This is a genomic window from Plantibacter sp. CFBP 8798 (assembly GCF_014841195.1).
Lineage (GTDB): Bacteria > Actinomycetota > Actinomycetes > Actinomycetales > Microbacteriaceae > Plantibacter > Plantibacter auratus.
Genome location: NZ_JACYTS010000001.1, coordinates 226395 through 338550 on the forward strand (window position 1 = coordinate 226395; position 112156 = coordinate 338550).

The following is a 112156-nucleotide window of genomic DNA, read 5'->3' on the forward strand; positions in this document are numbered from 1 at the left end:
CTCTCGACGCATCACATGGACGAGGCCACCCAGGTCTGCGACCGGATCGCCGTCCTCGTGGACGGCTCGATCGCCGCCTCGGGTGAGCCGGAGACCCTGGTCCGGGAACACGCCGCGACGGCCACGGTGACCTTCGAGGTCCCCGGCCGGACCACCGCGGACGAGTTGCGTTCGCACGACATCCCCGGCGAGATCACTGTTACGGCGAAGGGCGCCGTCAGCCTGGTCGGGATCGTGACCGACGACCCCGACGCCGTGCTGCGCCGACTCACCTTCTCCACCGGTCTCAGACCCCGCGGGTTCCGAGTGGCGCACGGGTCGCTCGAGGATCTCTTCATCGATCTCGCGAATCGGCCGACGTCCGCAGCCGACGGCGACCTGGCCCACAGCCCATGAGCACGACGCCCGCGTTCCCAGCGCAGGTCCGGAGCTTCGCCGCGGCCCACGCGCGCGACCTCGTCCGGGACCCGCGCTCGATCATCGCACTCGTGGCGAGTTTCCTCGCCTTGATCGGACTGCTCTGGGGGGTGGACGCCCTCGTGGCGACGGCGTCCGACACGCCTGCTGGTGTGCTGCAGCGCGCCCTCCCGCTCGTTTCGAGCACGGGGACGATGGCGATCGCCTTCATGCTCACCACGGTGCCGCTGGTCCGGCATCGCAGCATCGGCCTGCTGCGGGCGCTGTCGACCTCGCCGGCCCGTCGCGACGCCTATCTGCTCGGACACCTGCCGATCCGCGTGGGGTTGGTCGTCGTCGAGGCCGCGGTGATCATCGCCCTGGCCGCCTGGACGGTGCCCACCCGTCCACTCTCCGACCTCGTCGCGATCGCCGGCACGATCCTGCTCGGTGGCGCGATGCTGCTCGGCTTCGGCTACCTCCTCGCGGCGCGGTTGTCGAACCCGGACATCGCCATGCAACTCGCGTACCTGCTGCCGATGCTCGCTCTCGCCACGTCCGGGGCCCTCTTCCCGCTCGCGATCCTTCCGGAGTGGGCCGCCGGTCTCTTCCGGGTCCTGCCCACGACCTGGATCGTCGGCGCGCTCGAGGCGACCATCTCCCGAGGCCCTCAGCCCGTGCCGCTCGCAGTGGTCTGGAGCCTGATGGCGGCGTGCGCGCTCGTGTCGGGTCTCGCGGCCGCTCGGCTCCACCGATGGGACGTCGGCTGATCGGCGGAGCTGCCGTCCGCCGCGTCAGTCCCGACGCGGGGCTGCGGTCGAATCGCGCACGATGAGCTGCGAGTCGAGACTCGCGACCGAACGGGGCGACCCGCCGGCCATGGCCTGGAGCAGCACCTCGACCGCCAACGACCCGCACCGGTTGATCGCGAGCCGCACGGTGGTGAGACCGGGCTGGCGGATGGACGCCATCTCGATGTCGTCGGTGCCGATGATGCTGAGGTCGTCGGGGCAGCGCCTGCCCATCGACGTGATCCCGGCGTCGACGCCGAGGGCGACCAGGTCGTTGTAGGCGATGACCGCCGTCGCGCCGCTCGCCACGATCGTGGCCGCTGCGGCGAGGCCGCCCTGGATCGAGGCCGCCTGGTGGCCCAGACGGGTGAACTCGATGTCGAGCTGCTCGCATGCCGCCGCGACCGCGTCGCCACGGCGGAGGTCCGCCCAGGAGTGCTTCGGACCGGCCGCATAGGCGATGTGTCGGTGACCCAGTGCGGCGAGGTGTTCGACCGCCTGCCGTGGCCCGCTCTCGGTGTCCATCACGACGTAGGGGAGGCCGTCGATGATGCGGTTGACCACCACGACCGGGGTGTCGCCCACGAGCGCGCGGATCTCGTCGTCGGGGAGGCGTGGCGAGCAGAGGAGCATCCCGTTGAGCTTCCGCGCCAGTTCGAGCTGCTCGTGCTCGCGATGCAGGTCCTCATCGGTGTCGAACAACACCGGGCGGTGGCGTCCCTGCCAGGCCTGGGCGTGGACGCCCTTCAGGAGGGTCGCGTAGACCGGGCTGGCGATGTCGGGGACGATGACGCCGAACGTCTTCTCCGCCGTCGAACCGTTCGGGTTCGAGTACCCGAGGTCCGCCGCCGCCGTGAGGACCCGCTCGAGCGTCGCGTTCGCAAGGCGATCCGGCTCGCCGAACGCCCGCGACGCGGTGGCGATGGAGACGCCCGCGTGACGGGCGACATCGGTGAGGGTGGCGGTCACGGTTGATCCTTCGCGGGGTCGGGTGTACTCATGATGCGGCATCGTGCTGCCATGAAACTACTTGACAAACTTTGTACAAACCATTCAGAATCGCTTTCATGATGATCGACGTGGATCTCCTCCAGCCGACGACGCGGTGCCCCGAGGCTCGGCGATGACGGCCCTGCCGCCGCGACTGGGCGCCGGCTCGGGCCCGCGTCCGGAGCACCCGGCACCGTCCGCCGCCGGCATCCTGCACCTCGGTCTCGGCAACTTCCACCGAGCGCACCAGGCCGTCTACACGGCGGCTGCGCTCAGCGCGGGCGGCGATGAATGGGGCATCGTCGGTGTCGCATCCCGGTCCCGAGCGGTCGTCGACGCCATGCGGGCGCAGGATCTCCGCTACACGGTCGCCGAGATCTCACCCATCGGGGCCTCGTTCTCCGTGCCCGCCGTGCACACCGACGCGTTCGTCGCGGCGGAGGATCCGGAGCGCGTGGTCGGCACCCTCGCGGACGACCGCATCCGGGTCGTCACGCTGACCGTGACGGAGCACGGCTACAGCGCCTCGCCGTCGACCGGCCTCCTCGACCTGAACGACCCGCTGATCGCAGCCGACCTCCGCGGAGGCGCACCGCAGACGACCATCGGCCAGCTCGCTCGCGGTCTGCAGCGGCGGGCTTCGGGTAGTGGAACGCCGATCACGATCCTGAGCTGCGACAACCTGAGCGAGAACGGCGCTCGCACGGAGGCGCTCGTCCGGGCCTTCCTCTCCGAACTGCGCGGCACCGAGGGCGCGGAAGCGCTCGCCTACCTCGACAGCGCGGTCGCCTTCCCGTCCAGCATGGTCGACCGCATCGTCCCGGCGACGACCCCGCAACTGCGCGAGCTCGTCGCAGCTCGTCTCGGCGTCCGGGACGACGCACCGGTCTCCGCCGAACCGTTCACGATGTGGGCGATCGAGGACCGCTTCGCCGCCGCCCGCCCCGCCTGGGAGGCCGGAGGCGCCGTGTTCACCGACGAGGTGGGGGCGTACGAGCAGATGAAGGTGCGGCTCCTCAACGGGACGCACTCGCTCATCGCCTACCTCGGTGCGCTCCGCGGGGTGGCCACGATCTCGGAGTCGATCGCCGACACCGCCGTCGAATCCGCCGCACTGGCGATCCTCCGCGACGAGTACGAACCGTCCGTGCGGTTCCCCTCCGGCGTCGACGTCCGCACGTATGAGGGGCAGCTCTTCGAACGCTGGGCGAACCACGCCCTCGGGCACCGCACGGCGCAGGTGGGCACCGACGGATCGGTGAAGCTCCGGCAGCGCATCCCGGAACCCGCCCTCCGTCTGCTCGAGGCCGGATCCCTCCCGCACCTCATCGCCCTCACGGTTGCGGCCTACCTGTCCTGCATCGCCCCGATGCCGGGGTTCGACCCCGGTCCGCACGCGCGCGCCATGGTCGATCCGGCCCGCGAGGAGCTCGCCCGGCTGGCGGACACGTCGACGGACGGCCGGCATCTCGCGCAGCGGGTGATCGCCGAGCTGCACCTCTTCGGGCAGGACCTCGCCGAGCAGCCGACCTTCATCTCGCGGGTCGGCGAACTGATCGACACCATCCGCCGACACGGCGTCGACGCCGCCATCCGCGACAGCATCGCCGCCTCGCAGGCACCCATGACCACGACAGGAGCCAACCGATGAAGACGCTCGCGATCCACGGCGCGGAGGACATCCGCTGGGAGGATGCCCCCACCCCGGAACCACGCGACGGCGAGGTCCGCCTCCGGGTGCGGTACGTCGGTATCTGCGGCTCCGACCTGCACTACTACTTCAACGGAGCGAACGGCGAGTACGTCATCCGCGAACCGCTCACCCCCGGCCACGAGCTCTCGGCCGTCGTCGACGTGGACCCCTCCGGGCGGCTCGCCCCCGGCACCCGGGTCACCGTGCACCCGGCGCGATACGGCCCGAGCCTGCCGGGGCTCGAGGATCGCCCACACCTGCGACCCGGCGGCGACTACCTCGGGAGCGCCGCGGCGGACCCGCACCGACAGGGTGGGGCCTCGGAGTACCTGATCGTCGAACACTCGATGGTGCGCGTCCTGCCCGACGGGCTCCCGCTCGAGCGGGCGGCGCTCGCCGAACCCCTCGCGGTCGCCATGCACGCGGTCGGGCTGGCCGGCGACGTGCGCGGTGCGCGGATCCTCGTCATCGGTGCAGGGCCCATCGGTCTGCTCGTGATCGCCGCAGCCGCCCGGGCCGGTGCAGCGAGGATCGCGGCGAGCGACATGCGCGAACAGGCACTGGAACGCGCCGCGACCGTCGGAGCCGGTGAGCTCCTCCTCGTGGGTCGCGACGCCGTCGCCGACGAGTCCTACGACGTCGTCTTCGAATGCTCCGGCGCACCGGTCGCCCTGACTCAGGCGGTTCGTGCCGCGAAACGAGGCGGGTCGATCGTGCAGGTCGGCATGCTCCCCGACGCCGACAGCCCGATCAACCTCGCCCCCATGCTCGCCAAGGAGCTCACCATCCGCGGCGCGTTCCGCTTCTCCACCGAGATCGACGACGCGATCGCGTTCCTCGCCGAGGGCGATCTCCTCGACGCCGTCGTGACCCAGGTCATCCCAGCCGAAGAGGCGGTCGACGCCTTCGCCGTCGCGCGGGACTCGTCCCGCTCGGCGAAGGTGCTCCTCGCCTTCTGAGCCACCCACCGCACACACCCACTTCCGCTGCATCCCGTAGGTCCGAAGGAGTACCTCATGTCAGAACCCAAGTCGTCCGTCGCCACCGGCGACCCCACCGCGAACCGATCCGTCCGCGACCTCGTCCGGGCCGCCATCTCCGGGTGGCTCGGCACCGCGCTCGAGTTCATGGACTACCAGCTCTACTCGCTGGCCGCCGCGCTCGTGTTCGCCGACCTCTTCTTCTCCAACGAGGACCCGGCTATGGCCGTCGTCGCCGCGATGGCGACCTACGGGGTCGGCTACGTCGCCCGTCCGGTCGGCGCGTTCTTCTTCGCCCGGCTCGGCGACAAGACCGGCCGGACCAAGGTCCTCTTCTACACGATCCTGCTCATGGGCCTGTCGACGACGCTCATCGGCTTCCTGCCGACCTACTCGCAGGTCGGCATCCTCGCGCCGATCCTGCTGGTCCTCCTGCGGATCGCGCAGGGCTTCGGAGCCGGTGCCGAGATCTCGGGCGCCGGCGTCATGCTCGCCGAGTACGCCCCGGCCAAGCGACGCGGCATCATCGCGTCGCTCGTGGCGCTCGGGACCAACTGCGGCACCCTGCTCGCCTCCGCGCTGTGGGCCGGTCTGCTCCTGGCGTTCAGCGAGGACGAGGTCATCGCCTGGGCCTGGCGCATCCCCTTCATCGGCAGCGTCGTGATCATGCTCTTCGCGGTCTGGGTCCGCTTCAACCTCAAGGAGAGCCCGGTCTTCGAGGAGCGCGACGACGTCGTCGACGGCAAGGCGCTCACCAAGCAGGAGACGATCGCCCTCGCGACCGAGACCGGCAACCTCCGCACGCTCGAGGCCATGAACCGCAAGCCGATCAAGGCGTTCAGCATCGCGCTCCTGCTGCGGTTCGGTCAGGCCGGCAACTCGGGACTCGTCCAGACGTACCTCATCAGCTACATCACCGTCGTCCTGCTGCTGGACCGGTCGATCGGGGTCAACGCCGTCATCGTCTCCTCGCTCGTCGCCTTCATCACCGTGCCGCTCTCCGGCTGGCTCGGTGACCGGTACGGACGGAAGCGCATGTACATGGTGTGGGCGATCATCGCGCTCATCGTCATCGTCCCGACCATGCTCATGATCCACAGCAAGGACACCGTCCAGGTGTTCGTCGGCTACGTCGTCCTGCACAACCTGGCCGTGATGAGCTTCGCGTCGCTCGAGAACCTGACCCTGCCGGAACTCTTCGGCGCGCGGAACCGCTACACCTACACCGCGATGGCCCGGGAGATCGCCGCGATCGTGGCGACCGGCGCGGGTCCCGTCATCGCCGCCGCCTGGGTGTCCGCCGCCACCGGTTCGTTCATCCCGATCATCATCATGCTCGGCGTCTTCACCCTCTGCGCCCTGGTCGCGTCCATCTGGATGCCGGAGGTCGCCGGTCGGGACCTCACCGACCCGCGCGACGCCATCTGACCGGCACCCGACCTCCTCGAAAGGAACCCCCATGAGCATCGAACGCGCGGACGTCATCGTCACGAGTCCCGGCCGGAACTTCGTCACCCTGAAGATCACCACCAGCGACGGTGTCGTGGGCTGGGGCGACGCGACCCTCAACGGGCGTGAGGTCGCCGTCGCGTCGTACCTCGGCGACCACGTCGCGTCGATGCTGATCGGCCGCGATGAGGACCGCATCGAGGACACCTGGCAGTACCTGTACCGCGGACCGTACTGGCGGCGCGGACCCGTCACGATGGCGGCCATCGCCGCGGTGGACATGGCGCTCTGGGACATCAAGGCCAAGAAGGCCGGGGTGCCGCTGTACCAGCTGCTCGGCGGTGCGAGCCGATCAGGGATCCGGGCGTACGCCCACGCCTCGGGGACGGACTACCAGGCGCTCGCCAACGCGATCACCGGGTACCAGGAGCTCGGGTTCACCGCGGTGCGCGTCCAGACCGGTGTGCCGGGGCTCGGGCAGGTGTACGGGGTGTCCGCCTCAGGGCCCGGCGTCCGCTACGACTACGAGCCGGCGAAGCGCGCGGCGGACGGCTCGGCAGCCACGGCACCGACCGAGGAGTCCTGGGACACCGCCGGCTACCTCGCGCACATGCCGGGCGTCTTCGAACGGATCCGCGAGGACTTCGGGACGGGCCTCCGGATCCTGCACGACGGACACCACCGCATGTCGCCGATCGAGGCCGCCCGGTTCGCGAAGGACATCGAGCCCTACAAGCTCTTCTGGCTCGAGGACTGCACACCGGGGGAGGACCAGACCGCCCTGCGACTCGTCCGCCAGCACTCGACCACGCCGCTGGCGATCGGCGAGGTCTTCAACTCGGTGTACGACTACCAGACCCTCATCACCGAGCGCCTCATCGACTACGTCCGCTCGGCGGTGACGCACACCGGTGGCATCACGGCGATGAAGAAGCTGCTCGACTTCGCGGCCATCTACGGGATCCGCTCCGGCATCCACGGCCCCACCGACATCTCGCCCATCGGGATGGCCGCAGCGTTGCACCTCGACCTCGCGATCCACAACTTCGGGATCCAGGAGTACATGCCGCACAACGAGCAGACCCTCGAGGTGTTCCAGACCTCCTTCACCTTCGACGACGGCTTCCTGCACCCCGGCGAGCAGCCCGGCCTCGGCGTCGAGCTCGACGAGGACGCGGCCGCGGCGTTCCAGTACACGAAGGCGTACCTGCCGGTGAACCGGCTGACGGACGGCACCGTCCACGACTGGTGAGCGGCGGCGGTGGTGGCATCTGGTGCTCTGCGGCCGTGAGGTGAGATGATGCGGTGCTGCCTCGAACGCGTGCGGTCCTCCGCCACGTCCGTCCCGATGCGCGAGGCGCTGCGGGTTCCGGGACGGCAGCTCCTCCCTGCGACCCGGAATCGAAGGATGCCCGGTGCACGAGGACCCGACCGTCGGCGCGGCCGACACCGCTGAACCAGTCACCCGAGGCGGCAGCGTCGCCCCCGTCGCTCCGCCGTCGCACCGACTGCGTCCGGTCGCCCTCGGTGGTGTCATCGCCGCCACGGTCGTCGTCGCCGCGGCCTGGGTGGTCGGCGCGTCGGTGTCGCTGACGGCGGCCACGGCACCGTCGGTGATGCTGCAGCCGTACCTCGACGCACTGGAGGACGGGCACCTCGAACGGGCGGTCGCGATGGACGGGACCGCTGCTGCCGCCGCCGAACTCGGCTACAGCGTCGACCTCCTGACCGATGAGCGGTATGCGCTCGCGACCGACCGCCCGACGGCCTATCGCGTCGGTGCGACCCGGACCGAGAACGGGGTCGCCACGGTCGACGTGGCGTTCGAGCGCGGCGGCGAGCGGCAGACCACGGCGTTCACGCTGCGCGCACAGCCGTCCGGCTTCCTGTGGTTCAGCGCGTGGCGCATCGAACCGGCGAGCCTGCCGACCATCACGGTGCCCACGGTCAGGTTCGGTGCACTGGACCTCTCCGTCGGAGGCGAGCACGTCGGCACGGTGGATGAGACGACGGTCTACATCGTCGGACCGGGGAAGTACGACATCGCGGCCGACTCGACCACCGGCTTCTTCGACTTCGAGGTGCCCAGCGTGGAGGCCGAGTGGGACGGCAGGCCGACGGCGTATCTGTACCCGACACTGACGGCGCTCGGGCAGGAGGGGGCGACCGCTGCGGTCCACGCGTACGTGGACGCCTGCATCGCATCGACGTCCTATGAACCCGAGGGCTGCTCCATCGCGATCGACAATTCGGAGGGCGACGAGATGTCGGGCGTCACGTGGCTGTTGACCCGTGGTCCCGAGTTCGAGTTCTCGGAGTACTCCGCGACGGCGGGGTTCCTCGTGACCACCACCCGTCGGGGTAGTGCCGACTTCCTCGCCGCGTTCGCCTCGGCGTCGGGCGAATACGGCATCGTGACCGCGGAGGACTGCGAGGTGTGGGTGGACGGTGCCGTCGTGTTGTCGACCGACGGCACGTGGACCTTCGACCCGTACACCTGGTGAGCGTGGGCGATGTCATGCACCAGATGAGGGGTGGGGACGCGTGAAGTACGTTCCAGCGTTCGGCCTGAAGGCGCAGGTGTTCATGCTCTGTGTGGCGCCGCTCTTCCTCTTCCTGGTGACTCCGAAGGACAAACTCGCGTCCGCCGGACCGGTCCTGGCCGTGGCCTTCGTCGTGCTTGCAGCGGCGGCATGGACCACACTCGTCGTGACGGCACACCGGATCGTCGTGCTCGATGAGCACCTGGTGGTGTACACGGCCTTCCGCTCTCGCGTCGTCCGTATCGACGACGTCAGCTCGATCGGACCGAACTGGAGACCTCAGAGCTTCCGCATCGTTCTGAGGGATGGTCCGAACATCAGGGGCCACTGCCGCAACGGCTACGCCGCGTTCGCGGAGGACCTGACGACCGGACACCCGTCGATCGAGTTCCGATACTCCATGCTGAAGCCGAAGACCGATCAGTTCATGGAATCGGGCTACTCGGAGCTGACGGAGGACGAACGTCGCGAAGCCGAGGCCCTCGTCCTGGCCGCCCAGTCGGCCGCGAGCTGAGCTGCCCGCGCGACGATAGGGTGAGGACCCGTGACGGCCGCCCTTCCCCCTGAGCATCGCGAGACGACGCCCCGCGGGGTCCTCGTCTCCGTCGTCGCCTCATTCTTGTTCGCGGCGCTGTTCTTCCTGCCACCGCTACTGGAGCCGTTCGGAGCGAACGAGATCTTCGCCTGGCGCGTGATCGCGACGGTGCCGGTGCTCGCGACGCTCATCGTCGTGTTCGGGTGGTGCCGGGACGTCCGCGACATCGCGGTCCGTCTCGCGCGTCGTCCGCTCCTCGTCCTCGTGGTCGTGGTCGACGGGCTCCTGTTGTCACTGCAGCTGTGGCTCTTCGGTTGGGCACCGCAGACGGGGCACGGGCTCGAACTCGCGCTCGGCTACCTCCTGATGCCGCTGGCGATGGTCGTGGTCGGCGTCGTCCTGCATCGCGAGCGACTCGCACGGCTCCGGATCGCTGCGGTCGCCGCAGCCGCCATCGGCGTCACCGCCGCGATCGTCGTGGCCGGTGGGCTGTCCTGGGCGACCATCGCGGTCGCCGTCGGCTACCCGGTGTACTTCGCGATCCGGCGCCGAGCCGGGCTCGACTCGATCGGTGCGTTCTGCTTCGAGCTGGCGGTCCTCGTCCCCGCCGCGATCGTGCTGGCGCTGCAACCGTCCTCACTCGCCATCCTGGCGGCGCACCCACAGCTGGGTTGGGGGATCGTGCTCCTCGGGGTGATCGGTGGCGTCGCCCTCGTGCTGTACCTCGTCGCGAGTCGCCTGCTGTCGTTCGGCGTCTTCGGACTGCTCAGCTACCTGGAACCGGTGCTGCTGGTCCTCGTGGCGGTCCTCCTCCTCGGCGAATCACTGACGCTCGACGACGGGTTCGTCTACGGCCCGATCGTCGTCGCGCTCATCCTGCTGGGGCTCGAGACCTCGCGCCGGCCACCGCGCTGACCGTACTCCCACCGCACGGCGCGTCGCCGTGAACCTGTGAAGTCAAGCCTCGTGGACCGGTCCGTGCGCCGACGTAGCCTGAGGTCATGGTCACGAAGCATGCTCCAGCAGTGTCGCTCGAGCCGTCCTTTCCCTCACAGCACGATGTGTCTCCAGCGCGAGACTCGTCCGAACGGCACCACGTCGTCCCGATCGGTGCCCGGCAATGGCGGATCTCGAACGACGCCGATCCCTCCTCACCCGAGTGCTGTCTCGCGTACGTCGAGGCACAGGGCACCGGTTACGACGTGCTCATCGTCGCGCCCAGCCCGCCTGAATGGCTGCATGTGGACACCTTCGACGAGGCCAAGCGCGCCGCGATCCGACGGCCGTCACCGCAGCTCTGAGTCGCTCCTCCGGCATTCGTTCGCCCATTCTTGGGCGACGGAGTGCTGGTTCGCCCAAGAACGGGCGAACGAACGGGTTCAGACGCTCCCGCGACGCACGATCGACGTGGGAACGAACGAGCCGACCGGCGAGATGTTCTCGCCCCGGAGCTGGGCGAGGAGCACTTCCGCCGCGCGCTGACCGACGGCCGCCGCCGGCTGGTGGACGGTGGTGAGCGGCGGGTGGCAACGGAGCGCCCACGCCGAGTCGTCGAAGCCGACGACCGACACGTCCCCCGGCACACTCCGCCCTGCCGCTCGGAGGGCTTCGAGTGCTCCGGCCGCGACGGCGTCCGAAGCCGCGAACACCCCGTCGACGGCCGACTCCCGGCGCAGCAGCTCCGACATGCCGGCGAAGCCGTCCTGGTGCGAGTAGAGCGGGACCTCCACGACGAGTCGGTCGTCGAAGCGGTCGCCGAGCGCATCGCGGAACCCGGCGAGTCGGTCGGAGCCGGAGTCCCGGTCGAGGGCTGCCGCGATCATGCCGATGTGCCGTCGGCCGGCACCGATCAGCTCACCCGTGATGTCGGCCGATGCCGACCGGTTGTCGATCCCGACGAAGGGGAGCTCACGGAGGTCGGGCGGGTGGCCCACGAAGGTCGCCGGGAGGCCGAGGCGTTCGATGACGCGCGTGATCGGGTCGTTCTGGCGCGCGGACACCATGATCACCCCGTCGACGAAGCCGCCCGAGAGGTACCGGGTGATGCGGTCGGTGTCGCGCTCGGAGTCGACGACCAGACAGACGAGCTGGTGGTCGGCCTGTGACAGGGCCTCGTTCGCCCCGAGCAGGATGTTGCCGATGTTGGGGTCGTCGACGAACAAACTGTGCGGCTCGTGGACGACGAACCCGACGGCCTGGGTGCGCTGCATGACGAGGTTCCGGGCGGCCGTGTTCGGCACGTAGCCGACCTTCTCGATGGCGGCCTCGATCGCCTCGCGCGCTTCGGCCGACACGTAGCGCTCGCCGTTGACGACCCGGCTGACCGTGCCCCGGGAGACGCCGGCTTCGACGGCGACATCGTGCACCGTCGCTCGCTTGCGTCGGGTCGGCGGAGGGGTCACGGCTCCACCCTAGCGCCGGTCCGGGCGGCTTTCGGCGGGCTCCGTGTTGACAGATTCAGAAACGCACGCCTACTCTGTGTACGTTCACAGACTCTCAACGTGGAGTTGTCACTCTTCGATCTGTGCACGTTCACAGATCGCGGAAGGCACCATGAGCACGACCCCCACGTTCAGCCACGACGGCATCGCCTACGGCTGCGACTACAACCCCGAGCAGTGGGATCGGTCCGTCTGGCGGGAAGACGTCGCGCTCATGCAGGAGGCGGGCGTCGACCTCGTCGCCCTCAACATCTTCGGCTGGTCGCACCTCGAGCCACGGCCGGGGGAGTTCGACTTCGCCGGGCTCGACGAGATCCTCGACCTGCTCCACGAAGCCGGCATCCGGGTCAACCTCGGGACCGGCACCGCATCGGCCCCACCGTGGCTGACGTTCCGGCACCCGGAGATCCTCCCCGAGACCGAGGACGGGACGACGCGCTTCCCCGGCGGTCGCCAGGCCTGGTGCCCGTCGTCCGCGGTCTTCCGTCGCTACGCCCTCGAACTCGTGGAGCGCGTCGCCGTCCGCTACGGCGCACACCCCGCCGTCGAGCTCTGGCACGTGTCGAACGAACTCGGCTGCCACAACGCGCTCTGCTACGACGACGAGAGTGCCGAGGCCTTCCGGGGCTGGCTCCGCGCCCGCTACGAGACGATCGAGCGTCTGAACACCGCGTGGGGCACGTCGTTCTGGAGCCAGCAGTACAGCGACTTCGCCGAGATCCTCCCGCCGCGCCTGACCCTGTCGAGCCGGAACCCGAGCCAGGTCATCGACTTCCACCGCTTCTCCTCCGACGAGCTCCTCGGCTACTACCGGGCCGAGCTCGAGGTCCTGCGCCGCCACAGCTCGGTGCCCGTCACGACCAACTTCATGGTCACCGCGCACATCCGGAACCTCGACTACTGGCAGTGGGCGCCCGAGATGGACGTCGTCGCCAACGACCACTACCTCGACAACCGCCTCGCGGACCCCACGGCCGAACTCGCGTTCGCGAGTGACCTCACGCGCGGTCTCGCCGGGGGCGGCGCGTGGTTGCTCATGGAGCAGTCCACCGGTGCGGTCAACTGGCAGCCGCAGAACCTCGCGAAGGCACCGGGCGAGATGACCCGGAACTCCCTCACGCACGTCGCGAAGGGCGCGGAGGCGATCTGCTTCTTCCAGTGGCGTGCGTCGCTGCAGGGCTCGGAGAAGTTCCACTCGGCCCTGCTGCCGCACGCGGGCACCGACTCCGACGTGTGGCGCGAGGTCGTCGAGCTGGGCGGCACACTCGACCGACTCGACGAGATCACCGGTACGCGCGTCCAGGCCGACGTGGCGCTCCTCTTCTCCTGGGAGAACTGGTGGGCCGCCGACGGCGAGAGCCGCCCGACCCACGCGATCGACCACCTCTCGCAGGTCCAGGCGGTCCACGCGTCGCTGCGTCGTCTGGGTCACACCGTCGACGTCGTGCGTCCGGGCACCGACCTCTCCGCCTACCGGCTCGTCGTCGTCCCGAACCTGTACCTGGTGCGCGACAGCGAGGCCGCGGTCGTCTCGGACTTCGTCGCGGCCGGTGGGCACGCCGTCGTCACGTTCTTCAGCGGCATCGCCGACGAGGAGGACCGGGTCCGCCCCGGCGGCTACCCCGGCGCGTTCCGCGAGCTGCTCGGCGTCAACGTCGAGGAGTTCGCCCCCGTCCTCCCCGGCCAGGTGCTGACGCTCGCGTCGGGCCGGACCGCGACGGCATGGTCCGAGCGGACCCGCGCCCGCGGAGCCGAGGTCGTCGACTCCTTCGCCGACGGCCCGTCGGCCGGTCGCCCGGCCATCACGCGCAACCGCATCGCGGGTGGCGGCGACGCCTGGTACCTCGCGACGAACCTGGACGCCGGCGCGCTCGACGAGGTGCTCCGCGACGCAGCCGCGGGGGCCGGGGCGCTGCCACAGGGTGATCCGGACCAGCCGGGCCTCGAGGTCGTCCGCCGCGCCGATGAGGGACGGAGCTACCTCTTCCTCATCAACCACTCGACGAACGACGTCGAGCTGCCGGCCAGCGGGCGCGAGCTCGTCACCGGCGAACCCGTCGACTCCATCGCACGCGTGCCAGCCGGCGCCGTGCGCGTCATCAGAGAGGACCGCACGCGATGAGCGTCAACATCGAGACGGCCGAGGCGACGTCGCCACGGCCCGTCCGCCCGCCGAGGGCGGCCAAGCTGCCGAAGGCGGTGGTGCAGCACAAGCGGGCGATCGCCATCTTCATCGTCCCGTTCGCCGTGCTGTTCGCGCTGTTCTACCTCGTGCCGATCGGGTACGCGGTCTACCAGTCACTGCTCGTGATCGAGCGTGACGGCACCTTCGGTCAGGCCCGGGAGGTGTTCGGCGGACTGGCGCAGTACGTGCAGGTCTTCCAGAACGGCCCGTTCTGGCAGTCCGTCGGACGGGTGCTCCTGTTCGGCGTCGTCCAGGTGCCGGTGATGCTCGGGCTCGCGCTCCTCTTCGCGCTGCTGCTCGACTCACCGCTCCTGCGGGGCAAGCGGTTCTTCCGTCTCGCGTTCTTCGTCCCGTACGCGGTGCCCGGCGTGATCGCCGCCATCATGTGGGGCTTCCTCTACTCGCCGAACCTGTCGCCGTTCACCGCGGTCACGCAGAGCGTGGACTTCCTCTCGGCTGACCTCGTGCTCTGGGCCATCGCGAACGTCGTCACCTGGGTGTTCGTCGGCTACAACATGCTCATCATCTACTCCTCGTTGCTCTCCATCCCCACCGAGATCTACGAGGCGGCCCGGCTCGACGGCGCCGGTCAGGCGCGCATCGCCTGGTCGATCAAGATCCCGCTCGTGATGCCGGCGATCGTACTCACGGCGATCTTCTCGATCATCGGCACGCTGCAGCTCCTCGCCGAGCCGCAGGTGTTCCGCACCTTCAGCTCGGCCGTCAGCAGCACCTTCACCCCGAACCTCACCGTCTACACCACCTCGTCCATCCCGAACGTGAACCTCGCAGCCGCCTTCTCGGTCGTGCTCGCGTTGGCGACCTTCGTCCTCTCCTTCGGGTTCCTGAAGTTCACGCAGCGAAAGGAAGGCAAATGACCGCCATCCTGTCCAACGGCCGCGGCCCGCAGGAGAGCCGTTTGTCGCGCGCCGGCGCGCTCATCGTGATGCTCGTCTTCACGCTCTACTTCCTCATCCCCATCTGGTGGCTGTTCATCGCCTCGACGAAGTCGTCAGCGCAGTTCGGCAACTCGGCCCCGCTCTGGTTCGCGGACTTCAACCTGTTCGAGAACATCGGCCAGCTCGTCGCCTACCGCGACGGCGTCTACCTCAAGTGGATGCTGAACTCGGTCCTGTACGCCGGCCTCGGCGCACTGCTCGGCACGCTCTTCGCGGCCATGTGCGGCTACGCCCTCGCGAAGTACCGGTTCCCGGGACGCGACCTGATCTTCAACGTCGTCCTCGGCGGTGTGCTCGTCCCCGCGACCGCGCTCGCGCTCCCGCTGTTCCTCATCTTCAGCCAGGTGGGCCTCACGAACACGTTCTGGGCGGTCTTCCTGCCCTCGTTGGTGAGCCCCTTCGGTGTCTACCTGACGCGGATCTTCGCGGCGTCGAGCGTGCCCGAGGAACTCCTCGAGGCCTCGCGTCTCGACGGCGCCGGTGAGATCCGGACCTTCTTCACCATCTCCGTGCGACTCATGTTCCCGGCGCTCGTCACCGTGTTCCTCTTCCAGTTCGTCGCCATCTGGAACAACTTCTTCCTGCCGCTCATCATGCTGCGCGACGAAGCCCTGTTCCCGGTCACCCTCGGGCTCTACTCCTGGAACTCGCAGGTCAACCAGATCCCCGAACTGCGCCTCTACGTCCTCGTCGGCGCATTCCTGTCGATCATCCCGCTCGTCATCACCTTCCTCCTGCTCCAGCGGTTCTGGCGCTCCGGCCTCGGTGCCGGCGCCGTGAAGTAGTCGGACCGACGAGCAGACGCTCCTCTCCATCCCGCACCAACACCCATCCCGCACCAACACCCATCCCGCACCATTCACAGAAGAACGGATTCGCTATGAACCTCAAGAGAACAGCGGTCGCCGCAGCGGTGCTGTCGGCCGTCGTCCTGAGCGGCTGCTCCTCCACCGGGTCGGAGGGCGGCAGTGCTGCTGCCTCCTGCGCCCCGGCCGAGGGCAAGGTCGACCTCAGCTTCACCTCCTGGATCCCCGGCATCGAAGAGGTCGTCGACGTCTGGAACAAGGAGAACCCCGACATCCAGGTCAAGGTCCAGACCGGCCCGAACGGCAACAGCGGTACCTACCAGAACTTCTTCAACCAGCTGAAGGCCGGCAACGCCCCCGACCTCGGCCAGATCGAGTACGACGCCCTGCCGAACTTCCGCGTGCAGAACGGCCTCATGGACCTCGGTGCGTGCGACGACGTCATGGCCGCCAAGGACGACTTCGTCGACTGGACCTGGGGTCAGGTCTCGCTCGGTGAGTCCGACTCGGTCTACGCCGTCCCGCAGGACTCCGGCCCGATGGCCATGTTCTACCGCGCCGACCTGTTCGAGCAGAACGGGATCGCCATCCCGACGACGTGGGCCGAGTACAAGGAGGCCGCCAAGAAGGTCCGCGCCACCGGTGCGTACATCACGAACTTCTCGCAGGGCGACATCAACCAGTTCGCCGGCTTCGTCTGGCAGGCCGGCGGCAGTTGGTTCAACAACGACGGCTCCGACTGGACCGTCGACCTGACCGACCCCGCCTCCAAGAAGGTCGCCGACTACTGGCAGGACCTGATCGACGAGGACCTCGTCTCGACCGTCCCCACCTGGACGACCGAGTGGGACAACGCCTACAACTCCAGCGCCGCCTGGACCTGGAACTCCGCCGTCTGGGGCGCGAACTCCATCGCGTCGGGTGCTCCCGACACCGCCGGCAAGTGGGCCGTCGCGAAGGCTCCGCAGTGGGAGGCCGGCGACTCCGCGGCTGGCAACTGGGGCGGTTCCTCGACCGCCGTCTTCACCGGTTCCAAGCACCCCTATGAGGCGTCGAAGTTCGCGCTGTGGCTGAACACCTCCGACGAGGCGCTCACCATGCTCAACAAGAGCGCCAACATCTACCCGGCGACGAAGGAGGGCCTGAACCTGCCCGTCCTCAAGGAGGGCGTCGACTTCTACGGCGGCCAGCCGATCTACGATGTCTTCGCGGAGGCTTCCTCCGAGGTGTCTGAGGACTTCGCCTGGGGTCCGACGATGACGCAGACGTACAACGACGTGTCCGACGGCTTCAAGGCTGCGGTCTCCGGTGACGGAACCCTGCTCGACGCCCTCACCAAGGGTCAGTCCGCGACGATCGACGCCCTCAAGGCACAGTCCATCCCCGTCAAGGAGTAACAGAACAGTGATCCACCACCTTCGTGCCGCGGGCGTCAGCCTGATCGTCGACGCCCGCGGCACGAAGGTGCCCACCATCCTCCACTGGGGAGCCGATGTCGGCGAACTCGCCGCCGACTCCCTCATCGCCCTCGCCGACGGGCTGACGCCGGCGATCCCGCCCTCCTCCATTGACGCCCCGCCGCGCCTCAGCCTCCTGCCCACCGTGTTCGACGGTTGGAGCGGCCGCCCGGGTGTCGGCGTGCACCGGCCGGGCGGAACCGATGCGTCGAACCTGCTCGCGCTGCGGCTGATCGACCAGCAGGCCACCGACACCTCGCTGGCCCTGACGACGTCCGACGAACGCGCCGCGGTGACGGTCGTCTCGACGATCGAGTTGACCCCCCAGGGCGTGCTCCGCGTCCGGCACACCGTGCGGAACGACGCCGAGGTCGACCGACCGCTCACCGTCGACGCCCTCGCCGTCGTGCTCCCGGTCCCCGACCGCGCCACCGAACTCCTCGACTTCACCGGTCTCTGGACGCACGAGCGCACGCCGCAGAGCCACCGCCTCGGGCAGGGCGCTTGGACACGCGAGCACCGTCACGGACGACCCGGTCACGACGACGCGTTCCTCGCTGTCACGGGCGCACCAGGCTTCGACTTCCGCAGCGGCGAGGTGTGGGCGACGCACCTCGCGTGGAGCGGCGACAAGGTGATCTGGAGCGAGCGCTCGCCACTCGGCCCTGTGGTCACCGGCTCCGGTGAACTCCTCGCGCCCGGCGAAGTCACGCTAGCGCCGGGGGAGACCTACGAGTCGCCGTGGACGGTCGCCGTCTACTCCGACGCGGGTCTCGACGGCGTCTCCGCGCGACTGCACCCCTGGATCCGCTCGTGGAGCACGATCACGAAGCCCCGCCCGGTGGTGCTGAACACCTGGGAGGCCGTGTACTTCGACCACGACCTGCCGACACTGCTCACCCTCGTCGAGCAGGCGAAGCGCGTCGGCGTCGAGCGGTTCGTCCTGGACGACGGCTGGTTCACCGGCCGCACGGACGACCGCCGTGCGCTGGGCGACTGGTTCGTCGACCCGGAACGCTGGGCGGGCGGGTTGTCGCCACTCATCGCCGCGGTGACCGGTGCCGGCATGGACTTCGGGCTGTGGGTCGAGCCGGAGATGGTGAACCCCGACTCGGAGCTCGCGCGCACGCATCCCGATTGGGTCCTCGGGCATCCGGACGCTCCGAGCTGGCGCTTCCAACGGGTGCTCGACCTGGACAACCCGGACGCCTTCGCCTACCTCCTCGGCCGACTCGACGCGTTGCTGACCGAGTACGACATCGCGTTCCTCAAGTGGGACCACAACCGCGACCTCCTCGGCGGCTCGGCGCACCGGCAGACGACGGCGCTCTACCGATTGCTCGACGAGGTGCGTGCCCTGCATCCCGGTGTCGACATCGAGTCGTGCGCGTCAGGTGGCGCGAGGATCGACCTCGGCATCCTCGAACGGGTCGAGCGGGTGTGGACGAGCGACACGAACGACCCGCTCGAGCGGCAGTCGATCCAGCGCTATACGGGGCTCGTGATCCCACCGGAGTATCTCGGCGGTCACCTCGGTGCGGCGCGCTCGCACACCACCTGGCGCACCTCGGACCTCGCGTTCCGCCTGGCCACAGCCCTCTTCGGGAGCGCCGGCATCGAGTGGAACCTCAACGAGGCGAGCGAGCCGGAACTCGAGCTGATCGCGACATGGATCGCGCACTACAAGCGCCTCCGCCCGCTGCTGCACACGGGCGAGGTCGTCCGCATGGACAGCGCCGACCCGGCACTGCACGCGCACGGGGTGATCGCCCAGGACCGCTCGTCCGCGATCGTCGCGCAGGTGGCGCTCGCCGCACCGCTGACGGCGATCCCCTCGCCACTTCGCGTGCCCGGCCTCGATCCCGAGCGTCGCTATCGGGTCCGCCCGCTCGACCTCGGCGCGCCCGCCCGGTCGATCCAGGACGTGCCGCCGGTGTGGCTGACCGAGGGCTCGGTCGTGCTCACCGGCCGCGCGCTGGCCGAGGTCGGGATCGCGATGCCGCTCCTCGCTCCCGAGCAGGCGCAGGTCTTCACCCTCGACGCGGAGTAGCCGTCGCGTTCGTCCGCCCGTCCCCGGGCGAACGAGAACTCCCTCGCCCGAACCTGGGCGAGGGAGTGTCGTCGTGCGGGTCTGGTCAGATGTTGCAGCCGGAGGCGCGAGCCGCGTCGTACGGGTACCACGAGATCGGGCCGGGGCCCATCTGCGGCCCGCAGAGGATGTTCCAGGTCTCGGCGCCCACGACGCCGTCGACCTGCATGCCCCAGTACGTCTGGAAGGCCACGACGGCCGCCCGGGTCTGCTCGCCGAACTGACCGTCGACCTCCAGGTTGGACACACCACCGGGGATCCTCGGCCCGAAGGCGTTGAGGAGCGTCTGGATGTTGGCGACGCAACTCCCGTCGCCACCGGCGGAGTACTGGTAGTCGACGCATTGGCCGGCGGCTTGGGCCGGTGCGGCGGTCGCCACGCCGCCGACGGAGCCGGCGATGGCAAGGCCGAGGGCGGCCCCCGCGAGGGCGATCCTGGTGCGCATCGTTCGTGTGGTCATGTCATGTTCCTCTCGGTCGACTGCTCGGACATCACGAGCGTAGGTCGAGTGGCTCGAACCCTGAATGGGCAGCGCTGCCCATGCCCGGGTTCAGTCCGCGAGGAGATCGGGCGTGCTGTTCGCTCGCCCACGTCTGGGCGAACGAAGCACGGTCAGTCGATGCCGATGTCCTCGCCGACGACGGTGATCTGGGCCGGGACGGGCCAGGGGTGGTCGCCGACGGGTGCGAGACGGACGAGCTCGGTGACCCTGGGCGCGGGCGCCCCCGCGGAACCGATGAGCCAGCCGCCCACGAGGAAGGTGGTGCCGGGGACCGACCAGACGGCGATGCCGGTCACTCCGAAGTCGCCGTAAGCGCCATCGGAGAACCGCACCGTGACGAGGTCGCCGTGTGAGAGCTCGGCGAGCTGCGCGACGACGGCGCCGGGATCAGGGTCGACGGGGTCGAGCTCAGGGATCGACTCGAGCACCTGCAGCGGCTTCGTCGGCTTGCCGTTCTGATCGAGTGCCGTGCCGGCCAGGAGGAGTCCGCCGATGATCGGCGAGCGGCGGGCCCGGCCTGCGAGGTCGAACACGCCGTAGCGGGGCACGCTCAGACGCGCTTGCAGTGAAGCAGCATCCTCGGCCGACTCGATGGCAGCCGTGAGGCCTTTGATGTCGCGACGGGCAGGAGCGCTGAGGTCGTAGTTCACCCATCAACTCTCCCATGTCCACTCCGGCAGCGAACGAACGCTCTTAAGAGACAGTTTCAATCAAGTATGAACAGTCCGTTATGGAACCGTGACCACCGCGCGTTGACCTGTCACGCGGATACCGGGCATGCTGAACAACACTTGGCCGCTGATAAGAGCGCCGCTGCCCCAGGAAGCCCCGCATACAGCGGAATGCTCCTCACAAGGATGTGAGTATGACGACTTCACAGTTAAACACAGTTTCGAACAAACCAAGACGAATGCCGGACGGGATGTTCGCGTTCGTCCTCGTCCTCCCGGGGCTCGCGCTCCTGGTGGCGGTCGTCGCCTATCCGCTGCTGACCGCGCTCGTCACGGCGTTCTTCAAGCAGAGCCTGGTCGTCCCCGGACGCGAGTTCGTCGGACTCCAGAACATCATCGACGTGCTCCAGGGTGACTTCCTCAAGCTGCTCGGGCAGACCATGGTCTTCACCCTCGGGACGACCATCGCCCCCTTCATCATCGGCTTCGCGCTCGCCCTCGCACTCAACACGCGCATCCGCGGTGCCAAGATGCTGCGCGGACTCATGCTGATCCCGTGGCTCGTGCCGGGCGTCGTGGTGTCGTTCCTCTGGATGTGGATCTTCAACGCGAACTACGGGGTGGCGAACGCCGTCCTCGGCCTGTTCGGGGTCGACGCGCAGGCCTGGCTCGCCCAACCGCAGACGGCGATGTTCGCCGTGATCGTCGCCAAGACCTGGCAGTCCTTCCCGTGGATCATGGTGATGCTCCTCGCCGGCCTGCAGACCGTGCCACAGGAACTCCATGAGGCGGCCGAGATGGACGGCGCAGGGACCATCCGACGCTTCTTCTCGATCACGGTCCCGCAGCTGAAAGGCATCATCGGCCTCGTCCTGCTGCTCGAGTTCATCTGGAACTTCCAGCACTTCGACATCATCTACGTCCTGACGGGCGGCGGCCCGGCGGGCAGCACCCAGACCTTCGCCACCGCCGTGTACGAGACCGCCTTCCGCGGGTTCGACCTCGGCCACGCGGGCGCCCTCGGGCTGCTCTGGCTCATCCTCCTGATGGCGCTCGTCGTCGTCTACGTCCGATTCTCGGAGAAAGGCGAGCAGAAATGAGCGTCTCCACCGCACCCCCTGCGCCGCAGGACACCACGCCGGACCCGCAGCCCCCGTTCGCCGCCACCGAGATCGGCACGCTCCGGCGTCGTCCGTCGCTCTTCCGATCCGAGAGCCGGGCGGTGCGGATCAGCGCCTGGGTCGCGGTGATCGTCTGCGGCGGCTTCGGGCTGCTGCCGGTCTACTGGTTGCTGGCCACCTCGCTGACCCCGCGAGCCCAGGTCTTCTCGTACCCACCGAAGCTCTTCCCCACGGAGATCAGCTTCGAGGCGTACACCGCCCTCGCCTCCAACCCGGACCTGTTCGGCTACCTGCGGAACAGCATCATCGTGTCCGTCATCACCGCCCTGCTGTCCGTGATCGTCTCGGCCTACATGGGCTACTCGTTCTCGAAGTTCCGCTACCGCGGGCGTCGATCACTCATGTACTTCGTGCTCGCCTCGCAGATGTTCCCGCAGGCGTTGCTGCTGATCACCCTGTACTCGGTGTTCAGCGCCTACGGACTCCTGAACACCTATGCGGCGCTGGTGCTCTCGTTCACGACGTTCACCCTGCCGCTGTGCGTCTGGATGCTGAAGGGGTTCTTCGACACGATCCCGGACGAACTCATCGAGGCGGCTCGCGTCGACGGGGCGTCTCGACTGCGGATCATCCACTCCATCGTGCTGCCGCTGTCCGCACCCGGCCTGGTCGCCGCGGGCCTGTTCGCCTTCGTCCGCGGGTGGAACGACTTCATCTTCGCGCTCACCCTGGCGGGTCCCGACAAGCAGACGCTCCCGCCCGGCCTCGTGAACACCTTCGTCGGCGAGGCCGCCACGGCCTGGCCCGAGCTCATGGCCGCATCGCTCGTCGTCTCCCTACCCGTGGCGATCGCGTTCATGGCCCTGCAGCGTCACCTCGTCGGCGGACTGACCGCCGGTGCCGTGAAGGGCTGAGCGCAGCACCCCGAACCGGCCCGCCGCCGGGCCTCCCCACAATCCGTTCCACCAACCCAGACACGTCCCACCAGGATCACGCTCGAGGAGGAGCCATGTCCCACATCACCCCGTCCTTCGCCACCGCCGCACAGCAGACCGTCATCACCCGCCGCCGCGCCCTGCAGTTCCTCGGCATCGGCGTCGCCGCGGCCACCCTCGCAGGGTGCGCCCCGACCGGAGCCGCCCCAGGAGCTGGCTCCATCCCGAAGGCGACCGTCGGCGGCACCGCGACCGACTTCGACTTCGCGAGCTGGTCGCTCACCGAGAAGGCCTCGGCACCCGCCATCCAGAGCCTCCTGCAGAAATACGAGGGCAAGGCCAAGATCGACGTCGGCGAGGTCTCCTTCCCCTACAACGAGTACATCAACCAGCTCATGCTGCAGGTGCGCGGCGGGCAGTTCTCCGGCGTCGCCCACGTCGACGTCGCCTGGCTCGGTTCGCTCGCGAGCCTCGGCAAGCTGCAGGACGTGTCCGGGTTGACCGAAGGACGTGGCTACACGAAGGCGGGACTCACGGCCGCGTCGTTCGACGGCGTGCAGTACGGCCTCCCGTGGACGATCGGCGCGATCGGCCTCGTCACCAATCAGGCGCTCCTCGAGCAGGCCGGCATCGGCGAGTTCCCCACGACGATCGACGAGTTCGAGGGCTCACTCAAGCAGCTCAAGGGCCTCGGCAACGGCATGATCCCCTACGCGGCGTCGACGAAGGCCGCGCAGCTGAAGGACATCCTCATCTGGATGCAGACCTTCGGCAGCCCGCTGGTCGACGGGGACACCGTCACGATCGGCGACGACGCCAGCATCGAGGCGGTCACCTGGTACAAGAGCCTGTACGACCAGGGCCTCATCGCAGCAGACGTCGACCGCTTCGACGCCCGTTCGCTGTTCGCGCAGGGCCGCACCGCGATCTACGACGACGCGATCGTCGGACGGAGCGCGGTGACCGGTGAATCGCCCGACCCCGACTTCGCGAGCAAGCTGCAGCCGGTCTCCCGGCCGGTCCTCAAGCAGGGTGACACGCCGCGTGCGCTCGTGTGGGGCGGGGCGCTCGCCGTCGTCGACGGTCCGGCCGCCGGCACCGCAGCGGACTTCGCCCAGTGGGTGACGTCCGACCCGGAGACCGTGCTCGAGGACTTCGCCGCCCGTGGTCTGCCGCCGGCGACCGAGGACGCGCTCAACTCCGACGCCGTGAAGAACGACTCGTTCGCCACGAACTTCAGCGACCGCATCACCAAGACGAGCTCGACCAACCCGTTCTGGAAGTTCGTCCAGTACTCGCAGATCGAGACGAAGATCGCGGAGAAGGTGCAGGCGGTCCTCGTCGGCCAGGAGCAACCGGCCGAAGCCATGAAGGCCGCCGGGGCGGCCGCGCAGAAGCTCGTCGGCTGAGCCGCGGATCGACGATCGGACGACTGTGACCGGCACCGGGGGAACCATGCGACGCAGCCCATCGAACACCGTCCGCGCGCTCGCCGCGGCCGCGCTCACGGTCCTCGCGCTGGGGGTGACGGCGCCGGCGGTCGCCGCTCCCGGGGGACCGGCGCGCAGCGACGGGGGCGGGAGTGCGGTGACCGACACGGTCGAGACCGTGCCCGTCACCGTCGACACGTCGAACCAGGCCGGCTGGTGGCGGCCGCTCGACGTCGTCGACGGTGTCTCCTACTTCGCCTTCAACGCGCCGGCGTCCACCGCGTCCAAGCACGAGGTCCACCTGGCCTCGCGGGGCGCGGACGGGACGTGGACCGAAGGGTGCCTGCGCTCGACGGCCGGCGGCGCCTGCGTGACCTTCGCCGACGACAACGGCCACAACCAGCCGTCGATCGTGGTCGACGGCGCGGGCACCATCCACGCCTTCGTGTCGATGCACAACGAGCAGTGGAACGTGTTCCGATCCAGTGCACCCGGCGACGTCACCTCGCTCGTCGAGGCGACGTCCTCCATGCCGGACCTCGACGCGGCGATCACCTATCCGGTGACGGCGCGCGGCCCGGACGGCGACGCCTGGGTGCTCGTGCGCGTCGGGACGGACACGCAGGGGCGGCGGGAGGGTCGGCTCTACCGGTACGACCTCGACAGCGGTGTCTGGGAACGTGAGGCGGTGGTCGCCGCGGCGACCGGCTACTCCTTCTACCCCGACGACCTCGAGGTGGACGCCGACGGCCGCGTCCACGTGCTGTGGGAATGGGGCCCATTCCCGGCGGACCCGGCGCGGCACCTCGGCTCGTACGCGACGTACGACCCGTCCGACGGTTCCTTCGCCGACGTCGCGGGGACCGCGCTCACCGGACCGATCACCCCGACCACCCCGGGATCCGTCGTCTGGCGCCCCTTCGGTGCCGGTGAGGCCATCGGCAGCTACACGCCGGCGCTGCAGACCGCGAAGCTCGCCCTCGACGGCACGGAGCTCGCGGGGATCGTCTACCGGTTCGTCGAAGCCGATCAGACCGCGTACGACGTGCGATACACCTCCTGGGACGGCGGCGCCTGGAGCGACGAGTCACTCATCGACGTCTCCGCGCTCGGTTCGGGCGTCTCGACGGTCGCCGGCATCGATGCGACGAGCGCCGGTGGTGTCGACCGCGTGTACGCGGTCCTCGCCGTGCAGGTGTGCGGCGAGAACCGCAGCCAGGTGGTCCGACTCGAGCGCGGGGGAGCCGGCTCGGGCTGGGCGGCTCGTGCGGTGGGTGATCCGGCGGCTGGCCCGCAGCGGCTGCGAGCGGAGACCGCGAGCGGGACGGACGTCCTGTATCTGACGGCGCCGGTCAGCGAGACCACCCGCGGAACCCTGCGCTGGGCCTCGATCCCCCGCGGCACGTCCGCGGAGACCGGTGGCACGACGCTCGCGGACATCGTGTCCGGGCTCCGAGGCGAGCTCGGCGGGACGAACGTGGCGCTCGGAGCCACCGTGACGGCCTCCTCCGCGCTCCGCGCCGACACCGGCGGGGCGCTCGCCGTCGACGGCGTGTGCACGGACGCGAGTCGCTGGATCTCCGCGGTCGGTGACACTGCACCCACGATCACGGCCGCCTGGCAGACCCCGACGGCGCTCGCCGAGGTCAGGGTCAAGAGCGGCTACGCCGGGGGAGCCTCGACCGATTCGGTGCTCCGTGACTTCACGATCGAGGTCCGGACGGGCGGTGCCTGGGTCGAGGTCGGACGGTTCGACGACAACACCGCAGGCACCGTCACCGCGCCCGTGGACGGACTCGTCGTCGACGCGGTGCGCCTCCTCATCACCGACCCGTCCGCCTCGGCGACCGACGTCGCGCGGGTCTTCGAGATCGAGGCGATCGCGGCACCGGCCACCGAATCCGCGAGGAACGACGATGTCCCGGGATAGCGTTGTGCTCAGTCGGGACCGCAACGGTCCCGAGCGGCCGGGATCCACCCGGTCAGCAGTGAGGAGCAGCACCATGTCGGACGCCGCCTTCGGCTCTCAGCGGTCGGCACCGGTACCGCGCCGTTCGCGCACAGGCATGGTGGCGCTCGCCGTCCCGAACCTCGACGAACCGTACTTCGCGGAGCTCACGACGCTCCTCGTCCGCGGCGCCGACGAGCGTGGACTGTCGATCCTCATCCAGCACACGGAGGGCGACCACGACCGCGAGGTCGACATCGCCAACGGGGTCGGCCTGCCGCTCACGGATGGACTCATCCACATCCCCCGCTCGTTGACGGTCGGCGACCTCACGCGGCGGACCTCCCCGGGGCCCCTGGTGCTCCTCGGCGAGCACATCCAAGTGAGCCCGTTCACGCACATCTCCATCGACAACCGGGCGGCCGCCGACGCCGCGACGACGCACCTCGCCGAGGCCGGCTGCTCCCGCATAGCGTTCGTCGGACCCAGGGACGAACGGCCGTCCGACGCGGCGGATCAGCGGTACGCCGGGTATCGGGACGTGGTCGCGCGGCTCGGGCTCGCGCAGGAGCCGTCGCTGATCGGGCACGTCGACGCGTTCACCCCCGAGGAGGGACGTCGCGTGATGCGTCGGATGACCGCTGAGGGCGTCGAGCTCCACGGCGTCGTCTGCTCCAACGACTCGATCGCCTTCGGTGTGCTCGCGGCCCTCCACGAAGCCGGCCGACGGGTGCCCGAGGAGGTCGCGGTGATCGGCATCGACGACGTCCACGCCGCCCAGTTCTCGACCCCGTCGCTCACGACGGTCGCTCCCGACTACGACGCGATCGTGCGCGCGGCCTTCACCGAGCTCGAACGCCAGATCGCCGCCCCGCCCGGTGCCGACACGCCGGTCCGGCACGTGGTCGTCGACGCACGGATCGTCGTGCGGGACAGCACGGCGCGCTGAGGTCCATGAGCGGGAGGACAGGCCGGCGCGCCGCCGTGGCGGGGTGCTGGCGGTGTCGTGGTCAGGCGTCCATGCGGTCGTCGTCGGCGGAAGCGGAAGCGGAAGCGACCGGCGCGAGCCAGACCTCGCCGAACTGCGCGCGGAGCGTGGTCTCGACGTCCTCGGCCACGTCGTCGTCCATCACGAGGTGGTCCACCTCGCGGAGGTCGACGATCGTCGTCAGTCCGACGGCGCCCCACTTCGAGTGGTCGGCGAGGACCACGGAGCGACGCCCGGCGCCGACGAACGCCCGGTTGGTCTCGGCCTCGAGGAGGTTCGAGGTCGTCAGCCCCGCCTGCAGGTCGATCCCGCGGACGCCGAGGAAGACGACGTCGCAGTGCAGGGACTCGATCGCGCGCACGGCGACCGGGCCGACCAGGGCGTCCGAGGGGGTACGGACGCCGCCGGTCAGCACGACCGTCTGGGTGTACGGCTCGTCGGCGCGGTCGGGCCGCGCGAACACGTCGGCCACCGGGAGGGAGTTCGTGACGATGGTGAGCTCCGGGATGGCTCGCAGCTCCTGCGCGAGGGCCCAGGTGGTGGTCCCGCCGGACAGGCCGACCGACATGCCGGGCTCGACGAGGATGGCCGCGCGTCGGGCGATGGCGCGCTTCTCGGCGAGCAGTCGGCGTGCCTGGTTGGGAAAGCCCAGCTCGGCACGGTCGGGCAGTCTGGGCGTGGTGGCGCCACCACGGACGCGGTCGACGAGGCCCTCCGTCGCGAGTTGCTCGATGTCGCGTCGCACGGTCATCTCGCTGACGCCGAGTGCGGTCGCGAGGTCGACGACGCTCGCCGCACCGTTGCGGCGCACCTCCGACATGATCTGCGATCTGCGTTCCGCACCGAGCACAGCGTCCTCCTTCGACCCGGTTGCCAGTCTGGCACGCGCGCACGGCGAACCTCGGCACCGGCGATCCACGACGACGAGACGGAGGCGGACAACGCATGCGTGAGGGACGACATCGGGACTGGTTCGGCGACGAGGTGCGGGACGGCACCTACGGCTACGACCTCGAGGGGCTCCTGGCGGTCGAACCGGTCGTGCCGCCGGCTGGATTCGAGGAGCTGTGGCGCGGGTGGTACGCGGTGGCACGTGAGGTGTCTCCGGATCCCGTCTTGACCCCGATCGGCCGACAGGGTGCGCACGAGGTCTTCGTCGTCGAGCACACGGTCGCCGACGGCCTCCGCCTCCGTGGATGGCTTGCGACGCCGGCGGACGGGCAGGCGCGCTTTGGGATGGTGCACGGGCACGGCTACGGCGGACGCGACGCACCGGACTGGTCCCGCGTCCCCGATGACGCCGCCGTCATCTTCCCGATCGCCCGCGGTCAGGGCGTCTTCAACACCGGACTCGGGGCACCGACGCCGGAGGACGGACACGTCCTGTTCGGCATCGACAGCGTCGAGCGGTACGCGCTCGGCCGCTGTGCCGTCGACCTCTGGCACGCGGCGTCGGCGCTGCTCGACGTCGTCGGACCGCTCCCGCTCTACTTCGTCGGTGAGAGCTTCGGCGGTGGGATCGGCGCGCTCGCCCTGCCGTGGGACGACCGCTTCGTCGGAGCGACGCTCGTGGTGCCGAGCTTCGGTCAGTACGACGTGCGCCTGCGCCTGCCGTGCGAGGGGAGCGGGGAGCGGGTGCGACACCACGTCGCCGAGCACCCCGAGGCGCGCGAGGTCCTGCGGTTCTTCGACGCGTCGACGGCCGCGGGGTTCGTCCACGTGCCGGTGCGGGTGGAGGCCGCGCTCTGGGACGGACACGTGCCACCACCCGGGCAGTTCGCCGTCGCCAACGCGCTCGAGGACCTCGAGCTGAGTGTCCTCCCCGCCGGGCACACCGAGTACCCGGGGCTCGAAGCCGTGCTGGAGGAGTCGTACGCGGCGACGAGGGCGCACGCACTCCGGTCGGTCGCGCGGGCGGTGGACGGATCGACGATCGAGAGGTGAGAGGGTGGACGGATGATCGCTGCGCTCACGCTCCCCGCCACCCTCACCACGCCAGGACAGGAGCTACTGCTGCGCCGGGCCACCCTCGCCGACCTCGATGCGCTGATGGCGCTCCTCGCAGACGACCCGATCAGCGCGTCCCGTGGTGACCAGGCCCAGGAGAGCGACCTCCCTGCCTACGAGCGTGCGCTCGCGGACCTCATCGACGAGACGGCGAACGAGATCCTGCTGGTCGTCGACGCGGCGGACGCCGTCATCGCGACGATGCAGCTGACCCGCATCCCCGGGATGGCCCGTCGCGGCTCGACACGGCTGCTGGTCGAAGCGGTGCGTGTGTCCTCGAGCCTGCGATCCGGCGGTGTTGGAACAGCCATGATGCGCTGGGTGACGGACGTCGCCGCTCCGGCGACCGGTTCGTCGATCGTGCAGTTGACCTCCGACGAGGCCCGGGTCGACGCCCACCGCTTCTACGAACGCCTCGGCTTCGTCGGCTCGCACCGCGGCTTCAAGTACGCCGTGACGGCCGTGAGCTGACATGGAGTTCGTCCGCACATTCGCCCGCTGGCTCCTCGGAGCCGTCCTCACCTTCGCCGGCGTCGGCCACCTCACCTTCGCGCGGCAGTCGTTCGTCGCCCAGGTGCCGCAGTGGTTGCCCCTGCCGGTCGACGTGGTCGTCGTTGCGTCGGGAGTCGTCGAGATCCTGCTCGGCCTCTCGCTGATCCTGCTCGCCCGGTACCGCGTCGCCGTCGGCTGGATCGTCGCCGCCTTCTTCGTCGCCGTCTTCCCCGGCAACCTCGAGCAGTTCGTCCGCGGAACCGACGCCTTCGGGTTGGACAGCGACATCGCCCGTGCCGTCCGCCTGGTCTTCCAGCCCGTCCTCGTCCTCTGGGCCCTGTGGTCCACCGGTGCCTGGCGCGCGTGGCGGTCGCGGCGCCGCCGGAACACGACGCGCTGAGCGCGATCGCTAGCACGCCTAGTCATCTCGCCCGGGTGCCTGTCAAGGGGCCCTGGTTCGCAGCATCCGTCCGGCAGGGTTGATCCATGCGATGCATTACCTACGCCGGCGAGAACGTCGTGACGACCGACGAGGTCGCGCAGCTCCTGGTCGAACTGACGGCAGAACTGGCCAAGCGCGGCCGTGCCGAGGCCGTCACCATCCCGATCGTGGTCGAGTCCGACGGCGATGAGGACGGGCCGGCGTCCGCGCAGCTCGTCATCGGCCTCGGCAACGACGTCCTCTCGGTGCCCCACAGCTGGACCGACGAGGTCCCCGACTTCAGTGAGGGACGAGACCGCCTGCAGGGCTACCTCGACGACATCCGCCCGTCAACGACGGCCTACGAGCCGCGCGACTCCATCGAGACCACGGACGTGCTCGAAGACCCTGACCTCGACCTGCGCGACTTCACCCGCTGAGTCGTCCCTGAACGACGACGCCGGCGTCGACCCCTCGGGTCGACGCCGGCGTTCGTTCGGGTCCGCTCAGCGCGGGAGCGGCAGCTTGGCCGTCTCGCGAGCCCGCAGCACGACGATCAACGTGATGAGCGCCGCCGCCATCACGTAGAACGCGGGCGCGAACCGGTTGCCCGTCGAGGCGATCAGGAACGTCGCGAAGTAGGGTGTGATCCCACCGAACACGGCGACCGACAGGTTGTACGCGATCGCCATCGAGCCGTAACGGATACTGGTCGGGAACAGCTCCGCCATCGCGGCACTCGACGCACCGTCGTAGGCGGCCATGAACACCCCGAGGATGACCATCGCGACTGCAGCGGCGGCGAAGTTGCCGGCACTCATGAGCATGAGCGTCGGATACGTCAACACCAGGAACCCGACGCAACCGGCGATCATCACGGGCTTCCGTCCGATGCGGTCGCTCAGCAGACCCATGAAGGGTACGAGGATCGCGATCGCGAGCAGCCCGAGCACCGTGACCCCGTAGCTGAGCGGCTGCGAGTAGCCGAGGTCGGTCTGCAGGTACGACGGCATGAAGGTCTGCAGGATCCAGTGGCCGACCGCCTTGATCACGACGAAGCCGACGCAGAAGAGCAGCGCCTTCCACGAGGTCCGCAACGACGTGCGCAGCGGTGACTTCGAGACGGCCCCCTTCGCTTGGATCGCCTGGAACTCCGGGGTGTCCTCGAGCTTGTTCCGCAGGTAGAGGCCGGCGAGGCCGAGTGGCAGGGCGAGGAAGAAGAGGGCGCGCCAACCCCACTCGTTGAGGGCATCCGTGCCGAGTGTGGAGGTGAAGAGGAGGACGAGACCTGCCCCGACCACGAAGGCCGCGAAGCCGAACACGTCGATGAAGCTCGTCACGAAGCCGCGTCGGTTGGACGGGGCGTACTCGGCGAGGAGCGTCGTGGCGCCGGAGCTCTCGCCGCCGGCGGCGAAGCCCTGCACGAGCCGCACGATGACGAGCAGGATCGGCGCCCAGAGGCCGATGAGGTCGAACGTCGGCAGGAGACCCATGACGACCGTCGCCCCGGAGGTCACGAGGATCACCGTCGCGAGGACCGTCTTGCGCCCGATGCGGTCGCCGAGCGAGCCCCAGAAGAGGCCACCGAGGGGGCGCATCACGAAGCCGGCGCCGAACACCGCGAACGCGGACAGGAGGGCCGCCTGCGTGTTGCCCTGCTGGAAGAAGTTGAGGCTGATGACCGTCGCGAGCGTGCCGTACAGACCGAAGTCGAACCATTCGACGAAGTGTCCGGCCCCCGCGGCCCAGATGACCTTCCGCATCCGGCGTGATCGCTCAGCGTCGTCGTAGGGGGTCTGCGCACTGTGCGCGGCGGCTTCGGCCAGGGCTGCGGCCTGGGTCCTGCTCTCGTCCATCGGTCCTCACATCGTTGTCGGGGTGCTTCGAGGTTCACCTGCCGAAGAATCTTACCCACTGAATGGGAAAGTCGTACCGCTGAATGGTAGCGTGGCAACCGTCCGGTGGTCGACACGTGTCCGACGGCTTCCAGGATCACGCATCACGAAGGAGTGTCTCCCATGCAGCACCGCACCCAGTCCGCCGACGTCGTCGTCATCGGCGGTGGTCTCGCGGGGGTCTCGGCCGCCGTCGCGGCCGCCCGTCTCGGCTCCCGGGTCTCGCTCGTCACGAACCGTCCGGTGCTCGGTGGCAACTCGTCGAGCGAGGTGCGGGTGTGGGTCGTCGGAGCGACCGCGCACGGGCACCAGCGGTTCGCGCGGGAGACCGGCATCATGGGGGAGCTCTTCCTCGAGAACCAGTACCGCAACCCGGAGGGCAACCCGTTCTACTGGGACCAGACGGTCCTCGACCTCGTGCGGGCCGAGCCGAACCTGCAGCTGCACCTCAACACCGACGTCCGCATCGTCACGATGGCGGAGGGCGCTGAGGGCGTGGCGTCGCCGACACCGAGGATCGCGTCCGTCACCGGATGGACGATGGGCAGCGAGATCGAGACGGAGTTCGTCGCACCCGTCTTCATCGACTGCACCGGAGACGGGCTGGTGGGGCATCTCGCGGGCGCGACCTCCCGCATCGGGCGCGAGGGCCGCGCCGAGCTCGGCGAGCCGTGGGCGCCCGAGGTCGCGGACGACGAGCTCCTCGGCAGTTCGATCTTCTTCTACACGAAGGACACCGGCCGTCCCGAGCGGTTCATCGCCCCCGACATCGCGCGAGACATCCGCGACACCCCGATCCTCACCAACCGGATCATCCGCACCGGCGACAACGGCTGCAACTACTGGTGGATCGAGTGGGGCGGCGAGCTCGACACCGTCGCCGAGAACGAGCAGATCCGCGACGAGCTGTGGAGCGTTGTCTTCGGGATCTGGGACTACATCAAGAACTCCGGCGAGTTCGACGCCGACACCCTGACGCTCGAGTGGGTCGGATCGATCCCGGGGAAGCGCGAGTACCGGCGGCTGCTGGGTGACCACACCCTCACGCAGAACGACCTGCTCGACCAGGTCGACTTCGAGGACACGGTCGCCTTCGGTGGCTGGTCGATCGACCTGCACCCGGTTGAGGGCGTCTACGCCGAGACCGCCGGCGCGCAGCAGCGGTTCAGCAACGGCACCTACGGGATCCCCTTCCGCAGCCTGTACTCCCACGACGTCGACAACCTGCTGTTCGCCGGACGCAACATCTCCGCCTCCCACGTCGCGTTCGGGTCCACCCGCGTCATGGCGACCTGCGCGACGCAGGGTCAGGCGGTGGGGACGGCTGCGGCGCTCATCGCCCGCGATGGACTGACGCCGCGGGAGCTCGCCGGGCAGGCGCTCCCGCTCCTGCAGCGCACGCTCCTGCGCGAGGACGCCCCGGTCATCGGCATCACCACGGACGACCCCGACGATCTGGCCGGGCGGGCGACGGTCTCCGCTTCGAGCGCGCTCGACACCATCTCCACGCTGGAGCACCTCGGCTCCGGCGAGCGGTTCGCCCTCGACCGCGACGTCGCGATCCTCGTGCCCGTCGCCCCGACACTCGACCGGATAACCCTGCTCGTCGACGCCGCGAGCGACACCACCCTCCGGGTCGAACTGTGGAGCGCGGGCAAGCGGCAGAACGCCGTCCCCGTCGAGCACCTCCTCGACGGCACGGCCGACGTCACCGCCGGGGTGGGCGTGCCCGCCACCGTCCGCTTCGGATGGACGCCCGAGATCGAGCAGAACGCCGTGCTCGTCGTCCGCGCCAACCCGGACGTCAGCCTGCTCCTCACCGAGGGCCACCCTTACGGGCTCCTCATCCTGACGGCCAAGCACGCGTCCGACGAGGTGTTCGACGACCACATCCCCGAGGAGCAGGACCAGGCGATCCTCGACTGGAACGCTCGGAAGCTCCGCGGCCGGAGCGTCGCGCTGACCGTCGGCGGGGAGACCACGGCGTACCGGCCTGAGCGGATCGTCGACGGGTACCAGCGCCCCTACGGCGGACCGCACCTGTGGTCCTCGGCGCGGCTCCAGGACAACCGCGACCTGATCACCGAGCCCGAGGTCCTCACCCTGCACTGGGATGAGCCGGTCGATGTCGCGTCCGTCCGGATCGTGTTCAACGACGACGTCGACGTGGACCTCATCAACCTGCACCACCACCGCACGGACTTCGAGGCGGTGCCGGAGCTCGTCGCCGCGTACCGCCTCGAGGCACGACCGGCGGGTGCTCCTGAGGGGACGTGGACGGTGTTGGCCGAGGTCGAGGGGAACCGGCACCGGCATCGGATCCACGACGTCGAACCCGTGCGGGTCGACGCCCTCCGTGTCGTCGTCACGGCCACGAACGGGTCGCCCTACGTGAGCGTCGCGAGTGTGAAGGTCTTCGAGCAGCCGAGCGGGCGCACCACCCGGCCGCGCCGAGCCCGACCGCTACGCTGAACACGGCCTCCGAGGCCGGACATCCGAACCGACACCGACACCGTGGAGGACCCGTGGCAGGTGAGATCCAGCAGGGCATCGGCCGTGCAGCATCCGTGCTCGCCGTTCTCGGCGCATCGACCACCGGACCGTTGCGGGCCTCCGACATCGCCCGTGCGACCGGTCTCGGCACCTCGACGACCGCACGCCTCCTCGGCACGCTCGAGGAGCTCGGCTATGTGACGAAGGCGCCCGACAGTCCGTCCTACGCCATCGGCGCGACCATCCTGGCGCTCGCGAGCGAGGGGCTCAACCAGAACCCGGTGCACCGGGAGTCGCGTGCTCCCGCTCAGGAACTCGCACAGCGGATCGGCCTCAGCGTGAACGTCGGCGTGCTCGACGGCTCGAGCCTCATCTACCTCTGCCACTTCGAGGGAGCCCTCGCCCCGAAGTCGCACTCGATGATCGGGCTGCGCCAGCCGTTGCACGCGTCCGCGCTCGGCAAGTGTCTGCTCCTCGACCTCGACGCCGACGGCCTCCGTGCGCTGCTCGGTGATGAGCCGCTCCCGCGCTACACGGCCAACACCGTCACGGAGCACGCGGCTCTTGCCGCCGAGCTCGCGACGGCGCGGGAACGCGGCGTCTGCATGGAGGACCAGGAGCTCGCGTTGGGTCGTCTCGGGATCGCGGCGCCGATCCGCGACGCGAACGCCAGAGTCGTGGCGGCGATCTCCATCTCGGGTCGGCTGAGCCTGATGCGAGAGCGCAACCTCGACGTCCTCACCGAGGACCTCATCGAGGTGGCCGACCGCATCAGCGTCGGTCTCGGCCTCATCTCCGCGATCCCCTCCTCCTGACCTCTTCCCCACCCGTATCCGATCTCACGAACCGAAGGTGACCCGTGGCGCAATTCGACCTGCCCCTCGCCCAGCTCCAGCAGTACCTGCCCGACCGCGAGGAGGCGCCGGACTTCGACGCGTTCTGGACGGACACCCTCGCCGAAGCCCACGCCCTCGCGCAGCCGACGGTGCGTGAACGATCCAACCCTGAGCTGACGGGTCTCGTCGTCGAGGACGTCACGTTCTCCGGGTTCGGTGGCGACCCGATCAAGGGGTGGTTCATCCGACCGGCCGGCGCGACCGAGCCGCTCCCGTGCATCGTGCACTACATCGGCTACAGCGGCGGTCGTGGGCTCGCCCACCAATGGACGATGCACCCGTCCGCGGGCTACGCGGTGTTCGTCATGGACACGCGCGGCCAGGGGAGCGCGAACCTGCCGGGCGCGACGGCCGACCCGTTCGGGAGCGGTCCGCAGGTCGCCGGGAAGATGAGCGCCGGGCTCGACAGCCCCGAGACCTACTACTACCGTCGGGTCTTCACGGATGCGGCACTCGCCGTCGACGTGGTGCGCAGCTTCCCGGAGGTCGACCCCGCCCGGGTCGTCGTCGCCGGTGGCAGCCAGGGTGGCGGCATCGCGCTCGCCGCGGCCGGACTCTGCGAGGGACTCGTGGCGGCGCTCGTCGACGTCCCGTTCCTGTCGCACTTCCGTCGTGCCCTGCAGATCACCGACGCGAGCCCCTTCGCGGAGCTGAAGACGTACCTCATCAGCCGACGCGGCCACGAGGAGGAGGTGTTCCGGACGCTCTCGTACTTCGACGCGACGAACTTCGCCGCCCGCGCGACCGCCCCCGCGCTGTTCTCCGTCGCGCTCTGCGACGCGGTGTGTCCGCCCTCGACGGTGTACGCGGCGTTCAACCACTACGCGGGCACGCAGAAGGACATCGCCGTCTATCCGTACAACGGGCACGAGGGTGGCGGGCCGGTGCAGCAGCAGGCGCAGCTGACCTTCCTCGCGGACCTCCTCGCCTGACGCGTCGTTCGCCCATCTTCGGGCGAGCGGGCGCCCGTTCGCCCGAACGTGGGCGAACGGGCGTGGGACGATGTGCACGTGACTGAGACCGGCGGCACCGACCCGACCCTGACGACCACCCGGCGTCGGACGCGTGCCGGCATGATCGCGGCGATGGCGCTCGTGCTGTCGTTCGCGGCCGGGGCGACCGACGCCTTCGCGTTCCTGCAGCTCGGCGGCGTCTTCACCGCGAACATGACCGGCAACTTCGTGCTGGCCGGACTCACGAGCCGGCCCGACTTCGGCGAGGTGCTGCTCGGGGCGACCGTCGCCGTGCTGCTGTTCTCCGTCGGGACGTTCCTCGCCTTCCGCTTCACGAGGCTCGTCGCCACCGCTGACAGACCGACCCCGGAGGCGCCGCAGCACCGGCTCGTCCTCGTGCTCGGCGGTGCGGTGATCGCGCAGGCGTGCGTCCTCATCGGATGGATCGTGTCTCCCGAGACGCGCACGACGCCCGTGATCTGTGTCCTCATCGCGCTCTCCACGCTCGCGATGGCGGGGCAGACGGCCGTCGCCCGTCGCATCGAACGCTCAGGCGTGACCACCACCTTCGTGACCGGCACCCTCACGAGTCTCATGCAGGGCCTCGCCGACGGTGTGCACGACCACCACCTCATCCGGATCGGTGCGATCGTGCTGCTCGTGGCGGGCGCCCTCTGCGGCGCGCTCCTCACCGGCGTGGACCCGGTGTTCGGTGCGGCGCTGCCCCTCCTCCCGTCGATCGTCGGGCTGGTCCTCCTCCGGCTCGCGCCGACGGCCTCCAGCGACTGACGACGAGCATCGGCACCGATCGGTGTCAGGCTACAGCGGCGGTCGCCTCGATCTCGACGAGCTGGTCGTCGTAGCCGAGCACGGTGACCCCGAGGAGCGTCGACGGCACGTCGTGATCGCCGAAGGCGGCGCGTACGACCTCCCATGCGGTGACGAGGTCGGACTGCTTCGCCGAGGCGACGAGCACCCGGGTACTGGCCACGTCGGCGAGCGTCGCACCGGCGGCCTCGAGGGCGATGACGAGGTTCTCGACGCACTTCTCCGCCTGCCCGGCGACGTCCCCGACGGCAGCGGTCGAGCCGTCGACGTTCAGCGGGCAGGATCCGGCCAGGAACAACAGCCTGGCGCTCGCCGGAACGGACGACGCGTAGGCGTACTCAGCGGCGTCGGAGAGCTCGTCGGATCGGATCAGCGCGACGACGGACATGGTTCCTCCTCGTGGTGCGGGCGCGATCGTACGACCGCTCTCGATCCATCGTGCCCGACATCGTCGTCCGGCGTCGGCGAGGACACCTCGGCGTCTGATCGCCGTCAGTGGGTGAGTTGCGCCCGGATGAGGATGGGGAAGTGGTCGCTCGCCTCCGAGGTGGGGTCCTGCTCGTCGACGAGGGCTTCGATCGGTTCCAGTCGGGTGTGCGGAGCGACGCTGCCTGAGCGACCGAGCACCCAGTCGATGCGTGCGTTCCCGGGACGCTGGGGACCGTAGCCCTGGAACGTGCCGATACCGTCGCTCTCGACCGGCGAGAGGTCGATGAACCCGGCGTCCGCCAGGGAGTCGTGCGCCGCCGATCCGCGTTCGGTGTTGAAGTCGCCGGTGAGGAGGACGGGGACGTCGACGCCGGAGAATCGGTCGGCGATCAGCTTCGCGCTGCGCGTGCGGACGTCGTCGCCGTGCGGTGAGCTCTCGTGGTCGAGGTGGGTGTTGGCGAAGACGAGCTCGTCGCCGGTGCGACGCTCGCGGAGCCTGACCCAGGTGACGAACCGTGCGTGCAGCGACGGCCAGGTGTTCGAGCCCGGTTCGTCGGGGGTGTCCGACAGCCAGAATTCGCCGGCGTCGAGCTGTTCGAACCGCGAGCGGCGGAAGCACACCGGCCCGTACTCGCCGGCCGAACCGCCGTCACGGCCCTGCCCGAACCAGTCGTACTCGGCGAGGCCCGGGAGCAGGTCGTGCAGCTGGTGCTCGCGGACCTCCTGCAGCCCGAGGAGGTCTGGGGCGTTGCGGGCGATGACCTGTGAGACGAGCGGTGCACGGTCCACCCACTCGTGACCGGGCTGGGCGACGGCGGTGCGGATGTTGTAGCTCATGACGGTCAGGACGTTCTGGGTCAGGATGGATTCGCTCACCCGGCCAGCGTAGGGGAGCCGGGTGACGGGGAGCTGTCCCCATGTCGCTGGGCGGCCCGGCTGCCTAGACTCGCCCCATGACCTTCGACCTCCGCGACGCCCAGGCCCGGATCCTCGCGCTCAACAGCGAAGAACTCCCCTTCATCTACGACCCGACACCCGACGGCATCGTCGCGCACTGGCGGTACGCCGACCAGCGCTGGCTCGGCTTCATCGGCGCCGGGATGTTCAGTGCCGAGTACGAGCTGCGGGTCGAGCTGCACCCCGAGGACGGCGAGTGGGAGTTCCACGAGCAGTCGTCCTCCTCGAAGACGACCGTCGGCCTCGACGGGCTCTCGACGAAGCGCACGTGGCAGTCGGGGCCCCAGAAGACCTTCACTTTCGGTGGGCGCGCCGCGCCGATCGCACAGTCGACCGAACGGAACGGCACCACGACCGGCCACCTCATGGGCTACCAGTTCACGACGGACGAGGTGAAGCAACCCGTCATCGACGCCCTGACCGCCGCCGGCTGGAAGCCGCGAAAAGGGTTCTTCGGCAAGCTGTTCGGGGGCTGATCAGCCGGCCTGAGTCGCCCGGAACTGCACGGAAATCGCTGAATTCCGTGCAGATTCGGGCGACTCACGCACGCACCACGACCGCGGCTAGGCTTTCAGGAACCTCGCCGCCGACCGGACGGATGGATCTGTGCTCGTCACCATCACCTCGACCGCGCCCTCGGCCGCCGACCTGGGGCACCTCGTCCGCAAGCATCCCGCGCGGGCGCAGAGCTTCGACCTCAGTGTCGGGCGCGCCCACGTGTTCTACCCGGAGGCGACCGACGAGCGGTGCACCATCGCCCTGCTGCTCGAGGTCGACGCGATCGCGCTCGTCCGTCAGAAGCGTTTCGGCGGCGGTGACAGCGCCTCGCTCTCGCAGTACGTGAACGACCGACCGTACGCGTCGTCGTCGATGGTCGCCGTCGCGATCGGGCAGGTGTTCCGCAGCGCCATGACCGGCCGCAGCGACTCCCACCCGGAGCTCGCCGCGGCAGCGCTCCCGCTGACGATCACGGTCGCGGCGGTGCCGTCGCGAGGCCTGGAGCAGCTGGCGACCCGACTCTTCGGTCCGCTCGGCTGGACCGTCGTCGAACGGGCGATCCCGCTCGACCCGACGGTCCCCGCGTGGGGCGACTCGCGATACGTCGACCTCGAGCTGACCGGAGATCTCCGCCTCGCGGACGCGCTCCGCCAGCTCTACGTCCTGCTGCCCGTCCTCGACGACGCCAAGCACTACTGGGTCTCCGACGACGAGGTCGGCAAACTCCTGCGCGCCGGCGAGGGGTGGCTGGCCGACCACCCCGACCGGGACCTGATCACCAAGCGGTATCTCGCGCACCAGTCGCGGATGGTCACCGATGCGCAGTCGCAGCTGGACCCGGAAGCGCGGACCGACGGTGCCGACGGGGACGACGCGGCCACCGCGTCACGGACGAAGCGCGCCCCGGTCCTCGCCGGCCTGCGCGCCGAGGCGGTCCTGCAGGCGCTCACCGACGTGCGGGCGCGGTCGGTCGCCGACGTCGGGTGCGGCGAGGGCGCCCTCCTCACGCGATTGCTGGCGGATCCTCTCGTCACCTCGGTGATCGGTACCGACGTCTCCGCACGCGCGCTCGCAGCCGCGTCACAGCGGCTCGGGCTCCGCGACGCGAGCGATCGCGTCCGGGAGCGTGTCCGGCTGCTGCAGTCCTCGGCCACCTACGCGGACACCCGGCTGCGCGGACTCGATGCGATCGTGCTCATGGAGGTCGTCGAGCACATCGACGCCGAGCGCCTCGATGCACTCGAGGCTTCGATCTTCGGTGCTGCGGCTCCCGAAGCCGTGATCGTCACGACGCCGAACCGCGAATACAACGCGTTGTACCCCTCGTTGCCGGCGGGCGGGTTCAGACACCCGGACCACCGCTTCGAGTGGGACCGTCAGGAGTTCGCGACCTGGTGCACCACGGCGGCCGAGCGGTACGGCTACGGCGTCGAGCACCGCACGGTCGGCGACGTCGACCCGCAGCTCGGCTCGCCGACGCAGCTCGCCATCTTCCGGAAGGCCATCTCATGAGCGACCTCGAGCAGACCCCCGCCGCACTGCCGATCCCCGAACTGTCGCTCGTGGTCCTCATCGGGGTGAGCGGGTCCGGCAAGTCGACCTTCGCCGCCACGCACTTCGGCCGGTTCGAGACCCTGTCGAGCGACTTCTTCCGCGGGCTCGTCTCCAACGACGAGAACAACCAGGCCGCCAGCGCCGACGCCTTCGCCGCACTCCGCGATGTCGCAGCTCGCCGCCTGGACGCCGGGCTCCTCACGGTCATCGACGCGACCAACGTTCAGCCGGCCTCGCGCAAGTCGCTCATCGACCTGGCACGCAACCACGACGTCCTCCCGGTCGCCGTGGTGCTCGACGTCCCTGAGCGCGTCTGCATCGAGCGCAATGAGGCTCGCGAGGACCGTTCGTTCGGCGCGGCCGTCATCACCCGGCAGCAGGACCAACTGCGCCGGTCGATGCGGCACCTCAGCAAGGAGGGCTTCCGGAAGGTCCACGTGCTCTCCGGGGTGGAGGCGATCGCGCAGGCGTCGTTCGTGCGTGAGCCGCTGCTCAACGACCGCCGTCAGGAGCACGGTCCCTTCGACGCGATCGGCGACGTGCACGGGTGCCGGAGCGAGCTCGAGTCGCTGCTCACGAAGCTCGGGTACGTGATCGAGCGCGATGTCGAGGGTCGACCGATCGACGCCGCGCACCCCGAGGGACGCCGCGCGATCTTCCTCGGCGACCTCGTCGACCGCGGGCCGGACACCCCTGGCGTGCTGCGACTGGCGATGGGGATGGTGGGCGCGGGTCATGCCTTGGCCGTGCCCGGCAACCACGAGTCGAAGCTCGTCCGCGCGCTGCAGGGCAAGCGGGTGCAGACCAGCCATGGGCTCGCCGAGTCGCTCACCCAACTGGCCGAGGAGCCGGAGGAGTTCCGAGCCGAGGTCGAGCGGTTCTGTCGCGAGCTCGTCGCGCACCTCGTCCTCGACGACGGGAAGCTCGTCGTCGCGCACGCCGGGCTGATCGAGCAGTATCACGGACGCGCCTCCGGGCGGGTGCGGTCGTTCGCGCTCTATGGCGACACCACGGGGGAGACCGACGAGTACGGCCTGCCCGTGCGGCTGCCGTGGGCGGAGGACTACCGCGGCAAGGCGACCGTCCTCTACGGCCACGTGCCGACCCTCGACGCCGAGTGGGTCAACAACACGATGTGCCTCGACACCGGCTGCGTCTTCGGCGGCAAGCTGAGTGCCCTGCGGTGGCCGGAGCGCGAGGTCGTCGACGTGCCGGCCGAGCAGGTCTGGTACGAACCCGTCGTGCCGCTCGGCCGCCCGACCGGTCCCGCGGGCGAGCAGCGGGATCCCGGGCTGCTGCGCATCGACGACGTCCTCGGCAAGCAGGTCGTCGAGACCCGTGTCTCGGGCCGGGTCGGCATCCGCGACGATGCGGCGGCCGGCGCACTCGAGGTCATGAGCCGGTTCGCGATCGACCCGCGGCGTCTGGTCTACCTGCCGCCGACGATGAGTCCGCCGAGCACCTCGCAGCGGAAGGACCTCCTGGAGCACCCCGCTGAGGCGTTCGAGGCGTATCGCCGGGATGGGCTCGACCGGGTGGTCTGCGAGGAGAAGCACATGGGCTCGCGTGCCGTCGTGCTGCTCACGCGTGATCCGGCACCCTTCGGTGCTCCCACGGGATGGCGTGGCACCGTCCACACCCGCACCGGTCGGCCGTTCTTCGACGAGGAGACGACGCAGACGCTCCTGACGCGGCTCGACGCCGCCGTGGAGCGAGCCGGTCTCTGGGAGGAACTCGACGCCTCCTGGCTGCTCGTCGACAGCGAGCTGCTGCCGTGGTCGGTGAAGGCGGAGAGCTTGATCCGCGACCAGTACGCCTCGGTCGGAGCTGCGGCGACTGCCGCACTCCCGGCGGCCGTGCACGTGCTGGAGCAGGCGGCGGCGACGGGTGTCGACGTCTCGGACCTGCTCGAGCGGACGCGTCGACGGGCCGAGGCCGCCGACGCCTACGTTGCGGCCTACCGCCCGTACACCGCGCCCTCGAACGGTCTGGAGGGCGTGCAGATCGCTCCGTTCCAGCTCCTCGCCTCGACCGGGGCGAGTCATCTGGGCCGCGACCACGCCTGGCATCTCGCGGTCGCGGATCGCCTGGCGGACGCCGACCCGGAGCTCATCCGTCGGACCCGCTCGATCGAGGTCGACCTCACCTCGTCGGCCTCCGAGAATGCCGCGACCGCGTGGTGGGAGGAGCTGACCGGTGCGGGCGGTGAGGGCATGGTGGTGAAGCCTGTGGCCGGCCTCGTCCGCGGCGAGAAGTCGCTCGCGCAGCCCGGCATCAAGGTGCGGGGCCGTGAGTACCTGCGCATCATCTACGGTCCCGACTACACGGAGCCGCACAACCTCGAGCGCCTGCGCGATCGGGACATCGGCCACAAGCGGTCGATGGCGCTGCGCGAGTACGCGCTCGGTGTGGAGGCCGTCGAACGGTTCGTCGCCGGTGAACCGACCTGGCGGGTGCACCAGGCCGTCTTCGGCGTCCTCGCGATGGAGTCCGAGCCGATCGACCCGCGCCTCTAGCGTCGACCCTGGCGGGTCGTCAGCGGAGAACGGAACTCAGCAGGAGGCTCGTCTCGCTGTTGACGACGCCCTCGATGCGCCGGATGCCGCCGAGCACGCGGTCGAAGTCGGTGAGGGTCTCGGTGCGGAGTTCCGCGACCAGGTCCCACCCGCCGTTGGTGGTGTGGAGTGCGCTGATCTCGGGGAAGCCGCGCAGTTGGCGGATGACGTGGTCCGTGGAGCGGCCCTCGACCTCGATGAAGGCGATCGCGCGAATGGTCCCCGGGTCCAGTTCGTCGCGCACCCGGACCGAGAACCCGACGACGGTGCCCGAGGAGACGAGGCGCTCCAGGCGGCTGGTGACCGTGGCCCGGGTGACGTCGAGCGACCGCGCGAGGCTCGCGACCGATGCCCGGCCGTCGGCTCGGAGCGCAGCCAACAGCCTCCGGTCCAGATCGTCCAGTGCAGCCATGCACATAATGTACAACGCAGTTACTCACATTGTGCATAACCTGTGCACAAGTCGCGCATCTCTGGAATGGAAAGTGCAGATCGTCGAAACCTAGGCTCGAAGCACCGGGTGCGATCCGCGCACGGTGGCTCTCACACCCCGACCCGTCTGGAGGGAACGTCATGACGCGTTTCGTCGATGTCCGCAACATGATCCGTTGGACGGCCGACCGAGGTCCCGAGCGCATCATCGCCGGCATGATCGACTACCTCGAGGCCGACTTCCGCCGCTGGCCGTCGTTCGACAAGAGCCCGCGCGTCGCGAGTCACACGCCCTTCGGCGTCATCGAGCTCATGCCGACGAGCGACCACGAGACCTACGCCTTCAAGTACGTGAACGGCCATCCCTCCAACCCGGCACGCGGCTACCAGACAGTGACCGCCTTCGGTGTCCTCGCCGACGTGCACAACGGCTACCCCACCTTCCTCGCTGAGATGACGCTCCTCACGGCCCTCCGGACCGCCGCGACCTCGGGCATGGTCGCCAAGCACCTCGCCCGTCCCGACTCGAGCGTCCACGCCCTCATCGGCGCGGGCAGCCAGGCCGAGTTCCAGGCCCTCGGCATGCGGGCCGCCCTCGGGATCAACACCGTCCGGATCTGGGACGTCGACCCGCTCGCGATGGACAAGTTCGCGCGCAACCTGGAGCCGCTCGGATTCGAGGTCGTCATCGGGACGAGTGCCGCCGACGCCGTGGCGGGCGCGGACGTCGTCACGACCTGCACGGCCGATAAGGCGCTCGCGACCGTGCTCACGAACGACCTGGTCGAGCCCGGCATGCACCTGAACGCCATCGGTGGCGACTGCCCCGGCAAGACGGAACTCGAGGCGTCGATCCTCGATCGCGCCGACGTCTTCGTCGAATTCCCGCCGCAGACCCGCATCGAGGGCGAGATCCAGCAGATGGCTCCCGACTTCCCGGTGATCGAGTTCTGGCAGGTCCTCACGGGTGCCGTCCCCGGCCGCAGCTCGCGGGAGCAGATCACGCTCTTCGACTCCGTCGGCTTCGCCATCGAGGACTTCACGGCGCTGCGCTTCCTCCGCGACTCCGTCGACGGCAGCGAGTACTTCGAGGAGATCGACCTCGTCGCGGCCCCCGACGACCCGAAGGACCTCTTCGGACTCGTCGGCGCGCTCTCTCCCGTCGGCTGAGTCCGACATGTCCGTCCAGGCGCCGTCGGCAGTGGTGCTCATCCGGCCGCACCGGTTCACGCCGAACCCGCTGACCGCGGCCGACAACGTGTTCCAGGTCGCGGACGGCGTCCCGTCGGCGTCCGTGGCCGGGGTGGCTCACGCGGCGTTCGACGAGGTCACCGCCGTGGCGCAGGCGCTCGATGCGGCGGGCGTCCGCGTCCACCTGTTCGACGACGAGGACCCGGACCGCCCCGACAGCGTCTTCCCCAACAACTGGCTGTCCACTCATGCGGGCGGGCACCTGGCGGTCTACCCGATGTATGCGGTGAACCGCCGGCGCGAGCGTCGCTGGGACATCGTCGAGATGCTGAAGCGCGAGTACCGCGTGCAGGACGTCATCGACTACTCGGGGCTGGAGCTCGACGACGTGTTCCTCGAGGGCACCGGTGCGATGGTGCTCGACCACGCGGCACGGGTGGCGTTCGTCGCGCGATCCCACCGGGCCGACCCGATCGCCCTCGAGCGGTTCTGCACCAACTTCGGTTACGAGCCGCTCGTCTTCGACGCGGTCGACCCGCACGGGGTCCCGATCTACCACACCAACGTCATGATGGGCGTGGCGACCGAGTTCGCCCTCGTCGGCCTCGACCTCATCGCCTCACCGGTGCGCCGCGAGCAGGTGGTGGAGCGCCTGACCGCGCATGGACGCGACATCGTGGACCTCAGTTACGAGCAGGTCTGCGACTTCGCCGGCAACGCGATCGAGTTGCGGTCGGCGGCGGGGGAGCGCCTCCTCGCGATCTCGAGTCGCGCCGTCCAGAGCCTGCGGTCGGACCAGTTGGCGGTCATCGAGCGCAGCTGCCGGATCCTGCCACTGGACGTCCCGACCATCGAGCTCGCCGGGGGCTCCGTCCGCTGCATGATCGCCGGGATCCATCTGGACCGCCGGCCGTCCGCACCGGAGCCTGCGCCGAACGCCGATCCACGGCTCGCGAGGGCTTGATCTCCGCCGCTCGATCGTCCGATTAACGCGAATCGCCGCTCGCTGCGCTCTCAAGCAGCTCGCCGACGGACGATCGCGCGCTGATCGGCTAGATTGACGATCGATCAGCTGATCGACGTGGAATCCGGCCGACGACCCCTCGGCCAGCGCTGGAGAGAGTGGGCGATCGTGCCGCTGTTGGAACCCGAAGCCTCGCGACACGGCCGCCTGCGGGTCTTCGCCCGCGCCCAGTTGCCGTTCGCGATCGCCTTCGCCATCGTCGCGATCCTCGTGGCGGTCGTCCTGCCGGAGCGGTTCTTCACCCTCGCCGTGCTCGGGGGCACGGCGATCGCGGTGGTCAGCACCGTCCTCGCCGCGGTCCTCCCGTGGGAGCGCTGGCCGACGTCAGCCATGGCCGCGATCGCCGTCCTCGACCTGCTGGCCGTCGCCTGCGTCCGCATGGAGCTCATCAGTGTGGCCCCGGGGGCGAGCCTGCTCTGCATCTTCCCCGTCCTCTGGCTGGCGTTCGGCTTCACCCCGCGGATGATCATCCTGGCTGTCGTGGGGACCCTGTTCATCAGCAGTGCCCCCTACCTGCTCCGTGCGCGCACGCCGACCAGCGCCGTGGACTGGCTGAACGTGGCCCTGCTGCCGTTGCTCACGATCGGTATCGCGGTCGCGGTCAACATCGGCGCCCGCCAGTTGCGACGGGGCCAGCGGGCGATCCGGGAGCAGGCGGCGGAGCTCGAAGTCTCGCTCGCGAGGGCCCTCGATGCTGAGGCGCTCGCCGAGTCGATCCTCGAGACGGTCGACGCCGGCGTCGCCTTCTACACCGCCGACGGCACCCTGCGTCTGGCCAACGCGCACGCCGTCGACATGGTCAGCGCCGTCGGGTTCCGGCTGGACACCCCGCCGTACGCCGGTCCGCACGTCCTCCAGGCCGACCGGCGGACGCCCATCCCGTTCGACGAGCAGATCATCCCGAGAGCGCTCCGCGGTGAGCTGCTGTCGAACCACCTCGAATGGGTGGGGGAGGCCGGCCGCCAGCGGGCGATCCTGGCGAGTTCCACCCGGGTGGTCCGGAACGGCGACACGCACCTGGGGACGGTCATCGTGGCGCACGACGTCACCGAACTCGCGAACGCGATCAACGTCCGTGAGGCGTTCCTCACGACGGTGTCGCACGAGCTGCGGACACCGCTCACCTCCATCCACGGTTACCTCGAACTGATCATGGACGACGCCGAGGTCGACGCCCCCGGTCTCCTTCCGGCCCTGCGGGTGGTCCAGCGCAACGCGGTCGCGCTCGAGCAGCGCGTGCAGGAGCTGCTGGCCGCGTCGGACTCCACGGTCCAGATCGAGCCGAGCCGTATCGACCTCACTGACGTCGCCGCGCGTGCGATCGAGACGGCGACCGCGGGAGTCTCCGGTCCGGTCGTCCGACTGCACGCCGATGCGGCGGCGGTCGTCGCTGCGGACCCCGAGCAGGTCCACCGTGCGATCACCGAGCTCGTCGCCAACGCCGTGAAGTTCACGCCGGCCGATGGGACGGTCGACGTGGTCGTCGAGCCGGGTGCCGGGCACGTCGAGGTGAGCGTCAGCGACACGGGCGTCGGGATGAGCACCGACGAGCTCCGTCAGGCCTTCGACAAGTTCTACCGGGCCGACTACGCCCGGGACCAGGCGGTGCAGGGCGTCGGGCTCGGCCTGCCGGCGGCGCGGGCGATCGCTGACGCGCACGGCGGTTCCGTGACCCTGCGGAGTTCTCCCGCTGGTGCCGGCGTTCCCGGCTCGACCGTGGCGACCCTGATGCTCCCGACGGAGCCCGTGCTCACGCCGTCACGGTGACGTCGGGCGTCCGTCCTCCGCCGGGGTCACGCCTCACCGAGGAGCATCGGTCGTGCAGCATCGAGGCCGGTGACCTCGGCGGTCCAGTCGGGTCGCACGAACTCATCGCGGTGCAGTCGGAGGCCCTGCGACTCGACAAGTTCGCCCGGTCGGCCGATGAAGCGTTGGAGGCCGTTGTCCCGATAGCCGAGTCGTCGCGAGACGCCCAGCGATGCGCCGTTCCAGACGGCCGCGTCCGACACCGCGACCTGCGCGTCGAGGTGGTCGAACGCGAATTGCAGCATGCCCGCCCGCATCTCGATGCCGAGCTCCTTGCCCTGCTGTGCCTGCGTCAACCATGAACCGCTCCCGACCGTCCGGGTGACGGCGAAGTCGCGGGCGCCGATGTCCTGCAGACCGATCGGCTTCCCGTCCAGGAGGATCGCGAGGTTGAGCGTCCAGGACGACGGCGTCGCGCCTGCACGCTGGGTCCAGAGGTGCCGCGCGGTCTCGCGGATGAGTTGTTCGCGCGGCTGGTCGGTCCACGGCGTGGAGAACGGCATGACGGCGGGATCGTGGACGCCGGCGAGGGCGGCTTCGATCAATCCGGGGAGGTCCTCGTCGCGTACGAGGCGCAGGACGAGTCTCGGCGTGCGGATCTCCAGGCCGAAGAGCGGCCAGACGTCGGTGAGGCTGAGCATCAGGCCACGGTATCGCCTCGGGCTGTAGCCGGTCGAGGCCGCCCTGTCGAGCCGGGGGTGCCGGGGACGGCTTCCGTGACACACTCGACGCGCCGCGGGATCGCGGCCCGGTTCGACGATGAGAAGGGCTCAACGATGAAGTACACGCACCTCGGCCGCACGGGGACGGCGGTCTCCCGGATCGTGCTCGGCACGATGAACTTCGGCGACCGGACCAGCGAGGAGGACTCGTTCGCGATCATGGACCGGGCGTTCGACCTCGGCGTCAACTTCTTCGACACCGCCAACGCCTACGGCGGCAGCGCCGGTCGTGGGGCGACGGAGGAGATCATCGGCCGGTGGTTCGCAGCCCGTCCCGGCGTCCGTGACGACATCGTCCTGGCGACGAAGGTCCACTCGCCCATGGTCGCCCCGAACGACGATGGCTCGGACGTCGTGAACGCCCGTGGCGCGTCGGCCTGGCAGGTCCGTCGTGAGGCGATCGCGTCGCTCGAGCGCCTGCAGACGGACCGGATCGACCTGTACCAGTTCCACCACATCGACCGGCACATCTCCTGGCAGGAGCTGTGGCAGGCGATGGAGGTGCTCGTCGCGCGCGGCGAGGTCGTCTACACCGGTAGCTCGAACTTCGCGGCGTGGAACATCGCGCAGGCGAACGAGGTCGCATCACAACGGCACTTCCTCGGCCTCGTCAGCGAGCAGTCGCTCTACAACCTCGCGCAGCGCTCGATCGAACTCGAGGTCATCCCCGCCGCGCAGCACTACGGGCTCGGCATCCTGCCCTGGTCGCCGTTGTCGGGTGGGCTGCTGAGCGGCGGCTCCTCCGACAAGCGCGCTCGATCGGGCGAGTCCCGCATCACCGAGGCCCGAGCCAAGCAGCAGGACCAGCTCGACGCCTACGACCGCTTCGCGGCCGAGCGTGGCTGGACCTCGGCCTCCCTCGGTCTCGCGTGGCTCCTGCATCAGCCCGGCGTCACCGGCCCGATCATCGGACCGCGCACGATCGAGCAGCTCGAGTCCGCCGTCGCAGCAGTCGACATCGAGCTGAGCGCCGACGACCTCACCGCCCTCGACGAGCTCTTCCCCGGCCCCGGTGGCCAGGCCCCGGAGGCCTACGCCTGGTAGGCACGTGCGATGCGGCCGACCGCCTCGGTGATGGCGGTCGGCCCGGTGTTCAGTTCGAGGATTCGCCGGCTGATGGTCGGCTCGAGGATGAGTGCCTCGAGGACGGCGGCCACATCCTCGCGGGTGATCTCGTCGTGGAGCTCGGCGGGCCCCAGGGCGACCGTTCCCTGGCCCGGATCGTCGGTCAGCAGGGACGGGCGGAGGATGACCCAGTCGATCGGCTGGCGGGTGAGTGCGACCTCCGCTCGCTTTTTGACGGCGAAGTAGTGTTCTTCGTCGTCACTCAGCTGCCGTTCGCGCCAGGCCTCCGGCAGGACGGACAGCAGGATGAGACGCTTCCCCGGTGACGCAGCGATCGCTTCCGACACACGCTGCAGAGCCGCGTCGTCGATGTCGTCCGTCACGCTCTGGGCTCCGGCGTTCGACCCCGCCGCGAAGACGATGACGTCCCAGTCCGAGATCATCGCCGTGATCTCCTCCGTGGTGGCGACCCCGAGCTCGCCGGAGACGGTCCTCACTCCGTCGGCTTCGAGGGCGGAGTCCGGCAGCGACGACCTCGTGAGGCCTGAGACGATGACACCTCTGGCGCGGAGCCGGGTCGCCAGGAGTCGGCCGACCCTGCCCGTGACCCCGAAGATGAAGACGCGGGTTGAGGATGCGATTGAAGCCTCCTCTGTTGAACCTTCGGTGGCGGCGATGGTGTCTCGTGACGTCATGGGTGATCCTCTCGATCCATTACCTACCGATAGTAACTTACTAATAGTAGATAGGATTGAGGGATGGACAACACCGCGGACGATAGCTTCAGCTCTGGGCCGAGACGTCGCCTCTCGTGGGACGCGCGCCACGCGCAGTTGCTCGATGCGTTCCACGACCTCCTCCGCACGCATGACCTCGCGGACGTCACGCTGGCGCGGGTGGCTGCGCACGCCGGCGTGACGAAGCCCGTGGCCTATGACCACTTCGGCGATCTGTCGGGATTGCTGTCCGAGGTCTACCGGGCCTTCGAATCCCATCAGCGAGACGCCCTGGTCGCGGTGCTCGCGGGTGCACCGCAGGATCTCACCGCCGTCGCTGACCTGGTCGCCGAGGCCTACATCGGCTGCTGCATCGCGGAAGGGATGGAGCTTGCAGCCGTCGTGTCCGCACTTCGCGGATCGACGACGTTGAATGCCCTCCGATCCGAAGCGGAGCTGGCGTATCTCGAGATCTGCCGCGAGGCGCTGGAACCATGGACGGGCGCAATCGACGCGGCGCCGTTGAGTGCCATCCCCGGCGCCGGGGACGCCCTCGCCCGAAGCATCCTGTCCGGGGGCCTCTCGACAGCTCAGGCCTGCGCGACCCTCGCCGCGGTGGTTCAGGCCGTCGCGTCGGCCTCGGCCGTTCCCGATGCGACTCGAGAGCTCGGCACCTGAGCGGCGGCTTGCTCAGCGTGGGCCGCCCCCCGCTATGGTTGCTCCATGGCTCGCGCACCCTGGAATCGACCCGGCGAATCTCCACAGATACGACGGCTTCGCATCGTGATGTTCTGGACCGCCGCCGTCCTCGTCGTGGCATTCGTCGCCATCCTCGTGTACTTCGTCGTGCGATCGGCTGAAATCGCCGGTCTGTAAGAGCGACTCGCGGCGAGCTGCTCGGGCTCGATGCGACAACGGCCTCTTCGCTGTCGCGGCCTTCGGATGCCTTCCCGGCGACGGGGTCGGTCACCGAGCCTTGGGGAAGCCGATCGGGCGCAGCTCGGGTGCCAGGTTCTCCCACTGCCAGGCACGCTCAGCTTCCTGAGCGGCCTGATCGTCTCCGTTGAGGCCCACGGCTTTCGCGGCGTAGGTCGCAGCGTGCGGAGCGTGGTCGAACATGTGGGCTACCGCGCATGCCTGACCGGCTGCACGAGCAGCGGCGACGGCGGCGAATGCTCCTGTCTCGGTCGCATCGCGTGCGGCCGCATGTGCTGCGAACGCAGCGGTGCGGCACGCCGTCATCGGAAGCTCGCCGCGCTCCCAGGTGCGGAGCGCCGCGATCGCTGCGCGTGGTCGATCGTCACCGGGGCGCTGTTGTTCGAAGATCGGTAGAGCTCGCTCCGCGCAGTTCGCCGCCCACAGCGCGATCGCGTGATGGATCGCCGGCTCAGGGTTTGCCCACTTCGGTTTCGTCTCTTCGCTCACTCATCGATCGTCGCAGGGATCGAGCGGGGAAAGATCGGCCCGCCGCAGCTTGTGTCGAGAGGGTGCGCGCGTACGTGATGGAAGTGGCCCGGAAACGATGGTGGTCTCAACTGGTCACGCGCCACCCAGAATCGATCTGGGGGTTCGTGTGTCCACGGAGGATCAGGTCAACATGTGATGCAACATGTGATGCAACAGGTGGAAGGCCGGACAGTCTCGCTGCGGGTGGTCAGAACCCGAACGTGAGGACCGCTGATCTGCGCCCCTCGCGCAGGGTGTCCAGTGCGAGCCGCTCGTGAGCGGGCAGGTTGAGCGGTAGATTGTCGAGGCGAAACCACGACAGTTCTGCGCACTTGGTTGGTTCTCGGATCAGTGGTTCGCCACCCCAGACGTCGCAGACGAAGAACCAGTCGACGCGCTGTTCCATCGGGTTCGCTGTGCCATCGGTTCTCTGCATGACAGCCACGGCTGATAGCGCCTCAGGTGCCACCTGGACGCCAAGTTCTTCTGTCGCCTCGCGGATTGCGGCAGACGCCGCAGTTTCACCAAGCTCCACATGACCGGCGGCACCCGCTGACCAACAATCGTCCATGTAACCGGTGTTCTGCCGTCGCTGCAGCAGGACTGATCGATCGCGGCGCAGGAAGACATACGACGCGGGAATAACGGAGAAGTGGCTCATGGTCGTCAAACCCTATGCCGCTGAGCGGAGATCAACATGCTCGCCCGTAGACGATTCCGGGTATCACTTGGTTCGAGCCGCGATCGACCATCACGGACGACAGCGGACGTGCACCGTATGTCCTGATGTCCCGCAGCACCGATCTCGAATCTGCGTCGGGGTCGCGGAGTTCCTCGCGTCGATAAGCTCACCCCATGGGCGTTCTCGGCATCGGCGGGTTGTTCTTCCGCAGTCATGACCCGTCGGCGCGCGCGGCGTGGTACCGCGAGCATCTCGGCATCGAAGCCGGCGCAGAGGGCGAAGACGCCGTCTGGATGCAGGAGGCCGGCATGACCGTCTTCGCGCCTGTTGCGGGGACGAGCGAGTCGTTCGCTCACGACCAGCCCTTCATGCTCAACCTTCGCGTGAGCGACTTGGACGCCCTGACGGCGCATCTCGAGGGAGCCGGGATCGCCGTCGAGCGTCGAACTGAGTGGGAGACGGAATACGGCCGATTCGTCCGCATCCACGACCCCGAGGGACTCCCGATCGAACTCTGGGAAGTCCCCGAATAGAGGCCTCGTCTACCTCACCCCCCCCCGCGAATGCGCTCCCATATCCGCGGCGACGAGCGCCTAGCTGCCGCTGACGACGCTCACGGCCTGGAGGCCCACCACCACGGCGTTGATCGGCACGGCGATGATGAGCACGACGACTGCGCCGATGACGGCGACGATCGAGTGCCGAGGCGTCCGCTTGTGGACCCGCGCCTGCAGGATGAGCACGACGATGGGCGAACCGATCGCGATCGCGGCGCCGAGCATGAACCCGCCGAGCAAGCCGCCGTCGCTCAGCCGGTCCTCGGGTGGCCCGAACCCGCCCTGCAGGGCGAAGGACAGCTGGACGAGCCAGCTCACCACCAGCAGCCCGAACAGGAGCAGCGTGATGCCGACGCCGGACGCTCGTCCGGTGACCGGTCCGTCCTGGTCGGCTGCTCCAGGGTCGGCGGCTGACACGGATCCAGCGGCCGACGCGGCAGGCTCCCTGGCTGAGCTCGGCCCTGACAGCGGTTCGGCCGGCGGCCGCAGTCCGTCGCCAGCGCTCGGTTCATCGCTCACGACGTGCCCCCCGTCCCTTCGATCAGACGCCGGCGTGCCGGCATCCTCATCAGCCTATTCGTCACGTCGTGAGCGCCGCCCGCACCCGCGCGGCCAGCAGGGGAACCGTCTCCTCCTGGAACCAGGGGTTCTTGCTGCGCCAGCCGCGCGCGAGCGGCGACGGGTGCACGATCGGGAAGAGCGGGAGGTGGGTCTCCGCGGCGCGGACGTTCTCCGTCAGGGTGCGACCGGCCCGCGGTCCGAGGTAGGCGCGCTGGGCGTAGGCGCCGATGAGGATCGTCAGGCGCACCTCGGTCAGCTGCTCGAGCAGGCGTGGATGCCAGCGCGGCGCGAAGTCGCGGCGCGGCGGCAGGTCGCCGCTCGCCCCCTTGCCCGGGAAGTAGAAGTCCATCGGGATGATCGCGACGTTCGCCGGGTCGTAGAACTCCTCGGGCGTCACACCCATCCAGGAGCGGAGGAGGACGCCGCTCGGGTCGTTCCACGGGATGCCCGACTCCTGCGCCAGACGACCAGGCGCCTGACTGATGATGAGCACGCGGGCCTCCGGAGAGGCGACGAAGAGCGGTTTCCAGCCGAGCTCGTGGGCCCAAGCGTTCGACTCGTGCGCGGCGACCTCGGCTCGGAGTCGATCGATCGGATGCATCCCTGCAGTCTCCCACCCGCCGCGCAATACAGTGAGGGGATGGACGACGACCAGCGGCGACGGCGACTCATCCCCGAGCCGGTGGACCGGTTCGCGACCGGCGAGGAGTACCCCGAGTACCGCGTCGACCTCGAGCGCATCCGGTTCTCCCCCTACTTCGCGCGGTTGTCCGCCGTGACGCAGGTCGTCTCGCCCTCCGGCGTCGGTCAGGTCGTCCACAACCGCCTCACGCACTCGATCAAGGTGACCGCTGTCGCGCGCGCGATCGCCATGCAGCTCACCACGACCGATCCCGAGCAGAACGCCATCGTCGAGCGACTCGGCGGCTGCGACCCGGTCGTGGTGCAGGCCGCCGCCTCCGCCCACGACCTCGGCCACCCACCGTTCGGCCACCTCGGTGAGCAGGTCCTCGACCGCCTGGCACGTGAGCGGCTCGGCCTCGCGGAGGGCTTCGAGGGCAACGCGCAGTCGTTCCGCATCCTCTCCGCACTCGACGTGTGCGAGACGGTGAAGGAGGGCCTCAACCTCACGGCCGCTTCCCGCGCCGCAGTGCTCAAGTACCCCTGGGGCCGCACCATCCACCGCCCCGACCTCGACCCGGCAGACCCCACCCGCATGCCTCGCGGGTCAACCGCCAGCCGCTGGGAGACCGCGCCGCCGAAGTTCTCCGCGTACACCCTCGATCTCGACGACATGCTCGACGCCCGCAGCGCGTTCACCGCGATCGCGCCCTGGCAGCAGACCGTCGAGTGCTCCGTGATGGACGTCGCCGACGACATCGCCTACTCGCTGCACGACCTCGACGACTTCTACCGCGCCGGCGTCCTGCAGCAGGCGGCGGTGGCGGTCGAGTTCCGCACCTTCCTCCGCGACCAGCACACCCTCGCCGCGCTCGACGCCGACGAACTCTGGAACCGCGCACCCGGCCACTCGCTCGAGCTGTTGCGCCGGCGGATCGTCTCACGCGACCCGTGGATCGCCAGCGATGAGCACTTCCGGGCGTCGGTCCAGCGGGTCGCGACCGAGCTCGTCGAAGGACTTCTCGCCGTCCCCTTCGACGGCTCGAGCCGAACCGAACGCGCCATCGAGTCGTTCGTGTCGTCCTGGATCGGTCGGCTCCAGCGCTCCGTCCTCGTCGTCGAGGAGCCGAACGTGCGCTCCGGGCACGTGTCACTCCTGCCCGAGGCCTGGCACGACGTCACGGTGCTGAAGTTCGTCCACACCCGGTTCGTCATCGACCGGCCGGACTTCGCCACCTACCAGCGAGGCCAGTCCCGGGTGCTCGACGTGCTCGTCACCGAACTGGACAGCTGGCTCGACGACCCCCGCGACGGCCCGCGTGCGCCGCAGAAGCTCCTCGACTTCGTCGAACTCGCCACCGACGGCTACTTCCGACTCCGGGCGGACAACCCCGACTGGCTCCCGGCAGACCCCGAGTCCGACAGTGGCCGCCCACAGAGCGACCCACGCGCCCTGGGGCGCCTCGGTCGGGCGCGTGGCATCCTCGACTACGTCGCCTCGCTGACCGACGAACAGGCGACGGCGCTCGCCGCCAGACTGCGCGGAGACCGCGAGGCATGGGCCTTCGGCAGCTGAGTGCAGCCTGAACGCCGACCCGGTTCCGAGCAATACCCGACGCATTTCGGATAGGTCAGAGCGGGGGATTGCTAGAAGATCTAGCGTTAGCAACGGCGCCGGGAACCAGCCCGGCACCGAAACAGAACGGATGGCGCGCCTCATGGGAAACCTCCTCTACGGAACCCCTCCGACCCCGCACGAGATCGAAGACCGACTGCTCGCACACCTGCAGACGGTCATCTTCACGAAGTTCCGCCGCAACGAGAGCTTCGCCTTCCACCTCGAAGCCGTTCCCGGCCGCGGGACCGGACGTCAGTCGCTCTGGCTGAACCCGATGATCCCCCTCCAGTTCTCGTTCTACGGCAGCCGTGCCCCCGAGCTCAACCGTGAGTGGTTGGCCGCGCTCCTCGAGCAGGCCAACAGTGCCAAGGGCATGCGCGTCGTCCCCGAGCCGGCAGCCGGCGCCGCGAAGCGCGTCGAGTCCGCAGCGTAGATCCGAACGGTCGGCGACAACTGACCGACCATCGTCTCGACGCGCTCCGGCCGTCGGACGTCTCTGAAACACCAGTTGGGGGTGCCACCGTGACCACCGGACTCCAGGGCGCGCCCGACTTCCTCGACCTGGACGACGCACGCGCCTCCCGTCGTTCCCTCGACCGCACGGACATCGTGTTCCAGACCTCGCACGCCAGCTTGGACGCGGAGGGCGGGCTGTCCCTCAGTCGGACGTCCCTCAGCCTCGACGTCGACGGCGACACCGTCCGGGTTCCGGCGAATCACATCGTCGCCTGGTCGCTCCGTGCCGAAGGCGGCCTCATCGTGGTGACCGTCTGGTCCGAGCGCCCGACCGCCGTCCACGAGACCACGGTCCTCCCGCGGTTCGCCCGCATGGCGTCGTCCGCGCTCACCGAGGTCCTGGGTGCGGAACACGGCTTCCTGCAAGGGACCGCCTGACATCGAGTGGTCTGCTCGGGCCGGAAACGACCCGCTACGGGATGACAGCCGGGCTCCGCCGTGAGATTCTATGAGCGATGAGCGAAGAGACGGGACCCGCGGAGCGGTCCGAGGTCGCAGGCCGCGACGTCGATGAGGCTCGCGATCTGTTCGCCGGCGCGTACAACGCCGGCTCGATGATCATCGAACCCACCGAATCGGCGTTCACCTTCCGGTACACCGCGATCGGCGACGACGAGCTGACCCTGCGCGCCACCCAGTTCACCGGACGCGTCACCGGGACGGTGCTCACGGAAGGCGAATACATCGTCTCCTGGCTGACGGCGGGCAGTGGGGCCACCGATCTCGCCGGCGCGCCGGTGCAGCTCGTGCACGGGCAGCCGGCGATGTTCGCGAACAACCGGCTCGCCGAGTTCGACTTCACGGACTACCGGCAGAACCTCATGCACTTCGACGGGACGTTCCTCGAGCGGGTGGCCGGCGAGGTGGAGGGTACGAGCGGCCCGATCCTCTTCGACACGACAGCCCGACCGACCGGTGAGCAGCTCCGCCGGTGGGCCGCTTCGGTGACATCCGTCGCCAGGGTCATCTACGACGACACCAGTCCGGCCGTCCTCCGCGCCGAGGCGAACCGGTCGGCGGCGATCGCGCTCCTCGAGACGTTCCCGCACACGGCCCTGCACGCGCCGGTGGAGATCGGCCTGCCGGACGCCGGGAAGACCCGCGCGGCCATCGAGTTCATGATCGCCAACGCGCACCTCCCGATCCGCACGGAGGACGTTGCCGAAGCGGTCGGCATGAGCCAGCGCAGCCTCCAGAGCGCGTTCCGTCGGGAGCACGACATCACCGCGATCGACTACCTGCGACGGGTCAGGCTCGACCGGGTGCAAGAGGAACTGCAGAAGGCCGACCCCGGGCTGGCCACGGTCGCGGAGGTCGCCAGCCGGTGGGGGTTCGCGCACCTCGGGCGGTTCTCCGCCTCGTACACCAACCGCTTCGGCGAGTATCCGAGCACGACGCTCGGTTCCTAGCCGCCGGCCGTTCGGCTCAGAAGTCGCCGAACTCGTCGTACTCGTCGAGACCCGACAGCTTCTCCGTCTCGATGGCGGGAACGATCTCCAGCGCCCGGTTCGCGAAGGATTCCACGGTCACCTGCAGGCCCGGGCTGACCAGGACGTCCAGGTTGCGATCTGCGGAGAGCGGGACGTGGACGAAGCGACCACCGGCTTGGACGGCGGACTCGATCTCGCTCATCAGTGCCGAGATGTCGACACCCGACTCGATGTCGTACGAAACGCGGCCGATGGCGATGCTGTACTGCATGACCATCACCTCCGGGATCGGGTTGTTGCTGCAAGCGTATGGAACGTGCCTGTGGATCACGGTGGGTTGACCAAGGTCGCCACACGTGCAGGGGGTGTCGCCTCAGTCTCCCTCCTGCGCGGCGAAACTGCGGCGACACCCGCTATCGCGCGCGGTCGACGCGGGTCTCCTCCCAGACGGGCTCGTCGGAGGCCTGCACCCGGCCGTCGGAGCCGAAGACGAGGAAGCGGTCGAAGCCGCGCGCGAACCAGCGGTCGTGGGTGACCGCGATCACCGTGCCCTCGAAACCCGCCAGACCCTGCTCGAGCGCCTCCGCCGAGACGAGGTCCAGGTTGTCGGTCGGCTCGTCGAGCAGGAGCAGCGTGGCACCGGAGAGTTCGAGTAGGAGGATCTGCAGGCGCGCCTGCTGTCCGCCCGAGAGGGATTCGAACGGCTGCTCGGCCGCGCCCGCCAGACCGTAGCGGTCGAGCACGCGGCTGGCGGCCTCGCGGGGGAGACCCGACCGGTGCTCGTCGCCGCGGTGCAGGATGTCGAGCAGGGTCCGGCCGACGAGTTCGGGGTGCCGGTGCGACTGTGCGAACCACCCCGGCTGCACGCGCGCGCCGAGCTTGGCGTCGCCGTCGTGCTCCACCGGGACGAGCGCGTCGCCCGCCGCAGCGAGGTGCCCCGCGCCCGGATCGGGATCCGTCCCGCCGCCGGCGAGCAACCGGAGGAAGTGCGACTTGCCCGACCCGTTCGAACCGAGGACGCCGATCCGCTCGCCGAACCAGATCTCCGCGTCGAACGGCTGCATGAGGCCGGTCAGTTCCAGCCCCGTGCAGACGATCGCGCGACGACCCGTACGTGCGCCGCGGAGGCGCATCGTGACCTGCTGGTCCTTCGGCCGCTCCTCAGGTGGGCCGGCCTCCTCGAACTTGGCGAGTCGGGTCTGCGCGGCGCGGTAGCGGGAGGCCATGGAGTCGTTGAACTTGGCCTGCTCGCGCAGACGCAGGACGAGCGCGCGCAGCTTCACGCGGTCCTCGTCCCAGCGCCGGCGGAGTTCGTCGAGTCGGTCGAGTCGGGCGTCGCGGGCCTCGTGGTAGCTGCGGAAGCTCGCGCCATGGGTCCACGTCGTACTGCCGGCCGCGCCGACCTCGAGCGTGATGATGCGGGTCGCCGCCTGTGCCAGGAGCTCGCGGTCGTGCGAGACGAGGAGGACCGTCTTGCGGGTCTCGGCGAGCATCCCCTCGAGCCAGCGCTTCGTCGGGACGTCGAGGGAGTTGTCGGGCTCGTCGAGGAGGAGGACCTGCTCAGGGCCGCGGAACAGGGCCTCCAGGACGAGCCGCTTCTGCTCGCCGCCGGACAGCGTGCCGAGCGTCCGCCACTGCGCGCGGTCGTAGGGCACCCCGAGTGCCGCCTCGCAGCAGCTGTCCCAGAGCACCTCCTGGTCGTACCCGCCGGCGTCGGCGTACTCGGCGAGCGTCGTCGCGTAGGCCATCTGGGTCGCCTCGACGTCGTCCTCCATGAGGGCGAGCTCGGCGCGGTCGACCGCCTCTGCCGCGGCACGGACCCGCGGAGGCGCGACCTGGACGAGGAGGTCACGGACCGTCCGGTCATCGTCACCGCGACCGACGAACTGGTCCATCACGCCGAGGCCGCCGTCGATGGAGACGACCCCGGAGTCGGGCTGGAGCTCGCCGCGGATGATCCGCAGCAGCGTCGTCTTGCCGGCGCCGTTCGCTCCGATGAGCGCGGCGATCGCCCCTTCGCCGACGCGGAACGAGACCTCGTCCAGCAGGGTCCGTCCGTCGCTCAGCGTGTAGCTGAGGTCGCTGACGTCGATGTAGCCCATGGTGCGCACTCCCCAGGGAGCCGATCGCTCCCGAACGGGCCCGCGCTGGTTCGCGCCGGGCCGCCCACCGCCTGGCGAGCCGACCAGTCTAGCCGCGCGGGTACGGCCGCGCGCAACCGCCGCTGCGCACAAATCCCGGTCACTGAGCTTGCCCTTTCACTGAGCCCGACTCCGGTCACTGAGCCCCCACGCCGGTCACTGAGCCCCACCCCGGTCACTGAGCTTGTCGAAGTGCCACGACCGCCCTTCGACAAGCTCAGGGACCGGAGGAGGTCGGCTCAGGCGCCGGGGGAGTCGCGCGGGTCAGGCGAGCGAGGCCGCGATGTCACCGATCCACGTGCGCACCGACGCGTCGTGTTCGTCGAACCAGCCGCCCTCGTAGCCACGCGGGACACCTTCGACCACCATGACGAGCGCGAGGTACAGCGACCACAGCCGCGCGCGAATTCGGGCGTCCTCGTCGGGGAGGAGCTCGCGGCCGGACGTCTCGCGGTAGGCGCGGAGGAGTTCCGAGTCGGCGGCGACCGTCTCCGGCACGTCGGTGAAGAGCGCCAGGGAGACGAGGTCGGCGGTGGGGTCGGCCCAGTGCGCGCGCTCATGGTCGATGACGCCGGTCAGTTGGGCGGCCTCCGCCCCGTGTTCGGGCATGACGAGGAGGTTGCCCTCCCAGAGGTCGAAGTGGACGAGCGTCGGCTCCGTCACGCTGTCGAAGGCCGGCAGCGCGGTGTCGATCAGGTGTCGGATCTCGTCCGCCGCGACCGGAAGGTCGACCTCGAACCGCAGGGCATCGGCGAGGACGGCCTCCACGACGAGCCGGTAGGCGTCCGCGGCACTGGCCGCCTGAAGCTCCGGGCGGAAGGGGTAGCCGAATCGGTTCCCCTCGGCGAGGCCGGTCGCCGAATCGATGGACGCGGCCTCCGCCGGGATGTCGACGTCGTCTGGTTCCACGTGGAACGGCGTGCGACCCGCCTCGTGCAGACGGGCGAGCGTGCGGCCGAGGACGCCGCGGGCGAGGGGGACGGTCTCGGTGCTGTTCGCCGGCCGGCCGGTGAGCTCGGTCATCACGAGCGCGTCGCGTCCGTCGAGCGTCGCCTCGAAGACGATCTCCGGCTGCGGCACCTCCGCACGGCCGAGGATGCGGAGGGCGAGCGCCTCGGTCGCCATGAGGGACCGCTCGTAGGTGAGGCCGGCCGCGTCCGCGGGGGAGAGCTTCACGATGACGCGCTCGCCGCCGTCGAGTTCGACCGCTGCGACCTCGTTCGCCGTGCCTGCTCCGAGCATCGTGATGGTCGGGCTGCCGGGCTGCATCGCCGGTCGCTCGGCCGCCCAGTGCTCGGCGACCGCGATCATGGTGTCACTGGGGCGAGGGGTTCGGCTCATCCGCCCACGGTAGCGCGCCCTTCGCCCTTCGCTCGCCGCTCGCCGCTGGCCCGCTCGCCGACTGCCCCTACCCCGGTCACCGAGCGCCCTACCCCGGTCACCGAGCCCCCCGCCCCGTTGCCGAGCCTCCCATCCGGTCACCGAGCTTGTCGAGGTGCGAAGCCCAGAGCGTTCACAACTCCTGCTGGAGTCGCGCGCGGCTCACACGGGGTGCGGGACCTCCTGGAGGGCGGCGTCGGTGGGCTCATCCTGCAGGAGTTGTGGACGACGGCGGGAGCGCTTCGCAGCGGTGGACGCGCCGATGATGACGATCAGGCCGAGCAGGGTGATGGCCGCGCCGGCCCAGATCGGCGAGGTGTAGCCGAGGCCGGCGGTGATCGTGACGCCGCCGAGCCAGGCGCCGAGCGCGTTACCGAGGTTGAACGCGGCGATGTTCGCACCCGAGGCGAGCGTGGGAGCGGCCGACGCGTACCGCATGACCCGCATCTGCAGCGCGGGGACGGTCGCGAATCCGAAGCCGCCCATGAGGACGAGGGCGATCACGGTGGCGACGGGCGACTGTGCGGTCGCGGCGAAGGCGACCAGGATCACGGTCAGCACCGCGATCACGACGATGAGCGTCCGGTCGATGTTCCGGTCGGCCGCCTTGCCGCCCACGATGTTGCCGACCAGGAGTCCGACGCCGAAGAGGATGAGCAGCCACGGCACCGTGGTCGAGGCGAAGCCGCTGACCTCCGTGAGTGTGTACGCGATGTAGGTGAAGGCGCCGAACATACCGCCGTAGCCGAGGACCGTGACAGCGATCGAGAGCCAGACCTGGCCGGAGCGGAACGCGCGCAGCTCGGCGAGGAGCGACGCCGGGGCTTCGTCACGCTTCGGCTTCGGCACGAGTGCCAGGATGCCGATGAAGGCGATGACTCCGATCGCCGTGATGGCCCAGAAGGTCGAGCGCCAGCCGAAGTGCTGGCCGAGCAGCGTGCCGAACGGGACGCCGAGCACGTTCGCCGCGGTGAGGCCGGTGAACATGATCGCGATCGCGCCGGCCTGTTTGTGGGCGGGGACCATCGCCGCCGCCAGGACCGAGCCGATGCCGAAGAACGCTCCGTGGCTGAGGGCGGCGATGATGCGGCCGGCGAGCATGACCTGGTAGTCGCCGGCGAGTGCGGAGACGAGGTTGCCGACGATGAAGAGCACCATCAGGGCCAGCAGGACGGGCTTCTTCGGCAGTCGGGTGACCGCCGCGGTGAGGGCGAGCGCCCCGACGACGACGGCCAGGGCGTAGCCGGAGATGAGCCAGCCGGCCGCGGCCTCCGAGACGCCGAAGTCGGCCGCCACCTCGGGCAACAGCCCCATGATGACGAACTCTGTGAGGCCGATGCCGAAGCCGCCGAGGGCGAGGGCGATGAGACCGAGTGGCATGACGATTCCTGCGATTCCTGGGGGTCGTGGGGAGAGTGCTGGTGGCCTGCAGCCGGGACGCGTACGCTGATAGTTGCAGACGCGCGATAGATATCGTTGCACGCGCTAGGTAATAGCGCAAGCAACTATGTGCGTCTGCAATCAATTGATCGATGTTCGAACCGAGGAGTCCCGATGGGCATCGCCGACGACGCTGTTGAGATCCGCGCGCAGGGGTGGCGGACGCTCGCCGCCCTGTATGGATCGATCGAGTCCGATCTGGAACGCGCGCTGCAGGCCGAGGCCCGGCTCTCCGTGGTCGAGTACACGGTGCTCGACGCCCTGGGGCGCCAGGACGGCTGGCACATGCGCATGCAGCAGCTCGCCCGCGCGACGGCCCTGTCGCCGAGCGCGACCACCCGGCTCGTCAACCGCCTCGAGGACCGCGCGCTCCTCACCCGCGTGCTGTGCGCCGACGACCGACGAGGGGTCTACACCGAGCTCACGGCGGCCGGGAAGGCGCTGCTCGAGGAGGCCCGACCGGTGCACGACCGCGCCCTGGAGGAGTCGCTGACCACAGCCGAGTCGCTCCCGGAACTCGCGCCGCTCGTGGAGGCGATCCACCGGCTGGAGCCCGTCGCCACCACCGTCTGACCGACCGGACCGTTCTCAGGAGAATTCCGGCGCGTCGCCCGGGGAGCAGGGCGGCGTGCCGGAGGAGTCCTGAGACAAGGACGTCCGCGTCGCAGAACGGTGCACGCGCGCGTCGGTGGGTGATGCCATGCTGAGTCGTCCGACTCGAGGGAGCACGATGAGCGCCGCAGCACCGAACACCCGTGTCACCGCGCTCGTCGCGCCAGGGTCCGGCAGGGTGCTGGGCGCCTATCTCGGTGCCGCGCTCATCTGGGGTGCCAGCTTCCTCTTCATGAAGACCGGCCTGACCGGGCTCGCTCCGGCGCAGGTCGCCCTGTCCCGCGTGGTGCTCGGTGCCCTGACGCTCTGCATCATCATGCTCGTCACCCGACGCCGCTGGCCGCGAGAGCGTCGGCTCTGGGCGCACCTCGCCGTCGTCTCCGTCTTCCTCTGCGTCGCCCCGTTCCTCCTGTTCTCCTGGGCGGGACAGTTCCTGCCGTCCGGCCTGTCGAGCATCCTCAACGCGACCACGCCGATTATGACGCTCGCCGTCGGCGCCGTGTTCCTCCCGAAGGAACGGCTGAACGGCCTGCAGGTGTTCGGCATCTTCGTCGGCGCCCTCGGCGTCGCGATCGTCGTCGGCCCCTGGCGCGTCCTGGCCGACCCGGCGATCCTCGAGTCCATCCCGGCTCAGCTCGCCTGCCTCGGCGCGACCCTCTGCTACGGCATCGCCTTCGTCTACCTCCGGAAGTTCGTCCTCGGCACCCACAGCTACGACGCGGTCGTCATCTCCGCCGTGGAGATCTCGCTCGCCGCCGTCATCATGCTCGTGCTCTCGCCGTTCATCGCGATGCAGCCGGTGTCGCTCGACGCCCCGGTCGTCCTCAGCATGCTCGCCCTGGGAGCACTCGGTACCGGCGTCGCCTACATCTGGATGACGACGATCGTCGACTCCTGGGGCCCGACGGCGGCGTCGACCGTCACCTACCTCACGCCCCTGGTCGGTGTCGTCCTCGGCATCCTCGTGCTCGGTGAGATCCTGCACTGGAACGAGCCGGTCGGCGGCGTGATCGTCGTGCTCGGCATCCTCGTGGGCCAGGGCCGGCTCCGGCTCCGGCGGCGCACGCCCCCACTCTCGGCATAGGGTGGCTGGACGGCCGCGCGCTGACGGTCGCGGCCCTTCCCACGGAACGAGGTTTCACATGCGCATCGCATCCGGGCAGTTCTCCGCCGGAACGGACATCGACGAGAACCTCGCCAGCGTGGTCGCCCTGCTCGGTGAGGCCGCGGCGGGTGGCGCCGAACTGCTCGTGCTGCCGGAGATGAGCAGCTACGCCACCTCGGAGCCGCCGAGCGCGCTCGCCGCGATCGCCCAACCACTCGACGGAACCTTCATCACGGGCGTCGCCGCCGCAGCCGCCGCGCGCTCCCTCCCGACGGTCGTCGGCACCATCGAGGAGAACCCCGACGGGTTGCCGTACAACACGCTCGTGGCGATCGACGCCGAGGGGCGCATCACCGCGACGTACCGGAAGGTGCATCTCTACGACGCCTTCGGGTACGCGGAGAGCGACGGCATCTCGGCCGGCGAGCTCACCGAACCGTTCGTCCTCGAGCTCGGCGACCTCCGCATCGGGGCCTTCACCTGCTACGATCTCCGCTTCCCGGAGAGCGCGCGGCGTCTCATCGACGCCGGCGCCAACGTCATCCTGCTGCCCGCGATGTGGATCGTCGGCCCCGGCAAGGAGGACGCCTGGACGACCCTCGTGCGCGCCCGGGCCATCGAGAACACCGCCTATGTCGTGAGCGCCAACCAGACCGGCCCGCTCGCCACCGGGAACTCGATCATCGTCGACCCGGCCGGCGTCGTCATCGCCGCCGCCGGCGAGGCGCCCGGGGTGGTCTTCGCCGAGCTCGATCCGGCGCGACTCGACGCCGTCCGTGCGCGGGTGCCCTCGCTCGCCAACCGCCGGTTCACCGTGGTCCCGCGGACCGCCGAATGAGCGTGGGCGAGCGCGTGAGCGACCCGGTCGGTCTCTCGGAGGTCGTCTCCATCACGCGCGACCTCATCCGGATCGACACCTCGAACTACGGCGGCGGGCGTGCCGTCGGCGAGTCCCGCGCGGCCGACCTCGTCGAACGCCTGCTCGGTGAGGTCGGGATCGTGTGCGAGCGCTTCGAGGCCGAACCCGGCAGGACGAACCTCGTCGCGCGGTGGCCAGGTCGCGACCGCACCCTGCCCGGCCTCCTGCTGCACGGGCACCTCGACGTCGTCCCGGTCGACGCGGCAGCATGGACGGTCGACCCGTTCGGCGGCGAGATCGCCGACGGCATGCTGTGGGGCCGCGGTGCCGTCGACATGAAGAACATGGTGGCGATGATCGTCGCGTCGGTCCGGCGCATGGTGACGGCGGGGGAGCAGCCCGAGCGAGACGTCGTCCTGGCGTTCTTCGCCGATGAGGAGGCCGGGTGCGTCCTCGGCTCGCAGTGGATGGTGGAGCACCACCCGGAGCAGTTCGCCGGCGTCCGCGACGCGATCAGCGAGGGTGGCGGGTACAGCGTCACCCTCGGCGAACGAGCCGACACCCGCGCCTACCTGCTCAACACTGGCGAGAAGGGCGTGCTCTGGCTGCGACTGACCGCCCACGGTGCCGCCGGTCACGCCTCGCTCGCGAGCCAGGATTCGGCGATCGTCAAGCTCGCCGCCGCCGTCGGCCGGATCGGCGCGCTCGACTGGCCGGTGTCGTTCACCGAGACCACGAGGCACCTGTTCCAGCGGCTGCGCGAACTGACCGGAGCGTCCTCCGAGCTGTCGCCGTTCGAACTCGCCGCGCTCGTCGGCCCGAGTGCTTCGCGGCTGCGCGCCGGTCTGCAGAACGTGGCGAACGTCACCATGATCTCCGGCGGGTACAAGGAGAACGTGATCCCCGAGTCCGCGACCGCGACGGTCGACGCCCGGTTCCTGCCCGGCCAGCGAGACGAGGTCATCGCGCGCATCCGCGAGGCGGCGGGCGAGGGGGTCGACGTCGAGGTCCAGCTGGAACTCATCGCGATGGAATCGCCGAACGACGGCGAGCTCGTCTCGGTGATCGAAGCGGTCATCGAGCGGCACGATCCCGGTGCGACCGTGCTCCCGCACCTCATTCCCGGCGGCACCGACGCCAAGGCGCTCAGCCGACTCGGCATCACGGGGTACGGGTTCATCCCGCTCCGGCTGCCGGCGGACTTCGACTTCCCCGGGATGTTCCACGGTGTCGACGAACGTGTGCCACTCGACGCGCTCGACTTCGGCTGCGCGGTGCTCACGGACATCATCCGCTCGGCCTGAGCTGACGCATGCCGGTCCCTGAGCCTGTCGAAGGGCGGTGGCGGGCTCGGTCGGGGCACCCTTCGACAAGCTCAGGGACCGGCGCTTCGCTCAGGGACCGGGGGCCGACCGGTGTTCGGGTTCGCCGATCGGCCACCCGGAGTCGGTGGCACGGTGTTCTGGCGAGCTCGGAGTCCGGGAGTCTCCGCGGTACTAGCGTGCAGGAGGAACAGGCGTCGGTGCCGTCGCGAACGGGCCGGAGAGCCTCGCCCACTGCAGCAGCATGATGGTCTTCGCGTCGATGATGTCGTCGCCGATGCGCGCGATCGCGTCGTCGATGTCGAGTTCGAGGAGTTCGATCTCCTCGCCCTCCTCGGCGACCCCGCCCCAGTCGCCGAGACGCGCAGCGGGGTCGTACTCGGCCGCGTAGAAGTGCAGGCGCTCGGTCACGGAGCCGGGGCTCATGAAGGCGTCGAACACATGCTGGACGGCCTCGACCGCGAACCCGGTCTCTTCGCGGGCCTCACGGGCGACCGCCGTCTCGGGATCGTCGTCGTCGAGCAGGCCGGCGGCGGTCTCGATGAGCTCGCCGGTCGGGTGTCCGTTGACGTACGCCGGGTAGCGGAACTGCCTGGTGAGCAGGACCTTCCGGGAGTCACCGTGGTAGAGCAGGATGGTCGCGCCGTTGCCGCGGTCGTAGGTCTCGCGCTGCTGCGTCGACCACGCGCCTGAGCGGTCCTGGACCCGCAGGGTCGTCCGGCGGAGGACGTGCCAGGCGGCGGCGACCAGTTCCACGTCGGTCACCTGGACGCGCGGGTTTCCGGTGAGGTCGAGGCCGGTCCGGTGCAGGCCGGTGCGCCCGCGGGCGTCGGGGAGGTCTCCTCCGGGTTGCGGCTCCCGGACCGTCTTGGAATCGGCCATCCATCGAGTGTACGACCGCCCGCGAACGGCATACCAGCGGGGTGTCCCGTGTGCGCCGCTCGGGTGAGCCCTGCTGTGCGCCGCGTCCGATGGTGAATGACGACTGCTCTTCGGTTTTCGCGGGTTCTGCAACATACTGGTGGGAGCACCGGTCGCGGTCCACGGAGGACCCCCGTCGAAAGGCACTCGATGACGAGCAGCAGTCCCGCCACCAGCGGCCCCGCCACCAGCGGAGGCACCACGCCTTCAGCGCGGTTGGTCACCTGGGTCGTGACCACCCAGGACGCACCCTGGCAGGAGCAGGAGCCGCTCGGGTTCGGACGACTCGCGGGGATGCCGAACGTCATGGTCGACGTGATGAACCCCCGGCAGACCGTCGACGGCATCGGCGGGTGCTTCAACGAACTCGGCTGGACGGCGCTCGGGCTCCTCTCTGAGGAGCACCGCGAGGGCATCCTTGCCGACCTCTTCACGCCGGGCGCTGGACTGAACCTCTCGCTCTGCCGCATGCCCGTCGGCGCCAACGACTTCTCCACCGACTGGTACTCCTACGACGAGGTCGACGGCGACTTCGACCTCGAGCACTTCAGCATCGACCACGATCGCGCGACGCTCGTCCCCTTCATCCAGGCGGCGCAGCGATACCAGGGCGACCTGCGCCTCTGGGCGTCGCCGTGGAGCCCGCCCACCTGGATGAAGACGAACGGGCACTACGCGGCCGCGCGCCCCTGGCCGGGGTCCGGCGTCGACAACGGCATCCGCGACGATCAACTCGGTGCCGAGGGGACCGATCTCTTCATCCTCGAAGACCGCTACCTCGAGACCTACGCCCGGTACTTCGCCCGCTTCGTCGAGGCCTACGGCGAGGAGGGCATCCGGGTCGAGATGATCATGCCGCAGAACGAGTTCAACTCGGCGCAGGTGTTCCCGAGCTGCGTGTGGACCGCCGAGGGGCTCGCGCGGTTCATCGCCGTCCTCGGCCCGGAGATGGACCGTCTGGGAGTCCGGGTCTTCCTCGGCACGCAGGAGCGGCCGCACGACGCGCAGATCGAGACCGTGCTCCGGGATCCGTCGGCCGGTCCCTGGGTCGCCGGAGTCGGATTCCAGTGGGCCGGCAAAGGCGCGATCGCCGCGGTGCATGACGCCCACCCGGACCTCGCGCTCTACCAGACCGAGCAGGAGTGCGGCGACGGACGGAACGACTGGCGCTTCGTGCGGCACACCTGGGGACTCATGCGCCACTTCTTCACGAACGGTGCGCAGGCCTACACGTACTGGAACCTCGCGCTCACCGAGGGTGGCGTCAGCCGCTGGGGCTGGGCGCAGAACTCACTCGTCGTCGTGGACCCCGATGCCCGGACCTTCCGTTACACGCACGAGTACTTCCTCATGCGGCACCTGGGGCACTTCCTGCAGCCGGGGGCACAGCGGCTCGCGACGATGAGCTGGACCGGGCACGAGAACCTGCTCGCCTTCCGCAACCCGGACGGCGGCGTCGTGCTCGTGATGCAGAACGACCTCGGCGAACCGCTCCCCGTGCAGATCGTGGTGGGCGACGACGTCATCACGCCGACCCTGCCGGCAGACTCCTTCGCGACGCTCGTCATCCCGCCCGCCTGACCGTCGGTGCCGGAGCCACCCCTTGTGGGCGGTCGCCTCTGCGGCCTAGCCTCTCGCGTACCGGCACTGGCGACGGAGGACACATGGGCAGGCTCATCTACTCGGCGATCAGCTCGCTCGACGGCTACCTCGCCGATGAGGAGGGCCGCTTCGACTGGAGCGCCCCGGACGCCGAGGTGCACGCCTTCGTGAACGAGCTCTCCCGGCCGATCGGCACCTACCTGTTCGGCCGGCGGATGTACGAGATCATGACGTTCTGGGAGACGGCGGACGAGCTGCCGGACGAGCCCCGCGAGATCGCGGACTTCGCGGCTCTGTGGCTCGCTGCCGACAAGGTCGTGTACTCGACGTCGCTCGACGCGGTCTCGACGGCCCGGACGACGCTCGAGCGATCGTTCGATCCGGAGGCCGTGCGCCGGTGGAAGGCGGAATCGGACCGCGACCTCAGCGTCGGCGGCCCACACCTCGCAGCCGAGGCGATCGCCGCGGGGCTCGTCGACGAGGTGCAGTTGTTCCTCTCGCCGGTGATCGTCGGCGGCGGCTTGCGTGCGCTGCCGGCCAACCTCCGGCGACGTCTGGAACTCGTCGACGAGCGTCGCTTCGAGGCCGGCGTCGTCCACCTCCGCTACACCGTCACCGGCGAGCCCGTCTGAGTCGGCAGCGCGGCCAGCTCGCCCCGCGCACAACTCCTGCTCCTCCGAGGCGGTGATCCCCGCCCGCGCGCACAACTCCTGCTTGGAGCCGTGCGGCTCACCCGACACGCCGGGGCGTGCCGCGACGCGGCGCGATCAGCAGGAGTTGCGCACGGGCGGGGATCGGCGCCGAGCGTCAAGCAGGAGTTACGGACGGGTCAGACGGCCTCGAGGATGATCGCGGAGCCCTGGCCGCCGCCACCGCAGATGCCGGCGGCACCGATCGAACCCGAGCCGGCGGCGGCGAGGCGCCGGGCGAGGTGCCCGACGATCCGGGTGCCGGAGGCGCCGATCGGGTGACCGAGGGCGATCGCGCCGCCGTTCGCGTTGACGATCGCAGGATCGACCCCGAGTTCGTCGGTCGAGTGGACCGACACGGCGGCGAACGCCTCGTTGATCTCGACCGCTGCGAGGTCGCCCGTCGTGTGGGAGGTCTTCGCGAGGGCGGCGACGATCGCGTTCGACGGCTGGGCGTGCAGGCTCACATCGGGTCCGGCGACGAGCGCGTGCGCGACGACCCGGGCGATCGGGGTGAGTCCCCGGGCTGCAGCGACGTCCTCGCTCATGAGCACGACCGCGGCCGCTCCGTCGGTGATCTGGGAGGAGTTGCCCGCGGTGATCGTGCCCTCCCCGCCGAACGCGGGACGCAGCCCGGCCAGCGACTCGGCGGTGGTGTCGGCGCGGAGTCCGTCGTCGGCGCTCACGACCGTCGGACCCTTGCGCCCCGGCACGGAAAAGGGTTCGATCTCCTCGGCCTGGACGTCCGCAGCTGCCGCGAGCCGCTGGTGCGACCCGGCCGCCCAGGCGTCCTGCTCCGGGCGTGCGATGCCGAGTGAGCCGTTGCGCTCCTCGGTGGACGACCCCATCGACCGGTGCTCGAACGCATCGGTCAGGCCGTCGTGATCGAGGGTGTCGACCAGCTCGATGGCGCCGTAGCGCTTGCCGGCGCGCGAGCCCGACCAGGCGTGCGGGGCGAGGCTCATCGACTCCTGGCCGAGCGCGACGACGACGTCGACCTCGCCGGCGTCGATGAGACGCGTGCCGGTGACGATCGCCTCCATGCCGGACAGGCAAACGGCGTTGACGGTGATGGCGGGGACGGTGAAGGGGATGTCGGCCCCGACGGCGGACTGCCGGGCGGGGTTCTGGCCGGCTGCGCCCTGCAGCACCTGGCCGGCGATGACCTGCTGCACGTCGGCGGCGTCGACTCCTGCCCGGGACAGGGCCGCGCGGATGGCGTGGGCGCCGAGCTCGGTGGCCGGCACGGACGCGAACGCCCCGTTGAACTTCACGAACGGGGTGCGGGCGTACCCGACGATGACGGTGCTCATACGTGTGCCTCCTGAGGCGTGGCGGGTGCGGTCGGCACCTCGCCGGTGGTGGTGGGGTCGAGTTCGACGGAGAACTCCGCGCCTGTCAGGGTGCGCAGCTCGGCGACGCTCGTGTCGGGCGCGAACGCCCGCAGGACGAGTGCCCCCTCGACGATATCGAAGACGGCGCGGTCGCTGATGATCCGGTCGACGACACCGACGCCGGTGAGCGGGAGATCGCACCGCTCGACGATCTTCGGGCTGCCGTCCTTCGCGACGTGCTCGGTGACGACCACCACCCGCGGCGTCCCGGCGACCAGGTCCATCGCGCCGCCCATGCCCTTGACGAGCTTGCCCGGGATCGTCCAGTTCGCGAGGTCGCCCGCACCCGAGACCTGGAGCGCGCCGAGGATGGCCAGCTGCACGTGGCCGCCGCGGATCATGCCGAACGACATCGCCGAGTCGAAGTAGCTCCCGCCCTCGAGGAGCGTGACCGTCTGCTTCCCGGCGTTGATGAGGTCGGCGTCCTCCTCGCCCTCGATCGGGAACGGACCCATGCCGAGGAGGCCGTTCTCGCTCTGGAGGGTCACGTGCACCCCGGGTGGCACGTGGTTCGCGACGAGCGTGGGGATGCCGATGCCGAGGTTCACGTACTCGCCGTCGCGGAGTTCGGTCGCCGCGATCGCGGCCATGTCGTCTCTCGTCCACATGATGATCAGGCTCCTGCCGGTGTCGTGGTGGCGGCCGCCGGGCGGACGGTGCGCTGTTCGATGTCCTTCACCCGCGGCGTCGCCGTGACGAGGCGCTGGACGAAGATGCCGGGGGTGACGACGGTGTTCGGATCGAGGTAGCCGTCCTCGAGGACCTCCTCGGCCTCGGCGATCGTCAGTCGGCCGGCGGTCGCGACGATCGGGTTGAAGTTCCGTGCGGTGTGCCGGAAGACGAGGTTGCCCTCGTGGTCGGCGCGGAACGCGTGCACGAGGGCCACGTCGGCGACGATGCCGCGCTCGAGGACGTAGGTCTCCCCGTCGAACACCTCCGTCGGCTTGCCCTCCGCGACCGGGGTGCCGACGCCGGTCTTCGTGTAGAACCCGGCGATACCGGCGCCGCCCGCGCGCAGCCGCTCGGCGAGCGTGCCCTGCGGCGTGAACTCGACCTCGAGCTCACCGTCGAGGAACTGCTTGGCGAAGAGCTTGTTCTCGCCCACGTACGACGCGACGACCTTCCGCACCTGTCGGTTCTCGAGGAGGATGCCGAGGCCCTTGCCGTCGACGCCCATGTTGTTGGAGACGATCGTGAGGTCGGTGGCTCCGGTGTCCCGGAGGGCCTCGATGAGGTCGGTCGGGTTGCCGCTCAGGCCGAACCCGCCGACCGCGATGGTCGCTCCGTCCCGGACGACCTCGTGCAGCGCCTCGGCGGCGCTCGACCAGTGTTTCGTCATGTCACTCCCTTGTGGATGGCGGACCGGCTTGACCACATGGTGGGACTGGCCGTTCGTCTCTCCTGTAGTCAGTCACAGCCGTCCTGCGGTGTCAAAGGTGGCATGGGGCCCGATCCCGGATCCACTCATGACGTGGTCCCGGCTGCGGCGTAGGCTCACCATGTGGACAAGCTGGGAGTACGACGTGGCTGAGGGGATGCGCGGCGCCCAGGTCGTCTCGCGCGTGAGCCGGATCCTGAAGATCGTGTCGGAGCATCCCGGTGGTGCGTCGTCTTCGGCGGTGGCCGCGGCCGCCGGGCTCACCCGGCCGACGGCGCACCGCCTGCTCGCCTCGCTCGCCGCCGAAGGCTTCCTCGACCACGACGTCCGCGCCGCCCGGTGGCACCTCGGCCCGGAGCTGTTCCTCCTCGGATCGCTCGCGGCGGAGCGGTACGACGTCGCCGAGCTCGCCCGGGAGAGCGTGCGGATCCTCGCGCACGAGAGCGGCGAGAGCGCCTTCCTCTCGGTGCGTCGCGGCTTCGAGACCGTGTGTCTGCTGCGCGAGGAGGGGAGTTTCCCGGTGCGGTCGTTCGTCCTGACCGAGGGTGTCCGCTTCCCGCTGGGGGTCGCGTCGGCGGGACTGGCGATCCTCGCGTTCTCGAGCGACGAGGAGATCGACGACTACCTGGGCCGCGCCGACCTCACCGAGCGGTGGGGCGAGGCCCACACCGCCGACCGCGTGCGCGAGCGGATCCGCGAGACGCGCGAGCGCGGGTACGCGGTGAACCCGGCGCTCATCCTCGAGGGCAGCTGGGGCATGGGCGCGGCGGTCTTCGATGCGGCGGGGAAGCCCGCCTGGGCGCTCAGTCTCACCGGGATCGAGTCCCGGTTCCGGCCTGAGCGCCAGGCGTTCCTCGGTGGCCTGCTGCTGGAGCAGGCGCACGAGCTGTCGAAGCGGCTCCGCTGAGCCGGGTGGTCGGTCCCTGAGCTGCACCGCACTTCGACAAGCTCAGTGACCGGGTGGTCGCTCAGTGACCGGAGGTCCGGTCCCTGAGCCTGTCGAAGGGCGGTGGGAGCGTTACTCCGAGACGGCGGACAGCTCCTCGAACTCGTCGTCGGTGAGCTCGATCGTCGCACCCTGCAGGTTGTCCTCGAGGTGCTCGATGCTCGACGTCCCCGGGATCGGGAGCATGACGGGCGAGCGCTTGAGCAGCCAGGCCAGCGCGAGCTGCGACGGGGTCGCGTCGTGTCGCTCGGCGAGCTGCGTGAGCGGGCCGTCCTCCTTGCTGAGGGCGCCGGTCGCCAGCGGGAACCACGGGATGAAGGCGACGCCGTGCTCGGTCGACCAGTCGAGGAGGTCCTCCGAGGAGCGGTCGGTGAGGTTGTAGAGGTTCTGCACCGACGCGATCGGAGCGATCTGCTGGGCCGCCTCGACCTCGGCGACGCTGACCTGGCTGAGGCCGATGTGTCGGATCTTGCCCTCGTCCTGCAGCTTGCGCAGCTCGCCGATCTGGTCCTCGAACGGCACGGTCGGGTCGATCCGGTGCAACTGCAGGAGGTCGATGCGGTCGACGGCGAGACGGCGGAGGCCGAGCTCGACCTGCTGGCGGAGGTAGGCGGGCACGCCGGTGGGCGTCCACTCGCCGGGACCCTGTCGCGTCTGGCCGACCTTCGTCGCGATCACGATGTCGTCGTAGGGGTGCAGCGCCTCGCGGAGGAGGGTGTCGGTGACGTCCGGACCGTACGCGTCGGCGCTGTCGAAGAAGTTCACGCCGAGTTCGGCTGCGCGCTTGATCAGGCGGATGGCGCCGTCGCGGTCGTCGGGCTCGCCCCAGACGCCCTCGCCGGTCAGCTGCATGGTGCCGTAGCCGAGTCGGTTGACGGTGAGGTCGCCGCCGAGCGAGAAGGTGCCGGCGGCGGTTGCGGGGCGTGCGGTGGTGTCGGTCATGCGGGTGCTCCTTCGGAGGAATGCGGGAGTTCCAGCCAAGCACCGGCGGCTGGGAGGCGCACCCCCTTGCGCGCCGCGTTCGCTGGCAGCGTTCCCGCCCGTCCTGGCTAGGCCGCCGCAGCCTCGAGGGCGGCGCGGAAGGCGACGATCGCCGGGCGGGTGACGCCGGCCTCGCGCGCGGAGGTGAAGATGGTGCGTCGCGGGAGGTCGGGCAGGTCGACGAGGCGACAGCTGGCCGGCTCGCCCGCCCACTGGAGGTCGGGGATGAGGGCGACCGCGTTGCCGGACTCGATCAACCGGATCTGCGCCTGGAGGTCGGCGGTCTGGTAGCGGACGTCGGGCTCGAACCCCGCGCGGCGGCACAACTGCTCGGCGAAGTGGCGTGACGCCGCTCCGTGCGGCTCCATGACCCAGGGGAGGTCGGCCGCATCTTCGATGCGCAGCACGGGGTGGATCTCGTTCGCGACCGGCGGGCACGCGAGTCGGATCGGGTCGGTGGCGAGCTGACGGCGGTCGAGTCCGGGGTGCCGCGGGGCGGCGTGGGCGGGGTACTGCTCCGCGACGACGACGTCGAAGTCGCGCGCCCAGGTCTCGGCCAGCGCCGTCTCCGGTTCGTGCTGCACCATCTCGACGCGGACGTCCGGGTGGTCGCGGCGCATGGCGCTCAGGGCCGCCGGCATGAGTGCGAGTGCCGCCGACTGGAACACCGCGACGCGGATGGTGCCCGACACGGTCGTGAGGGACGCCCCGAGGTCGGCCTCGGCGCGCTCGAGCGTGTCGAGGAGTGCGTCCGTGTGCCCCACGAGGATCTCGGCCTGCGGGGTGAGCTGCACCCGTCGACCGACCTTCCGCAGGAGCTCGACGCCGGTCTCCTGCTCGAGGACGGAGAGCTGCTGCGACACCGAGGAGGGGCTGAAGTTGAGGGCGGAAGCGACCTCGGCGATCGTCCCGCGGATCTTGAGTTCGCGCAGGAGGCGGAGCCGTCGGACGTCCAGCACGGTGCCCTCCAAAACCATCGGCTCAACCGATGAATATCGTTCGAAAACCTTCGCTGTATCTTATTGGTCTCGACGCCGATACTGGCACCATGACCGACACTCTTGCATCGACGCAGCAGCTCGACCGCGACGCCCTCGCCACCGAGGCCATCGCCCTCGTCCGCCGCTGGCTCCAGACGGCCTCGACGATCCCCGCCGACGCCTCCGCGCAGCAGCTCGCCGGTGTGTTGAAGGATCCGACCGGCCTCGAGTTCACGGTCGGCTTCGTCGACGGCGTCGTGCGTCCGGAGGACCTCCGCGTCGCGGCCCGCACCCTGCAGACGATCGCCCCGAAGGTGCCCGCGTTCCTCCCCTGGTACTTGAAGGCCGCCGTCCGCTGCGGCGGTGCGTTCGCCCCGATCCTGCCCGGCGTCGTCATCCCGATCTCCCGCAAGGTGCTCCGCAACATGGTCGGCCACCTCGTCGTCGACGCCACCGACAAGAAGCTCGGCCCCGCGATCGCGAAGATCAAGACGCCCGGCACCCGACTCAACGTCAACCTGCTCGGCGAGGCCGTCCTCGGTACGGGTGAGGCGGCACGTCGTCTCGAGGGCACCCACAAGCTGCTCGCGCGCCCCGACGTCGACTATGTGTCGATCAAGGTGTCGTCGACGGTCAGCCCCCACTCGGTCTGGGCGTTCGACGAAGCCGTCGAGCACGTCGTCACGAGCCTCACCCCGCTGTTCGAGCGTGCCGCCAAAGCCACACCTGCTAAGTTCATCAACCTCGACATGGAGGAGTACAAGGACCTCGACCTCACCATCGCGGTCTTCACCAAGCTCCTCGACCTCCCGCAGTTCCGCGATCTCGAGGCCGGCATCGTCCTGCAGGCCTACCTGCCCGACGCCCTCTCCGCGATGATCCGTCTCCAGGAGTGGTCGGCCGGGCGTCGTGCCGCGGGCGGTGCCGGCATCAAGGTGCGCATCGTCAAGGGCGCCAACCTCCCCATGGAACAGGTCGAGTCGTCGCTCCACGACTGGCCGCTCGCCACCTGGTCGACCAAGCAGGACTCCGACACCAACTACAAGCGCGTCGTCGAGTACGCCCTGCACCCCGACCGCATCGACAACGTGCGCATCGGTGTCGCCGGCCACAACCTCTTCGACATCGCCTTCGCCTGGCTGCTCGCCAAGCAGCGGGGGGTCGAGCGCGGCGTCGAGTTCGAGATGCTGCTCGGTATGGCGCAGGGCCAGGCCGAGGCTGTGAAGCGCGACGTCGGCGAGCTCCTGCTCTACACGCCGGTCGTACACCCGCAGGAGTTCGACGTCGCCATCGCGTACCTCATCCGCCGCCTGGAGGAGGGCGCGAGCCAGGACAACTTCATGTCCGCCGTGTTCGAGCTGAGCGAGAACGAGACCCTCTTCGCCCGTGAGGAGCAGCGGTTCCTCGCGTCGCTCGCGGTGCTGGACACCACCGTCCCCGCGCCGAACCGGCAGCAGGACCGAACGAAGCCCGCCGAGGCGTCCCCGGTCGACGCGTTCGAGAACACCCCCGACACCGACCCCTCGCTCCCCGCGAACCGGGTGTGGGGACGCGACATCCTCACCCGCGTCACCGAGTCGCGGCTCGGGAACGACACCGTCGCCGCGTCCATCCTCGACAGCGTCGAAGCCCTCGACGCCGTCATCGACGGAGCGACCGCAGCGGGCGCCTCGTGGGGCTCGCTCTCCGGCGCCGAGCGTGCGGTCATCCTGCACCGCGCCGGCGACGTCCTCGAGCAGCGTCGTGCCGACCTCATGGAGGTCATGGCGTCGGAGACCGGCAAGACCCTCGACCAGTCCGACCCCGAGGTGTCCGAGGCGATCGACTTCGCCCACTACTACGCCGAGCGCGCCCGCGAGCTCGACCACGTGGACGGCGCGACCTTCACCCCCGCGAAGCTCACCGTCGTCACGCCGCCGTGGAACTTCCCCGTCGCCATCCCCGCCGGTTCGACCCTCGCGGCGCTCGCCGCCGGGTCGCCCGTCATCATCAAGCCCGCCCGTCAGGCTCGCCGCAGCGGCGCGGTCATGATCGAGGCGCTGTGGGAGGCCGGTGTGCCGCGCGAGGTGCTCCGCTTCGCGCAGCTGGCCGACAACTCGCTCGGAGAGCGCCTGATCGCCCACCCGGCGGTCGAGCGCGTCATCCTCACCGGTGGCTACGAGACGGCGGAGCTGTTCCGCTCCTTCCGCCCCGAGCTGCCGCTTCTCGCAGAGACGTCCGGCAAGAACGCGATCATCGTCACCCCGAGCGCCGACCTCGACCTCGCGGTGAAGGACGTCGTCGCGTCGGCCTTCGGTCACGCCGGCCAGAAGTGCTCGGCCGCGTCGCTCGTGATCCTCGTCGGGTCGGTCGCGTCCTCGCGCCGCTTCCGTCACCAGCTCGTCGACGCCGTCACGTCGCTCAAGGTCGGCTACCCGGTCGACCCGACCACGCAGATGGGTCCGATCATCGAACCGGCGAAGGGCAAGCTGCTCGGCGGCCTGACGACGCTCGGCTCCGGTGAGTCGTGGCTGGTCGAGCCGAAGCAGCTCGACGACAGCGGCAAGCTGTGGAGCCCCGGCGTGCGTGCCGGCGTCGCCCGCGGCTCCGAGTACCACCTCACCGAGTACTTCGGTCCGATCCTCGGGATCATGACGGCCGAGACCCTCGAGGAGGCCATCGCCATCCAGAACGAGATCGACTACGGACTCACCGCCGGGCTGCACTCCCTGAACCCGGCCGAGCTGCGCCTCTGGCTCGACGGCATCCAGGCAGGCAACCTGTACGTGAACCGCGGCATCACCGGCGCGATCGTGCAGCGTCAGCCGTTCGGCGGTTGGAAGAAGTCCGCGGTCGGCGCGGGGACGAAGGCCGGTGGCCCGAACTACCTCATCGGCCTCGGCTCGTGGTCGAGCGCTGAGAGCACGGCTGAGCGCACCGTCGGTCGGTCGGCGGAGCGCCGTGGCCCGAAGTCCCCTGTCGCCTCGTTGCTGCGTGCCGCTGACGCGGTGCTCACCGCCGACGAGTTCGCGTTCCTGCGCCGGTCGGTTGCGAGCGACGCAGCCGTATGGGCGGACGAGTTCGGGGTCGCGAAGGACGTATCGAAGCTGACCGCCGAGCGCAACGTGTTCCGGTACGTGCCGCGTGAGGTCCACGTGCGTCTCGTGGACGGCGGTTCGGTCGCGGAGCTCCTCCGTGTCGTCGCCGCCGGTGCGACCGCGGGCGCGACCGTGCACGTGTCGTCCGCCGTCGCGCTCCCGCCGAAGCTCGTCCCGGCCGTCGAGGCCATCGCCGGTGGGATCACCGTCGAGAGCGAGGACCGCTGGTACGTGACCGCCGCCTCGCTCGTCGGGACGAAGGCCGGCGCGCGCGTCCGGATCATCGGTGGGACGACCGAGGGTGTCGCCCACGCGACCTCCGGGAGCCCCGACGTCGCGATCTACGCGGGCGACGTCACCGAGGCCGGCCGCATCGAGCTGCTGCCGTTCCTCCAGGAGCAGGCGGTCTCGATCACGGCGCACCGCTTCGGCACGCCGAACCACCTCTCGGACGACCTCATCTGACCCGAGCCCGACCGGTTCGCAACTCAGGAACGCCCCGGCGTGTCATCCCGACACGCCGGGGCGTTCTGCATGCCGCGCCGACATCCTCCTGAGTTGTGAACCTGTCTCAGGAGAACTCCGGCGGGTCGGGTGGGTGCGGGGGCGACACGCCGGAGCTGTCCTGAGATAGGTACGCGTGCGGAGACGAGGGTGGGCTAGCGGAGGGTGCCGTGGACGGCGAACTCGTCGATGCGGGCGAGTTCGGCGTCGTCGAAGTCCAGGCGGTGGATCGCCGCGTAGTTGCCCTCGAGCTGCTCGACCGAGCTGGCACCGATGATCGCCGACGTGACCGTGTCGCGACGCAGCACCCACGAGAGCGCCAGCTGCGCGAGCGTCTGGCCGCGTTCCTCCGCAATGGACTGGAGGCCGCGGGCTCGCTCGAGGTAGGTGCCCGTGATCGCCTCCTCGTTGAGGAAGCGGCTCGTCGCCGCACGCGAGTCCGACGGAACCGTCCCACCGAGGTAGCGGTCGGTCAGCATGCCCTGCGCGAGGGGGCTGAAGACGACGGCACCGAGACCGAGGTCGTCGAGGGTGTCGAGCAGACCGTCCTCGACCTCGCGGGAGAACATCGAGTAGCGGGGCTGGTGCACGAGCAGCGGGACACCGTGCTCACGAAGCGCGGCCGCCGCGGCGATGGTCTGCTCGGGGGAGTAGTTCGAGATGCCGGCGTACAGCGCCTTGCCCTGCTTGACCGCCGTCGCGAGCGCACCCATCGTCTCCTCGATCGGGGTCTCCGGGTCGGGCCGGTGCGAGTAGAAGACGTCGACGTACTCGACGCCGATACGGCCGAGGCTTTGGTCGAGCGAGGACAGCATGGTCTTGCGCGAGCCCCACTCCCCGTAGGGCCCCTGCCACATGGAGTAGCCGGCCTTCGAGGTGATGATGATCTCGTCACGGTGGGCGGCGAGGTCCTCGGCGAAGATGCGGCCGAAGGCGGTCTCGGCGGAACCCGCGGGTGGGCCGTAGTTGTTGGCGAGGTCGAAGTGGGTGATCCCGAGGTCGAAGGCGCGGCGCACGATGGCCCGCTGGACCTCGATGCTGCGGCCTTCGCCGAAGTTGTGCCAGAGACCGAGGGATAGCGCGGGGAGGCGCAGTCCGCTGCGGCCGACGCGGCGGTAGGTCATGTCGTCGTAACGGGTTTCGGCTGCTTCGTAGGGCATGGTCTGCGCTTTCATCATCGAATCGTCGTGGTGCCGGGAGCAAGCGTACCGTGATCGTTCACGGCCGAGTCGGTGCGGCGTCGAGTAGCGTGAGCACGTGTCGTCAACCGCGCTTCCGCCCGCTGAAGAGCCCGTGTCGCAGCCGCGCTCCGGGTGCGGCGTCGCGATCGTCCGCGAGGGTCGGATCCTCCTACTCGAGCGCCTGCGCGAGCCCGAGGCCGGATCCTGGGGCATCCCCGGCGGGAAGGTCGACTGGATGGAACGCCTCGAGCACGCCGTCCGTCGCGAGGCCCTGGAGGAGACCGGGCTCGAGCTCGGCTCGATCGAGCTGTTGTGCGTCGTCGACCACTTCGAGGAGGCGCTGCAGCAGCACTGGATCTCGCCGGTGTACCTCGCGGAGGACACCGTCGGCGAGCCTGAACTCCGAGAGCCGGAGAAGCATGGCGGCCTCCGGTGGTTCCCGCTCGAGGTGTTGCCGGAACGGGTGACCGTGTCCACGGTGGCGGCGGTCGAAGCGATCGCGCGGTCTCGCGGATCCAGACGCCCGGACGGCGCCGACTCGTAGACTCGGGCGCGTGACCGATCACCCGTCGTCCGACGCCCGCAACGACTTCGTTACCTTCGACGCGCTCCGAGCGGAGGCCGTCGAGCAGCCGGTCCGACGTGGAGCGGGCGCATGGGGCTTCTTCGGCACGGTCGCGATCGTGATCGGTGCCCTGTTGATCCCGGTCGCCCTCGTCAGCACCTGGGCGGACACGATGCTCCGCGACACCGACGCGTTCGTCGACACCCTCGCCCCGTTGGCTGCAGACCCCGCAGTCCAAGCCTTCGTGGGGGACCAGGCGCTCGCCGCGCTGGAGAGTCAGGTCGACCTCGATGCGGCGGCTGCAGTACCGGCCGACCTCGCGGCGACCCTCTCGCTCCCGCCGGCGATCTCGGAGGTGCTCGGCGCGATCGGTGGCGACACCGCGGATGCGCTGCGCGAGGTCCTGCGCCGGAACGTCGCCGAGTTCGCGGCCTCGCCCGCGTTCGCGACCGCCTGGACCGAAGCCCTCCGCGTCACGCATGAGCAGCTCGTCGCGGGCGTCTCCGGTTCCCAGGGAGCGGTCATCGACGTCTCGGCCGAGCAGGGCCTGGGCGTGCAGTTGGGTCCGATCGTCTCCGCGACCCGCACGTGGCTGGTCGACGCGGGGTTCGGATTCGCGGCCGCCATCCCGGAGGTCGACCGCGTGGTCGACGTCGTCCCGGCATCGCAGGTCGCGCCGGTACTCAGTGGAATCCAGGTGATCGAGACGGCGGCGGGTTGGTCGCCCTGGCTCGCGATCGGGCTCCTCGCACTCGGGGTGATCCTGCTCTGGCTGGGGCGCCGCAACCTGAGCCGGACCGTGGCCGGAGCCGCGATCGGCGTCCTGCTCGCGGCGGGCCTGACGCTCATCCTGCTCGGCGCTGCCCGGCTCGCCCTCGTGTTCGCGGTGTCGGTCGCGATCCCCGGCGGCGTCGGAGACGCGGCGGCGTCGCTGCTGCTGGGCCCGCCCACTGATGCCGCCTGGTCCGTGCTCTGGGTGTCGCTCGCCGTGGCGGTGCTCGCCTTCGTCAGCGCCGCGTTGCGGCTCCCCGAGCGCATCGCGCAGGGCGTTCGGTCGGCGCGGGGTCCGCTGTCGGGCACGAACGCCTAAGAGCCGGTCGCCGATCCGTCGGCGTGGACGGCCCGGCTCGTGCGCGGTGCGGCGAGTCTTCGATGCCACGGCACCTCCACGAGGGTGTGGAGCAGCCAGGACGCGGCGAGGATCGAGCCGGACCAGGCCAGGACGATCGGGGCCCGGAGGAGGAGCGGCAGCTCGCCGACGGCGGCGGGTGTGATCGCCTTCGTCAGCAGGATGAGCACGAAGACGTGCACGAGGTACGTGGAGAAGGAGAGCTGCCCGAGGAAGCGCGCGGGGCGGCTGCGCAGCCACGCGGTGGAGCGCGGACTCGCGACCGCCAGGCCTCCGACGATGATCCCCGCGAAGGTGATCGCGGCCCAGGCTCGTGGTGCTCCCGGTTCGAGTGTGATCGCCGCCACCACGAGGCCGGCGGCACCTCCGGCAGCGACCCACGCCGCTCGCCGGGTGACCGGGAGGGCCGCCGTCCACTCCGCCAGACAGATGCCGAGCGCGAAACAGCACAGCACACGGACGGCCGGGGTCGCCATACCGTTCATGGCCGACGGGGCGAGGGCGGCGGCGATCGTCGTAGCGCTGACGAGCACGATCGACAGGGTGACCACCGGGACCGGGCCGCGCACCCGGCCGCGGAAGGCGAGGGCGATCGCCGGGAACAGGATGAACGCGAGGAACTGGGCCGACAGTGACCATGCGGGCGGGTTCCACCACAGTGCGTCGCCGAACCACGCGCGGGTGAGGGTGAATTCGGCGAGGAGACCGATGGGCGGGAACGCCCCGTCGTCCGTTGGGACACCGACCATCGCCCCGCCGACGCAGAGCAGTGCGAAGGCGAGGAGCACGGCCACGTGTGCCGGGTAGAGGCGCGCCACGCGGTTCCGGAGGAAGCGACCGTAAGCGGGCCAGGTCCAGCGTCGATCCAGGTAGGCCCGGGCGATCGTGTACCCGCTCAGGACGAAGAAGACGTCCACGGCGAGTCCGGTGTGGGCCATCGGCGCGAGCCACGAGAGCTCGGGGAGGACGGAGAACAGCCAGTCCGCGGAGTGCGAGAACACCACCCACCAGGCGGCGATGGCGCGGGCTCCGGCGAAGGCGGTGTGGTCGACGCGGGGTGCCGGTCGGCGGCCCGGCCCGGTCGCGCGGTTCTCCGGTGACGGCATGGTGCTCCTGAGTGATCGGACGGCGGTGATCACGCCGGACTCCAACTCTAGGATGCTTCTGCGCCTCATGCTTCTGTACTGTGTGGACTGTGGACAAGACATCATGGCGCGACGGAACAGCTCGGGGGCGGGGGACCGGAGCGGAACCCGAACCGATCCCGGAACCTGAACCGACGGCCCTCGATCCCGATCCCGAACCCGACCACGAGGCCCCGTCGTCACCACCCGACCCCGACCCCGCACCATCGGCACCGAGCGGGAGCGCGGACACCCAGGCCGCCCCGCCCGTCGGACTCGTGCTCGAGGGTCCCGGGATCGATCCGACCGGTGCCTCCGTCAGCACCACCGCGGTCCTCGCCTGGTTCGCGGCCGTCCCGGCCGGCAGCACCGTGATCGTCCGCGGCGGCGACGTCATCGCCGTGGACGCGACGATCAGGATCGACCGTCGCGTCCATCTCCGCGGACGCGGCGAGCTCAAGTTCGTCGGAGGGGTCGAGGCGGCGCCGGCGCTGAAACTCATCGTGTCGGGCAGCTCGGTGACCGGTGTCCGGGTCAGCTACGCGGGCCCGCCGGCATCGAGCACGGGTGAGCGCAACACCGGGATCAGCATCTGGGCGAGCGACGTCCTGATCGACGGCGTCACCGTCGACGGGTTCCAGAACGGCATCGCCGTGCAACCGTCAGGCGAGTTCGAGGGCGTCGTCATCTCCGCGTGCCATGTCCTGAACGTCGTCGGCTCGGGCGGAGGGCGAGGCTCCGCCTCGTCCGCGGGCGAGGACCGCGGCGACGGCATCACCGTCTGGGGTGCGCGTTCGGCGGTCATCGGCAACATCGTCGCGGCTGCCCCCGGCACCGACGCACGGGTCGGCATCCATGCCGAGAACCTGCCCGACTACGCGGTCGATCCCGGGTCCTGGGCCGATTCGATGGTCACGATCGAGGGCAACGTCGTCACCGGCCCGTTCCGCCGATCCATCGCCGTGGAGGGCATGGCCCACACCGTCGTGACCGGCAACACCGTGTCCGACGCGACCTGGTGGGGACTCGCCGTCATCGACACCCGATCGGTCGCCCTGGTCGCGAACACGGTGCGCTGGACGCGGACGGCCGACGACGACCAGGGGTCGGCCTGGGGGCCGAAGCGCTGCCCGGTCATGATCTACCGCGACGCGCAGGGAACCGTGGTCTCCGGGAACGTCATTGAGATCCGCGGCGTCGCGGCCGCGGGCATCATGGCCCAGGCGGCGACACCGCCCCGCGGTTCGACCACCGTCATCGGCGCCGTCGACGCGCTCATCACCGACAACGTGGTCCGCATCGCCGACGGTACCTGTCCGATCGGGATCGCGCTCGATCGGACCAGACAACCCGTCGTCTCAGGCAACCGGGTCGCCGTCACGCTCGCATCCGGCTCGGTGGGCGGTGTCGTGTCGTACCTCGCCGAGGATGCGGTGGTCTCCGACAACTCCATCACCGGGGCGGCGACTTCCAACGGGTTCGGGGTGCTCCACCAGGGTGCCGGCTCGATCGTGGTCATGGGGAACCGCATCGACCGCATCCGCGTCGCGGTCGCCGTGAGCAACTGCACCGGTGGTGCGACGATCATCGGCAACACCGCGCGCGAGTGCGAGTACGGCCTCGACACCTTCGGCACGACCGGGCATTCGGTGGTGCAGGGCAACCGCTGGGAGTCGAGCAACACGGCGCACGCGAACGCGCAGCCGAACACGAGCTACCTCTCCACGCGGCACATGGGGCTCGCGCGGCCGTACGGCGGCCGCTCCGGCGACATCCTCGTCGGGAACGGACGACTGTGGGTGAACGATCAGGGCACCTGGCGGTCGACCATTCTCAGTTGAACCGACGGGCGGGCGCTCGGGAATCGAGCGCCCGCCCGTCGTGGCGTCGGTATCGGATCAGCTGCGCGGTGCGTGCGCCGTATCGGACCCGCTGGCGACGGCTGCCTCGTCGATCGCCGACTGCTCCTCGCCACCGCGGAACTGCGTGCGGTAGAGCTCGGCGTACGCGCCGTCGACCTCGAGGAGCTGCGCGTGCGAGCCCTGCTCCACGATCCGGCCGTTCTCCATCACGAGGATCGTGTCCGCGTCGCGGATGGTCGACAAGCGGTGGGCGATGACGAACGAGGTGCGGTCGGACCGCAGCGCCGCCATCGCGTGCTGCACCAGCAGCTCGGTCCGCGTGTCGACGGAGGACGTCGCCTCGTCGAGGATGAGGAGCTTCGGCTTCGCGATGAACGCGCGGGCGATCGTGATGAGCTGGCGCTCACCGGCCGAGACGCTGCCGCCGTCCGCGTCGAGGACGGTGTCGTACCCGTCGGGCAGCTGCCGCACGAAGCGGTCGACCATCGTCGCCTCAGCGGCCTCGATGACCTCCGCATCGCTCGCGTCGAGTCGGCCGTATCGGATGTTCTCGCGGATCGTCCCCTCGAACAACCAGGCGTCCTGCAGCACCATCCCGACCTGCGACCGCAGCTCGGCACGCGTCAGCGCCGTGACGTCGACCCCGTCGAGGAGGATGCGTCCGCCGGTGAGCTCGTAGAACCGCATGACGAGATTCACGAGGGTCGTCTTCCCGGCCCCGGTCGGGCCGACGATCGCGACGGTCTGACCCGGCTGCGCGGAGAAGGAGAGGTCCTCGATGAGTGGCTTCTCGGGGTCGTAGCTGAAGGAGACGCCGTCGAACTCGACGTGGCCGTCGGTGTGCTCGGGCAGGTGCGCCGTCGCCGTCTCCTGGTCCTGCTCCTCGGCGTCGAGCAGCTCGAAGGTGCGCTCGGCGGACGCGACGCCCGACTGCAGCTGGTTCGCCATGCCGGCGATCTGGCTGAGCGGCTGCGAGAACTCACGCGAGTACTGGATGAACGCGGTCGCGTCGCCGAGGGTCATCTGCCCGGAGGCGACCCGGAGGCCGCCCACGACGGCGATGAGCACGTAGGACAGATAGGAGACGAAGGTCATCGCCGGCATGATCATGCCGGACACGAACTGCGCGCCGAACGCCGCCGTGTAGAGCTTCTCGTTCCGCTCGTCGAACTCGGCGAGCATCTCCTTGTCGCGACCGAAGACCCGCACCAGCTCGAGGCCAGAGAACGACTCCTCGATGTGCCCGTTGAGCGAGCCGGTGTTCTTCCACTGCGCGGTGAAGAGCTTCTGCGAGCGGGAGCCGATGACCCCGGCGATCAGCGCGGACAGCGGCAACGCGATCAGCGCGATGAGTGCGAGCTGCCACGATACGATGAACATCATCGCCGTGATGCCGAGCACCGTGAGGGCGGACTGCACGAGTTGTGAGAACGCCTGCTGGAGGGCGGTCTGGATGTTGTCGACGTCGTTTGTGACCCGGGACATGAGGTCGCCGCGCTGGCGGGTGTCGAAGTAGCTGAGCGGGAGGCGGTTGAGCTTCCGTTCGATGTCCTGGCGCAGGTTGTAGACCACGCGCATGACGAGTCCGTTGAGGATGTAGCCCTGCGCCCAGTTGAGGATCGACGCGACGATGTACATGGCGAGCACGATGATGATGAGGCGGCCGAGCAGGGTGAAGTCGATGCCCTGGCCGGGCGTGATGTCGGACTTCACGAGCATGTCGGCGTACTGGTCGTTGCCGGAGGCCCGTGCTTCGTCGACGATCCGGTCGAGCGGGACGCCCGCCGGGAGTTGCGAGCCGATGACGCCGTTGAAGATCGCGTCCATCGCGAGCCCGAGGATCTTCGGGGCGATGACCGTGAGGACGACGGAGAGCACGACGAGCCCGACGACGAGGCTCATCTTCACCTTCTCGGGTGCGAGCAGACCGACGAGCCGCTTGGCGGACGGCCAGAACTGCTCGGCCTTCTTCGAGGGCGTGCCGCCGAACATGTCGCCGTCGGACTCTCCCGGGGTGAACTCCGGCTCGAGGACGTCTGCCTCGATCGCGTTCAGCTCGGGAGCCTGGGCGGTGTCCTTCGAGGTGCGCGAGGGACGCTTGTCACGTGGTGAACGGGCCATGGTCACGCCACCCCTTCCACAGCGAGCTGCGATTGGACGATCTCGCGATACGTCTCGTTGGATTCCAGGAGTTCGTCGTGGGTGCCGCGGCCGACGATGCCGCCGTCGTTCATGACGATGATGTGGTCGGCCTCGCGGATCGTCGCGATGCGCTGCGCGACGATGATGACGGTCGCGTCGGCGGTGCTGTCGCCGAGGGCTGCCCGGAGTCGGGCGTCGGTGGCGACGTCGAGGGCCGAGAACGAGTCGTCGAAGAGGTAGACCAGGGGCTTCGCGACGAGGGCCCTGGCGATGCACAGGCGCTGACGCTGGCCGCCGGACACGTTCGTGCCACCCTGGGCGACGCCGTCGTGCAGCATCTTCGGCTTCGCGCGGACGAAGTCCTCAGCCTGCGCGACGTCGAGGGCGCTCCACAGCTCGTCGTCGGTGGCGTCGGGACGTCCGAACCGGAGGTTCGAGGCGATCGTGCCCGAGAACAGGTATGGCTTCTGCGGCACGATCCCGACGACCCCGGCGATCTGCTGCCGGGTGAGCTGCGAGACGGGGACGCCGTCGATGGTGACGTGGCCCTGCTGCGGGTCGTAGAGGCGCGGGATGAGCGAGAGGAGCGTCGTCTTGCCGGAGCCGGTCGAGCCGACGATCGCGGTGGTCTTGCCGGGCTCCGCCGTGAACGTCACGTCCGACAGGACCGGTCGCTCCGCACCGGGGTATCCGAAGGTGACGCCGGTGAACTCGACGCGACCGACCGACGGCACGCGGATGTCGGTGCTGGTCGGCACCGTGAGGCTCGGCTCGGTGTCGAGGACGCTCTGGATGCGTTCGGCGCACACGACCGCGCGAGGGATCATCATGACCATGAAGACGCCCATCATCACCGAGGTGAGGATCTGGAGCAGGTACTGGAGGAACGCGGTGAGGGAACCGACCTGCATCTGTCCGGCGTCCACCCGCTGACCGCCGAACCAGAGGACGGCGGCGGTCGCGAGGTGCAGGACCATCATGATGACGGGGAACATGAGGACGAAGATGTTGCCGACCTTGATCGACACCCGGGTGAGCGCCTCGTTCGCACGGTTGTAGCGCTCCGACTCGAACGGCTCGCGGACGAAGGCGCGTACGACGCGGATGCCGATGATCTGCTCGCGCAGCACGCTGTTGATGCCGTCGATGCGGTCCTGCATCTGCCGGAACAGCGGCATGAGCAGGTAGACCAGGAACCCGACGATGATGAAGAGCACCGGCACGGACACCCACACCAGCCAGGACAGCCCCGCGTCCTCACGGAGGGCCATGATGATGCCGCCGACGCACATGATCGGTGCGGACACCATGAAGTTGAGGGTCATGAGGATCAGCATCTGGACCTGCTGGACGTCGTTCGTGCCGCGCGTGATGAGCGTCGCGCTGCCGAAGCCGCCGATCTCGAGGGCGCCGAGCGAGTCGACCTTCCGGTAGAACTCCCGGCGCAGGTCGCGGCCGATGGCCATGGCGGTGCGGGCGCCGAAGTAGACCCCGCCGATGGCTGCGGCCACCTGGACGAGGCAGACGAGCAGCATCGTCATGCCGGTGGACCAGATGAAGTCCGTGTCGCCCCGGGAGACACCCTGGTCGATGATCTGGGCGTTCAGGCTGGGGAGGTAGAGGGCCGCGATCGTCGAGACGAGCTGCAGCACGAACACCGCGACCACCCAGGCCGCGTACGGCTTGGCGTGTCGGAGGGCGAGGGCGAGGAGGGCCACGTGAGGTCCTTAGACGGTTCGTGTCCGGCGCGGGGCATCGCGCGGACGGGTGACGAGGTGGAGCGGGCCTGGCGCGAGACCAGTGCTCCGGTCGGCGGCGCAGCCGGACGGGAGCGTGAGGGACGTGCCCGAGTGACGATACTCCGCACCGGTGACACGGTGGTGTCCCGGTTCGGAATCGTGATGATCTCGGGTCAGTCGACGCCGACGGAGATGGTGTGCCAGCCCTCCGCGCCGTCGGGGACGACGTCGACGGGGGTCTCGCTCTGCGTCTTGCCCGCGGCGTCGGTCGCGCGAACGGCGATGGTGTGGTCGCCGGCCGGGGCGTCCCACTGGAGGACCCACTGCACCCAGGTGTCGTCGGAGATGGCGGTCGCGAGCGTCGTGTCGAGCCAGTCGCCGTCGTCGATCCGGACCTGGACCCGGTTCACGCCCGTGTGCTGCGCCCAGGCGACGCCGGCGATCGCGACGTTCCCCGCCGCGACACGTCCACCGTTGCGGGGTACGTCGATGCGCGACTCCGTCTTGATGGGCCCGCGCTCGGACCAGCCGCGGTCGGTCCAGTAGGCCCGGGCGTCCGCGTAGCGGGTCACCTCCAGCTCGACGACCCACTTCGTGGCGGAGACGTAGCCGTACAGGCCCGGGACGACCATGCGCACCGGGAAGCCGTGCTGCAGCGGGAGCGGTTGCCCGTTCATCCCGACGGCGAGGAGGCTGTCGCGATCCTCGTCCTGCAGGACCTCGAGCGGAGTGCCGGCGGTGAACCCGTCGATGCTCCGCGACAGGACCATGTCGGCTCCGGCCTTGGGCTTCGCGCGGGCGAGCAACTCGCGGATCGGGTACCCGAGCCAGAGCGCGTTGCCGATGAGGTCGCCGCCGACGGGGTTCGATACGCAGGTCAGCGTGATGATCGACTCCTGGAGCGGGAGGGCGAGGAGTTCCTCGAACCCGATCTCGACCTCCTGCTCGACCATGCCGGTGATCTTGAGGCTCCAGGTCGAGGGGTCGATGTTCGGCACCTGGAGGGCGGTGTCGATCCGGTAGAAGGAGTCGTTCGCCGACACGACCGGGGTGAGTCCGTCGATACCGAGTTCGGCTCCGGCGGGGACCGGCGGTGCGGCGACGGCGGCCGTCGGGAGCTTGAGCGCCTTCCGGATGGTCTCCACGGCGACCGCTCCGGTCGAGGCGACGCGCGCGCCGACGCCGACGACGAGTGCGCCGACCGCGGTGCCGCCGAGCAGGACGAGGAAGGAGCGCCGGGGGAGTTCGGCCCGGGAGGCGCCGACGACCGGCCGGGCTTCATCCGCGACCGTCGCGTCGTCCCAGGTGCGGAGCCGGGTGACGAGCAGTCGCAGGACGAGGATGCCGACCGCGGTACCAACGACGCTCGGGAACGCCCAGTCGAGACCCGCGTCCGCGCGGGTGATCGCCGCGACGACCGCGACGACACCGACGAGCGCGAGCGCGATGCTGCCGACCACCGGGCGACGCTCCTCGAGGATCCCGATCCCGACGGCGAGGGCCGCGACCAGGACGCCGAGCACGATGAGCAGCACGAGCTTGTCGTTGGTGCCGAACAGGGCGATGACGAGGTCCTTCACCCAGCCGGGCACGAGGTCGATCACGAGGGAACCCACGGCGAGCAGTGGCGAGCTCGCGGGGGCGACGAACACTGCGACGGCCTCGGCCGAGCCGAGGGTGGCGACGGCTGCGACGACGCCGGACGCACCGGCGAGCAGGGTGCGGCGGCGGGGCTCCATGTCCGTCATGCTACGCGCGCCCGCTGGGCATTCCTCCCCGAAGCGGCTCTAGAGGGGCAAGTCGGCCGTCCATCCCCGTACCCTGGGGGGATGACCACAGTCGGGCTCGGAATCCCACGCATCGGGTCGCCGCTCAGGCACATCCCGGACGCTGCCGGGCGCCCCGACGTCGACGGCCTCATCGACCGCTTCGGTAGGGTCGCCCGCGACCTCCGGGTGTCGATCACGGAGAAGTGCTCGCTGCGCTGCACGTACTGCATGCCCGAGCAGGGTCTCCCCGCGATCGCCCGCGACGACCTGCTGACGCCCACCGAGATCGGTCGCCTCGTCGAGATCGCCGTCCGCGACCTCGGGGTGCACGACATCCGCTTCACGGGTGGCGAGCCGCTCATGCGCCCCGACCTCGCGGAGATCATCGCCCGCAGCTCCGCGGTCGCCGGCGACGCCTCGATCTCCATGACGACGAACGGCATCGGACTCGACAAGCGCGTCGACGAGCTCGTGGCCGCCGGGCTCACCCGCGTGAACATCTCCCTCGACACCGTCGACCGCGACCACTTCGCGCGACTCACGCGCCGCGACCGCCTCCCCGCCGTCCTGGCCGGCATCGAGGCGGCCAAGCGCGCCGGGCTGACGCCGCTCAAGATCAACGCCGTCCTCATGCGCGACACGCTCGACGGCGCGGTCGCCCTGCTCTCCTGGGCGATCGAGAACGGGTGCCGTCTCCGCTTCATCGAGCAGATGCCGCTCGACGCCGACGAGGCGTGGGTGCGGGAGAACATGGTCGACGCGGCCGAGTTGCTCGACGTCCTCGGCTCCCGCTTCACGCTCACTGCCCCGCATCGCGAGGACCCCTCCGCTCCCGCCGAGGAGTGGCTCGTCGACGGCGGCCCGGCCACGGTCGGCATCATCGCCTCGGTCACGCGCTCGTTCTGCGACGACTGCGACCGCACGCGGCTCACCGCCGAGGGGACGATCCGCTCCTGCCTCTTCGGCGACGACGAGACCGACCTTCGGGGCATGTTGCGTTCGGGCGTCGAGGACGTCGAGATCGCGGACCGCTGGCGCGCGGCGATGTGGCACAAGCAGGCCGGGCACCGCATCGCGTCGCCCGACTTCGTCCGTCCGGAGCGGAGCATGGGAGCGATCGGTGGCTGAGACGACGACGCTGCAGGTGCTCGTGCGCTACTTCGCCGCTGCCGAGGAGGCCGCCGGCGTCCCCGAGGAGTCCTTGCCGGCGGTCGCGACGGTCGGCGAGCTGAAGTCGGTGCTGCTCGAGCGCTACGGCGACGCGATGGCGAAGGTCCTCGCGTCCGGTTCCTTCCTCGTCGACGGCGTCGTCAGTCGCGACGACACCCGTCCGCTCGGCGCCCGGGTCGACGTCCTCCCACCCTTCGCCGGCGGCTAGGACGGGGACGTCGCTGAGCGACGACGCTCGGCGAGGGCGCGGGTCGCGCGGTGTTGGAACCATCGCAGGAGGTCCAGGATGCGATGGCGCCGTGCATCCGATTCGTCCTCGTGCGACGCGCGGTAGCCGGGGATCGAATCAGCCGGGTAGTCGTCGAGGTTCTCGCAGCGCATGGTCCAGTCCGGGAACCGCCGGTAGTCGATCTCCTCTTCGACCAGGACCCGCAGCTCGCTGTGTCGGGTGTCCTCGCGCAACCGCTGCAGCACGTGGCGCACGGCCGTAGGAGGCCCTTCGATCACCTGGAAGAAGTCGTCGCCGCGCACGGCGAGCATGCCGGTGAGGCCGGAGCGTCCGTTGTTGTCGCGGGACTGCCGGAGGATCGCTTCGAGGGCGGTCTGGGTCAGCGGCGCAGCGGAGGTGCTCACGTAGGTCACGGAGAGGAACGCGGATTCGGGCTGCGTCATACTCCGTGACCTTACACGTCAGGTGTCGGATAGGGGCTCATCGCGAAGCCTGCCAGGCGCGACGGGCCACCCCGGCCGACCGGAACATCAGGATGAGCGAGCAGATCGCTCCGACGACGGTCGCCAGGAACGCCACGAGCGCGAGCATCTGGAGCAGTTCGCCGACCGATGACGACCGGCCGACGTACGGCGGGATCTCGTCGGACACGGTGTTCCCGACGCCGAAGCCGGCGACGAACATGGCCAGGAGACCGAGCCACACGAGCATGGATCCGAGTGTCGCGACGTGGACCCAGTGTGTGCCGAGCCGGCCGCGCCATCCGAAGTGGGTGAACACCAGAATGGCTGTGAGGCCGAGCAGGAACGCGATCGCGACACCGACGAGGCCGACGGTCAGGGTGGTGGGCGCGAACACCCCGTAGATCGCCTCGAGGCCGTAGGAGTCGTCCGTCATCGCGAGCGGCGCCCAGATGAGTTCCTCGATGGGAGCCAGCACCAGCATCGACGTCGCGGCGACCGCCCAGACGACGACGGCGATGCGCTGAGCGCGGAGGTCACGGCGTGCATCGGTCGTCTGCATGGACTCCACGCTAGGCGCTCCGGGTCGGTGGGACGTCACCCCGCCGACGCCTCCTCCGGTGACGGTGCGGCACCGAGCAACGCCAGTCGCTTCGCCAGGTAGGGCGCGGTGCGGCTGTCGGGGTCTGCGGCGACGGTGTCCGGGGTGCCCGCGGACACGATGCGCCCACCAGCGTCGCCGCCGGACGGTCCGAGGTCGATCACCCAGTCGGCCGCCGCGACGACGTCCATCTCGTGCTCGACCACGACGACGGTGTCGCCGGAGTCGACGAGCGCGTTCAGCTGCGCCAGCAGACGACGGACGTCCGCCGGGTGGAGGCCGGTCGTCGGCTCGTCGAGGAGGTAGAGGGTGTGACCGCGTCGCACCCGCTGGAGTTCCGTCGCGAGCTTAATGCGCTGCGCCTCACCGCCCGACAGCTCGGTGGCCGGCTGGCCGAGCCGCAGGTACCCCAGGCCGACCTCGAGCAGGGTGCGGAGGCTCCGTGCCGCCGCCGGGACGGCCGCGAGGAACTCGGCCGCCTGCTCGACGGTGAGTGCGAGGACGTCTGCGATCGACTTCCCGTCGTAGGTGACTTCGAGGGTCTCGGCGTTGTACCGAGCGCCGTCACAGGTCGGGCACTTCCCGTAGCTGCCGGGGAGGAACAGCAGTTCGACCGACACGAAGCCTTCGCCGAGGCAGGTCTCGCACCGACCTCCCGCGACGTTGAACGAGAAGCGGCCGGCCGTGTACCCGCGCTCGCGGGCGAGGTCCGTGGCGGCGAAGGCCGCGCGGACGGCGTCGAAGAGGCCGGTGTAGGTGGCCAGGTTGGACCGTGGCGTTCGACCGATGGGCTTCTGGTCGACCCGCACGAGGCGGTCGACGTGCTCGAGCCCGCGCGCCCGGCGGACGGTGAGCGTGTCGGCGTGTCCGTCCGGCACAGTCGCCTCCGCCAGGCCGGAACCCTCGGCCGCATCGGTCTCGGCGGGCACCTCGTCGTCGTCGTCTGCGACGTCGTCCGCACCCCGACCGTCTGCGCGCAGGTGGTCGCGCACGACGTCGCGGAGGACGCGGCTCACGAGGGTCGACTTGCCGGAACCCGAGACACCGGTGACGGCGACGAAGGTCCCGAGGGGGATCGAGGCGTCGACGCCGGCGAGGTTGTGGAGCGTGATGCCCTCCACCTCGAGCCAGTCGCGCGCCTCACGGAGTGCTCGTCGCTCGGGAGCCGGACCGTGCTGTTCGGGGAAGAGGAACGGGCGGGTCGCCGAGGCCTCGACATCGGCGAGACCCTCGACGGCCCCGCTGTAGAGCACGTCGCCGCCACCCTCGCCCGCACCGGGGCCGACGTCGACGATCCAGTCCGCGTTCCGGACGACGTCCATGTTGTGCTCGACGACATAGACCGAGTTGCCCGAGCGCTTCAGCTGCTCCAGCACCTCGAGGAGGGGCTCAGCGTCGGCCGGGTGCAGACCCGCTGACGGTTCGTCAAGGACGTAGACCACGCCGAAGAGCCCGGAGCGCAGCTGGGTCGCGAGCCGGAGCCGCTGCATCTCGCCTGGGGAGAGCGTGGTCGTCACGCGCCCGAGTCCGAGGTAGCCGAGTCCGAGGTCGGTGAGCACGCGGATGCGCGCGAGGAGGTCGGTCGTGATGGCGACGGCGACGTCGGTGCGCTCGCCGGACAGCGTGGTCGGGAGCGCGGGCGCCGCGTCGGTCAGCTCCGTGGTGGGGCGGATGACCTCGGCGAGCTCCGTCATCGGCAGGGCGTTGAGCTCGGCGATCGTGCGGCCGGCGAAGGTGACCGCGAGCGCCTCGCGGCGGAGTCCCGTGCCGTGGCAGAGCGGGCACGGACCCGAGCGCACGAACTGCAGCACTTTGTTCCGCATCATCTGGCTCTTGGAGTCGGAGAGGGTGTGGAAGACGTAATGCTTGGCGCTCCAGAACATGCCGTTGTACGGCTTCGCGACGCGGTCGCGTTGCGGCGTGATCTGCACGACCGGCTGCTCCTCGGTGAAGAGGATCCAGTCGCGGTCCTCCTGGTCGAGCTCCCGCCAGGGTCGGTCGACGTCGTATCCGAGTGCGATGGTGATGTCGCGGAGGTTCTTCGCCTGCCAGGCGCCCGGCCACGCGGCGATCGCGCCCTCGCGAATGCTCAGCGACGGGTCGGGCACGAGAGAGTCCTCGGTGACCGTGTGCGCGACGCCGATGCCGTGGCACTCCGGGCAGGCACCGACAGCGGTGTTGGGGGAGAAGGCGTCCGAGTCGAGCCGGGTCGTGAACCCCTCGGGGAAGGTGCCGGCGCGCGAGAAGAGCATGCGGAGTGAGTTCGAGAGGGTCGTCACCGTGCCGACGCTGGAGCGCGAGCTGGGGGCGCCGCGACGCTGCTGCAGGGCGACCGCCGGTGGCAGACCGGAGATCGAGTCGACGTGCGGGTCATGACCCTGCTGGATCAGCCGCCTGGCGTACGGTGCGACGGACTCGAGGTACCGTCGCTGCGCCTCGGTGAAGATGGTGCCGAACGCGAGCGACGACTTGCCCGAGCCGGAGACCCCGGTGAAGGCGACGATCGCATCGCGCGGCACGTCGACGTCCACGTTGCGGAGGTTGTTCTCGTTGGCTCCCCGGACGCGGACGAACGGGTCAGATGCTTCGGGGGCGTGTTCGGGCATCAGATCACCCTACGTCGCCGCGGTCCGGTGGGCGACCGGTTGACGTGCCCCGCCCGATGCGCGATGTCGGTGGTGGACGGCAGGATCGTCCTCATGACTCGTGAACGTTCCTGGCACGGCTGTGTCTTCATCGGCGTGAGCCTCGACGGTTACATCGCAAAGCCCGACGGCGACCTCGGCTGGCTCACGGAGCTCGAGCCGCGGGGGCATGCCGCGGATGCGCCGGGGAGGCACCCGGCGCTCGACTGGGATTCGTTCTTCCCGACGATCGACACCCTCGTGATGGGACGCACCACCTACGACACCGTCCTCGGCTTCGGCGAGTGGCCGTTCGAGGGCAAGCGGGTCGTCGTGCTGAGCACCACGCTCGAGGCAGGGGACGACCGCATCACGGTCGCCGGGTCGGTCGACGAAGCGGCCGCCCTGCTCGACGAGGCCGGGGCCGGCCGCGTCTACATCGACGGCGGCAGGACCATCCAGGCGTTCCTCGGTGCTGGCCTCGTCGACGAGATCACCGTGTCGGTCGCGCCGGTGCTCATCGGCTCGGGCGCCCGCCTGTTCGGCGACCTCGACGCCGACGTCCGCCTGCGGCTCCGCGGCACCCACGCGACGCCCGAGGACGGGCTCGTGCGCATCACCTACGACGTGCTGCCACGCTGACAGCTCGATTCGCCCCGAATGGCCGCCCATGCTTCATGCGTGCGACCACTCGGGGCGAATCGAGGACGAGCCGCTACAGGCCGACCCATTCCGTCTCGCCGTCGGCCAGGTGCTGGCGCTTCCAGATGGGGACGGTCCGCTTGATCTCCTCCACCAGACGCTCGCAGGCGGCGAACGCCTCGGCCCGGTGCGCGGCGGCGACGGCGGCCACGAGGGCCAGGTCGCCGACGACGAGCGACCCGACGCGATGCGCTGCCGCCACTCGGAGGCCGGTCTCCGCGGCGACCGTCCGGCAGCAGTCCTCGAGGAATCGCTGGGCGTCGGGATGGGCCCGGTAGTCGAGGGCGTCGACCGCCTCGCCGTGGTCGTGGTCGCGCACGATGCCTCGGAAGGCGACGAGGGCGCCGTTGGCGGGCGCCGCGACGAAGTCCTCGATCGCATGCGCGTCGAGGGGCGACTCAGAGATGAGGGCGAGGACCTCGGGAACCGTCGACTCACTCATGCGCGCCACCTCCGGCGATCTGGGCGACGAGGTGGTCGAGCAGGCCGTCGAGGACCGCGAGTCCGTCCTTCACGCCACCGGTCGAGCCGGGCAGGTTCACGACGACGGTGCCGGCGGACACCCCGGCGAGCCCGCGACTGAGCGCCGCGGTCGGCGTCTTGGTCGACCCGAGGGTGCGGATCGCCTCCGCGATGCCGGGCAGCTCGCGGTCGAGGTGGGGCTGCGTCGCCTCCGGAGTGCGGTCGCTCGGCGAGAGGCCGGTGCCGCCCGTCGTGATGAGCACCGCGGGCGCGGCGTCCAGGGCTGCCGTGATCGCGAGGTGCACATCCGCGTCGGACACGACCGTCACCGCATCCACCGCGTAGTCGTGCTCGGACAACCAGGCGGAGATGCGCGGCCCCGTGAGGTCCTCGCGTGTGCCGGCCGCGCCGGCGGTCGACGCGACGATGACGGCCGCGGTTCGCGGACGGACCGTTCGCGCCACAGGTGCTTCGATCGGCTCCACCGCTTCCGGCGTCCAGTTCCCGCGCTTGCCGCCGGATTTCTCCAGCAGCCGGATGTCGCCGAGGACCGAGGCCGGGTCGACGGCCTTGACCATGTCGTGCAGGGTCAGGCCGGCGATCGACGCGGCCGTCAGGGCCTCCATCTCGACCCCGGTCTGGCCGGTGGTCTTCGCCGTCGCGGTGATGACGATGGAGTCCTCGGTGAAGGCGAAGTCGAGGCTCACGGACGACAGCGCGAGCTGGTGGCACAGCGGGATGAGCTCGCTCGTCCGCTTGGCCCCCGCGATCCCTGCGATGCGAGCGGTCGCGATGACGTCCGCTTTCGGCAGGCCGTCCGCTTGGACGAGCGCGATCACGTCTGGTCGGGTGGTGAAGGTCGCGGTCGCCGTCGCGACCCGCTTCGTCGTGGCCTTGTCGCCGACGTCGACCATGCGTGCGCGGCCGTCGTCGTCGAGGTGTGTGAGCCCGGTCATAGTGCCCATGCTTCCACAGCGTCACCGGCGTCGAGCTCGAGCGTGTCCTCCGGGATCACGATCAGCACGTCGGAGGCCGCGAGCCCGGCGACCAGGTGCGAGCCGGGGCCGGCGACCGGTTCGACCCGGCCGTCGTCTCGTCGGCGTCCGCGGAGGAACTGGCGCTTGCCGGACACCGAACGCACGGCGACCGCGAGTTCGGCCGGCACGCGCGACGCTTGCGGCAGCCCCGCGACCCGGCGGAGGACCGGAGCGACGAAGACCTCGAACGAGAGCTGGGTGCTCACCGGGTTGCCGGGGAACGCGATGATCGGGACGCCCCGGTGGGCCCCGAGCGCCTGTGGTCCGCCGGGCTGCATCGCGACCGAACCGATCCAGCCACCCAGCGGACCGAGGACGTCACGGACGACCTCGTGCTCACCCATGGAGATCCCGCCGGAGGTGAGGATGAGATCGACCTCGCCGTGGAGGTCCTCGAGCAGGGCGAGCAGGACGTCGGCATCGTCGACGACGCGCGCACGGGCGTTGACCTCGGCCCCGGCTGCGACGACGGCGGCCGCCAGCGCGGTCCCGTTGGAGTCGAAGGTCTGGCCGAGCGTCGGCGTCTCGCCGGGTTCGACGAGTTCGGCACCGGTCGTGACGATCGCGACCCGCACCCGCCGACGCACCTCGACGGTCGTGATCCCGGCCGCAGCCAACACGGCGAGGTGTCGTGAAGCGAGGCGCACGCCGGCCGGCAGCAGCTCCTCGCCGGCGCGGACGTCGCTCCCGCGTTCCCGGACGAACAGCCCCACCGGGCGCTCGCCACCGCCGCGCGCAGGACCGAGGAGGACGGTCTCGACACCGTCCGGATCCGTCTCGACCTCGCTCTCCTCGACCGGCACGACGACGTCCGCACCCGGCGGAACGACCGCGCCCGTCATGATGCGCACCGAGGTCCCCGCCTCGAGCGGCGCGGGGTCGATCGGGCGCGCGGCGATCTCGCCCACCACCCGCAGTCGCGTCTCATCGCCCGTGAGGTCTGCCGCCCGAACCGCGAAGCCGTCCATCTGCGAGTTGCGGAACAGCGGCAGGTCGACCGGTGACGGCACTGCCACCGCCGTCACCCGAGCTGCGGCCTCGTCGATCGGCACGTGCTCGGCGCCGGTGTCGGTCACGTCGTCGAGGAGGGCTGCGACGTCGGAGGCGTGTTGCTCGACGGTCTTCCGACTCGTGGGCGCTGGCGTCGTCATGGTGGTTCCCGTCGTCGAGGTCGGTCGGTGGGGCTGCACGGGGTGTTCGGAGCCGCGGTCAGTAGCGGGGGACGGTCGGATCCACGAGCCGCGACCACGCGTCGATGCCGCCCTCGAGATGGACGGCCGAGTAGCCGCGCTCGAGGAGCAGGCGAAGCGCGGACTCGGATCGGATGCCGTGGTGGCAGTAGACGACCACGGGTGTCTCGGGGTCGAGCCCGTGGAGCGTCTCGGGGAGCGAGCCGAGCGGCATCAGCGTCGAACCGGGCAACCGGGCGATCTCCGCCTCCCACGGCTCCCGGACGTCGAGCAGGACGGCCTCATCGTCGCTCGCCGCGAGCTGCGGTGCGGTGATCGTGCGGCCGCCGTGTCGCGGCTCGTGCGGGGCTGCCGCTGCGGCGCTCGCCGTGTCCCCTCCTGGCGTCCGATGCAGATGCTCATCGAGCGACACCTGCCGGGCGCCCGCGGGGTCGCGCTCGTACCGGAGTTCGCGGAACCCGCCGCTCAGCCCGTCGAACATCGTCACCCGGCCGAGCGAGAGGGTCCCGACCCCGGTGAGCACCTTGATCGCCTCGGTGGCCATGATGGACCCGATGACCCCGACCGTGGTGGGCAGGACGCCGCCGGCCTCGCAGGAGAGCACCGAACCGTCCGTCGGCGGGTGGGGGAAGAGGTCGCGGTAGCGCGGGCCGCGAGACGACCAGCTGAGTCCAGCCTGCCCGCCGTACTGCGAGACCGCACCCCAGACGAGTGGGACGTCGGCGAGCGTCGCGGCGTCGTCGACCAGGTAACGGGTCTCGAAGTTGTCGCTGCCGTCGATGACGAGGTCGATCTCCGCGTCGGCCAGGAGGCCCATGATCTCGCCGGGTCCGAGGCGGAGGCGGTGTCTGAGGATCGTCGCATCGGTGTTGACGGCGAGGGCGCGGTCGGCGGCGGAGTCGACCTTCGACCGGCCGACGTCCGCGGTGCTGTGGACGGTCTGCCGATGCAGGTTGCTGAGCTCGACCGTGTCGTCGTCCACCAGGTGGATCGCGCCGTCACCGGAACCGACACCGGCAGCGGCAAGCGCCGGGATGACGATGCTGCCGAGGCCGCCGGCGCCGACGATCAGCACCCGCGCATCGGCGAGACGCTGTTGCGCCGCTGGTCCGAACCCGGGGAGGGCGAGCTGCCTGGCGTACCGCGCGGTCGAGGACATGCGCCGATTATCCCACCGGCACCATGCCCGCCGGCCCTCAGACCGCATCCGCTCGCGTCCGCAGGAGGTAGCAGGCGCCGCCGCGAGAAGCCGACAGGAGTGGCGCAGTGGCACGACGCGTCGATCGATGCTGGGATGGACGCATGGATGACCACCTCCCCATCGTCGAGTTCGCGTTCCCCGGCCCGCTGCGGGACAGGCTGGTGGCGGCGATCGAGTCCGGCGAGAAGGTCGCGACGAGTTCCCTGGCGCACGAGTACGAGGTGGCAGGCGAGGAGTTGCCGGCGGTCGGGCAGCGCGGAATCGTCGTCGATTCCGATGGCGCTCACCGCCTCGTCATCGAGACGGTGGGGGTCGAGGTGGTACCGCTGGGCGAGGTGCCGCTGGCTCACGCTCTGGCGGAGGGCGAAGGCTACGCCTCGGTCGCCGACTGGCGTGCCGGTCACGAGCGGTTCTGGACCTCTCCGGAGATGCAGGCCGAACTCGGCGCCGACTTCCGCCTCGACGACGCGACGCTCGTCGTCCTCGAACGGTTCGCCCTCATCGCCCGGGACTGAGGCCGATCAGACCGGCTTGACGGGCGTGCGCAGGAGGCAGAAGGCGTTGCCCTCGGGATCGGCGAGGACGTGCCACGACTCATCGCCCGTCTGCCCGATGTCCGTCGGGCGCGCTCCGAGGGCCAACAGGCGCTCGAGTTCGGCGTCCTGGTCGCCGTCGGTCGGGCTGACGTCGATGTGGAGCTTCGACTTCGGCTGCGGCGGGTCGTCGCTGCGGCTGAGGATGATGGTCGGTTGCGACCCACCGAAGCCGTCCCGCGCTCCGATCTCCACCCCGTCCTCGTCTCGGTCGAGCACGACGAAGTCGAGGACCTCGCACCAGAAGCGGGCGAGCGCTTCCGGATCGCGGCAGTCCAGGACGAGTTCACTGATGCGGCATGACATGAGGGCACGCTACCCCGCACGCGTCGTGCAGCGGAACCCGTTGCAGGTCGGCTAGGACTCGTCCCCAGCGGTCTCGGCCCAACGGGTCAGCGTGATCACGAAGCCACGGACGAGGCGGTCGAAGCTCCGGTCGAGGTCGCGGTCGAGGCCGAAGGAGCCTGCCGCCTCGAGCGAGACGAAGCCGTGCAGGGTGGAGCGGAACGCGCGGATCGCGTCGATGGCGTCGTCGCCGCGGAGCTCGTAGGCCGTGAGGACGTCGCTGATGACCTGGATGGCGCCGAGCGATGCCGCCGCGTCCTCCTCATCCTCCGGCCCGGCGATCCACTGCGCGGCCGTATAGCGTGCCGGGTGCTCCAGGGCCCACTCCCGGTAGGCGCCGGCCATCACCGTGATCGCATCCGCGCCCGAACGGCCGACGGCGGCGCGCAGCAGGACGTCGCCGAGCTCGCCCTTCGCTTGGAGGGAGATGCTCCGGCGGAGTCCGGCGAGCGAGTCGAGGTGCTTGTAGAGCGAGGGCTGCCGGACGCCGAGCCGTTCGGCGAGGGCGGCGAGGGTCAGCCCCTCGAGCCCGACCTCGTCGGCGAGTTCAGCCGCTTCGTCCACCACGCGCGCGCGGCTGAGTCCCGCCCTAGGCACGGTGCAGCGCCGACTGGAGGAAGCCGAGGACGGCCTGCGAGGTGACCTCGGGCTGCTGGGCCTGCGGGTAGTGGCCGGCGTCCTCGACGAGGACGACCTCCGCCTGCAGGGTGTCGCCGATCCAGCGCGCCTCTCCTGCGGGGTCGGGGAAGTCGGGGTCCTTGGTGCCCATGATCACGAGCGTCGGAGCGCTCACGCCGGGGAGCGCAGCCTCGGCCGGGGCATGGTCGGTCTGTCTGGTCGTCTGCGAGAAGGCCTTGCCGTAGGCGGGGCGACGCAGGCTCGCGAAGACGTCGGCGAGGTAGTCGTCGAAGTCGACCGGCTTCCGGCCCGCGTTCAGCGTGGGGAGGTAGGCCTTCCAGACCCGTGCGATCCACAGCGGAGCCATCATGGCGCGGAAGACCGCCTGCATGACGGCGCCCGCCTTCGGGTTGCGGACGAAGGGCCCGACGAGGACGAGACCGGACACGTCCTCCGGGTGCTCAGCGGCGACGATCACGCCCGCGCCGGCAGCGAGGGAGTTCCCGATGACGACGGCCGGGGCGCCGAGGTCGCGGATGAGGGCGTGGACGTCCGAGGCGGTCGCGACGTCGCCGTACGAGGAGAACGTCGTGTCGCTGTCGCCGTGACCACGGAGGTCGGTGGAGGCGACGCGGTACCCGGCCTGGACGAGTGCGGGAGCGAGGAAGCGGTAGGAGGAGCGGAGCTCGCCCATTCCCGGGACGAGGACGACGAGCGGGCCGTCGCCCTGGATCTCGTAGGCGATCTTGCCCTCGGGACGGTCGAGGTAGCGGGTGGCAGGCCCTGTCGATGCCGGGTTCGTGTTCATGAAGCTAGTCTGCATTGCCGTTTGGCTAATGTCAATAGCTTTGATGGATCGGCTGTCGAAGCAATCTCATCGACTCGGCGCTGGCGCCGCGCACTGGCGCCGATACTCGGCGACCGTGTCGACCTTCGGCAGGATGAGGAGCAGAGCCAGGTAGACGAGGCCGGCGGTCCCGCCCGTGAAGAGGAGGAGGAAGAGGGCGACGGTGCGGACCCAGTCCACGCGGAAGTCGCCGTACGCGGCGATGCCGGCGCACAGGCCGCCGAACCAGCTCCCCTCCCCGATGCGACAGAAGAATCGACCGCGAGCGGGATAGGCGAGGATCCGGATCGGCGGTGCTTCCTGCTCGACGGAGCCCGTCTCCGCGAGGATCATCGCGAGCTGCTCGTCGTCGATCGCGGCGCCAGGGGTTGCCGGCATCGATCGCAGGCGGTCTCCGAGTGTCGTCTCGAGGTCGCGTACGGTCTCGTCCGCATCGGGGTCGGTGCCGAGTGCGGCGCGGGTGTTCGACAGGTAGCGGAGCAGGTGGGCGTGGGCGGCGGCCGTCAGCGGGATCGTCTCCGCATGCCCACTCAGGCTCATGTGGTGGATCTGTTCCATGTCAGTGTCCGATCGTCGTGATCATGTCGGTGAGGGAGGACCAATAGGTGCGGAAGTCCAGGAGCTGCACTCGTCCGGCCTCGGTCAGGGAGAGGTACTTGCGAGGTGGACCGGACGTGGACTCCTGCCAGTCGTGTGCCAGGAGGTCTTCGCGTCGGAGCTTGTTCAGGAGGGGATAGAGCGTGGCTTCCTGGACGGGGAAGCCGGCTTCGCGGAGCGCCGTCGCGATCTCGCCCGCGTAGCGTCGCTGATGCTCGACCGAAGCGAGCACGAGCGGTTCGAGCATGCCTCGGCGGAGTGCCGCGAGCTTGCTATCTGGTTCCATGCCGGTACTGTAACACGACTCGGTACCGTGCGAGATTCGATCAGTCGAGGTCCGTCCACCAGCGGACGCCGTCGAGGGTGACGCGCGTGGTCTCCTCGTGATGGAGGACGACGAGCAGGACGTCGTCGCAGTGCCGACAGCGAACCACCCAAGCGTCTGGGGTGCCGAACACCAGCTCCGCGGCGAGGGGCGAGACGTCGCGGCACCCGAGGCACTGCGACATCGTCCCGCTCGGGTCGGTGCCGGTCAGTTCCGACAGTGTTCCGGCGAGGACGTTCCCGTCCAGATGCGAGGTCATCACGCGCCTCCGAACCGCTCGGTCTTGATGCGGGCGGGATCATGGCCGATCGCGACCAGGGTGTCGGCGACCGCCTCGACGAAGCCGGTCGGTCCGCAGACGAACACCGATGGGGCCTCGCCGCCGGTGGACTCGAGCGCCTGCAGGTCGGCCGCGACCAGACGGCCGGCGGGACGAGGCCAGCCGTCGGGTGCTCGCCGGGTGTAGATCCAGGTGACCTCGACCCCGGTCGCCGCAGCGAGCTCGTCGGCGAAGAAGGCGTCCTGCGGTGAGCGGACCGAGTACACGAGTCGGAACGGCGTCGTGCTCCCGGCCGCCTCGTGCGCTCGCACCATCGCCATGAGCGGCACGATGCCCGAACCTCCGCCGATCAGGAGGACCGGCTCCGTGTCCTCAGGGCGCCAGACGAACCAGCCGCCCAGTGGTCCACGCACCTCGACCTGGTCGCCGACCTCGATCGCGTCGACGAGGAAGGGTGAGACCTCGCCGTCGGGGACCCGGTCGACGGCGATCTCGATGCGGTCACCGGCGTCGGCCGAGGCGATCGAGTAGGAGCGGACCGCCTGGTAGCCGTCGGGTGCGGTGAGGCGGACGTCGGCGTGCTGCCCGGCGAGGTTCCCGCCCCAGCCCGGGGCGTCCAGGATGAGGCTCCGCCCCGATGGGGTCAGCTGCGTCGCCGTGACCACGGTGGCCGGCTTCCAGACGTCGACATGGTTCGTGCGCCTCACGAGTACCGCTGTTCGAGCCAGGGATCACCGTAGGCGTGGTAGCCGTTCTGCTCCCAGAACCCCGGTTCGTCGTCCTGCTGCATGACGAGGCCGCGGATCCACTTCGCGCTCTTCCAGAAGTAGAGGTGCGGGATGAGAAGCCTCGCCGGGCCGCCGTGCTCCGCGGCGAGCGGCTCGCCGTCGAAGCCGGTGGCGATCCAGGCCTTGCCGTCCAGGAGATCGTCGAGTGGGACGTTGGTCGTGTAACCGCCGTAGGAGTGGGCCATCACGAAGTCGTAGCCGCTCTCGACCTCGGCGAAGAGCGTGTCGAGGGAGACGCCCTGCCAGCTCGTGCCGAGCTTCGTCCACCGGGTCACGCAGTGGATGTCGCGGGTGATGTCGTCCTGCTGCAGGGCCTGCATGGCCGCCCAGTCCCAGCGGTGGGTCTCGCCCGTCTCCGTCCGGATCTGGAACTCCCACTCATCGGTGTCGATCCGCGGCGTGGGTCCGGCGGACAGGACCGGGAAGTCCTCGGTGAGGAACTGGCCTGGCGGGAGTCGGTCGTCCTGCTCTCGTGCCCGTCCTCCGAAACCGCGTGTGAACACCGCCATGTCGACCTCCTCAGGATGGTCATCACCCTAGTGAGCAGGTGTCGGTGAAGCCAGGCCCTCCTGGGGTCACCAAGTGGTTCCGGCCTCGCTCAGCCGGTGATGAGGTTCGACAGCGCGTCGATCGAGTGGACGACGGCGAGGGCACCGGTGGCCTCCGCCGGCGAGCCGTAGCCCCACTCGACGAGGATCGTCGGGATCCCGTGCGCCGCTGCGCCCTCGATGTCGTGGAGGCGGTCGCCGACCAGTACGGTGCGGGACGTGTCGACGCCGGCGACCGTGAGGCGCCGGAGGGCCTCACCGACGACGTCGGCCTTGCTGCTGCGGACCTCGTCCTCGGAGGCGCCCGTGACGACGGTGAAGTACTGGCTCAGACCGAAGTGGTCGAGGATCGTGTTCGCCTGCGACTCGGGCTTCGAGGTCGCGAGCCCGATCGGGATCCCGGCCTCGGAGATGCGCGCGAGCAGCCCGGCGACGCCTGGGAACACCGCGGTGCCGACCTCGGCCCCCTCGATGGCGACCTGGCGACGGTACTCCGTGAGGGCGAGCTGCGACTGCAACGGGTCCATGTCCGCGAAGTCGCGGAAGGAGTCGAGCAGCGGCGGCCCGACCCAACGCAGCAGTGACTCGTCGGACGGGACGACGGCACCGACGTTCGCCAGGGTCGTCTTCATGCGGGAGATGATGCCGGGAGCCGAGTCCACGATCGTGCCGTCGAGGTCGAACAGCACGCAGGACCAGCTGCGGTGGAAGGACACGGTCGTACTCGCGAGGTAGAGATCGGTCACACGCTCCATCCTAGGGCGGCCCCTCCGGCTGCAGAGGGTTGTCAACCGGTTGCCAGAGCCGTAGGCTGACAGGGCCGGCAGCCCGACTGTCTGGTTCCCGATGACGAGAACGAACGCGAAGGCGGAAGCGCACGTGAATGCACAACACCCGGTGAGCTGGACCCTGTCGGGCTTCGGCGACGAGATCGACGCCGACCCGACGACGCAGATCGCCGTGCTGGAGGCGCTCGGTGCATCGCACATCGAGGTCCGCAGCGCGTGGGGCGTCAACATCATCGATCTCGACGCCGACCAGCTCGCCCGACTCGGCGCGCAGCTGCAGCAGTCGGGCATGGGGGTGTCCGCCATCGGGTCGCCGATCGGCAAGGTCGACGTGGCCCTCGACGCCGAGCTGGAGGTCGCCCGCCTCGCGCGAGCGATCGCCGCTGCACATGCCCTCGGGACCCCCAACATCCGGATCTTCTCCTTCTTCCGCGGTGAGGGCGTGCCGGTGGAGGCCACCCGCGACGACGTCCTGGTCCGCATGCGCCTGCTCGCCGACCTGGCCGAGCGGGAGGGGGTCGTGCTCCTGCACGAGAACGAGAAGGACATCTACGGCGACGTCCCGGAGCGCATCCTCGACCTCGTCGAGTCCGTCGGATCGCCCGCACTTCGCCTCGCCTGGGACAACGCGAACTTCGTCCAGGTGGGCGTCGCGCCGTTCGACGACGGCTATGCGATGCTGCGCCCGTACCTCGACTACCTGCAGGTCAAGGACGCGGTCGCCGAGAGCGGCCAGGTCGTGCCGTCCGGCGAGGGCGACGGGCAACTGCGTGAAACGCTCACGGCGTTGCGCGACGACGGCTACGCGGGGTTCGCCTCGCTCGAGCCGCACCTCGCCGACACCCACGCGCTCGGCGGCTTCTCGGGTCCCGCCTCGTTCGGCGTGGCCGCCCGGGCCTTCCGGAGGCTCACGGACGAGCTGGGGATCGAACTGCGATGAGCCGCGGGCCCGCACCCGTCCTCCGTCGCGTCGCCGTGGTCGGGTGCGGCGACATCTCCGCTCTCCACATCGCGGCGATCGGAACGGTGCCCGGTGCGCAGCTCGTGGCGGTGTGCGACGTCGACGCCGGCCGGCTCGATGCGGCGACGGCTGCGACGGGTGTCCCGGGCTTCACCGACCTCGATCGACTGTTCGAGGAGGCGCGACCCGACGTCGTCCACATCTGCACCCCGCACCACCTGCACGCCGACCAGGCGATCCGGGCGCTCGAGCGCGGGATCAGTGTCATCCTCGAGAAGCCCCTCGCCCACACGCGCGATGAGGCCGAACGGCTCCTGGCCGCGGCGGAGCACAGTCGCGCGAAGATCGCGGTGTGCTTCCAGAACCGCTACAACCAGCCGGCGGAGCGCGCCAAGGAACTCCTCGACTCGGGTGAGCTCGGCGCAGTGCTCGGCGCCTCGGCGGTCGTGCCGTGGCATCGGACGGCGGCCTACTACGAGGATCGCCCGTGGCGCGGTCGCTGGGAGACCGGCGGCGGTGGACTCCTCATGAACCAGGCGATCCACACGATCGACCTCGTGCAGTGGTTGGTCGGCGACCCGCTCGAGGCGACGGGGTCGATCGCCACCCGCGCGCTCGCCGAGGTGATCGAGGTCGAGGACACGGCCGAGCTGCGCATCGTGCACGCGGGTGGCGCGACGAGCACGGTCTACGCGACGGTCGCCGGGGTCGCGAACCTGCCCGTGACGATCGACGTCGTCTGCGCGTTGGGCACGCTGAGCTTGGGGGCCGAACTCACCGCACGCTTCGCCGATGGGCGCGTCGAGACCACCGTCGAGCGGGTGACGGCCAGCGGAGCGCGTGCCTACTGGGGTGTGTCCCATGAACGGCTGATCCAGGACTTCTACGCGGGGCTCGACGAGCCGGGCGCCTTCTGGCTCCACCCCGCAGAAGCGCGGAAGGCGTTCGACGTGATCCAGGACGTCTACGACGCGGCGATCCCCGAGCGACGGTCGTCGGTCCTCGCCGCGCAGCTCGGCGGTCGCTGAGCCACCACCCGCCGCGGGCTGTGACGGCTCAGGACGCTGCGGTCCGCTTGACGAGCAGCTGCGCTCCGTCCGGGTCGGGGAACCGCTCCACGTCTCGGACGGCCGTCTGCAGGACGGTGTCGAGGTGCTGGGACGCCAGGCTGACGCCACCCATCGCCACCGCCTCCGAACCGAGCGAGGAGACGACCACGTCCGGTGGCAGCGGGCAGATCTCGCCGAGGGTGCGGATGAAGCGCGGCAGGAAGACGTCCGCGCCCGGAGCGCTTCCGCCGCCGACCACGAGGAGTTCCGGATCGAGCGCGAGGACCATGGCCGCTGCGCCGGTGGCCAGGTCGTCCGCGAACTCGTCCATCGCCGTCAGGGCGATCCGATCACCGGCGCGAGCCGCATCGAAGATCTCCTCGCGGGACGGCCGTGGTGAGCCGAGGACCGACTCGCCGTACCGCTCGTTCAGGCGGGACCACCGGAGTTCGGGCATCTCGCCGACGATCCCTGCCGCACCGTGCACGCCGCGATGCACCTTCCCGTCGACGATGGAGGCGGCGCTGGTGCGCACGCCGCAGAGGAGATAGACGACGTCGCGGTGGCCCTGTGCCGCGCCGACGGTCAGTTCCGCGCGGGCACCGAGCGCGACGTCGCCCTCCACCAGGACGGCTCCGTCGAACTCCTGCTCGAACCGCCCGCGCAGGTTGAGTCCGACCCAGTCCGGGAGTCCCGTTCCGCCGAAGTGCAGCACCTCGCCGTCCCGGCCGATCGCGCCCGGGGATCCCACGGCGACGATCCACACCGACCCGCGGGTGAGGTCGAGGGTGCTGAGCACCGCATCGCCGGTCGCCAGCGCCAGGGTGATGCGCTCGGTCGCGCCCGTGTCCTCGGCGAGCTGTGCCGTGCGCTGGCCCAGGACGGCACCGGCGAGGTCGGTCACGACGGCGTGGATGTGGTTCGCGCCGATGTCGAGCGACAGGAGGTGGCCGAGTCCGGCCCGCACGCTGAAAGCGGTGGCGGGTCTGCCGACCCGGGACGCCGAGGCGCGTTCGACGGATTCGAGCCAGCCCATCTCGACGAGATCCGTCACGATCGCGTCGATGGCCGTCCGAGACAGCCCGGACGCGTCCGCCAACTCCCGCAGGGTGAGCGGCTGCGGGAGCAGGGCGCGCAGCACACCGAGCGAGTTCATCCTCCGGAGCAACGACCGACTGCCCATCGATCCGCCGGACGGCTCCACCATCGCCTCTCGAGGCATTCGGCATTCCCCTCTTGCGACTTTTCACGGCACGTTGCAGTATTAACTCCGCCTCCTCGACTCTACCCGCGGCAGCCCCGCGGCGGCAGCCGGGAGGCCCGCGTCCATCTCGGGAGCGCCCACCCACACAGAAAGCCGGCCATGCTGCACACCTTCACCTTCGGTGACCTCCGCATCCCCGCGAACCTCGCCGGCGAACCGACCGCCACCAGCACGGGGTTCGTCGTGCCCGCCGGCCCGGTCGCGCTGCTCCACCCCTTCGGCGACACCGGCTTCTACCGGCACGGCTGGAACTCGTGGAGTCCGAGCGGGTGGACCACCACCGACGGCGAGACCATCGGCATCAAGAACAGCCCCGACCGGCTGCTCACCGCCGACGACGCGGTCAACGAGACCCCGCACCTCCACTCCGGCAGTGGTGTCGGTGCCATCGCCGGACCGGACGGCACCGTACTGCTCATCGGGACCCTCGGGCTCGGCAACCCCCGGGTCGGTGCCGACCGCAACACGATCTGGGCGCGGAGCGAGACCGACGAAGCCGAGTGGTTCGTCACGTTCGGACCGGAGCAGCAGGCCTTCGCCGACTACGCGGCGATCCTGTCCGAACGGCTCGGGCGGCGCTCGCAGCGCGCCGGTCGCGTCTGGAGCAGTTGGTACTCCTACTACGAGGGCATCGACGAGGAGCTGGTCGCCCGCACCGTGGCCGATCTCACCGGGTACCCCTTCGACGTGTTCCAGCTCGACGACGGCTGGGAGCCGATCGTGGGCGACTGGACGGCCGGCCCGGACTTCCCGTCGGGCATGCAGGCGACCGCCGGTCGCATCGCCGAAGCCGGGTTCCGCCCGGGGCTCTGGCTCGCCCCGATGATCGCGCTTCCCGACTCGACGATCGCGCGGGAGCGCCCCGACCTCCTCGTACAGGACGACGCCGGCCGCCCGCTGGCGACCGGCTACAACTGGAACTCCCACTACTACTCGCTCGACACCACCCAGCGGGAGGTGCAGGACCACCTCCGCGAGGTCTTCGAGCGCGTCACCGGATGGGGTTTCAGCTATCTCAAGCTCGACTTCATGTACGCGGGCGCCGTCACCGGTCGGCGGCACCAGGACGTCCACCGCGAAACCGCCTACCGGGACGCGATCTCGTTCATCAGGGAGACCGTCGGCGACGACGTGTACCTGCTCGGCTGCGGCGTCCCGATGATCCCGTCCATCGGGGTGTTCGACGGCGCGCGCGTGGGGCCGGATGTCGGTCCGTTCTGGGACAACGCCGAACGGGTCGGCGATCCGTCGGGCGTCGGGGCCTGGAACTCCATCGTCGACTCCGTCAACCGCGTCTGGCTGAAGGACGTCTACGAGGTCGACCCCGACGCCGTCTACTTCCGCAGCGCTCGGAACCTCCTCGACCCCGTCGAACGTCGCATGCTCCAGGACGTCGCCGCCATCCTCGAGTTCAAGTCGACCTCCGACCCGGTGGTCTGGCTGCACGAGAGCGAACGCGCCGAACTCCGCCAGTACCTCACGGAGACGCCGATGGTCGAACAGACGGGGCGGTTCACGTTCCGCCTCGACGGCCGCGAGGTCGACCTGACTGCCGTCGTGGCGGGAGAGGCCCGCTCCGACACCTCGTACATCGGGTGACGCCTGGCGCTCGGCGGCGATCCGGCGTTATCCGATAAACGAACGCCGACCGCCCGGAAGTGGAGCTTTGGCACAGTCGTGGGATTCTGAGCAGGATGAGCGCGAAACCAGGGTCCGCGGAGCGGTTCGAGGCCGCGGGGAGCGACGTCGACGACGCTCGCGAGCTCTACCGCGAGGCCTACCGGATCGGCGGGATGACGGTCGAGCCGACCGCCGCTGAGTTCGGATACCGCTTCACCTCCACCGGAGACGACGACCTCTCTCTCCGTGCCTCGCAGGTCGAGGGACGGATCACGGGTGCGTCGTTCACCCAGGGCGAGTACGTGGTCTCCTGGATGACGCGTGGTGAAGGTGTCTCAGACCTGCTCGGCTCGCCGATGAAGTTCCTGCACGGGCAGCCGGCGATGTTCGCGAACGACCGCCCCGCGCAGTTCGACCTCATCGACTACCGGCTCAACATGATGCACTTCGGTGGCGCCTATCTCGAGGGCGTCGCGGCGGAGACCGAGGGGTCGGTCGGTCCGATCCGGTTCGACACGACGTTCCGCCCGTCGGGCGCGGGACTCCACCGATGGAACGCCTCCGTCGCGGCCGTCGCAGGGGTGGTCTACGACGACGACAGCCCGGCGCTCCTGCGCGCGGAGGCCAGGCGAGCGGCCGCGGTGTCGTTGCTCGAGACGTTCCCGCACCTCGCGCTCCGGCCGCCGACCGAGGTGGCCGTCGCCGCCAGCGCTCGGACGCGGACCGCGGTGGAGTACCTCGTCGCGAACGCTCATCTGCCGATCCGCACCGAGGACGTCGCAGCGGCGGCCGGCATGAGCCTCCGCAGTCTGCAGTCGGCGTTCCGCCGGGAGTTCGACGTGACACCGGCCGACTACCTCCGCGCGGTCCGGCTCGACCGCGTCCGCGACGACCTGCGGGACGCCGACCCCGGACGGACGACGGTCGGTGACGTCGCCCGTCGGTGGGGGTTCGGTCATCTGGGGCGGTTCGCCGCCGGGTACTCGCGACGCTTCGGCGAGTACCCGAGTGCGACGCTGGCCTCGTCGAACACCATCGGAACCCGCCCGCGTTCCCTAGGCTGAGGCCATGACCCGATCCACCGTGACCGACCCGCACGCGCCCGAACCCGTCGGGCCGTACTCGCATGCGGCGTCCGGCCCGAGCGGGGCACTCCACCTGTCGGGGCAGACGCCCATCGACCCCTCGACCGGAACCCTCGTCGAGGGCGACGTCGCGGCACAGACCGAGCGGGTGTTCGCCAACCTCGAGTCGGTGCTGACGGCCGCCGGTCGAGGCTTCGGCGATGTCGTGAAGGTGAACGTGTACCTCGTCGACATGGCCGATTTCGCCGCGATGAACCGCGTCTACGAGACGGTCTTCTCGGCGCCCTACCCTGCGCGCACCACGGTCGCGGTCGTCGGGCTGCCGCTCGGCGCGCGCGTCGAGATCGAGCTCGTCGCCTGAGGACCACGCGAGGGGCGGCCCTACTTGTCCCAGGCCTCGGTCGGCGGCAGGCCCCGCGCGGTGCGTTCCTCATTCAGCAGCGCTTCGATGAGCGGGAGTTTCGCCGCCGTGTAGGCGCGGCCGTCGTCGGTCCTGGCGAGCTCCAGCTTGAGCTCCTGATACCGGCGCCGAGCGGATGCGTCGTGCAGTAGCTTGTCTCGGAACAGCCGCTGGTTGCAGTGCTCCCACGCGTCTGGGCCGAACATGTGGAGGATGTGCGTGCGACGGGCTCGCTCTGAGCGGACGTACACGGCA

The 112156-nt window shown here is 69.9% G+C and carries 109 protein-coding genes (2 of these 109 only partly in view); 61 read left to right on the top strand and 48 right to left on the bottom strand.

Translation table 11 applies throughout. The features are described from left to right. Both IFU30_RS01085 and IFU30_RS01090 read left to right on the top strand, forming a co-directional pair. Positions 1–396, top strand: partial view of an ABC transporter ATP-binding protein gene (locus IFU30_RS01085; protein ID WP_192004015.1) — the end only. It extends 564 nt beyond the left edge of the window; only the last 396 of its 960 coding nucleotides appear in the window; its start codon lies off the left edge, out of view; its stop codon occupies positions 394–396. Beyond that, on the top strand, positions 393–1166 hold the full coding sequence (locus IFU30_RS01090; protein WP_192004016.1) for an ABC transporter permease: 774 nt from the start codon (positions 393–395) through the stop codon (positions 1164–1166). Before IFU30_RS01085 ends, IFU30_RS01090 begins: the two co-directional genes overlap by 4 nt. 24 nt (positions 1167–1190) lie before the next feature. Here the strand turns inward: IFU30_RS01090 and IFU30_RS01095 are convergent, their stop codons facing one another. Then, a complete protein-coding gene (locus IFU30_RS01095) occupies positions 1191–2156 on the bottom strand; it encodes a substrate-binding domain-containing protein (protein WP_192004017.1) in 966 nt (321 codons plus the stop codon). A 154-nt stretch (positions 2157–2310) separates the two neighbouring features. Between IFU30_RS01095 and IFU30_RS01100 the strand changes: the two genes are divergently transcribed. The 8 genes from IFU30_RS01100 (at position 2311) to IFU30_RS01135 (ending at position 10678) form a co-directional block, all read left to right on the top strand. Continuing rightward, positions 2311–3828 carry a mannitol dehydrogenase family protein gene (locus IFU30_RS01100; protein WP_192004018.1) on the top strand — a complete coding sequence of 506 codons (1518 nt, stop codon included), beginning with the start codon at positions 2311–2313 and terminating at the stop codon, positions 3826–3828. Next, positions 3825–4829, top strand: coding sequence for an L-idonate 5-dehydrogenase (locus IFU30_RS01105; RefSeq protein ID WP_192004019.1), 1005 nt, complete (start codon positions 3825–3827; stop codon positions 4827–4829). Before IFU30_RS01100 ends, IFU30_RS01105 begins: the two co-directional genes overlap by 4 nt. 57 nt (positions 4830–4886) lie before the next feature. Beyond that, entirely contained in the window at positions 4887–6278 is a 1392-nt protein-coding gene (locus IFU30_RS01110) for an MFS transporter (RefSeq protein WP_192004020.1), read from the top strand. 31 nt (positions 6279–6309) lie between these two features. After that, positions 6310–7551 carry a D-mannonate dehydratase ManD gene (gene manD / locus IFU30_RS01115; RefSeq protein WP_192004021.1) on the top strand — a complete coding sequence of 414 codons (1242 nt, stop codon included), beginning with the start codon at positions 6310–6312 and terminating at the stop codon, positions 7549–7551. 163 nt (positions 7552–7714) lie between these two features. After that, positions 7715–8803, top strand: coding sequence for a hypothetical protein (locus IFU30_RS01120; protein WP_192004022.1), 1089 nt, complete (start codon positions 7715–7717; stop codon positions 8801–8803). A gap of 40 nt (positions 8804–8843) precedes the next feature. Then, the gene (locus IFU30_RS01125) at positions 8844–9356 is read left to right on the top strand and encodes a hypothetical protein (RefSeq protein ID WP_192004023.1); all 513 of its coding nucleotides are present in this window, start codon (positions 8844–8846) and stop codon (positions 9354–9356) included. Between the two features lie 30 nt (positions 9357–9386). Then, on the top strand, positions 9387–10292 hold the full coding sequence (gene rarD, locus IFU30_RS01130; protein WP_192004024.1) for an EamA family transporter RarD: 906 nt from the start codon (positions 9387–9389) through the stop codon (positions 10290–10292). Between the two features lie 86 nt (positions 10293–10378). Next, a complete protein-coding gene (locus tag IFU30_RS01135) occupies positions 10379–10678 on the top strand; it encodes a hypothetical protein (RefSeq protein ID WP_133059905.1) in 300 nt (99 codons plus the stop codon). A gap of 78 nt (positions 10679–10756) precedes the next feature. Here the strand turns inward: IFU30_RS01135 and IFU30_RS01140 are convergent, their stop codons facing one another. After that, positions 10757–11779, bottom strand: a complete 1023-nt coding sequence (locus IFU30_RS01140; protein WP_192004025.1) for a substrate-binding domain-containing protein — start codon at positions 11777–11779, stop codon at positions 10757–10759. Between the two features lie 151 nt (positions 11780–11930). On the opposite strand from IFU30_RS01140, the gene IFU30_RS01145 reads away from it, so the two are divergent. From IFU30_RS01145 to IFU30_RS01165, 5 genes are all read left to right on the top strand, one after another. Then, positions 11931–13940, top strand: coding sequence for a beta-galactosidase (locus tag IFU30_RS01145; protein WP_192004026.1), 2010 nt, complete (start codon positions 11931–11933; stop codon positions 13938–13940). Next, positions 13937–14881 carry a carbohydrate ABC transporter permease gene (locus tag IFU30_RS01150; protein WP_079704353.1) on the top strand — a complete coding sequence of 315 codons (945 nt, stop codon included), beginning with the start codon at positions 13937–13939 and terminating at the stop codon, positions 14879–14881. The genes IFU30_RS01145 and IFU30_RS01150 overlap by 4 nt, the downstream gene beginning before the upstream one ends. Beyond that, positions 14878–15747 carry a carbohydrate ABC transporter permease gene (locus IFU30_RS01155; RefSeq protein WP_192004027.1) on the top strand — a complete coding sequence of 290 codons (870 nt, stop codon included), beginning with the start codon at positions 14878–14880 and terminating at the stop codon, positions 15745–15747. The genes IFU30_RS01150 and IFU30_RS01155 overlap by 4 nt, the downstream gene beginning before the upstream one ends. 95 nt (positions 15748–15842) lie before the next feature. Continuing rightward, the gene (locus IFU30_RS01160; RefSeq protein ID WP_159876557.1) at positions 15843–17165 is read left to right on the top strand and encodes an ABC transporter substrate-binding protein; all 1323 of its coding nucleotides are present in this window, start codon (positions 15843–15845) and stop codon (positions 17163–17165) included. A gap of 7 nt (positions 17166–17172) precedes the next feature. Next, positions 17173–19275: an alpha-galactosidase gene (locus tag IFU30_RS01165; RefSeq protein ID WP_342450782.1), complete on the top strand. Its 2103-nt coding sequence runs from the start codon at positions 17173–17175 to the stop codon at positions 19273–19275. Positions 19276–19360: 85 nt separating this feature from the next. Here IFU30_RS01165 and IFU30_RS01170 read toward each other — a convergent pair whose 3' ends face one another. Together IFU30_RS01170 and IFU30_RS01175 are read right to left on the bottom strand one after the other, a co-directional pair. Continuing rightward, positions 19361–19774, bottom strand: coding sequence for a peptidoglycan-binding domain-containing protein (locus IFU30_RS01170; protein ID WP_079704356.1), 414 nt, complete (start codon positions 19772–19774; stop codon positions 19361–19363). Positions 19775–19926: 152 nt separating this feature from the next. After that, the gene (locus IFU30_RS01175; RefSeq protein WP_079704357.1) at positions 19927–20466 is read right to left on the bottom strand and encodes a hypothetical protein; all 540 of its coding nucleotides are present in this window, start codon (positions 20464–20466) and stop codon (positions 19927–19929) included. A gap of 272 nt (positions 20467–20738) precedes the next feature. On the opposite strand from IFU30_RS01175, the gene IFU30_RS01180 reads away from it, so the two are divergent. From IFU30_RS01180 to IFU30_RS01200, 5 genes are all read left to right on the top strand, one after another. Continuing rightward, entirely contained in the window at positions 20739–21587 is an 849-nt protein-coding gene (locus tag IFU30_RS01180) for a carbohydrate ABC transporter permease (RefSeq protein ID WP_124767866.1), read from the top strand. Next, positions 21584–22522: a carbohydrate ABC transporter permease gene (locus tag IFU30_RS01185; RefSeq protein ID WP_079704359.1), complete on the top strand. Its 939-nt coding sequence runs from the start codon at positions 21584–21586 to the stop codon at positions 22520–22522. The genes IFU30_RS01180 and IFU30_RS01185 overlap by 4 nt, the downstream gene beginning before the upstream one ends. Before the next feature lie 95 nt (positions 22523–22617). Continuing rightward, on the top strand, positions 22618–23952 hold the full coding sequence (locus IFU30_RS01190; RefSeq protein WP_192004028.1) for an ABC transporter substrate-binding protein: 1335 nt from the start codon (positions 22618–22620) through the stop codon (positions 23950–23952). Between the two features lie 46 nt (positions 23953–23998). Then, positions 23999–25903 carry a BNR-4 repeat-containing protein gene (locus tag IFU30_RS01195; protein WP_192004029.1) on the top strand — a complete coding sequence of 635 codons (1905 nt, stop codon included), beginning with the start codon at positions 23999–24001 and terminating at the stop codon, positions 25901–25903. Between the two features lie 73 nt (positions 25904–25976). Beyond that, a complete protein-coding gene (locus tag IFU30_RS01200; RefSeq protein ID WP_192004030.1) occupies positions 25977–26870 on the top strand; it encodes a LacI family DNA-binding transcriptional regulator in 894 nt (297 codons plus the stop codon). Positions 26871–26931: 61 nt separating this feature from the next. Here IFU30_RS01200 and IFU30_RS01205 read toward each other — a convergent pair whose 3' ends face one another. Further along, positions 26932–27759 (bottom strand): DeoR/GlpR family DNA-binding transcription regulator, encoded by an 828-nt coding sequence (locus IFU30_RS01205; RefSeq protein WP_079704363.1) that lies wholly within the window; start codon positions 27757–27759, stop codon positions 26932–26934. A gap of 95 nt (positions 27760–27854) precedes the next feature. On the opposite strand from IFU30_RS01205, the gene IFU30_RS01210 reads away from it, so the two are divergent. The 4 genes from IFU30_RS01210 (at position 27855) to IFU30_RS20180 (ending at position 30269) form a co-directional block, all read left to right on the top strand. Continuing rightward, positions 27855–28853: an acetylxylan esterase gene (locus IFU30_RS01210; RefSeq protein ID WP_192004031.1), complete on the top strand. Its 999-nt coding sequence runs from the start codon at positions 27855–27857 to the stop codon at positions 28851–28853. Between the two features lie 12 nt (positions 28854–28865). Further along, positions 28866–29387, top strand: a complete 522-nt coding sequence (locus IFU30_RS01215; protein WP_192004032.1) for a GNAT family N-acetyltransferase — start codon at positions 28866–28868, stop codon at positions 29385–29387. A gap of 1 nt (position 29388) precedes the next feature. Continuing rightward, positions 29389–29808 (top strand): DoxX family protein, encoded by a 420-nt coding sequence (locus tag IFU30_RS01220; protein ID WP_192004033.1) that lies wholly within the window; start codon positions 29389–29391, stop codon positions 29806–29808. 86 nt (positions 29809–29894) lie between these two features. Next, entirely contained in the window at positions 29895–30269 is a 375-nt protein-coding gene (locus IFU30_RS20180) for a hypothetical protein (RefSeq protein WP_241160979.1), read from the top strand. A 66-nt stretch (positions 30270–30335) separates the two neighbouring features. On the opposite strand, the gene IFU30_RS01230 is transcribed toward IFU30_RS20180, so the two are convergent. After that, a complete protein-coding gene (locus IFU30_RS01230) occupies positions 30336–31685 on the bottom strand; it encodes an MFS transporter (protein WP_159876580.1) in 1350 nt (449 codons plus the stop codon). Positions 31686–31847: 162 nt separating this feature from the next. On the opposite strand from IFU30_RS01230, the gene IFU30_RS01235 reads away from it, so the two are divergent. The 4 genes from IFU30_RS01235 (at position 31848) to IFU30_RS01250 (ending at position 36855) form a co-directional block, all read left to right on the top strand. Beyond that, on the top strand, positions 31848–34196 hold the full coding sequence (locus IFU30_RS01235) for an FAD-dependent oxidoreductase (RefSeq protein WP_192004034.1): 2349 nt from the start codon (positions 31848–31850) through the stop codon (positions 34194–34196). A gap of 53 nt (positions 34197–34249) precedes the next feature. Beyond that, a complete protein-coding gene (locus IFU30_RS01240) occupies positions 34250–35032 on the top strand; it encodes an IclR family transcriptional regulator (RefSeq protein WP_124767876.1) in 783 nt (260 codons plus the stop codon). A gap of 44 nt (positions 35033–35076) precedes the next feature. Further along, positions 35077–36045 carry an acetylxylan esterase gene (locus IFU30_RS01245; RefSeq protein ID WP_192004035.1) on the top strand — a complete coding sequence of 323 codons (969 nt, stop codon included), beginning with the start codon at positions 35077–35079 and terminating at the stop codon, positions 36043–36045. A gap of 78 nt (positions 36046–36123) precedes the next feature. Beyond that, positions 36124–36855: a DUF1275 family protein gene (locus tag IFU30_RS01250; RefSeq protein ID WP_192004036.1), complete on the top strand. Its 732-nt coding sequence runs from the start codon at positions 36124–36126 to the stop codon at positions 36853–36855. A 25-nt stretch (positions 36856–36880) separates the two neighbouring features. On the opposite strand, the gene IFU30_RS01255 is transcribed toward IFU30_RS01250, so the two are convergent. Continuing rightward, positions 36881–37282: a RidA family protein gene (locus IFU30_RS01255; protein ID WP_192004037.1), complete on the bottom strand. Its 402-nt coding sequence runs from the start codon at positions 37280–37282 to the stop codon at positions 36881–36883. A 104-nt stretch (positions 37283–37386) separates the two neighbouring features. After that, on the bottom strand, positions 37387–38199 hold the full coding sequence (locus tag IFU30_RS01260; protein ID WP_192004038.1) for an endonuclease/exonuclease/phosphatase family protein: 813 nt from the start codon (positions 38197–38199) through the stop codon (positions 37387–37389). Positions 38200–38276: 77 nt separating this feature from the next. Here IFU30_RS01260 and IFU30_RS01265 point away from each other — a divergent pair, with 77 nt between their 5' ends. From IFU30_RS01265 to IFU30_RS01275, 3 genes are all read left to right on the top strand, one after another. Beyond that, complete coding sequence (locus IFU30_RS01265) at positions 38277–38756, top strand: hypothetical protein (protein WP_192004039.1); 480 nt, start codon at positions 38277–38279, stop codon at positions 38754–38756. Between the two features lie 130 nt (positions 38757–38886). Then, a complete protein-coding gene (locus IFU30_RS01270) occupies positions 38887–40290 on the top strand; it encodes a 3' terminal RNA ribose 2'-O-methyltransferase Hen1 (RefSeq protein ID WP_192004040.1) in 1404 nt (467 codons plus the stop codon). Beyond that, on the top strand, positions 40287–42848 hold the full coding sequence (locus IFU30_RS01275; RefSeq protein WP_192004041.1) for a polynucleotide kinase-phosphatase: 2562 nt from the start codon (positions 40287–40289) through the stop codon (positions 42846–42848). Before IFU30_RS01270 ends, IFU30_RS01275 begins: the two co-directional genes overlap by 4 nt. A 19-nt stretch (positions 42849–42867) precedes the next feature. On the opposite strand, the gene IFU30_RS01280 is transcribed toward IFU30_RS01275, so the two are convergent. Beyond that, positions 42868–43299, bottom strand: a complete 432-nt coding sequence (locus IFU30_RS01280; protein WP_079704383.1) for an Lrp/AsnC family transcriptional regulator — start codon at positions 43297–43299, stop codon at positions 42868–42870. 161 nt (positions 43300–43460) lie between these two features. Between IFU30_RS01280 and IFU30_RS01285 the strand changes: the two genes are divergently transcribed. From IFU30_RS01285 to IFU30_RS01295, 3 genes are all read left to right on the top strand, one after another. Continuing rightward, complete coding sequence (locus IFU30_RS01285; protein ID WP_124767884.1) at positions 43461–44489, top strand: ornithine cyclodeaminase; 1029 nt, start codon at positions 43461–43463, stop codon at positions 44487–44489. A 7-nt stretch (positions 44490–44496) separates the two neighbouring features. Next, positions 44497–45474: a citrulline utilization hydrolase CtlX gene (gene ctlX / locus IFU30_RS01290; RefSeq protein ID WP_192004042.1), complete on the top strand. Its 978-nt coding sequence runs from the start codon at positions 44497–44499 to the stop codon at positions 45472–45474. Positions 45475–45642: 168 nt separating this feature from the next. Beyond that, the gene (locus IFU30_RS01295; RefSeq protein ID WP_192004043.1) at positions 45643–47301 is read left to right on the top strand and encodes an ATP-binding protein; all 1659 of its coding nucleotides are present in this window, start codon (positions 45643–45645) and stop codon (positions 47299–47301) included. A gap of 26 nt (positions 47302–47327) precedes the next feature. On the opposite strand, the gene IFU30_RS01300 is transcribed toward IFU30_RS01295, so the two are convergent. Then, positions 47328–47981 carry a GNAT family N-acetyltransferase gene (locus IFU30_RS01300; RefSeq protein ID WP_192004044.1) on the bottom strand — a complete coding sequence of 218 codons (654 nt, stop codon included), beginning with the start codon at positions 47979–47981 and terminating at the stop codon, positions 47328–47330. A gap of 135 nt (positions 47982–48116) precedes the next feature. Here IFU30_RS01300 and IFU30_RS01305 point away from each other — a divergent pair, with 135 nt between their 5' ends. After that, positions 48117–49106: an aldo/keto reductase gene (locus IFU30_RS01305; protein WP_124767888.1), complete on the top strand. Its 990-nt coding sequence runs from the start codon at positions 48117–48119 to the stop codon at positions 49104–49106. Here IFU30_RS01305 and IFU30_RS01310 read toward each other — a convergent pair. After that, entirely contained in the window at positions 49094–49822 is a 729-nt protein-coding gene (locus IFU30_RS01310) for an NAD(P)H-binding protein (RefSeq protein ID WP_192004045.1), read from the bottom strand. The genes IFU30_RS01305 and IFU30_RS01310 overlap by 13 nt on opposite strands. Positions 49823–49885: 63 nt before the next feature. Here IFU30_RS01310 and IFU30_RS01315 point away from each other — a divergent pair, with 63 nt between their 5' ends. Further along, complete coding sequence (locus tag IFU30_RS01315) at positions 49886–50521, top strand: TetR/AcrR family transcriptional regulator (RefSeq protein ID WP_197977351.1); 636 nt, start codon at positions 49886–49888, stop codon at positions 50519–50521. 288 nt (positions 50522–50809) lie between these two features. Here the strand turns inward: IFU30_RS01315 and IFU30_RS01320 are convergent, their stop codons facing one another. Together IFU30_RS01320 and IFU30_RS01325 are read right to left on the bottom strand one after the other, a co-directional pair. Beyond that, positions 50810–51268, bottom strand: a complete 459-nt coding sequence (locus IFU30_RS01320) for a putative immunity protein (RefSeq protein ID WP_192004046.1) — start codon at positions 51266–51268, stop codon at positions 50810–50812. 229 nt (positions 51269–51497) lie between these two features. Continuing rightward, positions 51498–51950, bottom strand: coding sequence for an NUDIX hydrolase (locus IFU30_RS01325; protein ID WP_192004047.1), 453 nt, complete (start codon positions 51948–51950; stop codon positions 51498–51500). Between the two features lie 194 nt (positions 51951–52144). On the opposite strand from IFU30_RS01325, the gene IFU30_RS01330 reads away from it, so the two are divergent. Then, positions 52145–52504, top strand: coding sequence for a VOC family protein (locus IFU30_RS01330; RefSeq protein WP_124767891.1), 360 nt, complete (start codon positions 52145–52147; stop codon positions 52502–52504). A gap of 60 nt (positions 52505–52564) precedes the next feature. Here the strand turns inward: IFU30_RS01330 and IFU30_RS01335 are convergent, their stop codons facing one another. Continuing rightward, positions 52565–52945 (bottom strand): hypothetical protein, encoded by a 381-nt coding sequence (locus IFU30_RS01335; RefSeq protein WP_124767892.1) that lies wholly within the window; start codon positions 52943–52945, stop codon positions 52565–52567. A gap of 163 nt (positions 52946–53108) precedes the next feature. Then, positions 53109–53690, bottom strand: a complete 582-nt coding sequence (locus IFU30_RS01340) for a uracil-DNA glycosylase family protein (RefSeq protein ID WP_124767893.1) — start codon at positions 53688–53690, stop codon at positions 53109–53111. Positions 53691–53729: 39 nt separating this feature from the next. Between IFU30_RS01340 and IFU30_RS01345 the strand changes: the two genes are divergently transcribed. From IFU30_RS01345 to IFU30_RS01360, 4 genes are all read left to right on the top strand, one after another. Further along, positions 53730–55286 (top strand): deoxyguanosinetriphosphate triphosphohydrolase family protein, encoded by a 1557-nt coding sequence (locus IFU30_RS01345; RefSeq protein ID WP_124767894.1) that lies wholly within the window; start codon positions 53730–53732, stop codon positions 55284–55286. A gap of 142 nt (positions 55287–55428) precedes the next feature. Continuing rightward, complete coding sequence (locus IFU30_RS01350) at positions 55429–55761, top strand: DUF7882 family protein (protein ID WP_079706140.1); 333 nt, start codon at positions 55429–55431, stop codon at positions 55759–55761. 89 nt (positions 55762–55850) lie between these two features. Beyond that, positions 55851–56222, top strand: a complete 372-nt coding sequence (locus tag IFU30_RS01355) for a hypothetical protein (RefSeq protein ID WP_192004048.1) — start codon at positions 55851–55853, stop codon at positions 56220–56222. Between the two features lie 77 nt (positions 56223–56299). Then, a complete protein-coding gene (locus IFU30_RS01360; RefSeq protein ID WP_192004049.1) occupies positions 56300–57253 on the top strand; it encodes a helix-turn-helix transcriptional regulator in 954 nt (317 codons plus the stop codon). Positions 57254–57269: 16 nt separating this feature from the next. Here the strand turns inward: IFU30_RS01360 and IFU30_RS01365 are convergent, their stop codons facing one another. The 4 genes from IFU30_RS01365 to IFU30_RS01380 form a co-directional block, all read right to left on the bottom strand. Further along, a complete protein-coding gene (locus IFU30_RS01365; protein WP_124767897.1) occupies positions 57270–57545 on the bottom strand; it encodes a hypothetical protein in 276 nt (91 codons plus the stop codon). A 142-nt stretch (positions 57546–57687) separates the two neighbouring features. Next, positions 57688–59376, bottom strand: a complete 1689-nt coding sequence (locus IFU30_RS01370; RefSeq protein ID WP_192004050.1) for an ABC-F family ATP-binding cassette domain-containing protein — start codon at positions 59374–59376, stop codon at positions 57688–57690. A gap of 303 nt (positions 59377–59679) precedes the next feature. Then, complete coding sequence (locus IFU30_RS01375) at positions 59680–60756, bottom strand: phosphotransferase family protein (protein WP_192004051.1); 1077 nt, start codon at positions 60754–60756, stop codon at positions 59680–59682. A gap of 201 nt (positions 60757–60957) precedes the next feature. Next, the gene (locus IFU30_RS01380) at positions 60958–62175 is read right to left on the bottom strand and encodes an MFS transporter (protein ID WP_192004052.1); all 1218 of its coding nucleotides are present in this window, start codon (positions 62173–62175) and stop codon (positions 60958–60960) included. Between the two features lie 174 nt (positions 62176–62349). Here IFU30_RS01380 and IFU30_RS01385 point away from each other — a divergent pair, with 174 nt between their 5' ends. From IFU30_RS01385 to IFU30_RS01400, 4 genes are all read left to right on the top strand, one after another. After that, a complete protein-coding gene (locus IFU30_RS01385) occupies positions 62350–62808 on the top strand; it encodes a MarR family winged helix-turn-helix transcriptional regulator (protein WP_137242863.1) in 459 nt (152 codons plus the stop codon). A 157-nt stretch (positions 62809–62965) separates the two neighbouring features. After that, positions 62966–63931 carry a DMT family transporter gene (locus IFU30_RS01390; RefSeq protein ID WP_192004053.1) on the top strand — a complete coding sequence of 322 codons (966 nt, stop codon included), beginning with the start codon at positions 62966–62968 and terminating at the stop codon, positions 63929–63931. A gap of 58 nt (positions 63932–63989) precedes the next feature. Next, positions 63990–64790, top strand: coding sequence for a carbon-nitrogen hydrolase family protein (locus IFU30_RS01395; protein WP_192004054.1), 801 nt, complete (start codon positions 63990–63992; stop codon positions 64788–64790). Then, a complete protein-coding gene (locus IFU30_RS01400) occupies positions 64787–66115 on the top strand; it encodes a M20/M25/M40 family metallo-hydrolase (RefSeq protein ID WP_192004055.1) in 1329 nt (442 codons plus the stop codon). Before IFU30_RS01395 ends, IFU30_RS01400 begins: the two co-directional genes overlap by 4 nt. Positions 66116–66307: 192 nt before the next feature. On the opposite strand, the gene IFU30_RS01405 is transcribed toward IFU30_RS01400, so the two are convergent. After that, on the bottom strand, positions 66308–67015 hold the full coding sequence (locus tag IFU30_RS01405; protein ID WP_192004056.1) for an NUDIX domain-containing protein: 708 nt from the start codon (positions 67013–67015) through the stop codon (positions 66308–66310). 189 nt (positions 67016–67204) lie between these two features. Between IFU30_RS01405 and IFU30_RS01410 the strand changes: the two genes are divergently transcribed. Both IFU30_RS01410 and IFU30_RS01415 read left to right on the top strand, forming a co-directional pair. After that, positions 67205–68635, top strand: coding sequence for a glycoside hydrolase family 30 protein (locus IFU30_RS01410; RefSeq protein WP_192004057.1), 1431 nt, complete (start codon positions 67205–67207; stop codon positions 68633–68635). An 83-nt stretch (positions 68636–68718) separates the two neighbouring features. Further along, complete coding sequence (locus IFU30_RS01415) at positions 68719–69288, top strand: dihydrofolate reductase family protein (protein ID WP_079704414.1); 570 nt, start codon at positions 68719–68721, stop codon at positions 69286–69288. 197 nt (positions 69289–69485) lie between these two features. Here the strand turns inward: IFU30_RS01415 and IFU30_RS01420 are convergent, their stop codons facing one another. Genes IFU30_RS01420 through IFU30_RS01430 form a run of 3 tightly spaced genes read right to left on the bottom strand, consistent with a single transcriptional unit; the run spans position 69486 to position 72078 of the window. Then, entirely contained in the window at positions 69486–70658 is a 1173-nt protein-coding gene (locus IFU30_RS01420; protein ID WP_192004058.1) for an acetyl-CoA C-acyltransferase, read from the bottom strand. Then, on the bottom strand, positions 70655–71347 hold the full coding sequence (locus IFU30_RS01425; RefSeq protein WP_192004059.1) for a 3-oxoacid CoA-transferase subunit B: 693 nt from the start codon (positions 71345–71347) through the stop codon (positions 70655–70657). Before IFU30_RS01425 ends, IFU30_RS01420 begins: the two co-directional genes overlap by 4 nt. A 5-nt stretch (positions 71348–71352) precedes the next feature. Beyond that, on the bottom strand, positions 71353–72078 hold the full coding sequence (locus IFU30_RS01430; RefSeq protein ID WP_159876674.1) for a CoA transferase subunit A: 726 nt from the start codon (positions 72076–72078) through the stop codon (positions 71353–71355). Positions 72079–72238: 160 nt separating this feature from the next. Here IFU30_RS01430 and IFU30_RS01435 point away from each other — a divergent pair, with 160 nt between their 5' ends. Then, on the top strand, positions 72239–73024 hold the full coding sequence (locus tag IFU30_RS01435) for an IclR family transcriptional regulator (protein WP_197977352.1): 786 nt from the start codon (positions 72239–72241) through the stop codon (positions 73022–73024). 111 nt (positions 73025–73135) lie between these two features. Here IFU30_RS01435 and IFU30_RS01440 read toward each other — a convergent pair whose 3' ends face one another. Together IFU30_RS01440 and IFU30_RS01445 are read right to left on the bottom strand one after the other, a co-directional pair. Next, positions 73136–74005: an aldo/keto reductase gene (locus tag IFU30_RS01440; RefSeq protein ID WP_192004060.1), complete on the bottom strand. Its 870-nt coding sequence runs from the start codon at positions 74003–74005 to the stop codon at positions 73136–73138. 107 nt (positions 74006–74112) lie between these two features. After that, positions 74113–75003 (bottom strand): LysR family transcriptional regulator, encoded by an 891-nt coding sequence (locus tag IFU30_RS01445; protein ID WP_071262156.1) that lies wholly within the window; start codon positions 75001–75003, stop codon positions 74113–74115. A gap of 89 nt (positions 75004–75092) precedes the next feature. Here IFU30_RS01445 and IFU30_RS01450 point away from each other — a divergent pair, with 89 nt between their 5' ends. Then, the gene (locus IFU30_RS01450) at positions 75093–78566 is read left to right on the top strand and encodes a bifunctional proline dehydrogenase/L-glutamate gamma-semialdehyde dehydrogenase (protein ID WP_192004061.1); all 3474 of its coding nucleotides are present in this window, start codon (positions 75093–75095) and stop codon (positions 78564–78566) included. 194 nt (positions 78567–78760) lie between these two features. Here the strand turns inward: IFU30_RS01450 and IFU30_RS01455 are convergent, their stop codons facing one another. Then, the gene (locus tag IFU30_RS01455) at positions 78761–79765 is read right to left on the bottom strand and encodes an aldo/keto reductase (RefSeq protein WP_192004739.1); all 1005 of its coding nucleotides are present in this window, start codon (positions 79763–79765) and stop codon (positions 78761–78763) included. A 97-nt stretch (positions 79766–79862) separates the two neighbouring features. On the opposite strand from IFU30_RS01455, the gene IFU30_RS01460 reads away from it, so the two are divergent. Both IFU30_RS01460 and IFU30_RS01465 read left to right on the top strand, forming a co-directional pair. Next, positions 79863–80330, top strand: coding sequence for an NUDIX domain-containing protein (locus tag IFU30_RS01460; protein ID WP_197977354.1), 468 nt, complete (start codon positions 79863–79865; stop codon positions 80328–80330). 10 nt (positions 80331–80340) lie between these two features. Then, positions 80341–81441 carry a hypothetical protein gene (locus IFU30_RS01465; RefSeq protein WP_192004062.1) on the top strand — a complete coding sequence of 367 codons (1101 nt, stop codon included), beginning with the start codon at positions 80341–80343 and terminating at the stop codon, positions 81439–81441. Here the strand turns inward: IFU30_RS01465 and IFU30_RS01470 are convergent. After that, positions 81438–82586 carry an acyltransferase family protein gene (locus tag IFU30_RS01470; RefSeq protein ID WP_206757114.1) on the bottom strand — a complete coding sequence of 383 codons (1149 nt, stop codon included), beginning with the start codon at positions 82584–82586 and terminating at the stop codon, positions 81438–81440. The two genes, IFU30_RS01465 and IFU30_RS01470, sit on opposite strands and share 4 nt — an antisense overlap. An 89-nt stretch (positions 82587–82675) precedes the next feature. Between IFU30_RS01470 and IFU30_RS20795 the strand changes: the two genes are divergently transcribed. Beyond that, positions 82676–84445: a NosD domain-containing protein gene (locus tag IFU30_RS20795; RefSeq protein WP_192004064.1), complete on the top strand. Its 1770-nt coding sequence runs from the start codon at positions 82676–82678 to the stop codon at positions 84443–84445. A gap of 57 nt (positions 84446–84502) precedes the next feature. Here the strand turns inward: IFU30_RS20795 and IFU30_RS01480 are convergent, their stop codons facing one another. From IFU30_RS01480 to IFU30_RS01490, 3 genes are all read right to left on the bottom strand, one after another. Then, the gene (locus tag IFU30_RS01480; protein ID WP_192004065.1) at positions 84503–86587 is read right to left on the bottom strand and encodes an ABC transporter ATP-binding protein; all 2085 of its coding nucleotides are present in this window, start codon (positions 86585–86587) and stop codon (positions 84503–84505) included. Positions 86588–86589: 2 nt separating this feature from the next. Further along, complete coding sequence (locus IFU30_RS01485) at positions 86590–88326, bottom strand: ABC transporter transmembrane domain-containing protein (RefSeq protein ID WP_192004066.1); 1737 nt, start codon at positions 88324–88326, stop codon at positions 86590–86592. Between the two features lie 194 nt (positions 88327–88520). Then, on the bottom strand, positions 88521–90086 hold the full coding sequence (locus IFU30_RS01490) for a molybdopterin-dependent oxidoreductase (protein ID WP_192004067.1): 1566 nt from the start codon (positions 90084–90086) through the stop codon (positions 88521–88523). A 90-nt stretch (positions 90087–90176) separates the two neighbouring features. On the opposite strand from IFU30_RS01490, the gene moaA reads away from it, so the two are divergent. Next, complete coding sequence (moaA, locus tag IFU30_RS01495; RefSeq protein ID WP_064293946.1) at positions 90177–91244, top strand: GTP 3',8-cyclase MoaA; 1068 nt, start codon at positions 90177–90179, stop codon at positions 91242–91244. After that, positions 91237–91494, top strand: a complete 258-nt coding sequence (locus tag IFU30_RS01500; protein ID WP_079704425.1) for a MoaD/ThiS family protein — start codon at positions 91237–91239, stop codon at positions 91492–91494. Before moaA ends, IFU30_RS01500 begins: the two co-directional genes overlap by 8 nt. Here IFU30_RS01500 and IFU30_RS01505 read toward each other — a convergent pair. Genes IFU30_RS01505 through IFU30_RS01515 form a run of 3 tightly spaced genes read right to left on the bottom strand, consistent with a single transcriptional unit; the run spans position 91491 to position 95183 of the window. Further along, positions 91491–91958: a BLUF domain-containing protein gene (locus tag IFU30_RS01505; RefSeq protein WP_159876694.1), complete on the bottom strand. Its 468-nt coding sequence runs from the start codon at positions 91956–91958 to the stop codon at positions 91491–91493. The genes IFU30_RS01500 and IFU30_RS01505 overlap by 4 nt on opposite strands. Positions 91959–91995: 37 nt before the next feature. Further along, entirely contained in the window at positions 91996–92538 is a 543-nt protein-coding gene (locus IFU30_RS01510) for a hypothetical protein (protein ID WP_137242844.1), read from the bottom strand. 35 nt (positions 92539–92573) lie between these two features. Beyond that, the gene (locus tag IFU30_RS01515) at positions 92574–95183 is read right to left on the bottom strand and encodes an excinuclease ABC subunit UvrA (protein WP_192004068.1); all 2610 of its coding nucleotides are present in this window, start codon (positions 95181–95183) and stop codon (positions 92574–92576) included. A 93-nt stretch (positions 95184–95276) separates the two neighbouring features. On the opposite strand from IFU30_RS01515, the gene IFU30_RS01520 reads away from it, so the two are divergent. Beyond that, complete coding sequence (locus tag IFU30_RS01520) at positions 95277–95843, top strand: dihydrofolate reductase family protein (RefSeq protein ID WP_192004069.1); 567 nt, start codon at positions 95277–95279, stop codon at positions 95841–95843. Positions 95844–95916: 73 nt separating this feature from the next. On the opposite strand, the gene IFU30_RS01525 is transcribed toward IFU30_RS01520, so the two are convergent. The 4 genes from IFU30_RS01525 to IFU30_RS01540 are packed head-to-tail and all read right to left on the bottom strand — an operon-like array spanning position 95917 to position 99751. Beyond that, on the bottom strand, positions 95917–96345 hold the full coding sequence (locus tag IFU30_RS01525) for a molybdenum cofactor biosynthesis protein MoaE (protein WP_056011786.1): 429 nt from the start codon (positions 96343–96345) through the stop codon (positions 95917–95919). Then, positions 96338–97321, bottom strand: coding sequence for a bifunctional molybdenum cofactor biosynthesis protein MoaC/MoaB (gene moaCB, locus IFU30_RS01530; protein ID WP_192004070.1), 984 nt, complete (start codon positions 97319–97321; stop codon positions 96338–96340). Before moaCB ends, IFU30_RS01525 begins: the two co-directional genes overlap by 8 nt. Further along, a complete protein-coding gene (locus tag IFU30_RS01535) occupies positions 97318–98553 on the bottom strand; it encodes a molybdopterin molybdotransferase MoeA (protein WP_192004071.1) in 1236 nt (411 codons plus the stop codon). Before IFU30_RS01535 ends, moaCB begins: the two co-directional genes overlap by 4 nt. Positions 98554–98611: 58 nt before the next feature. After that, complete coding sequence (locus tag IFU30_RS01540) at positions 98612–99751, bottom strand: ThiF family adenylyltransferase (RefSeq protein ID WP_192004072.1); 1140 nt, start codon at positions 99749–99751, stop codon at positions 98612–98614. Between the two features lie 143 nt (positions 99752–99894). On the opposite strand from IFU30_RS01540, the gene IFU30_RS01545 reads away from it, so the two are divergent. Beyond that, positions 99895–100308 (top strand): ASCH domain-containing protein, encoded by a 414-nt coding sequence (locus tag IFU30_RS01545; protein WP_192004073.1) that lies wholly within the window; start codon positions 99895–99897, stop codon positions 100306–100308. 6 nt (positions 100309–100314) lie between these two features. Here the strand turns inward: IFU30_RS01545 and IFU30_RS01550 are convergent, their stop codons facing one another. The 9 genes from IFU30_RS01550 to IFU30_RS01590 form a co-directional block, all read right to left on the bottom strand. Further along, a complete protein-coding gene (locus tag IFU30_RS01550) occupies positions 100315–100692 on the bottom strand; it encodes a VOC family protein (RefSeq protein ID WP_071261898.1) in 378 nt (125 codons plus the stop codon). Positions 100693–100743: 51 nt separating this feature from the next. Further along, positions 100744–101298 (bottom strand): WHG domain-containing protein, encoded by a 555-nt coding sequence (locus IFU30_RS20800; RefSeq protein ID WP_197977355.1) that lies wholly within the window; start codon positions 101296–101298, stop codon positions 100744–100746. Positions 101299–101320: 22 nt separating this feature from the next. After that, positions 101321–102157: an alpha/beta fold hydrolase gene (locus IFU30_RS01560; protein WP_192004075.1), complete on the bottom strand. Its 837-nt coding sequence runs from the start codon at positions 102155–102157 to the stop codon at positions 101321–101323. Positions 102158–102223: 66 nt separating this feature from the next. Further along, positions 102224–102754: a PspC domain-containing protein gene (locus tag IFU30_RS20055; protein WP_197977356.1), complete on the bottom strand. Its 531-nt coding sequence runs from the start codon at positions 102752–102754 to the stop codon at positions 102224–102226. A gap of 1 nt (position 102755) precedes the next feature. After that, the gene (locus IFU30_RS01570) at positions 102756–103079 is read right to left on the bottom strand and encodes a PadR family transcriptional regulator (RefSeq protein ID WP_159876711.1); all 324 of its coding nucleotides are present in this window, start codon (positions 103077–103079) and stop codon (positions 102756–102758) included. A gap of 40 nt (positions 103080–103119) precedes the next feature. Further along, entirely contained in the window at positions 103120–103377 is a 258-nt protein-coding gene (locus IFU30_RS01575) for a DUF6510 family protein (RefSeq protein WP_192004076.1), read from the bottom strand. After that, positions 103377–104105, bottom strand: coding sequence for a ferredoxin reductase (locus IFU30_RS01580; protein ID WP_139382348.1), 729 nt, complete (start codon positions 104103–104105; stop codon positions 103377–103379). Before IFU30_RS01580 ends, IFU30_RS01575 begins: the two co-directional genes overlap by 1 nt. Then, positions 104102–104695 carry a sulfite oxidase-like oxidoreductase gene (locus IFU30_RS01585; RefSeq protein WP_086472594.1) on the bottom strand — a complete coding sequence of 198 codons (594 nt, stop codon included), beginning with the start codon at positions 104693–104695 and terminating at the stop codon, positions 104102–104104. The genes IFU30_RS01580 and IFU30_RS01585 overlap by 4 nt, the downstream gene beginning before the upstream one ends. Before the next feature lie 89 nt (positions 104696–104784). After that, on the bottom strand, positions 104785–105480 hold the full coding sequence (locus IFU30_RS01590; protein WP_342450783.1) for an HAD hydrolase-like protein: 696 nt from the start codon (positions 105478–105480) through the stop codon (positions 104785–104787). A gap of 100 nt (positions 105481–105580) precedes the next feature. On the opposite strand from IFU30_RS01590, the gene IFU30_RS01595 reads away from it, so the two are divergent. Further along, complete coding sequence (locus IFU30_RS01595; RefSeq protein WP_192004078.1) at positions 105581–106462, top strand: TIM barrel protein; 882 nt, start codon at positions 105581–105583, stop codon at positions 106460–106462. Further along, positions 106459–107511 carry a Gfo/Idh/MocA family protein gene (locus IFU30_RS01600; protein WP_192004079.1) on the top strand — a complete coding sequence of 351 codons (1053 nt, stop codon included), beginning with the start codon at positions 106459–106461 and terminating at the stop codon, positions 107509–107511. Before IFU30_RS01595 ends, IFU30_RS01600 begins: the two co-directional genes overlap by 4 nt. 28 nt (positions 107512–107539) lie before the next feature. On the opposite strand, the gene IFU30_RS01605 is transcribed toward IFU30_RS01600, so the two are convergent. Then, the gene (locus tag IFU30_RS01605) at positions 107540–108688 is read right to left on the bottom strand and encodes an ROK family transcriptional regulator (RefSeq protein ID WP_249404620.1); all 1149 of its coding nucleotides are present in this window, start codon (positions 108686–108688) and stop codon (positions 107540–107542) included. A gap of 207 nt (positions 108689–108895) precedes the next feature. Here IFU30_RS01605 and IFU30_RS01610 point away from each other — a divergent pair, with 207 nt between their 5' ends. The 3 genes from IFU30_RS01610 (at position 108896) to IFU30_RS01620 (ending at position 111862) form a co-directional block, all read left to right on the top strand. Then, on the top strand, positions 108896–110395 hold the full coding sequence (locus IFU30_RS01610) for a glycoside hydrolase family 36 protein (RefSeq protein WP_192004080.1): 1500 nt from the start codon (positions 108896–108898) through the stop codon (positions 110393–110395). Between the two features lie 95 nt (positions 110396–110490). Further along, complete coding sequence (locus tag IFU30_RS01615) at positions 110491–111480, top strand: helix-turn-helix transcriptional regulator (RefSeq protein ID WP_192004081.1); 990 nt, start codon at positions 110491–110493, stop codon at positions 111478–111480. A gap of 4 nt (positions 111481–111484) precedes the next feature. After that, positions 111485–111862 (top strand): RidA family protein, encoded by a 378-nt coding sequence (locus tag IFU30_RS01620; protein WP_079704440.1) that lies wholly within the window; start codon positions 111485–111487, stop codon positions 111860–111862. A gap of 20 nt (positions 111863–111882) precedes the next feature. Here IFU30_RS01620 and IFU30_RS01625 read toward each other — a convergent pair whose 3' ends face one another. Then, positions 111883–112156, bottom strand: partial view of a GrpB family protein gene (locus IFU30_RS01625; protein WP_124767931.1) — the 3' portion only. It continues 251 nt past the right edge of the window; 274 of the gene's 525 nt are visible here — the last part of the coding sequence; the start codon falls outside the window, past its right edge; the stop codon is at positions 111883–111885.

What these genes read in the sequence shown, in the direction of transcription:
- IFU30_RS01090 (WP_192004016.1), top strand. Translation starts at nt 393, where the DNA reads ATGAGCACGACGCCCGCGTTCCCAGCGCAGGTCCGGAGCTTCGCCGCG.
- IFU30_RS01100 (WP_192004018.1), top strand. Translation starts at nt 2,311, where the DNA reads ATGACGGCCCTGCCGCCGCGACTGGGCGCCGGCTCGGGCCCGCGTCCG.
- IFU30_RS01105 (WP_192004019.1), top strand. Translation starts at nt 3,825, where the DNA reads ATGAAGACGCTCGCGATCCACGGCGCGGAGGACATCCGCTGGGAGGAT.
- IFU30_RS01110 (WP_192004020.1), top strand. Translation starts at nt 4,887, where the DNA reads ATGTCAGAACCCAAGTCGTCCGTCGCCACCGGCGACCCCACCGCGAAC.
- manD (WP_192004021.1), top strand. Translation starts at nt 6,310, where the DNA reads ATGAGCATCGAACGCGCGGACGTCATCGTCACGAGTCCCGGCCGGAAC.
- IFU30_RS01135 (WP_133059905.1), top strand. Translation starts at nt 10,379, where the DNA reads ATGGTCACGAAGCATGCTCCAGCAGTGTCGCTCGAGCCGTCCTTTCCC.
- IFU30_RS01145 (WP_192004026.1), top strand. Translation starts at nt 11,931, where the DNA reads ATGAGCACGACCCCCACGTTCAGCCACGACGGCATCGCCTACGGCTGC.
- IFU30_RS01150 (WP_079704353.1), top strand. Translation starts at nt 13,937, where the DNA reads ATGAGCGTCAACATCGAGACGGCCGAGGCGACGTCGCCACGGCCCGTC.
- IFU30_RS01155 (WP_192004027.1), top strand. Translation starts at nt 14,878, where the DNA reads ATGACCGCCATCCTGTCCAACGGCCGCGGCCCGCAGGAGAGCCGTTTG.
- IFU30_RS01160 (WP_159876557.1), top strand. Translation starts at nt 15,843, where the DNA reads ATGAACCTCAAGAGAACAGCGGTCGCCGCAGCGGTGCTGTCGGCCGTC.
- IFU30_RS01170 (WP_079704356.1), bottom strand. Translation starts at nt 19,774, where the DNA reads ATGACCACACGAACGATGCGCACCAGGATCGCCCTCGCGGGGGCCGCC.
- IFU30_RS01180 (WP_124767866.1), top strand. Translation starts at nt 20,739, where the DNA reads ATGTTCGCGTTCGTCCTCGTCCTCCCGGGGCTCGCGCTCCTGGTGGCG.
- IFU30_RS01185 (WP_079704359.1), top strand. Translation starts at nt 21,584, where the DNA reads ATGAGCGTCTCCACCGCACCCCCTGCGCCGCAGGACACCACGCCGGAC.
- IFU30_RS01190 (WP_192004028.1), top strand. Translation starts at nt 22,618, where the DNA reads ATGTCCCACATCACCCCGTCCTTCGCCACCGCCGCACAGCAGACCGTC.
- IFU30_RS01195 (WP_192004029.1), top strand. Translation starts at nt 23,999, where the DNA reads ATGCGACGCAGCCCATCGAACACCGTCCGCGCGCTCGCCGCGGCCGCG.
- IFU30_RS01200 (WP_192004030.1), top strand. Translation starts at nt 25,977, where the DNA reads ATGTCGGACGCCGCCTTCGGCTCTCAGCGGTCGGCACCGGTACCGCGC.
- IFU30_RS01210 (WP_192004031.1), top strand. Translation starts at nt 27,855, where the DNA reads ATGCGTGAGGGACGACATCGGGACTGGTTCGGCGACGAGGTGCGGGAC.
- IFU30_RS01215 (WP_192004032.1), top strand. Translation starts at nt 28,866, where the DNA reads ATGATCGCTGCGCTCACGCTCCCCGCCACCCTCACCACGCCAGGACAG.
- IFU30_RS01220 (WP_192004033.1), top strand. Translation starts at nt 29,389, where the DNA reads ATGGAGTTCGTCCGCACATTCGCCCGCTGGCTCCTCGGAGCCGTCCTC.
- IFU30_RS20180 (WP_241160979.1), top strand. Translation starts at nt 29,895, where the DNA reads ATGCGATGCATTACCTACGCCGGCGAGAACGTCGTGACGACCGACGAG.
- IFU30_RS01230 (WP_159876580.1), bottom strand. Translation starts at nt 31,685, where the DNA reads ATGGACGAGAGCAGGACCCAGGCCGCAGCCCTGGCCGAAGCCGCCGCG.
- IFU30_RS01235 (WP_192004034.1), top strand. Translation starts at nt 31,848, where the DNA reads ATGCAGCACCGCACCCAGTCCGCCGACGTCGTCGTCATCGGCGGTGGT.
- IFU30_RS01255 (WP_192004037.1), bottom strand. Translation starts at nt 37,282, where the DNA reads ATGTCCGTCGTCGCGCTGATCCGATCCGACGAGCTCTCCGACGCCGCT.
- IFU30_RS01265 (WP_192004039.1), top strand. Translation starts at nt 38,277, where the DNA reads ATGACCTTCGACCTCCGCGACGCCCAGGCCCGGATCCTCGCGCTCAAC.
- IFU30_RS01275 (WP_192004041.1), top strand. Translation starts at nt 40,287, where the DNA reads ATGAGCGACCTCGAGCAGACCCCCGCCGCACTGCCGATCCCCGAACTG.
- IFU30_RS01280 (WP_079704383.1), bottom strand. Translation starts at nt 43,299, where the DNA reads ATGGCTGCACTGGACGATCTGGACCGGAGGCTGTTGGCTGCGCTCCGA.
- IFU30_RS01285 (WP_124767884.1), top strand. Translation starts at nt 43,461, where the DNA reads ATGACGCGTTTCGTCGATGTCCGCAACATGATCCGTTGGACGGCCGAC.
- ctlX (WP_192004042.1), top strand. Translation starts at nt 44,497, where the DNA reads ATGTCCGTCCAGGCGCCGTCGGCAGTGGTGCTCATCCGGCCGCACCGG.
- IFU30_RS01300 (WP_192004044.1), bottom strand. Translation starts at nt 47,981, where the DNA reads ATGCTCAGCCTCACCGACGTCTGGCCGCTCTTCGGCCTGGAGATCCGC.
- IFU30_RS01305 (WP_124767888.1), top strand. Translation starts at nt 48,117, where the DNA reads ATGAAGTACACGCACCTCGGCCGCACGGGGACGGCGGTCTCCCGGATC.
- IFU30_RS01310 (WP_192004045.1), bottom strand. Translation starts at nt 49,822, where the DNA reads ATGACGTCACGAGACACCATCGCCGCCACCGAAGGTTCAACAGAGGAG.
- IFU30_RS01315 (WP_197977351.1), top strand. Translation starts at nt 49,886, where the DNA reads ATGGACAACACCGCGGACGATAGCTTCAGCTCTGGGCCGAGACGTCGC.
- IFU30_RS01325 (WP_192004047.1), bottom strand. Translation starts at nt 51,950, where the DNA reads ATGAGCCACTTCTCCGTTATTCCCGCGTCGTATGTCTTCCTGCGCCGC.
- IFU30_RS01330 (WP_124767891.1), top strand. Translation starts at nt 52,145, where the DNA reads ATGGGCGTTCTCGGCATCGGCGGGTTGTTCTTCCGCAGTCATGACCCG.
- IFU30_RS01340 (WP_124767893.1), bottom strand. Translation starts at nt 53,690, where the DNA reads ATGCATCCGATCGATCGACTCCGAGCCGAGGTCGCCGCGCACGAGTCG.
- IFU30_RS01345 (WP_124767894.1), top strand. Translation starts at nt 53,730, where the DNA reads ATGGACGACGACCAGCGGCGACGGCGACTCATCCCCGAGCCGGTGGAC.
- IFU30_RS01350 (WP_079706140.1), top strand. Translation starts at nt 55,429, where the DNA reads ATGGGAAACCTCCTCTACGGAACCCCTCCGACCCCGCACGAGATCGAA.
- IFU30_RS01360 (WP_192004049.1), top strand. Translation starts at nt 56,300, where the DNA reads ATGAGCGAAGAGACGGGACCCGCGGAGCGGTCCGAGGTCGCAGGCCGC.
- IFU30_RS01365 (WP_124767897.1), bottom strand. Translation starts at nt 57,545, where the DNA reads ATGCAGTACAGCATCGCCATCGGCCGCGTTTCGTACGACATCGAGTCG.
- IFU30_RS01370 (WP_192004050.1), bottom strand. Translation starts at nt 59,376, where the DNA reads ATGGGCTACATCGACGTCAGCGACCTCAGCTACACGCTGAGCGACGGA.
- IFU30_RS01375 (WP_192004051.1), bottom strand. Translation starts at nt 60,756, where the DNA reads ATGAGCCGAACCCCTCGCCCCAGTGACACCATGATCGCGGTCGCCGAG.
- IFU30_RS01380 (WP_192004052.1), bottom strand. Translation starts at nt 62,175, where the DNA reads ATGCCACTCGGTCTCATCGCCCTCGCCCTCGGCGGCTTCGGCATCGGC.
- IFU30_RS01385 (WP_137242863.1), top strand. Translation starts at nt 62,350, where the DNA reads ATGGGCATCGCCGACGACGCTGTTGAGATCCGCGCGCAGGGGTGGCGG.
- IFU30_RS01390 (WP_192004053.1), top strand. Translation starts at nt 62,966, where the DNA reads ATGAGCGCCGCAGCACCGAACACCCGTGTCACCGCGCTCGTCGCGCCA.
- IFU30_RS01395 (WP_192004054.1), top strand. Translation starts at nt 63,990, where the DNA reads ATGCGCATCGCATCCGGGCAGTTCTCCGCCGGAACGGACATCGACGAG.
- IFU30_RS01400 (WP_192004055.1), top strand. Translation starts at nt 64,787, where the DNA reads ATGAGCGTGGGCGAGCGCGTGAGCGACCCGGTCGGTCTCTCGGAGGTC.
- IFU30_RS01405 (WP_192004056.1), bottom strand. Translation starts at nt 67,015, where the DNA reads ATGGCCGATTCCAAGACGGTCCGGGAGCCGCAACCCGGAGGAGACCTC.
- IFU30_RS01410 (WP_192004057.1), top strand. Translation starts at nt 67,205, where the DNA reads ATGACGAGCAGCAGTCCCGCCACCAGCGGCCCCGCCACCAGCGGAGGC.
- IFU30_RS01415 (WP_079704414.1), top strand. Translation starts at nt 68,719, where the DNA reads ATGGGCAGGCTCATCTACTCGGCGATCAGCTCGCTCGACGGCTACCTC.
- IFU30_RS01420 (WP_192004058.1), bottom strand. Translation starts at nt 70,658, where the DNA reads ATGAGCACCGTCATCGTCGGGTACGCCCGCACCCCGTTCGTGAAGTTC.
- IFU30_RS01425 (WP_192004059.1), bottom strand. Translation starts at nt 71,347, where the DNA reads ATGTGGACGAGAGACGACATGGCCGCGATCGCGGCGACCGAACTCCGC.
- IFU30_RS01430 (WP_159876674.1), bottom strand. Translation starts at nt 72,078, where the DNA reads ATGACGAAACACTGGTCGAGCGCCGCCGAGGCGCTGCACGAGGTCGTC.
- IFU30_RS01435 (WP_197977352.1), top strand. Translation starts at nt 72,239, where the DNA reads ATGTGGACAAGCTGGGAGTACGACGTGGCTGAGGGGATGCGCGGCGCC.
- IFU30_RS01440 (WP_192004060.1), bottom strand. Translation starts at nt 74,005, where the DNA reads ATGACCGACACCACCGCACGCCCCGCAACCGCCGCCGGCACCTTCTCG.
- IFU30_RS01450 (WP_192004061.1), top strand. Translation starts at nt 75,093, where the DNA reads ATGACCGACACTCTTGCATCGACGCAGCAGCTCGACCGCGACGCCCTC.
- IFU30_RS01455 (WP_192004739.1), bottom strand. Translation starts at nt 79,765, where the DNA reads ATGCCCTACGAAGCAGCCGAAACCCGTTACGACGACATGACCTACCGC.
- IFU30_RS01470 (WP_206757114.1), bottom strand. Translation starts at nt 82,586, where the DNA reads ATGCCGTCACCGGAGAACCGCGCGACCGGGCCGGGCCGCCGACCGGCA.
- IFU30_RS01480 (WP_192004065.1), bottom strand. Translation starts at nt 86,587, where the DNA reads ATGGCCCGTTCACCACGTGACAAGCGTCCCTCGCGCACCTCGAAGGAC.
- IFU30_RS01490 (WP_192004067.1), bottom strand. Translation starts at nt 90,086, where the DNA reads ATGGAGCCCCGCCGCCGCACCCTGCTCGCCGGTGCGTCCGGCGTCGTC.
- moaA (WP_064293946.1), top strand. Translation starts at nt 90,177, where the DNA reads ATGACCACAGTCGGGCTCGGAATCCCACGCATCGGGTCGCCGCTCAGG.
- IFU30_RS01505 (WP_159876694.1), bottom strand. Translation starts at nt 91,958, where the DNA reads ATGACGCAGCCCGAATCCGCGTTCCTCTCCGTGACCTACGTGAGCACC.
- IFU30_RS01510 (WP_137242844.1), bottom strand. Translation starts at nt 92,538, where the DNA reads ATGCAGACGACCGATGCACGCCGTGACCTCCGCGCTCAGCGCATCGCC.
- IFU30_RS01515 (WP_192004068.1), bottom strand. Translation starts at nt 95,183, where the DNA reads ATGCCCGAACACGCCCCCGAAGCATCTGACCCGTTCGTCCGCGTCCGG.
- IFU30_RS01520 (WP_192004069.1), top strand. Translation starts at nt 95,277, where the DNA reads ATGACTCGTGAACGTTCCTGGCACGGCTGTGTCTTCATCGGCGTGAGC.
- IFU30_RS01525 (WP_056011786.1), bottom strand. Translation starts at nt 96,345, where the DNA reads ATGAGTGAGTCGACGGTTCCCGAGGTCCTCGCCCTCATCTCTGAGTCG.
- moaCB (WP_192004070.1), bottom strand. Translation starts at nt 97,321, where the DNA reads ATGACCGGGCTCACACACCTCGACGACGACGGCCGCGCACGCATGGTC.
- IFU30_RS01535 (WP_192004071.1), bottom strand. Translation starts at nt 98,553, where the DNA reads ATGACGACGCCAGCGCCCACGAGTCGGAAGACCGTCGAGCAACACGCC.
- IFU30_RS01540 (WP_192004072.1), bottom strand. Translation starts at nt 99,751, where the DNA reads ATGTCCTCGACCGCGCGGTACGCCAGGCAGCTCGCCCTCCCCGGGTTC.
- IFU30_RS01545 (WP_192004073.1), top strand. Translation starts at nt 99,895, where the DNA reads ATGGATGACCACCTCCCCATCGTCGAGTTCGCGTTCCCCGGCCCGCTG.
- IFU30_RS01550 (WP_071261898.1), bottom strand. Translation starts at nt 100,692, where the DNA reads ATGTCATGCCGCATCAGTGAACTCGTCCTGGACTGCCGCGATCCGGAA.
- IFU30_RS01560 (WP_192004075.1), bottom strand. Translation starts at nt 102,157, where the DNA reads ATGAACACGAACCCGGCATCGACAGGGCCTGCCACCCGCTACCTCGAC.
- IFU30_RS20055 (WP_197977356.1), bottom strand. Translation starts at nt 102,754, where the DNA reads ATGGAACAGATCCACCACATGAGCCTGAGTGGGCATGCGGAGACGATC.
- IFU30_RS01570 (WP_159876711.1), bottom strand. Translation starts at nt 103,079, where the DNA reads ATGGAACCAGATAGCAAGCTCGCGGCACTCCGCCGAGGCATGCTCGAA.
- IFU30_RS01575 (WP_192004076.1), bottom strand. Translation starts at nt 103,377, where the DNA reads ATGACCTCGCATCTGGACGGGAACGTCCTCGCCGGAACACTGTCGGAA.
- IFU30_RS01585 (WP_086472594.1), bottom strand. Translation starts at nt 104,695, where the DNA reads ATGGCGGTGTTCACACGCGGTTTCGGAGGACGGGCACGAGAGCAGGAC.
- IFU30_RS01595 (WP_192004078.1), top strand. Translation starts at nt 105,581, where the DNA reads ATGACGAGAACGAACGCGAAGGCGGAAGCGCACGTGAATGCACAACAC.
- IFU30_RS01600 (WP_192004079.1), top strand. Translation starts at nt 106,459, where the DNA reads ATGAGCCGCGGGCCCGCACCCGTCCTCCGTCGCGTCGCCGTGGTCGGG.
- IFU30_RS01605 (WP_249404620.1), bottom strand. Translation starts at nt 108,688, where the DNA reads ATGAACTCGCTCGGTGTGCTGCGCGCCCTGCTCCCGCAGCCGCTCACC.
- IFU30_RS01610 (WP_192004080.1), top strand. Translation starts at nt 108,896, where the DNA reads ATGCTGCACACCTTCACCTTCGGTGACCTCCGCATCCCCGCGAACCTC.
- IFU30_RS01615 (WP_192004081.1), top strand. Translation starts at nt 110,491, where the DNA reads ATGAGCGCGAAACCAGGGTCCGCGGAGCGGTTCGAGGCCGCGGGGAGC.
- IFU30_RS01620 (WP_079704440.1), top strand. Translation starts at nt 111,485, where the DNA reads ATGACCCGATCCACCGTGACCGACCCGCACGCGCCCGAACCCGTCGGG.